The 115343-nt window shown below is 42.0% G+C and carries 101 protein-coding genes and 1 tRNA gene (1 of these 102 running past the window's edge); 56 read left to right on the forward strand and 46 right to left on the reverse strand.

All coding sequences use genetic code 11. The features are described 5' to 3' along the window. Positions 1–288 precede the first annotated feature (288 nt). The 3 genes from hemC to H6G92_RS08275 all read left to right on the forward strand — a co-directional run bounded on the left by hemC (position 289) and on the right by H6G92_RS08275 (position 4867). Entirely contained in the window at positions 289–1257 is a 969-nt protein-coding gene (hemC, locus tag H6G92_RS08265; RefSeq protein WP_190892720.1) for a hydroxymethylbilane synthase, read from the forward strand. A gap of 131 nt (positions 1258–1388) precedes the next feature. Beyond that, positions 1389–2828 carry a glycogen synthase GlgA gene (gene glgA, locus H6G92_RS08270; protein WP_190892722.1) on the forward strand — a complete coding sequence of 480 codons (1440 nt, stop codon included), beginning with the start codon at positions 1389–1391 and terminating at the stop codon, positions 2826–2828. A gap of 830 nt (positions 2829–3658) precedes the next feature. Continuing rightward, entirely contained in the window at positions 3659–4867 is a 1209-nt protein-coding gene (locus H6G92_RS08275) for an acyltransferase family protein (protein ID WP_190892724.1), read from the forward strand. Between the two features lie 360 nt (positions 4868–5227). On the opposite strand, the gene H6G92_RS08280 is transcribed toward H6G92_RS08275, so the two are convergent. Further along, positions 5228–6499: a HEAT repeat domain-containing protein gene (locus tag H6G92_RS08280; protein WP_190892726.1), complete on the reverse strand. Its 1272-nt coding sequence runs from the start codon at positions 6497–6499 to the stop codon at positions 5228–5230. A gap of 245 nt (positions 6500–6744) precedes the next feature. Between H6G92_RS08280 and H6G92_RS08285 the strand changes: the two genes are divergently transcribed. The 5 genes from H6G92_RS08285 (at position 6745) to H6G92_RS08305 (ending at position 9856) form a co-directional block, all read left to right on the forward strand. Beyond that, a complete protein-coding gene (locus H6G92_RS08285; RefSeq protein WP_190892728.1) occupies positions 6745–7545 on the forward strand; it encodes a DUF1838 family protein in 801 nt (266 codons plus the stop codon). Positions 7546–7887: 342 nt separating this feature from the next. Further along, positions 7888–8127 carry a hypothetical protein gene (locus H6G92_RS08290; RefSeq protein ID WP_190892731.1) on the forward strand — a complete coding sequence of 80 codons (240 nt, stop codon included), beginning with the start codon at positions 7888–7890 and terminating at the stop codon, positions 8125–8127. A 32-nt stretch (positions 8128–8159) separates the two neighbouring features. Beyond that, positions 8160–9068 carry a HEAT repeat domain-containing protein gene (locus H6G92_RS08295; RefSeq protein ID WP_190892733.1) on the forward strand — a complete coding sequence of 303 codons (909 nt, stop codon included), beginning with the start codon at positions 8160–8162 and terminating at the stop codon, positions 9066–9068. A gap of 106 nt (positions 9069–9174) precedes the next feature. Continuing rightward, positions 9175–9474: a type II toxin-antitoxin system HigB family toxin gene (locus H6G92_RS08300; RefSeq protein WP_190892735.1), complete on the forward strand. Its 300-nt coding sequence runs from the start codon at positions 9175–9177 to the stop codon at positions 9472–9474. After that, positions 9458–9856 carry a helix-turn-helix domain-containing protein gene (locus H6G92_RS08305; protein ID WP_190892737.1) on the forward strand — a complete coding sequence of 133 codons (399 nt, stop codon included), beginning with the start codon at positions 9458–9460 and terminating at the stop codon, positions 9854–9856. Before H6G92_RS08300 ends, H6G92_RS08305 begins: the two co-directional genes overlap by 17 nt. Before the next feature lie 50 nt (positions 9857–9906). Here H6G92_RS08305 and H6G92_RS08310 read toward each other — a convergent pair whose 3' ends face one another. From H6G92_RS08310 to H6G92_RS08325, 4 genes are all read right to left on the reverse strand, one after another. Continuing rightward, positions 9907–10515 (reverse strand): HEAT repeat domain-containing protein, encoded by a 609-nt coding sequence (locus H6G92_RS08310; RefSeq protein ID WP_190892738.1) that lies wholly within the window; start codon positions 10513–10515, stop codon positions 9907–9909. Between the two features lie 232 nt (positions 10516–10747). Continuing rightward, positions 10748–11242, reverse strand: coding sequence for a bleomycin hydrolase (locus tag H6G92_RS08315; RefSeq protein WP_190892739.1), 495 nt, complete (start codon positions 11240–11242; stop codon positions 10748–10750). An 85-nt stretch (positions 11243–11327) separates the two neighbouring features. Further along, positions 11328–11885 carry a bleomycin hydrolase gene (locus tag H6G92_RS08320; RefSeq protein WP_190892740.1) on the reverse strand — a complete coding sequence of 186 codons (558 nt, stop codon included), beginning with the start codon at positions 11883–11885 and terminating at the stop codon, positions 11328–11330. 277 nt (positions 11886–12162) lie between these two features. Next, on the reverse strand, positions 12163–12333 hold the full coding sequence (locus tag H6G92_RS08325; protein ID WP_230966908.1) for an NblA/ycf18 family protein: 171 nt from the start codon (positions 12331–12333) through the stop codon (positions 12163–12165). Positions 12334–12648: 315 nt separating this feature from the next. On the opposite strand from H6G92_RS08325, the gene H6G92_RS08330 reads away from it, so the two are divergent. The 3 genes from H6G92_RS08330 (at position 12649) to H6G92_RS08340 (ending at position 14936) form a co-directional block, all read left to right on the forward strand. Further along, positions 12649–13266: a phycobiliprotein lyase gene (locus H6G92_RS08330; protein WP_190893004.1), complete on the forward strand. Its 618-nt coding sequence runs from the start codon at positions 12649–12651 to the stop codon at positions 13264–13266. After that, on the forward strand, positions 13267–13809 hold the full coding sequence (locus tag H6G92_RS08335; RefSeq protein ID WP_190892741.1) for a hypothetical protein: 543 nt from the start codon (positions 13267–13269) through the stop codon (positions 13807–13809). It abuts the gene before it with no gap. A 359-nt stretch (positions 13810–14168) separates the two neighbouring features. Continuing rightward, on the forward strand, positions 14169–14936 hold the full coding sequence (locus H6G92_RS08340) for a phycobilisome rod-core linker polypeptide (RefSeq protein WP_190892742.1): 768 nt from the start codon (positions 14169–14171) through the stop codon (positions 14934–14936). Positions 14937–15078: 142 nt separating this feature from the next. On the opposite strand, the gene H6G92_RS08345 is transcribed toward H6G92_RS08340, so the two are convergent. Then, positions 15079–15999 carry an RluA family pseudouridine synthase gene (locus H6G92_RS08345; protein WP_190893006.1) on the reverse strand — a complete coding sequence of 307 codons (921 nt, stop codon included), beginning with the start codon at positions 15997–15999 and terminating at the stop codon, positions 15079–15081. A gap of 663 nt (positions 16000–16662) precedes the next feature. On the opposite strand from H6G92_RS08345, the gene H6G92_RS08350 reads away from it, so the two are divergent. Further along, on the forward strand, positions 16663–17394 hold the full coding sequence (locus H6G92_RS08350) for a hypothetical protein (RefSeq protein ID WP_190892743.1): 732 nt from the start codon (positions 16663–16665) through the stop codon (positions 17392–17394). Positions 17395–17617: 223 nt separating this feature from the next. On the opposite strand, the gene H6G92_RS08355 is transcribed toward H6G92_RS08350, so the two are convergent. Both H6G92_RS08355 and H6G92_RS08360 read right to left on the reverse strand, forming a co-directional pair. After that, positions 17618–17992 (reverse strand): KGK domain-containing protein, encoded by a 375-nt coding sequence (locus H6G92_RS08355; RefSeq protein ID WP_190892745.1) that lies wholly within the window; start codon positions 17990–17992, stop codon positions 17618–17620. 224 nt (positions 17993–18216) lie between these two features. Beyond that, positions 18217–19734: a thioredoxin-like domain-containing protein gene (locus tag H6G92_RS08360; protein ID WP_190893008.1), complete on the reverse strand. Its 1518-nt coding sequence runs from the start codon at positions 19732–19734 to the stop codon at positions 18217–18219. Positions 19735–19798: 64 nt separating this feature from the next. Here H6G92_RS08360 and glsA point away from each other — a divergent pair, with 64 nt between their 5' ends. Next, positions 19799–20719 carry a glutaminase A gene (gene glsA, locus H6G92_RS08365; RefSeq protein ID WP_390625392.1) on the forward strand — a complete coding sequence of 307 codons (921 nt, stop codon included), beginning with the start codon at positions 19799–19801 and terminating at the stop codon, positions 20717–20719. On the opposite strand, the gene H6G92_RS08370 is transcribed toward glsA, so the two are convergent. After that, positions 20696–22501: a HAMP domain-containing sensor histidine kinase gene (locus H6G92_RS08370; RefSeq protein ID WP_190892747.1), complete on the reverse strand. Its 1806-nt coding sequence runs from the start codon at positions 22499–22501 to the stop codon at positions 20696–20698. The two genes, glsA and H6G92_RS08370, sit on opposite strands and share 24 nt — an antisense overlap. Before the next feature lie 103 nt (positions 22502–22604). After that, positions 22605–24260 (reverse strand): hypothetical protein, encoded by a 1656-nt coding sequence (locus tag H6G92_RS08375; protein ID WP_190893014.1) that lies wholly within the window; start codon positions 24258–24260, stop codon positions 22605–22607. A 537-nt stretch (positions 24261–24797) separates the two neighbouring features. Here H6G92_RS08375 and psaA point away from each other — a divergent pair. The 4 genes from psaA to H6G92_RS08395 all read left to right on the forward strand — a co-directional run bounded on the left by psaA (position 24798) and on the right by H6G92_RS08395 (position 31322). Beyond that, positions 24798–27056, forward strand: coding sequence for a photosystem I core protein PsaA (psaA, locus tag H6G92_RS08380; protein ID WP_190892749.1), 2259 nt, complete (start codon positions 24798–24800; stop codon positions 27054–27056). A 141-nt stretch (positions 27057–27197) separates the two neighbouring features. Continuing rightward, a complete protein-coding gene (gene psaB / locus H6G92_RS08385) occupies positions 27198–29423 on the forward strand; it encodes a photosystem I core protein PsaB (protein ID WP_190892751.1) in 2226 nt (741 codons plus the stop codon). A gap of 365 nt (positions 29424–29788) precedes the next feature. Then, positions 29789–30229 (forward strand): cyanase, encoded by a 441-nt coding sequence (cynS, locus tag H6G92_RS08390; RefSeq protein WP_190892753.1) that lies wholly within the window; start codon positions 29789–29791, stop codon positions 30227–30229. Between the two features lie 187 nt (positions 30230–30416). Beyond that, a complete protein-coding gene (locus tag H6G92_RS08395; RefSeq protein WP_190892754.1) occupies positions 30417–31322 on the forward strand; it encodes a DNA-methyltransferase in 906 nt (301 codons plus the stop codon). A 73-nt stretch (positions 31323–31395) separates the two neighbouring features. Here the strand turns inward: H6G92_RS08395 and H6G92_RS08400 are convergent, their stop codons facing one another. Continuing rightward, positions 31396–31608, reverse strand: coding sequence for a hypothetical protein (locus H6G92_RS08400; protein ID WP_190728355.1), 213 nt, complete (start codon positions 31606–31608; stop codon positions 31396–31398). Positions 31609–31823: 215 nt separating this feature from the next. Then, on the reverse strand, positions 31824–32036 hold the full coding sequence (locus tag H6G92_RS08405; RefSeq protein ID WP_190893017.1) for a helix-turn-helix domain-containing protein: 213 nt from the start codon (positions 32034–32036) through the stop codon (positions 31824–31826). Positions 32037–32574: 538 nt separating this feature from the next. Between H6G92_RS08405 and H6G92_RS08410 the strand changes: the two genes are divergently transcribed. Together H6G92_RS08410 and H6G92_RS08415 are read left to right on the forward strand one after the other, a co-directional pair. Continuing rightward, positions 32575–33630 carry an SGNH/GDSL hydrolase family protein gene (locus H6G92_RS08410; protein ID WP_190892755.1) on the forward strand — a complete coding sequence of 352 codons (1056 nt, stop codon included), beginning with the start codon at positions 32575–32577 and terminating at the stop codon, positions 33628–33630. 89 nt (positions 33631–33719) lie between these two features. Next, positions 33720–34082 (forward strand): DUF4864 domain-containing protein, encoded by a 363-nt coding sequence (locus tag H6G92_RS08415; protein WP_190892756.1) that lies wholly within the window; start codon positions 33720–33722, stop codon positions 34080–34082. A 25-nt stretch (positions 34083–34107) separates the two neighbouring features. Here H6G92_RS08415 and larE read toward each other — a convergent pair whose 3' ends face one another. Together larE and hrmK are read right to left on the reverse strand one after the other, a co-directional pair. Then, positions 34108–34938 (reverse strand): ATP-dependent sacrificial sulfur transferase LarE, encoded by an 831-nt coding sequence (larE, locus tag H6G92_RS08420; protein ID WP_190892757.1) that lies wholly within the window; start codon positions 34936–34938, stop codon positions 34108–34110. 141 nt (positions 34939–35079) lie between these two features. Then, the gene (hrmK, locus tag H6G92_RS08425) at positions 35080–36918 is read right to left on the reverse strand and encodes a hybrid histidine kinase/response regulator HrmK (protein ID WP_190892758.1); all 1839 of its coding nucleotides are present in this window, start codon (positions 36916–36918) and stop codon (positions 35080–35082) included. A gap of 205 nt (positions 36919–37123) precedes the next feature. Here hrmK and H6G92_RS08430 point away from each other — a divergent pair, with 205 nt between their 5' ends. Beyond that, a complete protein-coding gene (locus H6G92_RS08430) occupies positions 37124–37990 on the forward strand; it encodes a branched-chain amino acid ABC transporter permease (protein WP_190892760.1) in 867 nt (288 codons plus the stop codon). Positions 37991–38011: 21 nt separating this feature from the next. Here H6G92_RS08430 and psaX read toward each other — a convergent pair whose 3' ends face one another. The 3 genes from psaX to lipA are packed head-to-tail and all read right to left on the reverse strand — an operon-like array spanning position 38012 to position 39237. Further along, positions 38012–38149, reverse strand: a complete 138-nt coding sequence (gene psaX, locus H6G92_RS08435; RefSeq protein WP_190892762.1) for a photosystem I protein PsaX — start codon at positions 38147–38149, stop codon at positions 38012–38014. A 28-nt stretch (positions 38150–38177) separates the two neighbouring features. Further along, positions 38178–38327, reverse strand: coding sequence for a hypothetical protein (locus H6G92_RS08440; RefSeq protein ID WP_190892765.1), 150 nt, complete (start codon positions 38325–38327; stop codon positions 38178–38180). Further along, a complete protein-coding gene (gene lipA / locus H6G92_RS08445) occupies positions 38317–39237 on the reverse strand; it encodes a lipoyl synthase (protein WP_190893020.1) in 921 nt (306 codons plus the stop codon). Before lipA ends, H6G92_RS08440 begins: the two co-directional genes overlap by 11 nt. 350 nt (positions 39238–39587) lie before the next feature. On the opposite strand from lipA, the gene H6G92_RS08450 reads away from it, so the two are divergent. Next, positions 39588–40241 (forward strand): response regulator, encoded by a 654-nt coding sequence (locus tag H6G92_RS08450; RefSeq protein ID WP_190892766.1) that lies wholly within the window; start codon positions 39588–39590, stop codon positions 40239–40241. A 589-nt stretch (positions 40242–40830) separates the two neighbouring features. Then, a complete protein-coding gene (locus H6G92_RS08455) occupies positions 40831–46506 on the forward strand; it encodes an ATP-binding sensor histidine kinase (RefSeq protein ID WP_190892768.1) in 5676 nt (1891 codons plus the stop codon). A gap of 171 nt (positions 46507–46677) precedes the next feature. Here the strand turns inward: H6G92_RS08455 and H6G92_RS08460 are convergent, their stop codons facing one another. After that, complete coding sequence (locus H6G92_RS08460) at positions 46678–48069, reverse strand: cytochrome P450 (RefSeq protein WP_190893023.1); 1392 nt, start codon at positions 48067–48069, stop codon at positions 46678–46680. 168 nt (positions 48070–48237) lie between these two features. Continuing rightward, the gene (locus H6G92_RS08465) at positions 48238–49221 is read right to left on the reverse strand and encodes a terpene synthase family protein (protein WP_313889946.1); all 984 of its coding nucleotides are present in this window, start codon (positions 49219–49221) and stop codon (positions 48238–48240) included. A gap of 368 nt (positions 49222–49589) precedes the next feature. On the opposite strand from H6G92_RS08465, the gene H6G92_RS08470 reads away from it, so the two are divergent. The 6 genes from H6G92_RS08470 (at position 49590) to H6G92_RS08495 (ending at position 56135) form a co-directional block, all read left to right on the forward strand. Continuing rightward, positions 49590–49757 (forward strand): hypothetical protein, encoded by a 168-nt coding sequence (locus H6G92_RS08470; RefSeq protein WP_190892773.1) that lies wholly within the window; start codon positions 49590–49592, stop codon positions 49755–49757. A 59-nt stretch (positions 49758–49816) separates the two neighbouring features. Continuing rightward, complete coding sequence (locus H6G92_RS08475; RefSeq protein WP_242059069.1) at positions 49817–51136, forward strand: hybrid sensor histidine kinase/response regulator; 1320 nt, start codon at positions 49817–49819, stop codon at positions 51134–51136. Between the two features lie 42 nt (positions 51137–51178). Further along, entirely contained in the window at positions 51179–52330 is a 1152-nt protein-coding gene (locus H6G92_RS08480) for an FIST signal transduction protein (RefSeq protein ID WP_190892775.1), read from the forward strand. A 6-nt stretch (positions 52331–52336) separates the two neighbouring features. Further along, entirely contained in the window at positions 52337–53380 is a 1044-nt protein-coding gene (locus H6G92_RS08485; protein WP_190892777.1) for a sensor histidine kinase, read from the forward strand. A gap of 743 nt (positions 53381–54123) precedes the next feature. Continuing rightward, positions 54124–54666, forward strand: a complete 543-nt coding sequence (locus tag H6G92_RS08490) for a methanogen output domain 1-containing protein (RefSeq protein ID WP_190892779.1) — start codon at positions 54124–54126, stop codon at positions 54664–54666. A gap of 83 nt (positions 54667–54749) precedes the next feature. After that, on the forward strand, positions 54750–56135 hold the full coding sequence (locus H6G92_RS08495) for an ATP-binding protein (protein ID WP_190892781.1): 1386 nt from the start codon (positions 54750–54752) through the stop codon (positions 56133–56135). A 65-nt stretch (positions 56136–56200) separates the two neighbouring features. On the opposite strand, the gene H6G92_RS08500 is transcribed toward H6G92_RS08495, so the two are convergent. From H6G92_RS08500 to H6G92_RS08520, 5 genes are all read right to left on the reverse strand, one after another. Continuing rightward, positions 56201–57808 carry an NAD(P)H-quinone oxidoreductase subunit N gene (locus tag H6G92_RS08500; RefSeq protein WP_190892784.1) on the reverse strand — a complete coding sequence of 536 codons (1608 nt, stop codon included), beginning with the start codon at positions 57806–57808 and terminating at the stop codon, positions 56201–56203. Between the two features lie 82 nt (positions 57809–57890). Further along, on the reverse strand, positions 57891–58133 hold the full coding sequence (locus H6G92_RS08505; RefSeq protein ID WP_190892786.1) for a hypothetical protein: 243 nt from the start codon (positions 58131–58133) through the stop codon (positions 57891–57893). A 15-nt stretch (positions 58134–58148) separates the two neighbouring features. Continuing rightward, complete coding sequence (locus H6G92_RS08510) at positions 58149–58421, reverse strand: hypothetical protein (protein WP_190892789.1); 273 nt, start codon at positions 58419–58421, stop codon at positions 58149–58151. Positions 58422–58642: 221 nt separating this feature from the next. Beyond that, positions 58643–59704, reverse strand: a complete 1062-nt coding sequence (locus H6G92_RS08515; RefSeq protein WP_190892791.1) for a WD40 repeat domain-containing protein — start codon at positions 59702–59704, stop codon at positions 58643–58645. 58 nt (positions 59705–59762) lie between these two features. Continuing rightward, positions 59763–60734 (reverse strand): CobW family GTP-binding protein, encoded by a 972-nt coding sequence (locus H6G92_RS08520; RefSeq protein ID WP_190892794.1) that lies wholly within the window; start codon positions 60732–60734, stop codon positions 59763–59765. Positions 60735–61033: 299 nt separating this feature from the next. Between H6G92_RS08520 and H6G92_RS08525 the strand changes: the two genes are divergently transcribed. Continuing rightward, on the forward strand, positions 61034–61978 hold the full coding sequence (locus H6G92_RS08525) for an all3515 family Zur-repressed PEP-CTERM protein (RefSeq protein WP_190892797.1): 945 nt from the start codon (positions 61034–61036) through the stop codon (positions 61976–61978). A 61-nt stretch (positions 61979–62039) separates the two neighbouring features. On the opposite strand, the gene H6G92_RS08530 is transcribed toward H6G92_RS08525, so the two are convergent. From H6G92_RS08530 to prfC, 5 genes are all read right to left on the reverse strand, one after another. Beyond that, on the reverse strand, positions 62040–62945 hold the full coding sequence (locus tag H6G92_RS08530) for an alpha/beta fold hydrolase (RefSeq protein ID WP_190893028.1): 906 nt from the start codon (positions 62943–62945) through the stop codon (positions 62040–62042). Between the two features lie 101 nt (positions 62946–63046). Continuing rightward, the gene (locus tag H6G92_RS08535; RefSeq protein ID WP_190892799.1) at positions 63047–63487 is read right to left on the reverse strand and encodes a SufE family protein; all 441 of its coding nucleotides are present in this window, start codon (positions 63485–63487) and stop codon (positions 63047–63049) included. Between the two features lie 479 nt (positions 63488–63966). After that, the gene (locus tag H6G92_RS08540) at positions 63967–64473 is read right to left on the reverse strand and encodes an RNA recognition motif domain-containing protein (RefSeq protein ID WP_190892801.1); all 507 of its coding nucleotides are present in this window, start codon (positions 64471–64473) and stop codon (positions 63967–63969) included. Between the two features lie 636 nt (positions 64474–65109). Then, positions 65110–67386 carry a M48 family metalloprotease gene (locus H6G92_RS08545; protein ID WP_190892803.1) on the reverse strand — a complete coding sequence of 759 codons (2277 nt, stop codon included), beginning with the start codon at positions 67384–67386 and terminating at the stop codon, positions 65110–65112. A gap of 108 nt (positions 67387–67494) precedes the next feature. Beyond that, positions 67495–69123 (reverse strand): peptide chain release factor 3, encoded by a 1629-nt coding sequence (gene prfC, locus H6G92_RS08550; protein WP_190892805.1) that lies wholly within the window; start codon positions 69121–69123, stop codon positions 67495–67497. Positions 69124–69248: 125 nt separating this feature from the next. Between prfC and H6G92_RS08555 the strand changes: the two genes are divergently transcribed. The 8 genes from H6G92_RS08555 to H6G92_RS08590 all read left to right on the forward strand — a co-directional run bounded on the left by H6G92_RS08555 (position 69249) and on the right by H6G92_RS08590 (position 76577). Further along, complete coding sequence (locus H6G92_RS08555; protein WP_190892807.1) at positions 69249–69608, forward strand: DUF4870 domain-containing protein; 360 nt, start codon at positions 69249–69251, stop codon at positions 69606–69608. Positions 69609–69901: 293 nt separating this feature from the next. Continuing rightward, complete coding sequence (hemB, locus tag H6G92_RS08560) at positions 69902–70882, forward strand: porphobilinogen synthase (RefSeq protein ID WP_190892809.1); 981 nt, start codon at positions 69902–69904, stop codon at positions 70880–70882. Between the two features lie 9 nt (positions 70883–70891). Beyond that, positions 70892–71137, forward strand: coding sequence for a hypothetical protein (locus tag H6G92_RS08565; RefSeq protein WP_190892812.1), 246 nt, complete (start codon positions 70892–70894; stop codon positions 71135–71137). A gap of 833 nt (positions 71138–71970) precedes the next feature. Then, positions 71971–72954, forward strand: coding sequence for an alpha-ketoacid dehydrogenase subunit beta (locus H6G92_RS08570; RefSeq protein ID WP_190892814.1), 984 nt, complete (start codon positions 71971–71973; stop codon positions 72952–72954). 126 nt (positions 72955–73080) lie between these two features. Further along, positions 73081–74493 carry a protein translocase subunit SecD gene (secD, locus tag H6G92_RS08575; RefSeq protein ID WP_190893031.1) on the forward strand — a complete coding sequence of 471 codons (1413 nt, stop codon included), beginning with the start codon at positions 73081–73083 and terminating at the stop codon, positions 74491–74493. Then, complete coding sequence (gene secF, locus H6G92_RS08580; RefSeq protein ID WP_190892816.1) at positions 74490–75476, forward strand: protein translocase subunit SecF; 987 nt, start codon at positions 74490–74492, stop codon at positions 75474–75476. Before secD ends, secF begins: the two co-directional genes overlap by 4 nt. A gap of 116 nt (positions 75477–75592) precedes the next feature. Further along, positions 75593–75985, forward strand: a complete 393-nt coding sequence (locus tag H6G92_RS08585; protein ID WP_190892818.1) for a hypothetical protein — start codon at positions 75593–75595, stop codon at positions 75983–75985. A gap of 97 nt (positions 75986–76082) precedes the next feature. After that, a complete protein-coding gene (locus tag H6G92_RS08590; RefSeq protein ID WP_190892821.1) occupies positions 76083–76577 on the forward strand; it encodes a GNAT family N-acetyltransferase in 495 nt (164 codons plus the stop codon). On the opposite strand, the gene H6G92_RS08595 is transcribed toward H6G92_RS08590, so the two are convergent. The 6 genes from H6G92_RS08595 to H6G92_RS08620 form a co-directional block, all read right to left on the reverse strand. Beyond that, entirely contained in the window at positions 76540–77481 is a 942-nt protein-coding gene (locus tag H6G92_RS08595) for a sensor histidine kinase (RefSeq protein WP_190892823.1), read from the reverse strand. The genes H6G92_RS08590 and H6G92_RS08595 overlap by 38 nt on opposite strands. Positions 77482–77579: 98 nt before the next feature. Next, positions 77580–78188 (reverse strand): L-threonylcarbamoyladenylate synthase, encoded by a 609-nt coding sequence (locus H6G92_RS08600; protein WP_190892826.1) that lies wholly within the window; start codon positions 78186–78188, stop codon positions 77580–77582. 86 nt (positions 78189–78274) lie between these two features. Next, positions 78275–79165, reverse strand: a complete 891-nt coding sequence (prmC, locus tag H6G92_RS08605) for a peptide chain release factor N(5)-glutamine methyltransferase (RefSeq protein WP_190892829.1) — start codon at positions 79163–79165, stop codon at positions 78275–78277. Between the two features lie 25 nt (positions 79166–79190). Beyond that, a complete protein-coding gene (locus H6G92_RS08610) occupies positions 79191–80012 on the reverse strand; it encodes a Tic22 family protein (protein ID WP_190892832.1) in 822 nt (273 codons plus the stop codon). A 599-nt stretch (positions 80013–80611) separates the two neighbouring features. Further along, positions 80612–80685 (reverse strand) — tRNA-Pro (locus H6G92_RS08615). A gap of 305 nt (positions 80686–80990) precedes the next feature. Then, positions 80991–81542, reverse strand: a complete 552-nt coding sequence (locus tag H6G92_RS08620; protein WP_190892834.1) for a GNAT family N-acetyltransferase — start codon at positions 81540–81542, stop codon at positions 80991–80993. A 437-nt stretch (positions 81543–81979) separates the two neighbouring features. On the opposite strand from H6G92_RS08620, the gene H6G92_RS08625 reads away from it, so the two are divergent. Both H6G92_RS08625 and H6G92_RS08630 read left to right on the forward strand, forming a co-directional pair. Beyond that, positions 81980–82699, forward strand: coding sequence for a hypothetical protein (locus tag H6G92_RS08625; protein WP_190893033.1), 720 nt, complete (start codon positions 81980–81982; stop codon positions 82697–82699). A 154-nt stretch (positions 82700–82853) separates the two neighbouring features. Then, positions 82854–83765 carry an alpha/beta fold hydrolase gene (locus tag H6G92_RS08630; protein ID WP_190892837.1) on the forward strand — a complete coding sequence of 304 codons (912 nt, stop codon included), beginning with the start codon at positions 82854–82856 and terminating at the stop codon, positions 83763–83765. 38 nt (positions 83766–83803) lie between these two features. Here H6G92_RS08630 and tsaD read toward each other — a convergent pair whose 3' ends face one another. Further along, the gene (gene tsaD / locus H6G92_RS08635; protein ID WP_190892839.1) at positions 83804–84853 is read right to left on the reverse strand and encodes a tRNA (adenosine(37)-N6)-threonylcarbamoyltransferase complex transferase subunit TsaD; all 1050 of its coding nucleotides are present in this window, start codon (positions 84851–84853) and stop codon (positions 83804–83806) included. Between the two features lie 272 nt (positions 84854–85125). On the opposite strand from tsaD, the gene H6G92_RS08640 reads away from it, so the two are divergent. From H6G92_RS08640 to H6G92_RS08650, 3 genes are all read left to right on the forward strand, one after another. After that, the gene (locus H6G92_RS08640) at positions 85126–85620 is read left to right on the forward strand and encodes a Photosystem I reaction center subunit III (RefSeq protein WP_190892841.1); all 495 of its coding nucleotides are present in this window, start codon (positions 85126–85128) and stop codon (positions 85618–85620) included. 39 nt (positions 85621–85659) lie between these two features. Continuing rightward, positions 85660–85809: a photosystem I reaction center subunit IX gene (gene psaJ, locus H6G92_RS08645; RefSeq protein WP_190892844.1), complete on the forward strand. Its 150-nt coding sequence runs from the start codon at positions 85660–85662 to the stop codon at positions 85807–85809. A gap of 274 nt (positions 85810–86083) precedes the next feature. After that, complete coding sequence (locus H6G92_RS08650) at positions 86084–86605, forward strand: photosystem I reaction center protein subunit XI (RefSeq protein ID WP_190892846.1); 522 nt, start codon at positions 86084–86086, stop codon at positions 86603–86605. Positions 86606–86715: 110 nt separating this feature from the next. Here H6G92_RS08650 and gmk read toward each other — a convergent pair whose 3' ends face one another. Together gmk and remA are read right to left on the reverse strand one after the other, a co-directional pair. Next, a complete protein-coding gene (gene gmk, locus H6G92_RS08655; RefSeq protein ID WP_190893036.1) occupies positions 86716–87315 on the reverse strand; it encodes a guanylate kinase in 600 nt (199 codons plus the stop codon). Positions 87316–87484: 169 nt separating this feature from the next. Continuing rightward, positions 87485–87751: an extracellular matrix/biofilm regulator RemA gene (gene remA / locus H6G92_RS08660; protein ID WP_012410221.1), complete on the reverse strand. Its 267-nt coding sequence runs from the start codon at positions 87749–87751 to the stop codon at positions 87485–87487. Between the two features lie 252 nt (positions 87752–88003). Between remA and H6G92_RS08665 the strand changes: the two genes are divergently transcribed. Beyond that, the gene (locus tag H6G92_RS08665; protein WP_190892847.1) at positions 88004–88384 is read left to right on the forward strand and encodes a hypothetical protein; all 381 of its coding nucleotides are present in this window, start codon (positions 88004–88006) and stop codon (positions 88382–88384) included. A gap of 5 nt (positions 88385–88389) precedes the next feature. Here H6G92_RS08665 and H6G92_RS08670 read toward each other — a convergent pair whose 3' ends face one another. From H6G92_RS08670 to tyrS, 3 genes are read right to left on the reverse strand one after another with little or no spacing between them, the layout of a single operon-like run. Then, positions 88390–89124 carry a hypothetical protein gene (locus tag H6G92_RS08670; protein ID WP_199344742.1) on the reverse strand — a complete coding sequence of 245 codons (735 nt, stop codon included), beginning with the start codon at positions 89122–89124 and terminating at the stop codon, positions 88390–88392. Beyond that, on the reverse strand, positions 89121–89852 hold the full coding sequence (gene pyrF / locus H6G92_RS08675) for an orotidine-5'-phosphate decarboxylase (RefSeq protein ID WP_190892848.1): 732 nt from the start codon (positions 89850–89852) through the stop codon (positions 89121–89123). Before pyrF ends, H6G92_RS08670 begins: the two co-directional genes overlap by 4 nt. Positions 89853–89873: 21 nt before the next feature. Beyond that, positions 89874–91064 carry a tyrosine--tRNA ligase gene (gene tyrS / locus H6G92_RS08680; RefSeq protein ID WP_190892849.1) on the reverse strand — a complete coding sequence of 397 codons (1191 nt, stop codon included), beginning with the start codon at positions 91062–91064 and terminating at the stop codon, positions 89874–89876. 173 nt (positions 91065–91237) lie between these two features. Between tyrS and H6G92_RS08685 the strand changes: the two genes are divergently transcribed. Further along, positions 91238–93163, forward strand: coding sequence for a transglycosylase domain-containing protein (locus H6G92_RS08685; protein ID WP_190892850.1), 1926 nt, complete (start codon positions 91238–91240; stop codon positions 93161–93163). A gap of 68 nt (positions 93164–93231) precedes the next feature. Here the strand turns inward: H6G92_RS08685 and H6G92_RS08690 are convergent, their stop codons facing one another. Continuing rightward, entirely contained in the window at positions 93232–93555 is a 324-nt protein-coding gene (locus H6G92_RS08690) for a DUF1825 family protein (protein WP_012410226.1), read from the reverse strand. A gap of 126 nt (positions 93556–93681) precedes the next feature. Beyond that, positions 93682–94614 (reverse strand): J domain-containing protein, encoded by a 933-nt coding sequence (locus H6G92_RS08695; protein ID WP_190892851.1) that lies wholly within the window; start codon positions 94612–94614, stop codon positions 93682–93684. 189 nt (positions 94615–94803) lie between these two features. Here H6G92_RS08695 and H6G92_RS08700 point away from each other — a divergent pair, with 189 nt between their 5' ends. Beyond that, on the forward strand, positions 94804–95178 hold the full coding sequence (locus H6G92_RS08700) for an NINE protein (protein ID WP_190892852.1): 375 nt from the start codon (positions 94804–94806) through the stop codon (positions 95176–95178). Positions 95179–95199: 21 nt separating this feature from the next. Continuing rightward, the gene (locus tag H6G92_RS08705; RefSeq protein ID WP_190892854.1) at positions 95200–95733 is read left to right on the forward strand and encodes a ComEA family DNA-binding protein; all 534 of its coding nucleotides are present in this window, start codon (positions 95200–95202) and stop codon (positions 95731–95733) included. 101 nt (positions 95734–95834) lie between these two features. Here the strand turns inward: H6G92_RS08705 and lepB are convergent, their stop codons facing one another. Then, complete coding sequence (lepB, locus tag H6G92_RS08710; RefSeq protein ID WP_190892856.1) at positions 95835–96407, reverse strand: signal peptidase I; 573 nt, start codon at positions 96405–96407, stop codon at positions 95835–95837. A gap of 1678 nt (positions 96408–98085) precedes the next feature. Here lepB and H6G92_RS08715 point away from each other — a divergent pair. Then, entirely contained in the window at positions 98086–98994 is a 909-nt protein-coding gene (locus H6G92_RS08715) for a polysaccharide deacetylase family protein (RefSeq protein WP_190892858.1), read from the forward strand. A gap of 167 nt (positions 98995–99161) precedes the next feature. Here H6G92_RS08715 and H6G92_RS08720 read toward each other — a convergent pair whose 3' ends face one another. Beyond that, complete coding sequence (locus tag H6G92_RS08720; protein ID WP_199344743.1) at positions 99162–99905, reverse strand: class I SAM-dependent methyltransferase; 744 nt, start codon at positions 99903–99905, stop codon at positions 99162–99164. A gap of 365 nt (positions 99906–100270) precedes the next feature. Beyond that, complete coding sequence (gene gltB / locus H6G92_RS08725; RefSeq protein ID WP_190892860.1) at positions 100271–105013, reverse strand: glutamate synthase large subunit; 4743 nt, start codon at positions 105011–105013, stop codon at positions 100271–100273. A 761-nt stretch (positions 105014–105774) separates the two neighbouring features. Between gltB and H6G92_RS08730 the strand changes: the two genes are divergently transcribed. The 9 genes from H6G92_RS08730 to H6G92_RS08770 form a co-directional block, all read left to right on the forward strand. After that, positions 105775–107829, forward strand: a complete 2055-nt coding sequence (locus H6G92_RS08730) for a phosphodiester glycosidase family protein (protein WP_390625390.1) — start codon at positions 105775–105777, stop codon at positions 107827–107829. A gap of 271 nt (positions 107830–108100) precedes the next feature. Further along, complete coding sequence (locus H6G92_RS08735) at positions 108101–108520, forward strand: cupin domain-containing protein (RefSeq protein ID WP_012410234.1); 420 nt, start codon at positions 108101–108103, stop codon at positions 108518–108520. Between the two features lie 261 nt (positions 108521–108781). Then, a complete protein-coding gene (locus H6G92_RS08740; RefSeq protein ID WP_190892862.1) occupies positions 108782–109111 on the forward strand; it encodes a HesB/IscA family protein in 330 nt (109 codons plus the stop codon). Between the two features lie 126 nt (positions 109112–109237). Beyond that, complete coding sequence (rpsL, locus tag H6G92_RS08745) at positions 109238–109621, forward strand: 30S ribosomal protein S12 (RefSeq protein ID WP_012410236.1); 384 nt, start codon at positions 109238–109240, stop codon at positions 109619–109621. Between the two features lie 523 nt (positions 109622–110144). Beyond that, positions 110145–110615, forward strand: a complete 471-nt coding sequence (gene rpsG / locus H6G92_RS08750; RefSeq protein WP_190892864.1) for a 30S ribosomal protein S7 — start codon at positions 110145–110147, stop codon at positions 110613–110615. Between the two features lie 142 nt (positions 110616–110757). Further along, positions 110758–112836, forward strand: a complete 2079-nt coding sequence (gene fusA, locus H6G92_RS08755; RefSeq protein WP_190892866.1) for an elongation factor G — start codon at positions 110758–110760, stop codon at positions 112834–112836. Positions 112837–112859: 23 nt separating this feature from the next. Continuing rightward, positions 112860–114089, forward strand: coding sequence for an elongation factor Tu (gene tuf, locus H6G92_RS08760; protein ID WP_190892868.1), 1230 nt, complete (start codon positions 112860–112862; stop codon positions 114087–114089). A gap of 183 nt (positions 114090–114272) precedes the next feature. Further along, entirely contained in the window at positions 114273–114590 is a 318-nt protein-coding gene (rpsJ, locus tag H6G92_RS08765) for a 30S ribosomal protein S10 (protein WP_008232935.1), read from the forward strand. A gap of 183 nt (positions 114591–114773) precedes the next feature. Beyond that, positions 114774–115343, forward strand: the 5' portion of a protein-coding gene (locus H6G92_RS08770; protein WP_190892871.1) for an LON peptidase substrate-binding domain-containing protein. 78 nt of this gene lie beyond the right edge of the window; only the first 570 of its 648 coding nucleotides appear in the window; the start codon lies at positions 114774–114776; its stop codon lies beyond the right edge, outside the window.

Genomic DNA, 115343 nt, shown 5'->3' on the forward strand with positions numbered 1-115343 from the left:
CGATGCAAGAGTTTGGTGAAAAACTTTGAGAGAACCCTCAGCCATGCTACAGCAAAGCTCAACCTTTGTTTCATCCGATTGATGCTCAAACGGCTAGCTAACACATAGATCCCAAATGGGTTCTATAGAAGGTAAGTCTAATTAGTATTGTTTGAGATTCCTAAAACCAGCTTTTGGTAAAGAATTGTAATCCAAAATCCCAAATCCAAAACCCAAAAATAGTATGAGTCCCTGACTACGGTAGTCTAGATGAGAGTGAATTTATCGCCTAGTTTGATATATTGTTTTATGACTTCAGTTGTTTCTCCCCCACGCACTATTCGGATTGGTTCGCGCAAAAGCCAACTTGCTCTGGTTCAGACCTACTGGGTACAAGAGCAACTCCAGCAAAGCTTTCCTGATATCACTTTTGAAGTCCACACCATGTCTACCCAAGGCGATAAAATCTTGGATGTAGCATTAGCTAAGATTGGCGATAAAGGACTTTTTACTAAAGAACTTGAACTCGGAATGCTCAATCAGGAGATTGACTTTGCCGTTCATTCTCTCAAGGATCTACCGACTCACTTACCAGAAGGCTTAACGCTGGCAGCAATTACTGAACGGGAAAATCCAGCAGATGCATTAGTAGTGCATGAAAAGCACAAAGATAAACAAATCGATACCTTGCCAGAAGGTGCAGTAATTGGTACATCTTCACTGCGACGGTTAGCACAGTTACGCCACCACTTCCCCCACTTTACTTTTAAAGATGTGCGGGGAAACTTGATTACACGGTTGGCAAAACTGGATGCGGGTGAGTATGATGCTTTGATTTTGGCAGCAGCAGGGTTAGAAAGATTGGGCATGAGCGATCGCGTTCATCAAGTCCTCCCCAAAGAAATCTCCCTCCACGCCGTTGGACAAGGTGCTTTAGGTATAGAATGCCGTGCTGATGATAGTGAATTGCTATCTCTACTCAAAGCGATCGAACATCCCGAAACACGCGATCGCTGTCTCGCCGAACGCTCTTTTCTACGCTCTCTAGAGGGCGGCTGTCAAGTACCTATTGGTGTAAATACAGAAATCTCTGGTGAAAATTTAACCTTAACAGGGATAGTTGCCAGTGTAGATGGTCAAAAGCTGGTAAAAGATACCGTCACAGGGAAAGCTAACAATGCTGAAGGGCTAGGTAAAGAACTAGCAGAACTGTTGCGGCAGCAGGGAGCGCAAGAAATTTTAGAAGAAATTTTTGCAGTGATTCAGCGCGGTTCCTAAGCAATTGGGCAAGCCGATGTGATTAGATAAGAATTGATCGCCGTTGCACCAAAAACGCGACAAATCGCCTTGGTCGGGATCAAAAAGTTAATTTGACAAATATAGAGAGAATCGGGGAAGCAAAAATTACCATGCGGATTCTATTTGTTGCAGCAGAGGCAGCACCCATTGCAAAAGTAGGAGGAATGGGTGATGTCGTCGGGGCATTACCCAAAGTCCTGAGAGAAATGGGGCATGATGTGCGGATATTCTTGCCTTACTATGGCTTCCTGCCAGACAAAATGGAAATTCCCAAAGAACCCATCTGGCGAGGATCTGCGATGTTCCAGGAATTTGCTGTTTATGAAAGCGTTCTGCCTGGTACTGATGTTCCCTTGTACTTATTTGGACATCCCGTTTTCCTACCCCGCCGGATTTATTCTGGAGATGATGAAGACTGGCGGTTCACCTTTTTTTCCAATGGTGCAGCGGAGTTTGCCTGGAATTACTGGAAGCCAGAAATTATTCACTGTCACGATTGGCATACGGGCATGATTCCTGTATGGATGCACCAAGATCCTGATATCACCACAGTGTTTACCATTCATAACCTGGCTTATCAAGGGCCGTGGCGTTGGTATTTAGAGAAAATCACTTGGTGTCCCTGGTATATGCAAGGACACAACACAATGGCTGCGGCGGTACAATTTGCCAATAAGGTAAATACAGTTTCGCCCACCTATGCCGAGCAAATCAAGACAGCGGCTTACGGTGAAACATTAGAAGGTTTGCTGTCTTTTATTAGCGGTAAATTATCTGGGATTATCAACGGGATTGATACTGAAGTTTATAATCCAGAAAATGACAAATACATTACTCAAACCTTCACTGCTGATACTTTAGAGAAACGCAAGGCTAACAAAATTGCTTTGCAAGAAGAAGTAGGATTAGAGGTCAATTCCAAAGCCTTTTTAATTGGGATTGTGACCCGATTAGTGGAACAAAAAGGCATTGATTTGATATTACAAATCCTTGATCGCTTCCTCTCTTATACAGATGCACAGTTTGTGCTGTTAGGGACAGGCGATCGCTATTATGAAACTCAGATGTGGCAATTAGCATCTCGCTTTCCCGGACGCATGGCAACTTATCTACTGTATAACGATGCCCTGTCTCGCCGGATCTACGCTGGTACTGATGCCTTCTTAATGCCCAGTCGTTTTGAACCATGTGGTATTAGCCAAATGATGTCTTTGCGCTACGGTTCTGTGCCCATTGTCCGCCGCACAGGTGGATTAGTTGATACCGTAACCCATCACGACCCCGAAAATGCAGCAGGTACGGGTTATTGCTTTGATCGCTATGAACCCCTAGACCTTTTTACCTGTATGATCCGGGCTTGGGAAGGCTTCCGTTTCAAACCACAATGGCAAGAACTACAAAAACGGGGCATGAGTCAAAATTTTAGTTGGCATCAATCTGCCAAAGAGTACGTGAAGTTGTACAGGTCAATTTACGGTTTGCCAGAAGAAGAGGAGACACCACAACCAGAGTTAGTGTTAAGCGAAGCAGTCACTAATAGCAAGTCATAAACCCCTGTAGAGGTGTACAGATGTATGCACCTAATTTTTTGGACTCATGATAGCATTGTTCAGATTAGCCTAATATCTGAAGATGCTAATCATGAGTTTTTTTGTTTCTGAAACAATTTTTTCTTTGAAATGATCTAACGCTTCTATATTACTCTCACCAGATGAAAATCAGAAACCTTTGTTGTCATTAGTTTTTATAAATTTATGCGTAACTTGAATGGAACGAAGTTCAATCGAAGCTACAAATATTTTATTTTGTCAGAGTAATAAAAATGCGCTAATTCCATTGGTCGTGAAATTCCTAAGTCTTCTTTTAGGCATCTTATCTTTCTAATTTGAGTTTGGTGAAGATGCTATAAAGGTTACAATTTTTTTTTGTAAACTTGGAAGTATTAAGATAGAGATAATTGTATATTATTTATTGTATTGAGTTAAAACTTATCAAACAGAATTCAGGAGTCAGAATTCATTTTTAATTTTGTATGACTGGCGAATAAATAAGTGGGTTTAAGTCCCCCACTAAATCTTAGATTTAGCAGACTATAATTAGCGGGAGATTCAAACCCACCACTAATTGATTCTTAATTCTTATTTAACCTGTCTATAACCTCCCTTATTTTAAACGTTTAACTAGGGAAAACTTTTTGTATCTAGGGCAATTAATAAGTTTGGGAAAGAAATTAGCCTTTACTCTTTTTGATAGATTTGCACGTCTCTGTGTATAGGTTTTAAGCGGCACACTTAACCATTAAATATGAGATTTAAGACATTGCGTAATCTAAAATAATTATCCTCTGCTATGAAAATCCACTTTTTTTTACAAAACCAAAATGCTAGTAGAAGAAACTCAGAGGCAGCCTATTTATAATATTCCTTCAATCAGGAATTATCAATGGTCAACTCATCTTGATTTATTAAGAGGTTTAGCTTCTTTATTAGTATTTATTGGTCATATGAGACTTTTGCTATTTGTAGAATATTCAGAAATTAGTAATCCTAATTTTTTAATCAAAAGGTTAAATTCCTTAACAGGCTTGGGTCATCAAGCTGTAATGATTTTTTTCGTTCTTAGTGGATTTTTTATTTCAGCTAGTGTATTAAGAACAATTCAGCAAAATAAATGGTCATGGATTAATTATATAATAACTCGTTTAACACGTTTATATATAGTATTAATTCCTGCTTTATTACTGTCCTCTTTTTGGGATTTCCTGGGTATAAAAATATTTGGTACTGGACAAGATAGCTTCTATGGAGAAAAGTTTCACAACGGTCATTTAGCAACTTATAAAATTTTGGAAAATTTAACATTGCAAAATTTTTTGGGTACTATAGCTTTTTTGCAAACAATTTTTGTAGACTTATTTGGTTCTAATAAGGCCGTTTGGAGTTTAGCTTATGAATTTTGGTACTATATACTTTTTCCTTCAATAATTCTATTTTTTTGTGTTAAATCTTTAAAATTACGTATTTTCTACGTTGGTTTGACTTCAAGCATATTATTAATAGTTGGTTCACAAATTAGGATTTACTTTCTTGTTTGGCTGATGGGAGCCTTAATTAGTGTATGTCCTACTTCAAAATATCTTAATAAAAAGAACATCCTCAATTCACTCAGTCTTTTGTCGATTCTAATTTTGTGTATTGCTTTAACAATTGAACGTTTTTTACCTAGCCAGCAGATAGCAGATTTTTTAATAGGGATTTCTACTGCTGTTATGATATATCTTTTAGTTAATAACCGTAGTCAAATAAAACAAGAAAGAGCATACGAAAAATTTTCTAAAGCTTTAGCAGGATGTTCATATACTCTTTATCTTGTCCATATGCCAATACTGAGCTTTATCAGAGCATGTGTAATTGGCGATCGCCCTTGGGAACCAGATATTTTACACATATTCTTAGCACTTAATATAGTTATATTTGTATTTTTGTATGCGGTTGCTATCGCACATTTTACTGAGGCAAAAACAGACAAGTTTAGAAATATAATCATGTCTTGGATAAAAAATGCTAGCATACCTAAGTCAGGTAATTAAAACCAAAATAAATCGAATCAATAAAGATGATCTAAGCCAAAGCGAATTGATTATATTTTATATTAATCAATTTGATATAGTTCAATATGGTTCAGTTAAGGCTAAAAACTAAAAATGTGCATTTCTAATTGTTGTAATAGCAATCGCTATAGAATGCGTAATCCATTCTTATTTTGAAAACCCATTAATTGCAAATTTCAGGAAAAATGTATTTGGCCCAATCAACTGAGATTGCTAACTAAGGTTATCTCTTAAAGGTTTAATAAGTAATATAGCGGACATAATATAACTCCTGTTTCTGCCAATTCTAGATTTTGGATTGATAGAAAAATCTAAAATCTAAAATTGAATTACTTCTAACTATTGATTAATTGTGGCTTTTGCCTTAATTAACCAGTCAGAATCATGAGCGCAAATCTCCCGACCGGACGAGTCTCCTAAGCGGTCTAACGCCCATAAACAAGCATATTTTAAGTCCCAAATCGGCGTATTTAGGCAAATTTTGAGTTCAGGAATTGCTCGTGAATCACCCAATTCACCAAGAGCGATCGCACAAGCAGCACGGGATTTCTGAAACTGAGGTTCACGGTTGTGCAGGTTTTCTATTAACAAATCGTAGGCGGGAGCATATTTCAGCCAACCGAAAAGTTTCATCACATGATAATGAGCGCCATAATCGTTATATCCCTTGTCCAAATAAGTTGCTAGAAGTGCTTCGGGTGCTTCTTGTGCATAGATATCCAGTAAGGTTTTTGTTGCTAAATAACAGCGTCCAAAATCGGTTTCGTAGAGTTCGTTAATCACAAAATCCAGAACAGGGTTAGCATCATACTCATGTACTAGATCCAGGTTATTGGGATGGTCATAGAGTACTTGCTCCAAGTAAGGTTGAATTTCTGTAAAGGTAATTTCACCACTAGGAACGCCTGCATCCAAAAGCATTCGCAATCCTCGCAGCCGGAACACCAGAGATACAGGACAACGGGCAATTTCTGGGATGGCTTTGTAGTAACGTGAATCAATCAGGTCTTGAATGCAACCGCGCCGTGCATTGACGCTGGAACTTTGCAGCAGCGCCATCACCTCAGTGATTTGAGAGTAATCACCTGTGAACCGACAAACTGTAGCGATCGCAGCACTACGGGTAGGTTCATCCTCAACTTGGGTAAATTTCCGTACACGTTCTAGAGACGGTTGATAGTCAGCATTAGCTAGGGTATGAATAATTACTCGATAGATTTGACCTGGCTTATCCAGCAATTGCGCCATCTCTTCAAGGATTTCTGGATCTTTAGTCCCGATTTCTCCGATCGCCCACACGGTATTTTCTACAGTATAAATATCATCATCTTTAAGACACTGCCGAATTACAGGTAAAGCTGATTCGGCCTGCAATCGCCCCAGACTTTCTACAGCTTTGCGTCGGACAATCCGGTGATCTAATTCATCAGGGTTACTGGTTTCAATTGCCCGTACCAAAGCTGCGATCGATTGCTCAGTGGGATAATTAATCAGATGGGAAACAGCAATATACTTATCAGAAGCGTCTTCGAGTTGTTCTAATGGTGTATCGATAATTGCGATCGCTTGTTCTTCTGTTAGCCCAAACATTTTAAAAAAACGTTTATCCATTGATCTGTAAATTGCTCTTGGATAATTGCTCAGATGTCACCTTTACTATCGTACTAGGGAGTGGGGACTGGAAAATAGCGGTAAATTATGTTTGGGGATTGAACTACTAAAAAATGCAGTTGCTAGTTAGGTTGGAGTTTACACCAAAATAAAATTCGCTCACTGAGCTAGTCAGTAGTTATTGTGATGTCTAATAACAAGCCACTTTGCGTCTACGCAACCATTTGAGGATGAGAAGAACAAATATGAGTGATTACTTAGATGACTACGAATTTAATAATCTCGATTTTTACAGAAAAAATCATGGGTTACAGCTTTATTACAACTGGTCTGGGGAAATTTTGTGGCAAGAAACACCAGACAAGCCAAAAGAAAAGTTATTTTCTATTATTGGAATGAATGCTACCAAAGTATTTATCAAGCCTGATTCTGAGTACGGCGAAGTCGGGTATCGCATTAATAGAGAATTGGGTCTATTTTGTGACCCGGATACTCAAGAGATTCTTCACTTTTGGAAGCCACCAACAGCAAGTCAATCAGTACCAGTAGTCCACATTGCTAACCGCATTGTCCAAGGCTCAGTCAAACCAAAGAAGTTTGTCATACCCAAAGGCAGTGGATATATTACCTCTGTGATGGAAATTCCTTTAGAATACCCGCATCCCTTAGGAGGAGATAGCAAATATTCAGATTATTGCCCTGGAGAAAAGTTTAAGGGAGTTGAGTACTTTATATCAAATACTTGCCGACCCGATGCAACTGATGTTCCTCCTGCTAAGTGGGCGCGGGACTGTCCTTGGTTACCGTGGATGAAGTTAGGATACGCTCATCCAGCTAAATTAAGATTTGAAACAACGATATTTAGAGTGGATTCTTTTGAGCAGCTTCATCCTAGCTTAGTCAAGCTGGTGAGGGAAAAAGTCCCCATTTATGAATTCACGCCAACAGAAAGTGATGAACCGAATGTGACGAGCATTCAATACTTTAAGAAAAACTTTGAGTCCTACTTGCGGGGAGATATTTTTCCATTAGAGGAAAGCTGTTGAGCAGTTTTTGTATAGTGCTAGACTATGCTGTGCGATGTCTAAGACGGGCTACGCCTACGCGCTTCAATCAAAAAAGCCTAAAATACTGATCAAAACTTGGTTTGAAGGCTGTAGTTGAGTTCTATTTTTGAAGATTTCCGTCAAAAGCTTTACCAGTGGTTACGCGATCTGAGAAGATCGGGATATATGCATTTGTCAGCTATTTAGTTAGTTGCCTCTTGCCAATTGTTCAGTTTTATGTAAAGGCTAAGTGCTGGTCTTTAGCAAGTAACCAAATACAAATGATAGTGGAACACTGACCACACATCATTCATATAAACACGCATTTAGGAAACAAAAGTTATGGATGAAACCTCAGAACTCACAACAACCAATAACGTAACCGCTCAAGATGTAGCAGAGGTTATTGCAGAACTTGAGCAGTATCGGGAACGTCTAGTTCAAGAAACTACAGAAACAGCAAAACGGGCTAAGTTGATGAGAGTAAATGTTGTGGCAAAACTGGAGCCTGAGCTTGCTAAGATTGATTCCGCTCTCCAAGAACTCCGTAATCAACAGGCTGCTCTCAGTGCTAGTAATTAGTCATTTATCTTGATAATTTAGCTATAAGTCACATGCTCAACTCCGAAACTCAATCCGGGACGGATTCATTAAATCTGTCCCAGGCAGAAACTGATGCTTTACTTGCAGCAGTCAGTGAGCAATTAGGCTTAAAAACCTTTAACCCTAATGACCAAGAGCTAGTCAAGCGAATGGTTGAAAGTATGGGAGACTCACGAGGGATGGTTAGGTTGAGTTTTGCAGAGGCATTGGGTAAAATCGGTAAACCAGCGACCCCTTTATTGATGGAAGCTGTGGCAAATCACCCAAACCCAGTTGTACGCAGAGCCAGCGCCAAAACTCTAACACTTATCGCTGACCCGATCGCAGTTCCCACCTTGGTCAACGCCCTGTTAAATGATGAAGATACGGTGGTCAAAACCTCGTCGGTGGGGGGGCTTGCCAAGATAGGTGAGGCAGCTGTGCCAGCATTGCTGAAAATCTTAGCGTCAACCGAATATCCAGAAAGTGCCAAAGGACATGCGGTATGGGCGTTGGGATTTATTGGGGCAGAGGCAAAAGAGCATTTATATCGAGAGATTAACTCAGACTCGGCTGAGGTTCGAGCTGCGGTAGTGGGTGCGATCGCTAAAATTGCTCAAGAAAGCACTGAAGAAGCAGCATTTAATATTTTAGTTAACGCTCTCACCGATCCATCTGAAATTGTGAGGTGTGAAGCAGCATCTGCTTTGGGTAGCCTTAGCTATCAACCAGCAATTCCTAACCTCGTTGAGTTACTGCATCATGCCGATTGCGATACTCGAAAAGCAGCAGCTCTGGCATTAATGAAAATTGGCGATCGCACTGCCTTAGAACCCCTGCAAGCCGCATCAACCGTGGAAGAAGAAGCGGGGGTTCAAGCGGTGATCAAGTTGGCGATTTCTCAAATTGAGAGACAGTTAGAGGAAGATGCTTGGGAATAGGGCGATGCACGCTTACAACTTGACATACTCCTCTCGTTTTGAGAGTATTTAATTAGCAATTAGTTTTTTGTTGATTGATGAATATGGACAAAGAACCTAAAGACAAATGCATCTGATTGCGATTCGTAACCTCCGCATTGATGCTGCCCAGTACCTCGATGTCAAAAAGCAAATTGACGAATGGTACGCAACTGTTAAGAAAGTAGAATGGCAGAACTTAGAGGACGTTCGTCAGATTTATCGGGATGCTGAAGCGGTTGGAAATTTTACTGTCTTTAATATCAAAGGAAATGACTATCGCCTGATTGTCGGTATTGACTACGAAAACCAAACGGTTTATTACAAATACTTTCTAACTCATGCCGAATATGACAAAGGTAAATGGAAAAATGACCCTTACTTTTGACCAAGTTGCTTATAGTAGTCTGCTAGCTGAAGTTGCTCCCAAGGTGATTGAGACAGAAGAAGAGTACGATCGCGTCCTAGCTGTAGCAGAGCGCCTAACATTTTGCAAGAACCGCACTCCAGAAGAGCAAGCTCTGCATAAGCTGATAGTAACCCTGATTGAAGCGTATGAGAGACAGAACTATCCAATGGATGAATCTGCACCGCATGAAATTCTCCAGCATATTATGGAAGCCAGTGACACCCGTCAAGCTGACTTAGTGGGCATTATCGGGTCGAGTGGCGTGGTATCTGAGGTTGTAAATGGTAAGCGGTCGATTAGTAAAATGCAAGCTAAGGCACTTGGAGATTACTTCAAGGTGGCACCCAGTTTGTTCATCTAATATATGCGTCCTACAGGGATTGATAAAGTAGTTGTATAAAAGAGCGATCGCTACCCTCTTTTATAGTTAATCACCTGATCTAATCTAGGCAAAGCACTCACTGCGGACTCTCGAACATATGGATCGACGGATTCATCATTTGTCAATGCCGTGAGTACTTCCACTCCTCGCATATCACCCATCGAACCGAGTGCATTGACGATCGCCACAGCCAGCGCCACATTATCTATAGTTTTCAGAGCCTCTGCCAAAATTTCAAAGGCAGGAGAACCAATTTCACCCAGCGCCATGACTGATGCAATATAAACAACCGCATTTGGATCATTAAGCGCTGTTTTCAATCCCTGTAAGCCTTCATCTGGGAAAGGAACATCTGGGTGGTTGGCAGCAACCTGTGCTAACGCCTTAGCACAGCTACCCCGAATAGTCGCATTCTCGCTATTTACTAATGATTCTACCAGTGGTGGTACTGCATCTATACCAATAGCACCTAGTGCTTTTACCGCAGATCGACGGTAAGTCACATCTTCTTCATCTAAAATACCCATCAGCCGAGGAATGGTATTTTCATCACGAACCTCAGCCAGTTCCCACATGGCTCGTTCCCGCAGATTGGGATTAGGGTGTTTCAACTGTTCAAATAGAGAATCTATGGTCATAAAAGAAAATTTTCCTGTTTCAATCCCCCAAGTTAAATCATGAATTACGAATTACGTTAGCGTAGCGGTAGCGAGTCCGCGAGCGTCATTACGAATTACGAATTACGAATTACGAATTAGTAACAACTGAGGGACTCTTGGTCAATCACTCAACCAGATACAGGCAAAGCAACAGACTGAGAGTCCCTGAGTTTTAGAGTATGACTATCGCTCGTCTAGTCAATCCGTGTCACTATGACAGGGAGTTGATTACATAGTCGAGGAGAGCGCGGAACTCAACCAATGCTTGAGGAGACATATCGCGAGGAGAGCAAGCGCGATCGCGAGTGTAAGTCATCGCGGTAACGTAAGGAGCTGTCGGCAAAGCCAAAGAGCGATACACTTCACGAGCACCTGCAATGCCCCACTCATCCAGAGGGCCGGTACCGCCTACAACCAAGCTGTAGTTGATCAAGCGTAGGTAGTGCTTGATGTCGCGGAGGCACTTTTCTTGCTTGACTTGGGTGCTGCCAGCTTCGCCTTCTTGGGTCAGGTAAGGATATTTCTTAAAGGCAGCATCATAAGCTTCCTTAGCTACGTTATCGATACCAGCAGCTAGCTTTTCAGCAGCTTCTAGACGAGCACTAGCACGTTGAATGCTACCTTGAACGGATTCTAGGTCAGAGGAGGTTGGGAAACGACCAGCTGCATCAGCAGATCCAATAACCGTAGTGATAACTGATTTCATTGCTTTTTATACTCCAGATTAGATTTGATCGAGTTTTAATTTCAGTTGGCTTGACTAATAGGCTTTAGCCGTTAGGAATTAGCAATTAGCTCAGAGCAGAAATAACGCGATCGAAGTAGCTAGCAGCTTCAGCAGCTAAAGCAGAGCAGTCGCCTTGAGGAGTTTCCAGCTTGCGGAACCTTTTACCAGCGTTAGCTTCAGTGTTGGTGTTGGTGATGTGAGCGACGCTGATAGCCTTCAGGATTTGGAAAGCCCGTACAGATGAGCCAGTGGGTACGCCCAAAGCTGTGTAGGTTTCTTTCAAACCGTTCAAAGCACGATCATCCAATACGGAAGAATCACCAGCCAACAGTGCGTATGTTACATAGCGCAGAACGATTTCAGCATCACGCAGGCAAGCAGCCATCCGGCGAGTGGGGTACAAGTTACCACCAGCTTGAAGCAAACCAGTGTTTTCACAAGCAATCCCAGCAATGGCATCAGAAACTGCACAGCTAGCGTTACTGGCGATCGCATTCACAGCATCAAGGCGCTTGTTGCCTTCAGCAATGAAATTTTTGAGAGCTGCTAAGTCAGCACCACCGATAGGAGCGGTTTTGGCATCAGCCGCAATTACAGCTCTGGAAAAAGCATCAAGAACCATGAGTTCTCCTTAAATATTCACAAATGGCGGATATTATTTCTGGCATGTTCTCGATCAGATTAACTGCGAGTAGCCAAACAAAAACATAGGGGATCAATAGTACCCTAGTCTTTACTATGAGAGACAAAGTAATAATCTGTAATATTTACCTGTAACTTGGCTAATCTGACAAAAAAGCCAAATTTAGCTTAAATGAGAAAAAAATTAAGACTTACGCGTTTCAATGGAACTCTGCCACTGCGTAAGTCTTAAGTAAAAAATTTTCTTTTTTAGTTGATCAAGCTTGTTTGAGCAGATGTTTAACCAAATTATCTTTCACCATCATCTGCCGCAAAACTTCTAACAAAAATTCCTGAGCCTCTTCTTGGCTCAAATTTTTTACCTGATCTTTCAAATTTTGTAAGCGAAACTGTTGTTCTAAAGTTAGTTCGATTGGAAAGTCCATCATTCACTCCTCGGATTGACTGAATCGAAGGGTATTTGTTTTTACCACTAGTGTGAAGGCGTAAGCTGTCGTAGACATTGCTTTCTGCTATTTTAGCACTGAGATATTAAAACGTCTACATTGTCAAGCCATAGGAAATTACGCCCATAAAAGTTTACAATTACATAACAACATATCAATCTCTCCCTTTGTAGGGAGTTTATTGAAGCTGATCACTAATCGCTGTAATGTTTAGAATGTTTATATACCAATAACTTTAAAAAGAAAGAACGCGTAAAACATCATCCGCAGGAGTAATAAGTAGGAGTCAGAAGATTGATAGACGCAATGGAATTTTTTCAGCTAAGTGCTGGTAAGTGGCGATCGCAACGTGCAACTCATCACCTGGCGTTCAAACGCTCAGAGACGGGAGAATCGGATATACAGGTAGAAACTTTAGATGCCAATCATCCAGAAATCATAGAACTGTGCCAGTATCATCAGATTGACCCCAGCCTTTCAGTAGGAGGGTCACGGGTGCGTTGGCTAGGCACAATGGCTTGGGATAGAGAGGATGAAGAGAACCATCAGGGGAAAACCATATTTGCGATCGTGCCTGATGGCGATAACCCAAGGGCTGGCAAATTACTCCGCGAAAGAGGCTATGCCGAAATTGTGCCTGTAGTTGGTCTTTTTCACATGGATGATGAAGATGGACTAGTGTTGACAACCGAATACGAAACAATGAGTTCCATTGAGCGATTCTGGTTTGCCAGCCCAAATATGCGACTGCGAACCAGTACAGTAAAACGGTTTGGTGGCTTTAGCACGGCATCATTTTGTACCGAAACCCGCATTGAAACTTCTGTTGAGGCTTCCAGCACGGAAAAAGTAACAGAAAGACTTGGGGAGGATGTTCTGGAAAAAAGAGAGTTTTATTCCGTTTTGGGCTGGTGAATGATTCTTAAGCAGACCGATGCTTTTAGTCGTGGCCGAGATTATCTGCATCGGGTACAGGAACTTGCCCTAGAACCGGGTATGGTTGATGTGTTCGATAACCTGCGCGATCGCATCCCCATTTGCACTTGGATCGGCGAAAATATTAACACAGTTAACGCTCAGATCAACGCCTATCTAGAACTTTGTCATGAGTGCTTTCACCCCCAAGAGCGTCGCCATATCCAAATTTTTGCAGTCCCTATAGCTCAATCCTTCGGCATAGATGGACTGTGCAACATTCTCACAAACCCAATCACTATTCTGGTAGATGTCGGTCGAATAGCACCTAGAGACTGGTTTGGTGTAGTCATCCATGAATACGCCCATGCCCATCTAGGAGATTTTGGTCACAATCAGCAGTTTGCTAACATCCTATCTCATCTATGTTTAGGGCTGGGATTGGAACCACCCTATTGGAAGGAAGGGATGGAAGCAACTTTGCGTAGCTGGCCTCACTGTAAGTCAACTATAGATCCTCTGGAATTTTGGATAGGTCACTGAAGAGGAGAGGGGGCAGGGGAAAATATTTTTGCTTGTCCCCATTCCCGATTAATTTGTTTTGCTAAATGTTAAAAATTATTGCTTCAGTTAAAAAAAGTGAAACTCAATCTCCTAATCTAAAATATGTAAATAAAGTTTTTTAGTCATTTACGTAGTCATTAAGCTGGAAGCCCCTACTTTCCTTTATTGATTAGCTATGGGTTAATTCCAGCAGACTAATTGTTCTTCCTAGAGAATAGTTAAATTACCCTTAGTTAAGTTTCGTGAAATTTTATCAGAATCTGAGGTTCTGATCCAACTACTCCCTTAATATGTGTTTTAAAGTTGTTAACTTTAATTAAGAACATGGAGGCTTTAGAGTGGCAATTCCTCTGTTAACATATGACCCTTCAAGTCAAAACCAGCGTGTAGCTGCATATGAAGTACCGGGTGATGAACAGCCCAGGATTTTTACTACAGACAACATACTGTCCCCGTCAGATTTAGATGTTCTGATCGAAGCAGCATATCGTCAGATTTTCTTTCATGCCTTTGCTGCCGATCGCGAAACATTCCTAGAGTCCCAACTCCGTAATGGACAAATTACAGTCCGGGACTTTATTCGTGGGTTGTTGCTTTCTAATACCTTTAAGAAAAGCTTCTACGACCTCAACAGTAATTACCGCTTTGTTGAGCAAGTAATCCAGCGCGTTTTGGGACGCGACCCATACAGTGAGCGGGAAAAAATTGCTTGGTCAATTGTAGTTGCTACCAAGGGTATTAGAGGCTTTGTTGATGAAGTACTCAACACTGAAGAGTACCTGAGCAATTTTGGATACTCCACAGTGCCTTATCAGCGCCGTCGCATACTGCCATCCCGTGCTGCGGGTGAGTTGCCATTCAACATCAAATCTCCGCGATACGAAGATTACCACCGTGCCAAACTGGGTTTCCCCCAAATCATTTGGCAGGTCGAAGTCCGCAGATTTATCCCACAAGAGCAAAAGCCCAAGGCAGGCGATCCGGCTCAATTCTTGTCTATGGCACAAAGTGTCAATGCTGTTGGCAATCCACCACAAAGGATCTCGTCATTCAACATCGATATTGAAAAGTCTGTACCTTATCGCCAGCTGGCTGGTATTAAGTAACGATTTTTGGTCTGTGGCTAGCTAATACATCGATTTGATCATTTTATAGCGTGCATAAGTCTTGGGTTATGTAGGAGTTTCATTTAGGTATAACTAGTGGAACAGACTCTATCCCATGTCTAATGCACGCTAGTCGTTTGTTTTACGGTGCAGTTCGTCTTTTTAACATCTCCAAAAGTTTTGTAAAGTGGCTGGGAGGGTTTGCTGTCACCTCAATCAACTCTCCAGATACAGGATGCTGCAATTTTAGTCGCCAAGCGTGCAGTGCTTGACCGGGCAGATTTACCCCTACTGAATGACCAGAACTATAAACTGGGTCGCCGACAATGGGATGACCCATTTTGGCACTGTGGACGCGGATTTGATGGGTGCGTCCAGTTTCTAGTTGAAAGTGGATTAAGGTGAAGTTACCGAGACGTTCTAGTACTTGCCAATGAGTGACGGCGGCTCGTCCGCCTTGTTCAACAGGCATAATAGCCATTTTTTTGCGGTCTTGTGGATGGCGACCAATAGGCAAGTCAATTGTGCCACTTTCAACTTTTGGCGCACCGTAAACCACGCCCAAGTATTCTCTCCGTGCGGTTTTAGCTTTGAGTTGCGCTTGTAGGTGATGATGGGCAACTTCTGTTTTAGCGATCGCGATCGCTCCTGTTGTATCCTTATCCAATCGATGGACGATTCCCGGACGTTGAACTCCCCCAATCCCTGGTAAATTGGGGCAATGTGCCAATAGGGCATTTACCAAGGTGCCATCTGGATGGCCGGGTGCAGGGTGGACAACTAAGCCTGCGGGTTTGTTAAGAATGAGTAACTGATCGTCTTCGTAGAGGATATCTAAGGGGATATCTTCTGCTAGCAGTTCTAAAGGTTGCGCTTCTGGTATTTCGAGAGTGATGCGATCGCCTAGCTTAACATTGATCTTTTTGGATGTACAAACTTTGCCATTAAGTTGGACGTTACCCTGTTCGATTAACTGTTGGATGCGGGAACGGGATAAATCTGGTAATTCTTGGGAAAGGTAACGGTCAAGGCGATCATTGCCTTTAGTGTTGACGCAGTGTATCGTATCCCTGAAGGGAAGTAAGCTAGACGCTGCATCCTCCAGTAGAGTTGACAATCGTTCGCCCTTGGCGTTGGCCGAGCCATCGCTATTTTCTTGGATTTGTAAATTAAATTCGGTCACAATTGCTCTGGATTATTAATTCCCCATTCTTTAAGTAAAGCGCGGAATCCTTTTAGTTGGGCTTCTAAACTTATCTAAGTCAATTAATACAGCATAATTCAGGAGTCAAACAGGCTTTATATCTTACTTGTGTACTGAACCAAACTGAAATCTGCTGTAAAGTTTACTAGAATCTTCGCGCCATTCGCGTAGCGTTAGCGAATCCTTGACCATCTGACTCGCTAAAAATCCTCTATCCTTTTTAGGTCAATACGGTTCAGTTAAGGGCTACTGGCAAAAATTTGGGGTTTTCGAGACGCGATAAATCGCCGTCTCTACAAGTGTTTTGGTCTTATCTGAACTGTATTGCTTTTTAGGTCACCCTTTGGGCGTTTGCGTAGCCTACCGCAAACTATTGATCTAGATTTTATGTGGTAACTAGCAATTCCCTCAACAAATATAAGATTTTTAGTGATATTTCTGTAACATTTTGCTCATATAATTTACGGTTATGAGATAATTTCCTACTATTGTTTTACACAAAGTAAATTACTGAATATTCGTATGCCGCAAGTATCAATCCCTAGTGTGGAGTTACCAATTCATCTCTGTGCTAAAACAATTGCTCGACGTTTAATAGTTATAGTTATCAGTCTCACCTTTGCAGGTGTTTTAAGTAGCTATTTTTGGCTCTCAGAGTTTACTTTCCCATCTAGCAAATGGTTTTACGAACTATTTAGCCTTGATAGAGAATTGAATATTCCTGCTTGGTATTCTGCATTCTCTCTATTATTTTGTTCGGGATTACTTAAAGCAATTTCTGTTATTAAGAGGAAAGACAGCTATTCCTCTTACTGGAAAACCCTATATTTTATATTTGTATATTTGAGTTTGGATGAAGCATTTAGTTTTCACGAAATTTTGATCATACCGTCAGTACGGCAAGCGCTTAACCTCAATCCTATATTTTTCCAAACCTGGGTTATTCCTGGTGCAATTTTAGTAGCAGTTTTTGCATTTAAATATCTAAAATTTTGGCTCGATCTACCTCATAAAACTCGGTATTTATTTTTTACTGCCGCAGTTGTTTATGTGAGTGGAACATTAGGTATGGAAATGATCGGTGGGCTTTTGATAGAATATTTTGGTCGTCGCAGTTTCATAACATCAACAGGTATAGTTATTGAAGAATTTTTGGAAATGATAGGAATTGTGATTTTTATTTATGCATTGATAACTTACCTTAGCAGCTTGAAAAAAAATATTAAATTGAAAATTTATATATCTGAGAAATAAATTCATACATGGCAATAAGGCACAGGCGATTTTAATTGGAACAAAAAATATCGCACATCATCCGCTTAGTATATACAGCATCATTCATGGTTAAAATACAGGTACAACATCAATTTTTTCGGCTAGGAAAAAAGAGTTTACAATTATATAAAAATTTGCCACTACACCAACTCAATACCCATCTCTTCTCTGCAAATCTAACAATAACACCTGTATAATCTCACTATAACTTAATAGGTTCATCTGGATAAAATTGAAGATATAGATTATTTGCTTTGTGGCTATTAGGATATATAGATATCCTAATTTCTAATTTACCTTTCTGCCAGTTTTTTCCACTTTGAAGAACCTGACACTCTTTGACAGCATGTAGTTGAAATTCGGTAACTGGAATGGACTCGTCACGAGCAGGAATGTTGCCAAATAAATTACCAACTGATACATCAGAGATTTGAGCTTTATAGCTGCAAACTTTCTGATGCCATTTATTTGCAATTTCTCGTATGACTAGCTCTCTTAATTTACTTACTTTAAAAGTATCTTTATTAAAAAAAATGACATCATCTTCACACTCTAAAGAAATGAATTCGTTTTCCATATCGATGTCTATACTGTCAACTCAGAGTTGGCAATACTTGATTTTTTAGTTTACATTCAACATGAAATTATAATGTAAGATTATTGTTCTAAATCTAGTAAATATACTGAATATTAAATATAAAGAATATTAAGCGATCGCTCTACAACATTATTCTTTAATATCTCACCCCCAGACACAGATTTTTTCTGTGAGCCTTTACGCCTTCGCGCGAGTTAATCATTCTATAAATTAGGTGGAATACAAACATCCGGCGCACATAATCCAATAAATTCCAGCGTTGTCACTTCAAGAGTATTCAAATCTACGCGGCGGATGGCGTGGTTATTGGTATCACTAATATATAGATATGAATTCATAGCACTCAATCCCGAAGGTTCAAAAAACTGAGTTTTTTTACCCTGGCCATTTTGTAAACCAGCAGAACCATCTCCTAAAACTGTTTGACAATTCCCTGTACTGGGACTCACTAATTTAATTTTGTGATTGTAAGTATCTGCCACCCACAGAAAATCCTGAACATATTCCACTCCTAAGCAGTGTTGTAAACGGACATCTTCACCTTGTCCATCAACATCACCAAAACCAAATAAACCCCCATCACCACAAACAGTTCGCACTTGGTAAGGTTCTACAATTCCAACAACACGAATTGAGCTAACTTCACTGTCAGCGATATATAGTTCATTCCCATCTGTGCTGATACCACTAGGTTGAGCAAAGGCAGATTCGGTAAGTGAACCATCAACGCAAGCTTCTGCACCAGTACCAGCATAAGTTTTAATGATGCTATTTTCTAAGTCCATTTGCCAAATTTGATGCGGCCCAGCCATTGCTATAAACAAGGTATTTCCCACTTTCACTAAATCCCAAGGGGAATTCAGCACGGTTTCTAAACCAGCACCGCCATGAGGACGAATATTGCGGCTTTGTTCACCAGTTCCGGCGAGAGTTTCCACTAGCTGGCGCTTGAGATCAACTCGCCGTAGAGCATGATTTTCTGTATCAGCAACATAAAGAATTTGATTTTCGGCATCAAATGCCATTCCCTGCGGTGCAAAAAATTGCGCTTCGTTAAAAGCACCATCGGTTAAACCCGATTTCCCAGTACCAATCAAGTGCAGAATTTCGCCGTCGAAGCTACTTATAATCAGGCGATTATGTCCAGAGTCAGCAATGAATAAACCCGTTGGAGTAGCTAAGACTTTACCAGGAAAAGCTAGGGGTGTGATTAATGGTTGGCGCTGTTTTTCTAAACTCAAGCTGAGTTCTTGAAAATTAATTGTGCCTTTCTCTTGGTGTTGCTGAATTAACTTTTGAATCAATTCGTCTAAAGCGTTACGGTTTCCTTCACCAGAAATCTGGCCAATCACGTAACCTTCTGGATCAATAATTATTAATGTAGGCCAAGCACGCACAGCATACTCTTCCCAAACTCGAAAATTGCTGTCAACTAAAACTGGGTGTTCAATGTCGTAGCGCAGGATAGCTTGACGAACATTTTCTGTTTCCTTTTCGTTGTCAAACTTGGCGGAGTGGATACCGATAACAGTAAGACTATCTTTATATTTCTGTTCTAAATATTTCAGGTTTGGCAAAATATGCAGACAATTGATACAGCAGTATGTCCAAAAGTCTAAAATTACGACTCTACCCCTGAGTTCTTTAAGAGACAAGGGTTTATCAGTATTGAGCCAACAATAATTTTGCGGTAATTCTGGCGATCTGACACGGGGAATCATACTAATTTGTAATTCGTAATTCAGAAATGCAAGCATTATGCTTATTAACTATACGTAATTTAACGTGGCTATATCTGTTGTGAAAGGACTTGAAAAATTAACATTATCCTCTTGGATACAACAAGCTAAAACTAAAGCTGAACAAGGACAAGTTGCCGTTCGCATTCCACAATTGGCTGTAGCTAATCCTCATTGGTTTGCAGTTCACATCTGCTGTGAATCTGGGAAAAGTGTCAGCCTTGGGGATATCCTTTGTGTATTCCCATTAATGAGTACCATTAAGCCATTTTCCTTACTTTATCTGCTAGAACATTTTGGCGCAGAAACGGTTTTTGGGTGGGTTGGGGTGGAACCATCCGATGCACCATTCCATTCTTTAAAGCAGTTGGTTGCCGATCGCGGCCGTCCCCGCAATCCTATGGTTAATAGTGGAGCAATTACTCTCGCTGATAAATTACCAGGAAAGGATGCTAGCCAACGCACTCTTTTATTTTGTCAATGGCTCAACCAATTAGCAGGTTGCCAACTATATTTAGATGAGGTAATGCTGGCTTCAGTGCGATTAACACGCTCAACAGCCAATCAAGCGATCGCAAACTATCTTGCTAAAACAGGTCATCTAGAAAATCTGGAAACAGCACTTGACACCTACGAGCAAATATGCTGTTTATCTGGGCGAGTGGAAGATTTAGCTCTGTTAGGAAAACTCCTAGCTTTTGAAAATAGCTCTTTAGCATCACAAAACCGCCGGATTGTCAACGCTGTGATGTCAACTTGTGGGTTATATGAAGCTTCTGCCCAGTTTGCAGTCAGGATTGGTCTGCCAATGAAATCAGGGATTGGTGGTGGACTTGTAACAATAGTACCAAGTGAGGGAGCGATCGCTTGCTACAGTCCCGCCTTGGATACGGTAGGAAATCCGGTAGCAGGGCTTGCTTTTGTTGAGGCTTTATCGCAAAAGTTAGAGTTGAGCATTTTCGGATAAATGCTGCTTTTGAATCGGAAGAGAAATGATGAATTCTGTACCACTACCCACCTCAGATTTGCAGATTAGTTTTCCTCCGTGTTTCTCGACTACAATCTGATGACTAATCGAAAGTCCCATACCAGTACCAACACCTCTGGGCTTAGTAGTGAAGAACGTCTCAAAAATTCTTTCTTGAACATCAGAGGGAATACCAGAAGCATTATCAGTAATGCGGACAACTACCCAGTTTTTATCTTGAAGTTCAGTAGCGATCGCAATTCGTGGGTTGTCTTGAGGATTGTGCTCTTCCTCCAATGCATCAAGCGCATTGTTGATAATATTCATGAACACTTGATAAAGTGAGCTAGAAAAACCTTCAATACTAGGAATCTCGCCGTAGAAGCGCTCAATTGTAATGCCTTTTTTGATCCGATTATTGAGGATGAGTAGCGTACTATCTAGGCATTCATGTAGATTGACTGCATGTGCTTCTGCTTCATCCAGCCGAGAGAAGTTTTTCAAGCTCAAGACAATTTGCCGCACGCGATCGGCACCAAACTTCATCGATTGCAAAAGTTTGGGTAAATCTTCTTCTAGAAATTCTGCATCAATTTCAGTGGCATAGGCTTGCACCGCTAGAGGTGGATTAGGCACTTCTTGACAATAAGTCTGTAGCAATCCTAATAAATCGTCTACATATTGAATAGCAGGATCTAAATTCCCATAGATAAAATTCACCGGATTATTAATCTCATGAGCAATACCAGCTACCATTCGTCCTAAGCTAGACATTTTCTCACTTTGAAGCAATTGGGCTTCTTGCATTTGCTGCTGAAGAAAAGCTGCTGCTTGCTGTTCTTCCAGTAGACATTTCACTCTATGCAAAACTTGGTTAAATGCAATAGCAAGTATCCCAATTTCATCTGTAGTCATGACAGGTGCTTGCAGGTCAAAGTTAGATTCTTTGGTAACTCGCTGCGCCATGTTCGTCAGCATTTCGACCGGATGGGTAATGGTTCGACTCGTGAATAAAGCAAAAAGAGTAGCAATTACCACCGACAACATCACACTAGCAGCAATAATATAAATCCGCATTTGTGCTGCTGTCTTGAACGTAGCCGTCGCTGCTGTTAATTCCTCATAAGAAACCTTAATGACGGTAAGCAATTCATCAGAGATCCCGTCAAACTTGATTGCTAACTCACTGTTGGTAAACTTCAACAGTCGTTGTTGAGCGATCGCAATTTTCTTTTCAGTTAAAGGCGATAAATCAAGTTGCTGAAATAATTCGTCAAGTTGCCGAATATAAGTTTGTGGCAGATCATCATAGGTTTGTAGAAGCAGGGGAATATTCTCAGTATGTTTTTCACCCTTATAATCAGCACTTTTTGTATATTTTTGGAGTTCAGACCAGACTTGCTCAATTCCAAGTGCATGTATATCAGTAATATGGCTGTATTCCTCTGTATACAAGTTTGGATATGGCACTAATGGAATGAGTTGCTGTTGGTGCGTCCGTGTCTGGAGGATACCTGTCTGGAGACGATAAAGCAAATTGAGTTCTTTAAAAGCGTTTTGTTGCTCCTGCAACGCCTTTTGTTGATAGTGGTCTCCAAGGATTAATCCAATTGTGGTTCCCAAAACTCCAACACTGAGGGCAAGAGCATAACCATATTTAATTTTGTTACCAACACTCAGACCATTTGTAGCTCTTGAAAACCATCCTTTTCGGTTCGATTGTAGGACAGCAATATCGCCGGAAACTGCCTGAGAATTTGAACCTGGAGTCTGGGAAGCCATAGTAATCCTAAGTAAGAAATAAAAGCCAATCCTTACTTAGAATTCCCTAGTTGTTGTGCAAAAGTAAAAATTTTGCAACTTTTTGCTCACGATAGTAAACGAGTTATTTCAGTAACGGTGTTGATTCAGGAGTTGGTGTTACCTCTGGTTTAGTTTCTGCTGGTGGCACACTTGTTTCAGGTGCAGGAGACTCAATAATCTCTGGCAGCGTCGATGGCAAACTAGGAGATGGTGCAACTGGTGCTTGTGGGGTAGTCATCTTGCCTGCTCGACGGTTGAAATAACTGCCCAATCTAGATTTTATTGCTTGAGGGACAACTTTTTCAGGTAACGGCGTTGATTCAGGAGTTGGCGTTACCTCTGGCTGTGGTTCTGGTATTGGCGTAATTATTTCTGGTGCTGGAGACTCAATTATTTCTGGAAGTGTGGGTGGCAAGCTAGGAGATGGTGCAACTGGTGCTTCTGGAGTGGGGACTTTACCAGCCCGACGGTTGAAAAATCCACCCAATCGAGGTTTTGTTGTTTGAGGAGCAATTTTTTCCGGTAACGGCGTTGATTCAGGAATTGGTGTTACCTCTGGCTGCGGTTCTGGTGTTGGCGTAATTATTTCTGGCGGTGTCGGGGACAAGGTGGGAGATGGTACAACCGTTGGAACTTCCAATTTTGGTTGTTCTGGTTTGGTTGGCTCTGTTTTGGATTCTTTTGGAATTTCAGTTTCAGGAATGGGCTGTTTTTCTACCTTCGGTTGTATCTGGGGTGTTTTTTCAATAGAAGGCGTGGGTGTAGGTGTGAGTCTATAATTCTGGTCTACAACGGGACGCACCTCATCTGCTGTGAGTTCTCCTCTCACAATTCTCGACAAAGTGTCTTTACCCTTTGGCTGGTAGTCAATTAGTCTGACTGTGGTATTAAAGGCATTTTTGACAGGATTTCCCTGATTATCAAGAAATTCCAGTTTTACCCAGTTTTTACCAGGTTGGAAACCTTTAAGATAAACTGCTTGCCAGCGATCGAAAATAAAGCTTTCACCATTAATTGTGGAGCGGATGCGCCAATCACTGAATTGGTCGTTAGCGTTTTCCTTCCCAACGAGGTGCAGGGGAGCGTTAGTTAGATAAAAGTCCAGTAAGATTGGTTCGGCTCCGTAGCTGCTTTGAGGACGGCTGTAAGTTAGCAGTGGTAATTTTGAATCTGGGTTGTTGTCGTCGGTTTTGGTGAAGACGTGAAATGTTGTCTGGGCATAAGCGCCTTCATTCTTAAAGCTTTCATGCCAAGGACGGGAGGCAAAGACGCGCAAGGTATGAGTACCTGGAGACAAGTTTGGCAAAATCAAGGGCTGATTCAGGTCGTAAACAGGTATATAAGGTTGGTTATCCAGAATTACGTGGAGATGGGGCCCCAGTTGTAATTGTGGGTCTTTAAATATTGGTAGATCCTTAACCTGAAAACTGGCAGTGGCTTTGTTGTCTTGGAGAACTTCATCAGCTTGTGGAGTAACAATTCTCACTTGTGGCTGATAAACTTCCAAAATTGTCCGCAGTTCTTGGATAACAGATGGTGGGGAAACTTCCGAAAATTGCTTTGAAATTTGAGAAATCTGTGGAGAGTTTTCTTTATAGCCAATAGATACTTCCTGGCTACCAGCTTTCTCGCCACAGCTGGTCAAGCTTAATACCAGCACCAATGTTATTACCCACCTGAGAATCGGGAACCTCTCAGGGAGGAGCTTCTCTAACACCTTTTTCTGCCACAAGTTCATGCGTTGCACCCAGTGATAGTCTTCGACAATCGACAGATTATTTTGGCTCAAACTGTCCATAGGGAACAATAGCCCAAAAGGTTAAATCTGCCTCACATCCCATAAGTTTTCCTGTGTCTGTCTCAGGAAATTTTCAAATAAGTCATATTCTTTACAGCTTTTTACTTACAACAATGAAAATATGACACAAATGTTCATGATTAATAGCAGCAAAAACTGGAATATCGGCTATATACAACCAAACCATAAATTTTACAAATTGTTATTCTTTGTAAATAAAATGGATAATCTATTGACTTTTGGACAAATAGTTTTCAGTTAAAAGGCAGATCAGGCAGGAATTCCAGCAAGTTTGAATTATTGTTAAAATATCTCCAACTATCTCTAACAATGTACAAGTGAAGACTCTATAATTCAACGAGAAACAACTATCCACATAGGTCTTCATCGCGGCTTCAGTAAAATTCTGGAATTTGCGGTAATGGTTAACTTTGTGGTATTCATGATTCCTCATTCCTTATCAAGAGAGGAGGTCGAATGACAATAAGTCCTCCGGAGCGAGAGGAAAAAAAGGCAAGAGTAATCGTCGACAAAGACCCAGTACCTACCTCTTTCGAGAGATGGGCCCAACCTGGACACTTTGACAGATCCTTAGCCAGAGGTCCCAAAACCACCACATGGATTTGGAACCTGCACGCACTCGCCCATGATTTTGATACACATACAAGCGATTTAGAAGACATATCCCGGAAGATATTCTCAGCCCACTTCGGCCACTTAGCCGTAGTGATGGTTTGGTTGAGCGGGATGATTTTCCACGGCGCGAAGTTTTCTAACTACGAAGCTTGGCTAAGCGACCCGTTGAACGTTAAGCCTAGTGCTCAAGTTGTTTGGCCCATTGTGGGACAAGACATTTTAAATGGTGATGTTGGCGGTGGTTTCCACGGTATTCAAATCACCTCCGGTTTGTTCCAAGTATGGCGCGGCTGGGGTATCACAAACTCCTTCCAGCTTTATGTGACTGCGATCGGTGGCTTGGTATTAGCAGGCTTATTCCTATTTGCCGGCTGGTTCCACTACCACAAACGCGCTCCCAAACTGGAATGGTTCCAGAATGTGGAGTCAATGCTGAATCACCACTTGCAAATATTGCTAGGTTGTGGTTCCTTGGGATGGGCTGGTCACATAATCCACGTATCCGCACCGACCAACAAGCTTTTGGATGCAGGCGTTGCTCTCAAAGACATACCCTTGCCCCACGAGTTCATCTTGAACAAAGACTTGTTGACTGAGCTGTATCCCAGCTTTGCTGCTGGTTTAGCACCTTTCTTCACCTTGAACTGGGGTCAGTATGCTGACTTCCTGACCTTCAAGGGCGGTCTAAACCCGGTAACAGGCGGCTTGTGGATGACTGACATTGCTCATCACCACTTAGCGATCGCAGTTCTCTTTATTATTGCTGGTCACCAGTACCGTACCAACTGGGGTATTGGTCACAGCATTAAAGAGATCCTAGAAAACCACAAAGGCCCTTTCACTGGTGAAGGTCACAAAGGTCTCTACGAAAACCTGACCACATCTTGGCACGCTCAGTTGGCTACTAACCTGGCCTTCTTGGGTTCGCTGACCATCATCATCGCGCATCACATGTACGCGATGCCCCCCTATCCATATTTGGCAACTGACTACGCTACGCAGTTGTGCATATTCACTCACCATATTTGGATCGGTGGCTTCTTGATTGTTGGTGGAGCGGCTCACGCTGCTATCTTCATGGTGCGTGATTACGATCCAGTTGTGAACCAAAACAACTTGCTGGATCGGGTAATTCGTCACCGTGACGCGATTATTTCTCACCTGAACTGGGTGTGTATTTTCCTCGGCTTCCACAGCTTTGGACTTTACATCCACAACGACACAATGCGTGCATTGGGTCGTCCTCAAGACTTGTTCTCTGATACAGGGATTCAATTGCAGCCAGTATTTGCCCAGTGGATACAAAATATCCACGCCTTGGCTCCTGGTACAACTGCACCCAATGCCCTAGAACCAGTTAGCTATGTCTTTGGCGGCGGTATTTTGGCAGTTGGCGGTAAAGTGGCAGCAGCACCCATTGCTTTGGGTACAGCGGACTTCCTAATTCACCACATTCACGCCTTCACCATTCACGTCACCGTCTTAATTCTGCTCAAAGGTGTACTATACGCCCGTAGCTCTCGTCTGATTCCAGATAAAGCAAACCTGGGCTTCCGCTTCCCTTGCGACGGTCCTGGTCGTGGCGGTACCTGTCAAGTGTCTGGTTGGGATCACGTATTCCTCGGACTCTTCTGGATGTACAACTCCCTGTCTATTGTAATTTTCCACTTCAGCTGGAAGATGCAATCAGATGTTTGGGGAACCGTAGATGCAGATGGGACTGTAACTCACATCACTGGTGGTAACTTTGCCCAAAGTGCTATTACCATCAACGGTTGGTTACGAGACTTCTTGTGGGCACAAGCTACACAAGTCATCAATTCCTATGGCAGCGCGCTATCTGCCTATGGTCTACTCTTCTTAGGCGCTCACTTTGTCTGGGCATTCAGCTTGATGTTCCTGTTCAGTGGTCGCGGCTACTGGCAAGAACTGATTGAGTCCATTGTTTGGGCGCATAACAAACTGAAGGTAGCACCAGCAATTCAGCCTCGCGCTCTGAGCATTATTCAGGGTCGGGCTGTAGGGGTAGCTCACTACCTCTTGGGAGGAATTGCCACAACTTGGGCATTCTTCCATGCACACATCCTTTCAGTAGGGTAGCAATCAGTTATTGAGTGCTGAGTGCTGAGTGCTGAGTGCTGAGTGTTGAAAAAATACTCAAAACTCAGAACTCAGGACTCAAAACTCAGGACTCTAGACGCTGATATTTGATGGCTAAAGGTCAGAGGATTTATTAAACCTATGGCGACAAAATTTCCGAAATTTAGCCAGGATCTCGCACAGGACCCGACTACTCGTCGGATATGGTATGCGATCGCTACAGGCAACGATTTTGAAACCCATGATGGCATGACGGAAGAAAATCTTTACCAAAAGATTTTCGCAACTCACTTCGGTCACTTGGCAATCATCTTCCTGTGGGCATCCAGCCTCCTGTTCCACGTGGCCTGGCAAGGTAACTTTGAACAGTGGATTAAAGATCCCCTTCATATCCGTCCCATCGCCCATGCGATTTGGGACCCCCACTTTGGTAAACCAGCGATTGAAGCTTTTACCCAAGCTGGCGCTAGTAATCCCGTAAACATTACCTACTCTGGTCTCTACCACTGGTGGTATACCATCGGTATGCGCAATAACAGTGAACTGTACACAGGTTCTGTGTTCCTGTTATTGTTTGCGGCCGTACTCTTGTTTGCTGGCTGGCTGCACTTGCAACCCAAGTACCGTCCTAGCTTGGCATGGTTTAAGAGTGCTGAACACCGCCTAAACCACCACTTAGCAGGTTTGTTTGGTGTTAGTTCATTGGCTTGGGCTGGTCACTTAATTCACGTTGCTGTCCCCGAAGCTCGCGGTCAGCACGTAGGTTGGGATAACTTCCTCAACACCCCACCCCACCCAGCCGGTTTGACACCATTCTTTACAGGCAACTGGGGTGTTTACGCTCAAAACCCTGACACTCCTGGACATATCTTCGGGACATCGCAAGGTGCAGGAACTGCAATTCTGACTTTCTTGGGTGGTTTCCATCCCCAGACAGAAGCTTTGTGGCTGACTGACATAGCTCATCACCACCTAGCGATCGCAGTTTTATTCATTGTTGCTGGTCACATGTACCGGACAAACTTTGGGATTGGTCACAGTCTCAAAGAAGCCTTGAATGCCAAGAATTTCTTTGGTATTCCTGTTGAAGGACCGTTCAACCTACCTCACCAAGGTATCTACGACACCTACAACAACTCCCTGCACTTCCAATTAGGTTGGCACTTAGCAGCGCTAGGTGTTGTTACTTCCCTGGTAGCGCAGCACATGTACTCCATGCCTTCCTACGCATTTATTGCAAAGGACTACACAACTCAGGCAGCGTTGTACACGCATCACCAGTATATTGCTGGATTCCTGATGCTTGGTGCTTTTGCTCACGGAGCAATCTTCTGGGTACGTGACTACGACCCAGAGCAAAATAAAGGCAACGTACTTGAGCGCGTATTGAAGCACAAAGAAGCGATTATTTCCCACCTTAGCTGGGTATCCCTTTTCTTGGGCTTCCACACCCTTGGTTTGTACGTACACAACGACGTAGTAGTTGCTTTCGGTACTCCTGAAAAGCAAATCTTGATTGAGCCAGTATTTGCTCAATTCGTCCAAGCTGCAAACGGTAAAGTACTGTACGGTTTAGATACATTGCTATCTAACCCTGATAGTATTGCTTACACAGCATGGCCCAACTACGCTAACGTTTGGCTTCCAGGCTGGTTAGATGCCATCAATGCTGGTACTAACTCCCTATTCTTAACAATTGGCCCTGGCGACTTCTTGGTACACCATGCGATCGCTTTGGGTCTGCACACCACCACCTTGATCTTGGTCAAAGGTGCTTTGGATGCCCGTGGTTCTAAGCTGATGCCCGATAAAAAGGACTTTGGCTATGCCTTCCCTTGTGACGGCCCCGGTCGTGGCGGTACTTGCGACATCTCAGCTTGGGATTCCTTCTACCTCGCTACATTCTGGATGCTCAACACCCTTGGTTGGGTTACCTTCTACTGGCATTGGAAGCATCTAGGTATTTGGCAAGGCAACGTAGCTCAGTTCAATGAGAACTCTACATACCTCATGGGCTGGTTCCGCGATTACCTCTGGGCTAACTCTGCTCAGTTGATTAACGGTTACAACCCCTATGGCGTGAATAACCTGTCTGTCTGGGCTTGGATGTTCCTGTTTGGACACCTAGTTTGGGCTACTGGCTTCATGTTCTTAATCTCCTGGAGAGGTTACTGGCAAGAGTTGATTGAAACCCTTGTTTGGGCACACGAACGCACTCCTCTGGCTAACCTAGTTCGCTGGAAAGACAAGCCCGTTGCTCTATCTATTGTTCAAGCTCGTGTAGTTGGTCTAGCTCACTTCACTGTTGGCTACATCGTGACTTATGCTGCATTCTTGATTGCTTCTACTGCTGGTAAGTTCGGTTAATTCGGCTGCTAGTTTTGTAGATAAGTAAGTAGATAAGTAATAAAATTCCCCTGCCGCAAGGTGGGGGATTTTTTCTGAAATCAATTTTGTAGCTGGATGAGGTTAGGGATATGACGGAACATTCGGAATATTGAATATTAGAGATTTCTTTTCATCCAGAGAGGTATGAGAAGGATCAAGAAAAGGATGCTTGGTTTAAATCAGGAATTTTCTGCGTTGAACGTTGAACACTACCCTGCAAAGAAATGCTACAACCAACCAAGGGCAGCATTAGAAGAATTTTTGAGCTTTCTGTCTAAACACAAAAGGTAGACTGCGATCGCCTAAAATAAACTTTAATTACAATTCACTATAGGAGTTATCAGGTGTCTATTCCCGAAATTACTCAAAAGCTATTAGCCGCGAAACAAGAAAAAAAACTAAGTTTTGCCGATTTGGAAAAAGTTCTCGGACGTGATGAAGTATGGATTGCTACTTTATTCTACCGTCAAGCTAGTGCTTCCGAGGAAGAAGCTAAGTTACTAGTTGAAGCATTGGGGTTAGATGCTACTTATATTAAAGAGTTGACTGAATATCCTGTAAAAGGATTAGGCCCAGTTGTACCAACTGACCCATTGATTTATCGTTTCTACGAGATTATGCAAGTTTATGGTTTCCCCATTAAGGAAGTAATTCAAGAAAAGTTTGGTGACGGGATTATGAGTGCCATTGACTTTACCTTAGATATAGAAAAAGAAGAAGACCCCAAAGGCGATCGCGTTAAAATCATTATGTCTGGCAAATTTTTACCATACAAAAAGTGGTAGTGTTTGAGTCTGACTTATTTCAGGAGTATATTCTTATCCACATGGATTACAAAGTTAATATACTCCTCTGCGTTACTTTACGCTTTCCTCCGCATCCCTCTACGTTAAAAAATAACTTTTAAAATTAAATACTTGGACAATACCAAAACAAGTTATAAATATAAAAAACGAAATAATTTTATCACTCTTGCAAGAAAAACCAATAACACCACCAAAAGAAATAATTTTTAATCCCTATTATACTCAGCATAACGGAGCAGCATATTTAGGTGATAGCCTTAAACTTATTAAATTCATTGATGATAATAGCATTAATTTAATTATCACATCACCTCCATTTGCTCTGACACGAAAAAAAGAATACGGTAACGAAACTGCTGAAAAATATATTGAGTGGTTTCTACCTTTTGCCTATGAATTTAAAAGAGTACTGGCAGATAATGGCTCATTCGTACTAGATTTAGGTGGCGCTTACCTTCCTGGCAATCCCGTGCGGAGTATCTACCAATACGAACTTTTAGTTAGATTATGCAAAGAAGTAGGTTTCTTTCTTGCTCAAGAATTTTACCACTATAATCCGGCTCGACTGCCAACCCCTGCTGAGTGGGTGACAATCAGGCGGATTCGTGTGAAAGACTCAGTAAATACAGTTTGGTGGTTGTCTAAAACACCGAATCCTAAAGCAGATAATAGAAAAGTTTTAAAGCCCTATAGCCAAAGTATGAAGCAATTACTCAAAAATGGTTATAAGGCTAAAATACGTCCTAGCGGACATGATATTTCTGATAAATTCCAAAAGGATAACCAGGGTGCAATTCCGCCAAATCTACTAGAAATTGCTAATACTGAATCGAACAGCGCTTATTTACGACGCTGCAAAATAGCAGAAATGAGACCCCATCCAGCACGTTTTCCGCAAGGGTTCGCCGAGTTCTTCATCAAATTCTTAACTGATGAAGGTGATTTGGTATTAGATCCATTTGCAGGTTCTAATACAACGGGTTTTGTTGCTGAGACTCTGCAACGCCAATGGATATCGTTTGAAATTAATGAGAATTATGTAATGGGAAGTCGTTATCGATTTAGCCAATAACCAAATTATGTGAGGAGTTAGGAGTCAGGAGTTAAAATTTATAACTCATAACTAGTAACTCATAACTACTCAATTAAATTTCTCCATTCACTTGCATTTGATGAACTTGATCTGCTAGCTCTTGACGACCTTGATCATCTAGTTTGTCAATAGCTAACATCCCCATGAGAATAACTTCTTTCAGGGTCAAACGTGTAGAATGTGCCTGTTTTTGCACAATCTCCTTAATAATGGGACTGACACCAATCGCTGTACTAGCTCTAGCCACGGAAGAAAAGGAAAACATTAATGATTCAGCCTAAATCTTAGCACTTTCAATGAGGTTATTCTATAGAGGTAAAACTTAATTTAAATGTGTTTCAACTCATACTTCAATGAGTAAACATACATTTTAAATTACGTGTAGTGAGTTATGAAATTATCGGTATGGCAAACCTAATGCTTGCTCTTTGAGGACACACCGTCGTATGATATCAATATTCTAAACAGTTAAACTTTTGCCTATTCCTCTATAATTTCCACTAAATCTTCAATCCTCACATCAAAAGTGCGAGCTAATTTGTGGATAGCAGTAAAGTCAACTGTCGTCATACCAGGACGACGCGCATAACTTCTAACTGTGCTATAAATTACCCCAGAACGGTCAGAGACTTCTTTTAGTGTCCATCCTTTCTCTTCTGCTAGTTCTCGAATTTTTAATCTGACTAATCCCATATTTGATAAATGATGCATTTGCATCGCTCAATTTCATATGAGAAATTAAAAAGCGTAGACGTATTCGCGCAGCGTTTCGTAGAGAAACGGCATGTCGTCAGACATCGCTTCTCTGTCTAGTAAACTTTCATGCGATCGCTACACTTTTACTGAGATATGGAAACCTGAAAACAAATGCTTATTCACCATACTAGCAACATTAAAAGCAAAAACCTCTGTCCTGAGATACTCAAAAATCACCCATTAATCGCTGAGTTTGCAAACACTTATAATATTTGTGACAACTGAGTTATAGAAACTGGTCAGCTGATGAAAAAAGTGCTTTCAGTAGAAGTATTCTCACAAATAAGATTTGTATACTACCGGGAAAACCGTAATTTAAAGAGATCGTGAATTGTCAAATATAATCTCGTAAACACGCTTTACAGAACTACACAGTTTAAATAAGAATAATAACTTAACCGAAGTAAAATTTTCCTGAATACAGGCAACTAATGCTGTCATAGGGAAAAGCAGTGAGTAGAGGAGAGACAAAGCGATGAAGGACCCTTATCTGTTGGCAGCAGGCTTGTTAACAGGATTGGCAATACCAGCATCGGCTCTCCCACATCTGTCTATTGTCCTGCCAGAAAATTCTAGATTCCTGTGGGATTTAAAACAGGGTTCGCAGGCAATAGTTAGTACAAAAATTATCAATAGCGTTGATCTCTCCTTACCGGAACTCAGCGGTCAAGTGTTGCAACCCCTAAAAAGTTTGCAGCCAACAGTAGGTGAGAAAAACGTCCCTAGCGTACCAGAATTCAGCAGTCAGGGATTACCAGCCCCAACAGAGTCATCACTCAACGCCAGTGCCCAAGCAGCTGGTGTCTCACTAACATCTGGCAATCAACTTTACTACCAAAGATTAGCGGCTCTGAAAACAGGTCAGATTTATACACGCGTAGATAGTGATAATTTGCAATCATTGTGGGAGTCGATCAAGAAACGTCAACTAACTTATGATGACTGGAAAAGTTTATTAGCTTTAGAAGCTAGAGCGATCGCTCAAGGTCAAGGTGCAAATCATCTGAGTATCTTAGTTGGTGATTCTTTGAGCATGTGGTTTCCTAGTGAAAAACTTCCTGCTGGAAAATTATGGCTCAATCAAGGCATATCTGGAGATACTTCCAGTGGCGTTTTAAAAAGATTGGGGGCATTTTCGACAACGCGGCCGAATGTGATTTACGTTATGGCTGGGATTAACGACTTACGAAAAGGCACTAGTGATGACACAATTGTGCGTAATTATCGCCGGATTGTCCGTCGTTTACGGCAGACTCACCCAAAAGCTCAAATCATTGTCCAATCAATTTTGCCTACTCGCCTAGCAAAGCTTTCCAATAGCCGCATTCGTCACATCAACACACAACTAACCCAGATTGCCAAACAAGAAGGAGCTAATTATCTAAATATTTATAGCTGGTTTACGGATATGGAAGGTAATTTGCGTCCTGAGTTAACCACAGATGGGTTGCACCTGTCTCAAGAAGGTTATGATGTGTGGCGCTCGGCACTACAGCAGATAGAGTACAAGCTGACTCAGCGTGAAAATTGAGCGATCGCTTCTCCAGAAAACGCTACACCAATGCCGACGCTTGAAGCAATGTCTACGACGGGCTGCGCCTACACAATTTTAAATTTTTTATGGAAGTTACTGACAACGATGCCATCACTATACGTTCTCTAATTGAACGCCAATTGGCAGCCTTTAACAAGGATGATGCCCAAGGCGCTTTTGCCTTCGCCAGTCCGGCAATTCAGGCACAATTTGGAACCCCAGAAAATTTTATACAGATGGTCAAAATAAGCTACCCAGCAGTATACCGTCCTCGTTCTGTCTTTTTTGAGAAGATAACAACCATCCAGGGAAACATAACTCAGCCAGTGCTACTACTAGCTCCTGATGGAGTTCCCTTTAGAGCTTTATATTTTATGGAAAAACAGCCAGAGAATACCTGGAGGATTAACGGTTGCTTTCTAGTTTCCGTAGAAAGTAAAGAAGTATAAATTATATCTTCATACAACCAAAATTTTATAATTTAACGCTCAAGGCTTCCCGATTCAAAACCTGATTTAACTTGCCGCTGCGATAACCTTCTAAATCCAGGGTTACGTAAAGAAATCCGAAATCCTGAAATGCAGAAACTACTTTCTGTAAATCCGTAGTTAACACAAACTCTTTAATTTGTTCTGATGCCAATTCAATGCGTGCTGTATCTCCTTCTGATCGCACGCGTAAATTCTGCCAACCTAGCTTTCGCAGGAAAATTTCTGCTCTACCAACTCGTTGTAACTTAGCTACAGTAATCTCTTCCCCATAAGGAAACCGCGAACTCAGACAAGGTTGAGCAGGTTTGTCCCACCAAGGTAAACCGAGTTGTTGCGAAAGTTGGCGAACTTCAACTTTGGTGACAGCCACTTCTGCTAAAGGCGATCGCGCACCTCTTTCTTTCGCCGCCTGAATTCCTGGGCGATAATCGTGCAAATCATCGGCATTTACCCCATCCACTACATAGGGATAACCCAACTCTAAAGCTAAAGGTTTGAGAGTGTCGTGCAACTCACTTTTACAAAAATAACAGCGGTTAACAGGGTTAGAAGTGTAATTGGGATTTTCCATCTCGTGAGTCTGGACGATTTTATGGGGAATCCCAATCGTTGCGGCTTGAATTTTGGCATCTTCCAACTCTTCTGGCAATAGCGAAGGAGAAACAGCCGTGACAGCCAAAGCGCGATCGCCCAATGCATCATAAGCAATTTTGGCAACCAAAGTGCTATCAACGCCCCCAGAGTAGGCAATCAACGCCTGCTCCATTTCTTGAAATAAAGCTCTTAATTGCTCAAATTTTTCTGTCAGCATCATTTCCCAATCCTGCCCAAACCCAATAGCACCCAACAAATTCTATTGTAGTCATTTGTTATAGGGCATTGGGCATTGGGAAAGAGGCACAAGAGTTCAGAGGAGAGGGATTTTCCTTGTGTTCTTTGCTCCCCCTCATCTCGCTCATCTTCCTGCTTCCCCTACTATTGGTAGTTTGCTGTATTTAGCTATCAGACTGGCTAAAAGTGGCAAATCAATCGGTTTAGAAATATAGTCATCTACTCCAGCTGCTAGACAAGTTTCGCGATCGCCTTTCATTGCCATTGCTGTTTGGGCAATTACCGGAATCGTCCGATATTGCTGATTTTCTCGCAGTTGTTGCACCAAATTAAGACCATTTCCATCTGCTAGATAAACATCCATTAAAATCACCACTGGGTCTAACTGTGTTAGAGCTTCCCACATCTCGCTAGCATTCTTAACCCAAGTGACCTGATATCCCAATTTCTGTAGATAAATTTGCATCAAATTAGCGTTGGGTAAGTCATTTTCTACCAGCAAAATGTCTACAGAAGAACTAGGGGTGAAAGGCAAAGGAAATGAAGAGTATTTTGGTTCCTCATCTCCCTTATCTTCCCTCACTGCCACCTCTTGCTTAAGGGGAAGTACGAGGGTAAAACGGGAGCCACGATCTACTTCAGATTCCACTTTCACAGAACCACCGTGAATTTGGGCGAGTTTCCGAGTCACGGCTAAACCCAAACCAGTGCCTTCAGCACCAGCAGCGACAGCCTTGGCAATTTGGAAATAGGGTTCAAACAGTTGAGCCTGGTCTTCTTGGGAAATGCCAGAGCCAGTATCCCAAACTGTAAAATGCACAAATACACCTTTAGGAGCAACTTTTAAGCCAACACTTCCTTTGCTGGTGAACTTTAAGGCATTGAAGAGTAAATTCAACAGCATTTGCTTGAGTCGTAAGGGATCGGCTACTAGGGTTGTAATATCAGGTTCAAGTTCTAGGCACAGTTTCAAACCTTTATTAGCGGCTTTCTCTTTCACCAGTGCGAAAACATTGCTACACAGCAGTGGCACATCAATTGTTTCCCACTGCACTTCCAGCTGGTTTGCTTCAATTTTGGAGAGATCCAAAATATCGTTAATCAGAGCTAGCAAGTGCTTACCGCTAGATTGAATGATATTTAAATACTCTTGCTGGCGTTCTTTACTTGGTTCGTACCCTTGGGCTAAAAGCAGGTGGGTAAACCCAATAATAGAACTAAGAGGTGTACGAATTTCGTGGCTGGTGTTTGCCAGAAACTGATTTTTGAGTTGATTAGTGCGCTCCAATTCTTGATTAGAGTTACTTAACTGTTGATACCGTTGCTGCCAAGACAGGATCTGTCTAAGTTGTACCAAAGCTGTAGTACAGTGTTTAGCAGACCTTGCCATCAATTGTGATCTGAGTTGAGCCTGTGATTTTATGAGCGACTCACGATCTGAGTTTAGGGGTGCTGCGGCGATAATTAGCCAGCCCATGACGTTGCCAGAATCATCAGCTAACCGCCAAGCACTTGGTATTTGTTGATTCTCAAGCTGCTGTAAATCTTCGAGTTCTATAACCTCTTGCAGTCTCAACAGCAGCTTTTTTTCTGCTGTCAGCAATTCTAGAAATAAAGGTTGTGATTTTGGGGATAGAGAACAAGAAACATAGCAAACTGTGGCAACAGTTTCTTGTGGTTGAAACAGAGCGATGCCTACGGCACAATCTGTAAACGCCAAATTACTGCTGTGCACAGCACTGTTAATCTCATTGACCACGGTTTGGAGAATTTCTGCTTCTGCGGCTCCTGCCTGTGGGACAGTGTTACAAGCAGAAAGCAGGCAATCATTAAGGTGACTTTGCAACTGGTTCAAGCTGCTCTCCAGCCACAACTTGGCGCGAAGTTGCTGAATTGTTGTCAAAAGTTTTGGCGTTGCATCTATCTGTGAGTTCTGGTCTGGTAAGCTTGAGTACTGCTGCATGGTCAACTAGACCGCTGAACAAGTTTAGCTTCGCATAAAAATCCGAAAAGGATTCTATGTATATTAGCGGACAATTCTTTTTTATTTATAAACCATAACTTATGTTGTTATAAACCATAACTTATGATGTTGAATTTAGCAGCAATTCCAAAAAAATTATTATATGAACCACTGACCTAAAATTTGTTAAAGCAACTTAAGGCTTATGGATACACAATTCGCCCAACTAATCGTTAATGGGATTGCGGTGGGGAGCATTATTGCTCTAGCGGCAGTCGGACTCACTCTTACCTACGGGATTCTACGGTTATCTAACTTTGCTCATGGTGACTTTCTAACTTTAGGAGCCTATCTGACTTGGCTGATAAACACTATTGGAGTCAATATTTGGCTGTCAATGATCCTGGCGGCGGCGGGAACAGTAGCAGCAATGCTGTTATCGGAAAAGTTACTGTGGTCAAAGATGCGCTCTATCCGTGCTACTTCCACTACGCTGATTATTATTTCTATCGGACTTGCCTTATTTCTTCGTAACGGCATTATTTTTATCTGGGGTGGCAAGAACCAAAATTATAATCTACCTGTTACGCCAGCTTTAGACATCTTTGGCTTAAAGGTGCCGCAAAATCAATTATTAGTATTGGGTTTGGCGGTGCTAGCAATTTTGGCGCTCCATTACCTGCTGCAAAATACCAAAATTGGTAAGGCGATGCGAGCAGTTGCTGACGATCTGGACTTAGCCAGAGTCTCAGGTATCAATGTTGACCGAGTAATTTTCTGGACTTGGCTAATTGCCGGCACTCTTACCTCATTGGGCGGAAGTATGTATGGATTGATTACAGCCGTGCGTCCAAACATGGGATGGTTCTTAATTTTACCATTATTTGCCTCAGTAATTCTTGGTGGGATTGGCAACCCTTACGGTGCGATCGCAGCAGCTTTTATTATTGGCATCGTCCAGGAAGTCAGCACCCCTTGGCTGGGTTCACAGTATAAACAGGGTGTAGCACTATTAATCATGATTTTGGTGCTGCTCATTCGTCCCAAAGGTTTATTCAAAGGAACGATTTGAGCAGCACCATTCCACTTCTAACTATTCAATAATGTGGAAATAGTAGGCTGCCACCAAAAAATTGATAGCTAACAATAACACTGCCCAAGCTGTGCGATAGGCGTAGGGAGGTTTAGCTCCACTGTCGGCAACTGGGGAATTCTTCGTTTTAGCAGTCATAATGCGATTCTCCTAATGTCAGGACTTTTTAAGAAATACCAAACTGGTGTACCAAATACCCAAATTCTTTAAGAATATTTGTGTGAAGTTGGGAATTGGGCATGGGACATTGGGCATTGGGAAGATATTCTCCCTTGTCTCCCTTGTCTCCCTCATTCTCCCACTCTCTACTCCCCACTCCCCACTCCCTCCTCTCCAGCATGATAGGAACTGCGAACCAGAGGCCCAGAACGGACATGGTTAAATCCCATTTCCCATGCTAATCTGCCGAGTTGCTCGAATTCCTCTGGAGTCCAATATTTTTGGACTGGCAGATGTTCAAGAGTTGGACGCATATACTGCCCGATAGTCAAGCGATCGCACCCCACAGACCTTAGATCAGCCATTGTTTCAACGACTTCATCAAGTGTTTCTCCGTGTCCCAGCATCAAACCTGATTTAGTGGGAATTGTCGAATCGATTTCTTTGACCATAGCCAATACCGAGAGCGAGCGATCGTACTTGGCTCCCCGGCGCACTGGCCCAGTTAGCCGTCGCACTGTCTCGATATTGTGATTAAAACAAGCTGGTTTGGCTTTTACAATCATCGCTATCCGCTGGCGCTGACCTGGCTCCCCAACACCAGCACCACCCCAAAAATCTGGGGTCAGCACTTCAATTTGAGTCTCTGGGTTCAACTGGCGGATAGTCGCGATCGTCGCCACAAAGTGCCCTGCACCCTGATCGGGCAAGTCATCACGCGCTACAGAAGTCAGCACCACATAACGTAATCCCAAAAGCTGCACCGCTTGTGCTACCTTTTGGGGTTCCTCTAAATCAAGAGGCATTGGTGCATGACCTTTATCTACTTGACAGAAAGCACAAGAGCGTGTGCAAGTAGGCCCCATTAGTAAGAAAGTTGCAGTTTTTTGGGCATAGCACTCCCCCCGGTTGGGACAGCGTCCTTCTTCGCAAATCGTGTGAATTTGGCGCTGCTTAATAATGCGTTGTACGGTAGATATTTCACTGGCTTTGCCAATAGAACGACGTAACCAGCTGGGCATTGCCCTAATTTCAGACTTTAGTTCGGCTTGTTGTGACGAAATCATAGACATCCAAGCAAGATGCGGATATAGAGTACTGGTCTGTCAATTAACAAATGATAGATAAAAATAGACGCAGGGAGCGGGAGACACGGGGACGCTCTTGATGAAGTCACCATCTCTCAGTATCCTCATGTCCCTTATGCCCTAGAGCAAAGCTAAAGCCTTAAATATCACCATGACATAAATTGAAAAGAGCGCAAGCAAAAGTTTTGTAAAACACCTCTAGGAATGTCATTTATACCGAAATATACTATCCCCCAATTCCTAGAAATTTTGTATATAGTGGGAGGATTCTCAAGGACAATCAGCAAAACTGCTATTTACACTTAAAGTTTCTGTTAGAGCAAACAGTCGTGGCAAGCAACAAGATTTTAGTTATCGATGACACTACAGTTGTCAGGGTAAAAGTACGAGAAATGTTGCCTCCGGGCAATTTTGAGGTACTGGAAGCAAAAGACGGTTTGGAAGGACTAAATTTCATCCTTCAGGAAAAACTCAGCCTGATTATGCTGGATTTCCTGTTACCTAAAATGAGTGGCTGGGAGGTTTTCCAGAAAGTTCAAGCCGATCCGGAGTTAAGGAAAATTCCTTTGGTGATCATGTCTGGTCGCAAGGAAGAGGTGACTGAGAAAATCACAGAACCCTTTGAATACTTTGAATTTCTGGGTAAGCCTTTTGATCAAAAGCAACTAATTGGCGCGATTAAGTTAGCTATGGCCAAGGCGAAACAGCCACGCCCAGAACTAGTCGCAGTAGGAGCAACATCTGCTGTCAAAAATAGCATAGCTGCAACTGTTAGTGTCGCTAATATTACAGTAGCAACCCCTAGTGCTGTAAATACTGCGATGCCTGCGGCGGCAAGCAACGCAACCCCTAGTAGCGGGGGAGTCTCTGACACAGACATTAATGCGTTGAATGAGAAAATTGTCAAAATGCAAGCTGAAATCGATGGCTTGAAGAAACAGCTAACTCAAGTTGTGACTTTTATTAAACAAAAAATCAAGTAGCATTTGTACTCGTTATTATTATCGCAGCCGAAAATACCCCGTCTCTAATAACGGGTGTCCGATTAAAAGCGGGTAAAAATAGTTAGTTCAAAAACACTTATGTTCACAAATCATCATTGACAACAAAATTCAAAATAGGAAAAATAACTAGCAATTATCTGCGCCTATATAAATTTTGAATTTTGAATTTACCGTTTGAGCTGCGTCTTCGTAGTAGAAGAGGTTGACAATCTAACAAAGCAGCCCTAAACCCACTAAACCTGCCACAGTTTGCTCTTAAGCTAAAGAGAACGGCAGGCTTTTTTGTGCTACATCCAAAATCTACGTCAAAACTTGATAGCTAATCCACAAATTGAAAGCAGAAATAAAAGCTATTTAACAAAAAATTATTGTAGTAATATCTTTGTAAATCTTATGCTTTGATGCCAAAATTAGCCTTTCCAGAATTATATAGTTCAAGATGAGATATCCAGTAAAAAATTACATCTTAATAATACAAATTAAACAAAAAAATCCTATTCTTTGATATTGATAGTCTTCACACGGGAATACTAAGGCATATAAACAAGAATTATGAGCATAGTCACCAATGCAAGTACTGTTAGATACATTGTATTCCTCTCCTGGCTATCAGATTACGGAGCAAATCTACTCAGGCAGTAAAACCCTAGTTTATCGGGGCATTAGAGAACAAGACCAAAAATCGGTGGTTCTCAAATTGATGCGGAATGAATATCCTACGTTCGCGGAAATCGCTCAGTTCCGCAATCAATATGTCATTATCAAAAACCTTGATCTTCCTGGCATAGTCAAAACCTATAGCTTAGAAAGCTACCGTAACAGCTACGTCCTAGTAATGGAAGATTTTGGCGGCATTTCCCTCCAAAACTGGCGACTGGACAACAAGGGGAAAGATGAAAACAGGGTTTCCCTAGATGAGTTTTTCCACATTGCCATTAAAATTGCTTCTACCCTGGAAGGATTGCATCGCGATCGCATCATTCATAAAGACATCAAGCCTGCCAACATCCTGATAAACCCTAGTACAGATGAAATAAAACTCATCGACTTTAGTATTGCCACTCTGCTACCAAGAGAAATTCAATCTATCACGAATCCCAACGTCTTAGAAGGCACCCTAGCTTACATTTCCCCAGAACAAACGGGAAGGATGAACCGAGGTATTGACTACCGCACTGATTTTTATTCCCTCGGTGTCACCTTTTTTCAACTCCTTACCGGAGAGTTACCTTTCACCACGAAAGATCCGATGGAGTTAGTTTACTCTCACATTGCCAAACAACCGCTAAAAGCCTGCCGGATTAATTCCAATATTCCGCCAATTTTGTCTGACATGATCAGCAAGTTGATGGCAAAAAATGCCGAAGACCGCTATCAGAGTGCTTTGGGATTAAAGCATGACTTGGAGGTGTGCCAAAATCAGTGGAAAGAAACAGGAAATATTGCACTCTTTGAACTAAGTGTGAGGGACATCTCAGACCGTTTTGTAATCCCTGAAAAACTCTATGGTCGCCAAAGTGAAGTTGAAACCCTACTCGCTGCTTTTGGGCGCGTAGCAGATGGGGCAACAGAAATGATATTAGTTGCAGGTTTCTCTGGCATTGGCAAAACTGCTGTAGTCAATGAAGTCCAAAAACCTATTGTGCGGCAGCGTAGTTACTTTATCAAAGGAAAATTTGACCAGTTTCAACGTGACATTCCCTTATCAGGATTGGTGCAAGCTTTTCGAGACTTAATCGGGCAACTACTCTCAGAAACTGATGCCCAAATTCAACAATGGAAAGTCAAAATCCTGCGGGAATTGGGTACACAAACTCAGGTGATTAGTGATGTTATTCCTGAACTAGAACAGATTATTGGTAAGCAGCCTCCAGTTACAGAAATCTCTGGCAGTGCTGCCCAAAATCGTTTTAATTTATTGTTTCAAAAATTCATCAAAATTTTTACAACTAAAGAACATCCCCTAGTTATCTTTCTCGATGATTTGCAGTGGGCAGATACGGCCTCTTTGAAATTAATTCAGTTATTAATGTGCGAAAGCACGCTGTCTTCTCTTTCAGAAGAGGCAGAACATATGCGGGAAAATAAGGGGAGTTTATTGTTAGTTGGTTCGTATCGAGATAATGAAGTTTCAAAGGCACATCCGCTTTATTTGACACTACAGGAGATTAAAAACGCAAAAGCAATTATTAATACGATCACTCTTACACCTTTAAACCAAGGCGATTTAAATCATCTAATTGCTGATACTCTCCATTGTCCTGAATTAATTGCTGTTCCTCTGACACAGATGGTGTTTGCCAAAACTAAAGGCAATCCCTTCTTTTCTGTCCAATTTCTGAAGTCTTTACACGATGACGGGCTAATTGTATTAAATTATGATGTTGGTTATTGGCAGTATGATCTTTCAAAAGTCAAAGAATTAGCTCTCACAGATGATGTAGTAGAATTTATCGCCCTACAAATAGAAAAATTGCCAATATCTACCCAAAAAGTTCTGAAACTGGCTGCCTGTATTGGGAATCAATTTGACTTAAAAACTCTGGCGATCGTCAATGAAAAATCTGTAGTAGATACAGCATCAGATTTGTGGCAAGCATTACTTGATGGGCTAGTTCTACCACAGACTGAAAATTTCAATATCTTTTCAAAAGATAATACTAATCAAGAATTCATTGTTCATGGAATAGAATCTACACAATTTTCAAATTCTAATTTACAGTTACCTAAGTATAAATTCGTACATGATAGGGTACAGCAAGCCGCTTATTCTTTGATTCCTGAAGAACAAAAAAAGCCAATTCACTTAAAAATTGGGCTACTGTTATTGAACAATATTCCAGTTGTAGAACAGGAAGAAAAGATATTTGAGCTTGTCAATCAGTTTAATATCGCAGTAGAATTCATCTCTCCTCAAGTGAAACGAGATGAACTGGCCCAGATGAATCTAATTGCTGGACGTAAAGCTTTAGCTTCAACAGCTTATCCCGCGGCCGTTAAGTATTTAACTACCGGCATCCAATTACTGGCAGGTAATAGCTGGGAGACAAAACATCATCTTACCCTGGCTTTATATGAGACTGCGACAGAGGCAGCATACCTAGCTGGCAACTTTGAACAGATGGAGGAATTGGCAAAGGTGGTGTTGGTACGTAAAACACTGCTAGAAAAAGTGAAAGTTTATGAAGTCAAAATCCAGGCTTATGGGGCGCAGAACCAAGCACTGGAGGCTGTAAATACAGCCCTAACCTTTTTGAAACTTTTGGGTGTGGAGTTTCCTGAGAATCCAGGACAGTCTGATATTCAGCTAGCAATGGCGGAATTAGCATTAAATCTGAACGGCAGGCGCATTGATGACTTAATGAACCTACCGGAGATGACAGATGCCCAGCAGATAGCAGCTATGCGTATCCTATCAGCTGTAACTGCTGTGACCTATTCAGTTACTCCCGAACTATTTCCGCTGATTGTTATTAAACAAATCAACTTATCACTCAAATATGGTAATACTTCCTCGTCTGCTTATGCCTATGTTGCTTACGGAGTAATTCTCTGCGGAGTAGTGGGAGATATTGAATCTGGCTATCAATTTGGCAAATTAGCTTTGAGCCTCTTAGTTAAATCCAATGTTAAAGAAGTTAAAACTAAGATCATGATGGTATTTTATACAGCTATCTGGCATTGGAAAGAGCATACTAGAGAAATATTAAAGCCTTTGCTTGAAGCTTATTCTGCCGGGCTAGAAACTGGAGATTTAGAACATGCAGCCTATTGTCTTAATAATTATTGCTACTCTACATATTTTATCGGTAAAGAACTGACAGAGTTGGAACGCGAGATGGCAACTTACAGCAATGCCATCAGACAAATCAAGCAAGAAACAATATTTAACTGGAATAGCATATATCAGCAGAGTACTTTAAACTGGCTGGGAAATGTTGTAAATCCCTGTTATTTGATCGGTAAAGCATATAATGAGGAGATAATACAGCCGCTTCATCTTCAAACCAATGATGCTATAGGACTTTTATATTTATATTATAATAAATTGCAATTATGTTACTCATTTCATGAGTTCCCTCAAGCGGTTGAAAATGCTGCTTTGGCAGAAAAGTATTTAGATGGTGGTATAGGACAGCTAGTTTTTCCTCTTTTCCATTTTTACGATTCACTGGCTAGACTTGCAGTGTATTCTGAGGCATCTGCTTCTGAACAAAAGCTTATTCTTGATAAAGTACAAGCTAATCAGGAAAAGATGCAAAAATGGGCACATCATGCCCCCATGAATTATTTACACAAATATTATCTTGTAGAAGCTGAACGGCATCGAATTAGAGATCAATATATTGAAGCAATGGAATCGTATGATCATGCTATCTCCCTTGCGAAAAAACATGAGTATATCAACGAAGAAGCTCTTGCTAATGAACTTGCGGCTAAATTTTATCTAGAGTGGGACAAAGATAAGATTGCCCAAACTTACCTAACTGATGCCTACTATAGCTACGTTCGCTGGGGAGCGTTAGCCAAGGTTGACGATTTGGCAAAACGCTATCCCCAATTACTGGCTCCTATATTTCAGCAAGAAAAACTGAGTATCCATTCCAGCGAGGAAAACACTTCTTTTAATAACACATCTATATCATCTTTATCTACCCTGAGTAATCAACAAACTGTTATTGGTTCGAAAACAAGTATTTCTGACTCTCTGGATTTAGCTGCATTCATTAAAGCATCTCAAGCACTCTCTGGGGAAATCGAGCTTGAGCGACTACTTTCTACTTTGATGGAAGTTGTTATGGAAAATGCAGGAGCCTCTAAATGCGCTTTAATTTTAAGCGAAGGTGATAACTTAGGATTAACTGTCACGGCGATTTGTTCAAGTTCAAATTTTGAGCATACCTACACTGAGTTTCCATCAACTTGCCTTGAGTCAAGCTATGATGTTCCCATTACTTTGATTAACTATGTTAAACGCTCTAGAGAAATCTTAGTTATTGATGATGCAATGGCTGTTTCTTTTCTAGTAGGTGATAGCTACATTGTTAGTGAAAAACCTAAGAGCTTATTGTCTATACCTCTTCTAAATCAAGGTAAATTGATTGGGATTCTTTACCTAGAAAATCATCTAACAACAGGAGCATTTACACGCGATCGCGTAGAAGTTCTTAAACTCCTCACCACTCAAGCAGCAATATCACTAGAGAATGCTATTCTTTATAAAAATTTGGCACAAGCTAAAGAAAGCTTGGAAGAATACAATCATAGCCTGGAAGAAAAAGTCCAGGACAGAACACAGGAAATTAACCACAAAAATCACTGTTTAGAAGAAGCTTTACAGGAATTACAGCGTACTCAGATTCAATTGATTCAAAGTGAAAAAATGTCTTCTTTAGGACAAATGGTTGCGGGGATTGCCCATGAAATAAATAACCCTATTAACTTTATTCATGGCAATATTAATCATGCTGGTGAGTATGTTCAAGACTTGCTAGATTTGATAGTTGTTTATCAGCGGGAATATCCCCTTCCTTCGCCTTTAGTTGAGGAGAAAGCTGAGGAGATTGATATAGATTTCCTAGCAAAAGACTTGCCAAAGATTCTAGATTCAATGAAAGTGGGGAGTTCGCGTATCCGGAATATTGTTTTGGGCTTACGCAACTTTTCTCGACTAGATGAATCTGAGATGAAGCCTGTAGATGTTCATGAGGGAATAGACAACACTTTAATGATTTTGCAGCACCGGCTTAAAGAAAAGAGTAATTTACTGGAAATTGAAGTCATCAAAGAATACGGAAAATTACCGGAAGTTCTTTGTTACCCTGGTCAACTAAATCAGGTGTTTATGAATATACTTAGTAATGCGATCGATGCTTTAGAAGATTCATTTGCCATTGAGCATCCATTATTGGTAAATGACAAAGAACAAATAACAAAAGACATAGACGCTTCAGCAGCTTCTCATAAAGTAGGAAAAATTCATATCTTTACTGAAATAACAGATTCTAATACAGCGGTAATTCGGATTGCAGATAATGGTTCTGGTATGACAAAAGCAGTTCAGCAGAAAATCTTTGACCCATTTTTCACCACTAAGTCGGTAGGAAGTGGCACGGGGTTGGGGTTGTCGATTAGCTATCAGATTATTGTGGACAAACACAAGGGTCGTTTAACCTGTGATTCCTCATTAGGAAAGGGGACTGAGTTCGTGATTGAGATCCCGATGCAACAGTCAGATATCTAGACTAGTAACACTTCTTTTAAAATACAAAGTTGGGTTAAGTGAAGCGAAACTTAACATTTGGAAGTTTGTCGAGTTTTGTTTTGCTCTACCCAACTGATAATTCTAAAAACCCAGTTTGTTATAACAAACTGGGTGGTTGCTAAGACTCATCACAACAACTCTGACAAGCTACTAGGATACGGGTGTAGTTGTCATATTAACTAAAGACTCTTGACGCGCACGTCGTCCTGTAATTACCATCTTGACTCCACTGGCAGGTCCAAGGGTAAAACCTCGACGCTGAGGTCGCTCTGGATGCTGATCAGCTAGCGCCAAGTTGTAGCGTGACAAAACGGTTGCTAATACTAGCTTCATTTCAAATATAGCCAAAGCTTCACCAATACAACGACGCGCACCACCGCCAAAGGGCAGGAATTCATAGGGAGAAAATTGACGTTCAACAAAGCGCTCTGGTTGAAACTCTTTGGGCTGGGGATATAAATCCTCTCGTTGATGAGTGAGATAAATACTGGGAAGCAGTACAGTTCCAGGCTCTAAAGGATGTCCCAATAATTCAACGGGTTCTTGCACTACTCTGGGAAACGAAAACATTGTAACGGGGTGAATTCGCAAGGTTTCATTACAGACAGCTGTGAGATATGGCAGTCGGTAAATGCTCATAGGGTCTGGGGAATCACCGAGAGTGTCCAGTTCTTGGAGTAGTTTTTCATGGACTAAAGGCTTTTGGTGAATCCAGTACAATCCCCAAGCCATTGCCGATGCCGTAGTTTCATAACCGGCAAGTATTAGGGTTATTAACTGATCGCGCAACTCCTGAGCCGTCATCGGTTGGCCTGCTTCATCCCGACATGATATCAGCAAAGAGAGAATATCGATGCGTTCTGGATCAGGTTGTTGCTGACACTCGGCAATTTCAGTGTAGAGAAATTGATCAATTTGCTCTCGATTGCGTAGGAACTTTCCCCAAGGACTCCAAGCTCCTAAATCCTGTTGCAAGAATGAGAAAAAGAATAAACTAGAAGTGAAAGGTGACTGAAAAAGCTCTAACAGCAACGGCAATAGTTGTCTAAGTTTTTGAATTTTTTCTCCCTCAGACAAACCAAAGATAGCCTGTAAAATGACTTGCTGGGATATATCCTGTGTTAGATTACGTGCTAGAAAGGGCTTATTTAGTGGTAACTGACTAAAGATTTTTTCAGACACATTACAGATTAGCTGACCATAGGCTTGCATCCGCTCTCCATGAAAAGAGGGTGTCACCAGTTGTCGTTGGCGCTTGTGGCGATCGCCCTCCAGCATCAGGACTGAATAACTCCCCAAAATCGGCTGCAAAATTCCGTTGAGTTCCCCAACGGCTGTAAACTTCTTTCTATCATTAGTTAATATTGCCTGGATTGCTTTGGGATGGTTCACAAAGACTACTGTGTCACCAAAACCGATTATCTTACCAGTAAAAATATCGGGATACTGTTGAGCTGCATTTTCCATATAGCTAACAGGGTCAATAACCCATTGAAGCTTTTGTAGCAATGAAGGAGTTTGCAGAGGATTAGGTAGCTGCATTGAATGTTTCATTATGAAATTGTGCTAATTTACCGCCCTCATCTTTAGAGTAATAAGTGGCTATTCACTTTTGATGTTTAAATGCTCCAATCTAAGAACTACAAGCAGCAAAAAGTATAAGTTAAATGCGCGACAGTTTCCTACTTTACTTAGAAAGTTGCAATTCTTTTAACATTTAACTACCTCTAGCTTTTCAGCAGTCTGATAGCGAGTAGATTGAGCACACCAAGTGATGTTGGCACTTATCCAGCTGTGCAATCCTGATATATATTTTGCGAGTTCAGCATCTTCCACTTCTCCAAAACTTGGAATAGATGCTTCTAATTCCATCATAGTTAGCACGTCTTGATCGTGGATTTCAGCAGCACGCTTGATTGCTTGTTCCAAAGGCAACTTCTGTTGATAATGCAATACCAATACTAAATTATGAACATCGCCATCTTCCATTTCCCTAAGTGCCGAGAAAATATCGTTACCCCAGCAAAGAACCTTATTTGCCATCACCTTTAGTTCTTTCACGATGTTGTGTTCTCGGACAAACTCAGGAATTATTAAATGGTCGCAAAATTCAATCAATTCGATAACAGGCTCCACCCCTCCGGCTAATAAACGTATCGCCATATAAGTGTCCATATCAGGTACAACTCCCTGTATACGGTTAGTGGCTTCTTCCACACATCCTTTGAAGTAGCCTTTAAAGCTACAGAGAAAGTGATGAAACCATTTTATATTTCCTCTTTCAAGTATTCGATTTCTTAAGTTACTTAAGGCATAAGCAAGGGGTACATCTTGATTCGTAAGTTCTTCCCCATTTAATATTTCCAAAAATCTATTGTGAAAACCCTTAAGTAGTTCAGGTTGTTTTCCTAAATCTGACAAATCGCATTGGTCATCCCAAATAAATAACCAACTCAATAAGTCATTTGCAATCTTCAGTTCTTCAAGCTGACAGGAAGGATAAGTACCTGCGGCTAGTAAAAAGAATTTTGCCTTATAAAAACGCTGATAAGACGATTCATGTGCCAGAAGGTTAAAGCGTAGCACCCATTCAAAAGCATACTCCTCCAAAACATCTACATGCTTATTTATATGAGTTGAAAATGGGCAGTATAAATCAGGAATACTTGTTTGTTTCATATCAGTAGTCTTCATGAAGTTATTAATAATTTAGGAAATATAGGTTTTAAATTTAATTCCTATTCACATCACGCTTGCACAGCCAGCAAACTAGCTTTACATCAATAGTGGTGAAATTTCAAGGTATGTAAATATTTCCCAGCTAATCAGCAATTATTCATTATATTTTTTAAAAACATATCCGAGAATATATGGATTTCACATTCTCTAAAAAAGACGTTCATATATATTTATGCTCATCATAAATACAGATTACAAACTTCCAAAACTAGTATTAAACATCAGTAAAATTATACTGAAATAACACTAACTTTATAAAACGACAAGGGTAATAATGACTAATTTTAGAGCGATCGCCTTATGAAAGAGGATATTCAACTCTAGTGAAAGTGAAGATTGGTGGTAAATTTACATCGTGTAGCGATCGCCCCCGTGGTCGCATAGAGCAATTTAGTGTGAAAATGTTGCTGTTGTCAGACTTTTTGGGAACTATAGGATTGTCAGACGAGAAAATTATCAGTCAGCCTGCGAACAAAATAGAGGTGACTTAGCTGCGATCGCCGGGCTAAATAGTAAACAAGTCACAAGGAGTCAGATTAATTTAAATACAATGACTTATAAGCCAGACATACCAATGCTTTATGTACCAAAAGATAGTTTAATTCTAGTAGTTGATGACACTACTACAAATTTAGAAATTGTCTTTGATGTATTAACTACTGTAGGTTTTGAAGTTACTACAGAGCATGATGGAGAAAGGGCACTTAAACAGGCTGAATATCTACTGCCTGATTTAATTTTATTAGATGTGATGATGCCAGGAATAGACGGATTTGAAACCTGTAAAAGGCTGAAACAAAATTCAGCTACTTGTGATATACCAATAATTTTTATGACGGCAAATTCTGATACTGATAGTAAAGTAAAGGGTCTAAATATAGGGGCAGTCGATTATATCACTAAGCCCTTTCATGAAGAAGAATTATTAGCTAGAATTAAAACCCATATTCAATTACGAAATCTCACAAAAACTTTAGAAAAAAAAGTTTCAGAAAGGACAGCAGCGTTGTCTAGGGCATTAAAAGACCTACAAGATTCTCAACTTCAGCTTGTACAGACAGAAAAAATGTCTGCCCTTGGTCAATTAGTAGCAGGTGTTGCTCATGAAATTAATAATCCAGTTGGTTTTATTCATGGCAATCTTGGACATGCTTCAGTATATTTCCAAGATATGGTTAACATTATTAGTCTCTATCAGCAGTACTATCCTCATCCTGTTCCAGAAATTCAAGAGGAAATTGCAGCGATAGATTTGAAATATATGCTTGCTGATCTACCTAATTTAATTTCCTCGATGAAAGAGGGAGTTCAGCGCATTCGCAATATTAGTACCAGTCTGAGAACCTTTTCTCGGTCAGATAGCGATCGCAAGGTTTATTGCAACATTCATGATGGTATAGACAGCACCATCATGATCCTCAAACATCGCTTAAAGGCATCCGAGGATCGTCCTGATATTCAAGTAATTAAAGATTACGATAATTTGCCAGAACTAGAATGTTTTATCGGACAACTAAATCAGGTATTTATGAATTTATTAGCTAATGCTATTGATGCTTTAGAGGAGTCTAATGTAGGACGCACCTATATTGAAATTGAAGCAAATCCCAATCAAGTTTTGATTCAAACTTCCCTCACTGAAGATAAAAATCATATATTGATTCGGATTCAAGATAATGGCGTGGGAATGTCAACTGATGTCCAGCAAAAAATCTTTGATCATTTATTCACTACCAAGCCTGTGGGTCAAGGTACAGGATTAGGATTATCAATTGCTCATCAAATTGTTGTCGAAAAACATGGAGGAACTCTAGAGGTAAATTCAACACTAGGAAAAGGTTCAGAGTTCATTATTAAGCTTCCCATTTAGGAATCATAGCGAATTGCGTTCATCAACATAATAGGTAAATTTATGTTTAAGGCAGTAGTAGGCCACAGTAACGATCCAGATTCTCTATCCGCAGTTGAAGAAGTTATTGAGCAATGTTTCAGTTCTCTTGCAGGAGATATACCAAAAGCTGGGATTCTTTTTGCTGCAATTGATTTTGAACATTCTCTCATTTTGCAGCAAATTTATCAGGCTTATCCAGGGATTGAGTTGATTGGTGGAACAACAGATGGAGAAATTTCTTCAGTCTTAGAGTTTCAGCAGGACTCAATTACCTTGATGTTGTTCTGCTCAGACGAAGTTGAAATTTATGCAGGAGTTGGACGCAAAGTTTCATCTGATCCAATTACTGCAACTAAACAAGCTGTAGAGCAAGCAAAAGCAAAAAGTACTGCACCTCCAAAGCTATGCTTAACTCATCCAGAGAGCCTCACAACTAGTGGTGTATCTATATTGAATGGCTTAAAGCTAGCTCTTGGACAACATGTGCCGATATTTGGTGGTTTGGCAGCCGATCAGTCAAGATATCAAAATACATATCAATTTTTTCAAACAGAAGTATTAAGTGATTCTGTACCAATTCTGCTTTTTTCCGGCACAATATTGTTTTCTCACGGGATTGCAAGTGGTTGGCATCCCATCGGCCAAATAAGCAAAGTAACTAAGGTAGATAAGAATATAGTCTATGAAATAGATGGTAAACCAGCTTTAGATTTTTATCAAAATTATCTAGGTTTGCTTCCTCCTTCGATGGAATATCCGCTAGCAGTGTTTGCTCAGAATGGAGACAATTTTTATATAAGGGCACCTATTGCTTACAACCAGGAATCTGGTAGCATAACCTTTTTTGGAGATATTCCCGATCAAGCAATTATTCAAATTTCAGAAGCAGCTTATGAAGATATTCTAGCAGCTTCCAAAGCTTCATTCATGAGTGCCTTAGATAATTATCCAGGTGCAGAACCCAGTGCCGTTGTGTTTTTTTCATGTGTAGCTCGTCGGCAAATACTTGGTACTAGGGCACAAGAAGAGTACCAGAATACAAAACTTTGTATGGCTAAATATTTTCCTGCTTGTGGATTTTATTCTTATGGAGAGATTGCTCCTATAGATCGAATTAGCCAGACGCAATTTCACAATGAAACTTTTGTAACTTTAATTTTGGGAACTCGGTAAAAACTGATGGAAATGGGGGATTATCAACAAGAAATTAAGGAACTAAAAAAAGCGAATAGAATTCTCCAAAAGCAATTGGAACGTTCTGAATCTGATCGGATAAAACTTGAAGATGTAAATAACAAGAAAGAATGTTTGCTCAGAAAAGTAATTGATGAATTAAAAGAATATCAAAACAAGTTAGAAGACAGAAGCCATGAACTAGAAATGATGCTTCTTAATCTTCAGATAATGCAAAATAAGATGTCTACTCTGGGAAGTCTTGTCGCAGATGTAGCTCATGAAATTAATAATCCAGTTGGCTTTATAGCAGGTAATCTGACTCCGGCTAAAGAGTATATTCAGAATTTATTACATCTCATCGACCTTTATCAGCAAACCTATCCCAAGGCATCTCAAGAAATTCAAGAAACAATCCAAGTGATTGATCTAGAGTATGTGCGCGAGGATTTACCTAAACTGATTTCCTCAATGAGAGAAGGCACAGATCGCATTTCCAACATTAGCAATAGCTTGCGAACTTTCTCTAGAGCAGATACAGAACAAAAAGTTATTTTTGATATTCATGAAGGCATGAATAATACTCTCCTCATTCTCAAGCACCGTTTGAAAGCTAATAAGATTCGTCCTGCTATTCAAATAGTTAAAGATTACGGCGATTTCCCTCTAGTAAAATGCTTTCCAGGACAATTAAATCAGGTATTTATGAATCTATTGGCAAATGCCATTGATGCTTTAGAAGAATCTAATTCTGGACTGAGTTTTAATGAGATTAAGGAAAATCCCAATCAAATCATAATTCATACTGACCTAATTGAAGATATAAATCACGTATTGATTCGGGTTAAAGATAATGGTGTGGGAATATCGCCTGATGTTCAGCTTAAAATGTTTGACAATTTATTTACAACCAAACCTGTGGGGAAAGGAACAGGATTAGGATTATCAATTGCTTATCAAATAATTGTCCAAAAACATAAAGGAACTCTAGAAGTAAATTCTGTGTTAGGAGCAGGTTCTGAATTTATAATTACCATTCCAATTTCTTAAAATAACAAATATAGCAATTATTCCAATTAATATTCAGAAAAATCAATGTTCAATTTGGTAGCAGGTCATAATGATTTAATAATTCGTGATTTATAATTCGTAATTAATTACGGTTTACAAGCAACAAGTCTATTTATGGAAAACAGGAAAATTTTATTTTGATTGTGAGCAAGCAGATTTATGTATGGGTTAACAATACAATAAGTAGTTAAACAAAATTAATTACAAAAAGTTAAGATATGAAACCCTTATCCAGACTAAAAACTCATGTGTAAATAATTGTTAGCGATTAAGTAAGTCGGCGTAAATAATTATTGTTGCAATAAGGCAGGGGGCAGGGAGCAGGGAGAGAAAGAGTTTGAGCTTTATTTACTTTTATTTACATAGTTTGGTTTTATTGCACCGACTTACTTACTTATACTTGGTATTAGTGATATTTTGCCCCGGAAGATCCTCAAAACCCGTTTTTAAGGAGACTTAATTCCCTCCTTAAAAAGGAGGGTTAGGGAGCATCAAGCCTTAACCCAATCATATTAGGTGATGGGAACATAAGCTAGAAAAGACTTTGCAAAATTTGGAACTGTCGTAACAACAAAGTTCAGAATTTGTGATGACTATTACATTACTATTTATTAAAAACAAAAGCAAGCATCAAATTTTTTAAAGAAAAAGATTAAGCAGTTACTTTAGAGGCATTTTGGGGAACTCTATAACTGTAGTTCAAGATTGTGTCCTCAAAATTTATGACCAATGCACTTAACCACTCAATAGCTACACTTAATGTTCCTTTAGAACGCGATATATTTTTACGTACATTAATCAGAGAGTTATCTGGCACTTTGCAGGACGTAGTTGGCTTAGAAGAAGCTTCTGGATTTATTAGCGTAGTTGGTCAAAGGATGGCTAGGCAGCTCAACCAAGATTACAAATCTGCCCTGGAAGTTTCCAACCTTTCTAGTAAGCAGGTCGCTGATGTCTTGATTGACTTAAAAAAACGAATTCAAGGCGATTTTTATGTCATTGAGCAGGATGATGAAAAAATTGTCTTTGGCAACCGCGTTTGCCCATTTGGCGAAAAAGTGCTTAATCGCCCTGCCATGTGTATGATGACCTCAAATGTCTTTGGGACGATCGCAGCTAATAATCTGGGATATGCGAAAGTAGAATTGCAAGAAACCATAGCACAGGGAGCTTCTGGATGTAGAGTAATTGTTTACTTAAAATTTACAGAAGAGGCAGAAGATGCAGAAGGTCGAGAATACTTTAGAGGACTAGACTCTGTATAAACCCTTCAGCACCAAAATAACTTCGGGATATAAGTTTAGTGCAGATATGTAAAGTAGAATCGAACCTTGAAATTGGAAGCCCCATGACTCCTGAACAATTTCTTGAACTTGCCAGAGTTTTACCAGAACCTTTACTCTTGGTGAGTGGAGAGGGTAAGTTGTTAGCTACCAATCAACCAGTAGCAGATATGCTAGGTTTACGCCGTCAGGAACTGCGCGGAAGAATGCTCTTTGAAATTGTAACTGAGTCTACCAACGATATTGTCAGGTATCTGCAAGCTTGTTCAAGTAGTAGGGCAATGGTTATTGGCTCCTTGACTTTACGAAAGAATGATGGACAAACGTTAATATGTCGTAGCCAAGGAGCCGTTATTCAACCTTGGTCTCCTGAATCTTCAGCTTTAATTCTCTTACGCTTGGAAAATAGAACTCTGACCAGCAGTAATTTCGTTCTTCTGAACGAAAAAATCGATGAGTTAGCAAAAGAAGTTCAAAGACGAAAACAGGCAGAGGAAGCGCTTTGGAAAGCGAATCAAGAGCTAGAAATTCGGGTTGAGGAACGTACAACTGCTTTACAAGAAACACTAAACGAACTACAGCTTACCCAAACTCAGCTTATCCAAGCTGAGAAAATGTCTAGTTTAGGTCAGATGGTAGCTGGTATTGCCCATGAAATTAATAATCCCGTGAGTTTTATTTATGGCAACCTTCATCACGCCCATAAATATACTCAAGATTTACTGAAATTGGTGCAAATTTATCAACAGCTTTGTCCAAATACTCCTCTTGAAATCCAAGAGCAAGTAGAAGAAATAGACTTAGATTTTCTGATTCAAGATATAACTAAACTTTTCCAGTCCATGAAAGTGGGAACAGAACGCATTCAGGAAATTGTTAAATCACTACGTAACTTTTCCAGGCTTGATGAAGCAGAACTTAAGCAAGTCAATATCCATGAAGGAATTGATAGTACTTTAATGATTTTGGAGCATCGCCTTCAAGCTAGGCATGAGTACCCAGAAATCAAAGTCATCAAAAAATATAGTCAACTTCCGAATGTAACTTGCTATCCTGGCCAACTTAATCAAGTTTTTATGAATATTCTTGCTAATGCGATCGATTCATTGGAGGCATCGGTAAATCCACAAACAACTGACAATCAACAACTGATAAATAATAATCCCCAAATTCAAATTAAAACTGAGCTAATCGATGAAAAATGGATAGCAGTTAGTATTGCTGATAATGGTTTGGGGATAAATGAACAAGTTCGCTCAAAGCTATTTGATCCATTTTTTACCACTAAATCTGTGGGCAAAGGTACTGGACTAGGACTATCTATAAGCTATCAAATTATAGTTGAAAAACATAACGGAGAACTTAGTTGTTTTTCTGTTCCAGGAAAAGGTGCAGAATTTGTAATTAAGATACCTATTAACTCAGTCTCATATTTAAGTGAAAAGATATGACAAACGCCTGTCTGCTAATTAGCAAACAGGCGTGTATTTGAGTACAAAGTTTGGTTGAGAATCGGTTAAATCTTAGCAGTAGAATCAACTGATGGTTGAGACTGACTAACCGAATCTAAATTTGGCAAAAGCAGTAGATTTTGTGCTTTTACATTACTGTTGATTGTTGCTTGCAAAAATGGTGTGTGGGAGATGGAATTATTAGCCAATGTAAACAGTGGATTTGACAAAATCCCTGCTATGGAAGTGGCAATTAATGTTACCACCAACCCGACTTGCAAAGGTCTTAGCCCAGGCAAATCCCAACGCACTTGGGGATAATTCTTCACCGCGTCGGACATTTCATGGGGTTCTTTGACTACCATCATCTTAACTACGCGAATGTAGTAGTAGATGGAGACGACGCTGGTAACTAAGCCTAGCAAGACTAACCAATAAAGTCCTGCTTGCCAACCAGCCCAAAATAAGTAAATCTTGCCGAAAAATCCAGCTAATGGTGGAATACCACCCAAGGAAAGCAGGGAGATACTCAACGCCAGTGTTAGGAGTGGGTCTTTTTGATATAAACCAGAGTATTCGGCAATCTGGTCGGTTCCTGTCCGCAGTGAGAACAGGATGATGCAGGTAAAGCCGCACAGGTTCATGAACAGGTAAACCAGTAGGTAAAATATCATACTGGCATAGCCCGCCTGTGTACCAGCAATTAAGCCAATCATCACAAACCCAGCTTGGGCAATGGATGAATAAGCTAGCATCCGTTTCATGCTGGTTTGAGCTAGGGCGACTACGTTACCCAAAATCATGCTGAGAACGGCCAGAGCAGTGAAGACAAACCTCCACTCGTCAGCAACAAGAGGGAAGGCTGTTGTCAACAAGCGGATGGCTAGGGCAAACCCAGCTGCTTTGGAACCGACAGATAAAAAGGCGATAACTGGGGTGGGAGCGCCTTCGTAAACGTCTGGTGTCCACTGGTGGAAGGGTGCAGCGGAGATTTTGAAGCCAATACCCGCGATCGCAAAAACCAGGGCAATTACTAAACCTAAAGATTGTCCGACTTTAGCTGTGGCAATGCCACTTGCGATCGCACTAAGTTCAGTTTGTCCTCCAGATAGTCCATACAGCAGTGATACACCGTACAAAAAGATTGCTGTACTGGAAGCTCCAATTAACAAGTATTTCAGCGCCGCTTCGTTGGAGCGGGGGTCACGCTTGGTATAACCTGTTAACAGGTAAGAGGAGATACTCAGGGTTTCTAGGGAGATGAAAATCATCACCAACTCACTAGCCCCGGATAAAAACATCCCTCCTAGAGTAGCACTCAGCAAAATAGCGATGAATTCGGCTAAAGCAGTGCCGCTCTGCTCAACGTAGCGAATTGACATCAGTATAGTTACAATCGCAGACAAGGCAATAATACCGCGAAAGACGATACTCAGGTCATCACTGTTAAAGCTACCGGTAAAACCGATGGGATTAGGAGAGTCCCATTGAAAATATAGGGCGACAATCGAAGCAAATAAACCTGCGATCGCTAGATATCCAATCCAGCGTGCGGATGATGTACGCCCCAAAATCAAATCAACAATCAAAACCCCCAAGAGGGTGAGAATAACAATCCCCTCTGGCAAAATCGTTCCAGCGTTCAACTGGGATGCAATATTAGCAAAATCCATGAGATGTATAGGTTTTGGGGATTAGATATTAAGGCTAACTCTGTTCACTCTAGCAAGTTTTCTAATTCCCAGACTAGCTCTTTTAACAAGAGCTTAACAGCTTGGGTGCAGATGGCAATCGCACCAACTTCACTGGCTTACCAGCAGCTTTCTCAGTATCTAGGAATTCACCTAACAGCTTTCCTACCTCGTTTTTCAGGCGTGACTTTAGCGAATATGATAAATAATTATGCAGCAACGAGTGCGTGCCGTAGGCGATCGCCACGTACAAAAAGCTTATAAAACTAATAAGGGCACAGCAATGCTGTGCCCCGACAATATTCATAACTCCTAAATTTATTTAAAAATCGACGGATGGCAGCTTGCCTTGTAAAGACTGAAATTTAGACTGAACACAGTTGGCACAATTGCAACCAAGTTGATCAATAATCGGATTAGATGTTTGAATCAAGTGTGGTGTTGCCAGATCGGGAATTTGTTGTGTAGATACTACCGTCATAAGTTGGGTAGCATCAGTAGATTTCAGGGTGGATGCATGTGCTGGATTGACTACCAGCAGCATGGATACCAAAAATGCGGGACAGGCAAGTAAAATAAGTTTGACTATGTTCATAATTTACACAAAGATACCTTTGCTGATACAGCATAGCTAATAAATTGACCACCTTCAACTTTAATAATTCGTAATTCGTAATTCGTAGTTCGTAATTGTTGGGTTTAATTACCCTTCTTCCAAAAGGATAGGCGAACGCCAACGTCTATAAGTGGCGCTTTTTTCGGTCTGCGTATAAATACTTTGATGTAATAGTCTTTAATTACGAATTACGAATTATTTTAACTACGCCCGAATCCTTGACCTCGCAAAACCTTTGACCATACAAGTAATTCGCCCTGTTCACCGCCTGCGGCCAGTAACTTACCTTCGGGATGCCAAGCTAGGCAAGAAAATCCTGCTGAGACACCTGTGATAATTTGGGATACTTCCTTGGCTTTGTTCCACAAACATAACCAGCCATCAGCAGCAGCAGAAGCGAGAAGGAAGCTTTTGGGTGCAAAGGCGATCGCATTAATCACACCTACATGATTGGTTAATACTCGCGCTTCCCAACCTAAAGTATCATCCTCTAGCTTTTCCCACACTACAATACCTTCAACGCTAGAAGATGCGAGTATTGGCGCACCGACTTTGGTCATAGCTTCTGACCATGCCAATTGGCGAATTTTACCAGGGAAGCCACGCATTACCCAAGGGTCGGGGTTGTTCCATTCTAAAACGGTGACACTACGATCCATGTTGCCAGAAGCCAGGAATTTGCCATCAGGCGACCAAGCCATAGCCACACTGACAGTAGTCATATCTAGGTTATATGGTTCTTCATCCCAGTTTTGACTATGCCAAATTTTGACTCCCTTATAACCGCTAATGGCTAAGTATTGTCCGTCAATACGCCAATCTATACCCAGTACTGAAGAGTTGTCGAAATTCAGCGTCACGATAATTTCACGAGTATCTGCATCCCAAACTTGGACATAACGCCCCAAACTAAAAGCCAGTTGGTTACTGGTGTAATTCCAAGCTAGTTTGTCAACCCATGCAGGGGCATTTTCCAAGGTGGCGATTAATTCAGTCCCGCGCCAAATTTTCACCTGTCCATCTTGTCCACCAACGGCTAAAAATTTTCCATCTGGTGAAAAAGCTAGACAGTCTACTGATTTACCGTTACCAGTTTGTAAACTTGTAAGTTCGCCCTCATTCCACAGAACTACTTCCCCGGCGGCGGAAGTTGCTGCTAAAGTTTTACCTTGTGGCGACCAAGCGATCGCAGTTACATAATCTGAAAGTGTCCCCGAATAGTGTTGTTCAAATTCCTTTGATTTGCTGGTTGTGGTGTTCATATTTGTAAAGGGGAATGGGGAATGGGGAATGGGAATGGTAAATTCCCTACTCCCTAACTTATGCTAGACAAGCGAGAAAATCTTGTTTGAGTTGGGCTGCATCAAGGTTACGGCCGATGAATACTAGTTCGTTTTTGGGGGTTTCGCTTGGTTTCCAGGGGCGATCGGGTTTGGCATCAAATATCATGTGGACTCCTTGAAAGACAAATCGATTATCTTCTCCGGCAATATTTAAAATGCCTTTCATCCTAAAAATATCTGGCCCTTGAGTACGCAGTAACTCCGAAAGCCAAGTGTTTAATTTTTCTCCATCAACTGCACCCGCTTCTACTAAAGCCACAGAAAAGACACTTTCATCGTGTACATGAGCATCTTCACCTAAGAAATCTGGATCAATTTCTAATGCGCGGTCTAAATCAAAGGCTTTTACACCTAATAAAGCATCCATTCCTAGTTCAGAATTTTGGGTACGGTAGATTTTTGCGATCGCATTCATCGCCCGAATCCGTTTTTCTAATTCCTCCAACTCTTCTGGCGCTACCAAATCTGTTTTATTAAGTAAAATTACATCGGCAAAGGCAATCTGTTCTTGGGCTTCGTCTGCATCCCAGTGCTGCCAAATATGCTTGGCATCTACGACTGTCACCACTGCATCTAAAGACAATTGACTTTGTAAATCTTCATCTACAAAAAATGTCTGAATCACTGGTGCAGGATCGGCTAATCCAGTCGTTTCAATTACTAAATGGTCAAATTTATCGCGCCGCTTCATCAAATTACCAATGATGCGAATTAAATCGCCGCGCACTGTACAACAGATACAGCCATTGTTCATTTCAAATATTTCTTCATCTGCATCGATAATCAATTGATTATCAATACCCACTTCCCCAAATTCATTAACAATCACAGCAACTTTTTTGCCGTGTTCGTAGGTGAGGATGTGATTGAGTAGAGTCGTTTTACCTGCTCCCAAATAGCCAGTCAGAACAGTAACGGGAACTGAATTGTTGATTACGTCAGCCACCATACTCTAAATTCCTCTTGTCTCACCTTATGGATAATCATTATCGCCTATGATAAATCTTTTTATATTTTTGTGCGAACTTGCTGTTATTTTGAGTTTCAGCAAAATAATCACATAATTTCCCCACCAAATATTTTCTTTTATGCATCTGTAATAAGTAATAAATATCCGCAAGTTGGTGTAGTTGGTAGGAATATTCCAATTGACCCTGCGGTATTTAGCAGGTTAGTACATTGACAATCTTGCGAGAAATATGATAATCATTATCGCATAGAAAAATTAGACTTTGATGGAGAAGTGTGGTGGTTTCAAGAAACACTGCCTGCTCGAAAAAGCAAGTAACTCAAACAGGGCAAGCATCTGCGTCTATTGCAATCAGCTTTTTAGTTGTTGCACCACTGGTTTTATCTACCGCTTTAGACCCAGCACAAGCAGATGATACTCATAATCATTCGGATGAAACCGGCTTTTACGTTGGGTTAGATGGTTTGGAAGTTTTTCCTACAGGGACATACGCAGGTTTGGAGAACCCCAACTACAATCGTTTGACTCTTCTCTTTGCACACAGGAATGAAGACACGCCGGAATCTAGCCATTTCCACGGCATTGGTACTTATAGCTACTCAGGGTCATTAGATAACCCAACCATTAACCCAACCAATCCAAATAACCGAATTCCTGAATCTTACTCAGAACAACCGCCGCTAACATTATTACCTGGTACAGGGTTTTATACTGGTCGCTTGATTAGTACTCCAACAGATAAGGAATATAGCAATCTGACAATAGAACCTATAGCGTCTCTAAAAACTTCAAAAGAATTAGATAACCAGTATTTGTTCAATAGCTCTAGTGGCCGTTGGCAGTCATCCCTTGAGGGTGCAAATATTGGTTTACAATTAGCGTCCATTAGCAGTGGATTGAATATTGGCGATTCAGCAGGCGTTGATATTGTCAAGTCAGTCGGCGATATCTATACAATCGGCAGTGGTGATGATTTTTCGTTTACCCCTACCTTTTGGACTGATGCTGCTGCACCACTGGGAACTTACTCTGCATCATTCAAATTAGTGGATTTAGGCAATGGCAATAACCCCATTCCCTTTAAAGAGTCTGGCACTTTTAATTTTGATTTTGAAGTCAAGACCGTGCCTGAGTCGTCAAATGTCCTTGGTCTTGGTATAGTCGGTCTACTAGCGCTTTCTCTTTCTCGCTTGCAAAAACTTAATCGCAATAGTTTGAACTAATTTTAATTTCGCACCAAGGTGCAAAATGACCTTTGCGTCTTGGTGCGAGGATTTAATTTTCTCACGAGAACAAAAAATCTTGAACTGCTCCTAAAACAACTGCTGGGTATTCTTCATGCAGTCCCAGAGAACCAGGGATAACAACACTTCTCACTCCTGGTAAAGCAACCAAAGCGTTCATTTCCTCTCGTGATTTGGGAGGACTAGATTCCCCAATTACTACCATGAACGGTACGGTTAAAGACTTTACAAGTTCCAGAAAATCAGATTGTTCGTGTACAGCATCGAGATTACCAGTTACAAAGGCAGCAGATGCAAATCGCGCTCCTGGTTGTTGAGTCGTGTGCCACTTCTTCTCGATGAAACTGGGTGTAATTTTAGCCGCGTCAGTAAAGACATGACGGCGATACATAAAACTTAATAAAGATGGGGCAGTATTGAGTTTGTAGAGAGCTTGACCAAGTATAGGCGATCGCACCAATTCTCTCACAAAGCCAGCTATTTGCTGACTTGCCCCCATTGTCGGCAAAGGCCCACGCCAAGTAGGAGCTAACAACACAATCTTTGAGAAAGCAGCAGGTTGTTTGACAGCTAATTGTAAAACGTAACTAGCAGCATGGCCAGCTCCCACCACGGTAACAGGAGTAGTAAAAACAGCTTTGACAAAATCTTCCAGAAATTGCTGATATATTTCTGGTCGGTAATTCAAACTAGGGCGAGAAGATTCACCAAATCCAGGCCAGTCTAAAGCTACAACTTGAAAATTGGGAGCTAGTAACCTGGCAAGTTCGCCGACTTCCAAACGCGTCGAAACACTGCTGAAAGATGGTAGCAGCAATAGCGGTGAACCTTTACCGAGGGTTTCATAAACAACGCGCAATTGCTGATTTTCCCAATTCCAGAGATATTCTTGAACTACTCCACCAAAGCCAATAGCAGCAGGGGTAGATAATAGATTGGTTGACATAAGACTAAATTTTGGTAGTTGTACGTTTTTTGTCATTTGTCAGTTGTCCTTTGTCCTTTGCAAATGACCAATGACTAATGACAAATGACCAATAACCAAGTTTAGTTAGGCAAATCTAACTTACATTCCAATGCTTTTTTTTGCATGGTTTTAAAAATGTTGTAAAACCCATTAGCACGGGAAGGTGTCAGACTAACGTTTAAACCTGTTTGTTGAATAAAATCTGGAGTAAGTTGGACAATCTCAGTTGGCGTTAGTCCATGTAATCCTTCAACCAAAAGTCCCACTAATCCTTTAGTTAACTGGGAATCGGAATCGCCCTTGAACACAACCTTACCATCATCCAAGGTTGCTGTGATATAAACTTGAGATACGCAACCAGGAACTTTATTTTCAGGTAATTTATCAGCTTCTGGGAACTCATTGAGCTTCTGAGCATACCAGATTAGCTGTTCGTAGCGTCGCTTCGGTTCGGAAGCGCGTTGAAAGCGCTGGACAATTTTAGCGAGCGCAGGTGGCAAAGAATCTAGAGTTGAAGACATAACAGAAGCTGCAAACGATCGGTATCTCCTTGAGTGTAGATTATCTTTGGAGCGATGCCTACGGCAGTTCTCTTGGCAGTATGAAGCTTGCCATTACTAAATATAATTTATCAAATCAAGATAATTCCTGCGTAGGCGCAGCCCAACCTAGGCATCGCATTGATATTGGCTTAGGTTTTCCAATGCGCCTAATCACAAAAACTTAATTTTTTTATAAGTAAGCTTTGATAGCAACTCTATATAAGTTACTGTTGTATCAGTATAGACTTCTTGTTATTACGTAAGTATCGGGAATGCGTGAAATTTATGTGTCGTTTGATTTTACTATGCGATGCTTAGGTTGGGTTGCGGCTACGCAATCACAAAATTAGCTGCAAGTTGTTTTTAATCTAGCAGCTAGGTGATAATCAACAATAATTAAAAATTAAAAATCAAAAAAAAATTCTGATTTTTAATTTTTAATCTCTTTCCCTTAGGGACTAATTCGTAGTTTGTGCAGCTAGCATCTGCTTCAGCTTTTCTAATTCCGAAGCCCAACGAGGATCTGGACGAATAGCGTCTGAATCGGTAGTTGTGGTGCTGTTTTCACGAGAACCTCCACCTCCACCACCGCCACGACGAGGCTTCTTAGAGCTTTTCTCGCGACGGCTACCTTCTCTATTAGGGGTAGGAGTGGGAGTACTACTAGCAAGAGTAACCGGTTTAGGTGCTTGCTCGTCGCCTTCTTCACCCTTTGTCCGAGGTAATGCTTTCTCTAGCTTAATCGGAGTGTCTTTGAACATCTGACCATTGTATTTTTCAATGATTTCGTCAGCTTGTTCGTCGTTGTTGACTGTCAGAAAACCAAAACCACGGCATTTGCCAGTTTTACGGTCTTTAATTAATTTAGTAGTTACAGCATCACCTTCTGCTGCAAAAACTGCTTGCAGATCCTGACGATCTATTTCTTCTTTAGGCAAATTACCTATATATAGGCGAATGGACATGAACTATACCTCCAGAGTTAAATGAACATGGCAAGGCAAGAAAACAATCACTTGGCTTTGGCTTTTAATTAAATAGATGCTATTGACCAAGACTGCCATCAACCAATTTTTTTGCTCGAAACTGTTAACCTATACAACAATACAGTTTTTCGTCGGGATCAAGCTTGTTTAATCCAAAGGCCCACTCTATGGTGAGCTAATAACACCTTAATTCTAAGAATTGTAAATTTAATAGCCTATTGCCTGCTAAAGTACACGCTTTTTTCCATGCCCTTTTTCGCAGAATCAAATACCATTCCTTACATTACCACGGTATTTTCTACGTAGCTAGTTTAGCGCATACATTTCCGACATTAGTATTATTGCATCGTAACATAAAACACATTTTTTTATTCAAGGGAGCATATTTTGAAACAAAAACCAGCCAATGGCTGGTTATTTTCCTGCTGTGTTGGGAGGATAAAAAGTATGGAGCGGGGGAAAAGCATCCAAATTTATAACTAAGCTGTAGTGCTGAGTTATATTGGCTGCTATTGTTTGTGTAAATAAATGTAACACTTTGAAAGAAAACCTGCAACTTTTGTTTACATTACGATTTTTCCTTTGTCAATCGTTTATTGTCTCCTGACTAAATGACTAACCAGTGAGAAAAACATATGCGCCCCAAGCCTGTGCTGCAACTGCCAAAAAAGTAGACCAAATTGGATGCGGGCTATGAATCGTCTTACCACTTTGAGTTTCCAGAGTTTGGATATCGATCCAAGGTGTTGCTCCTCGCCGGAACCAACCTGTAACGATAATTTGCCTACCAATTAGATCCTGGTGATTGACTGACTGTCCTAGCCAAGAAACATGGTGTAATTTCACTAAACCTGCACTGGACTGGAGAATTAAATCTTGCGCTAGGGAGTTGCTAGTGCCTTGACGACCTAACAATTTGCCTACAAGACGCACACTGACGCTATCAATTGGTAAAGCAGAAGGGTCAGCTAACAGGTTGGGTAGGTAGTCGTCAGTTTGTACGGTGGCAGGTTTAATATCGGGGAAAAAAGAATTAATCCGCATCACTGTACCGATGCTAAAGCCAATCAGAAGGCAGCCTGTAATGAAAGACCAATCTTCATATATCCACTTTAGATTTAAAAACTTGAGTGTGAATGCTAGTTGCCAGGTTAGCCAGACGAACGCTGCAAACAGAACCCCCAGAGGAATTCCCAACCAGGGAGCGATTTGTAACAAGAAAGACTGACGCTTAACCTTTGATGGAACGCTTGCAAAATGTAGTTCGGTGTCTAGATGCCAGTGACGGGCTATTTGACAGAGGCGTTCGATGCGATCGCCCATCAAAGGATGGCTATTGTTAATCGTAAACCATCGGCGATAGGGATTGGCAGTATCCCACTTCAAAAATGATTCAAAGGATAGATTGCTGGCAATAGTGCCCAAAGATAGGCTCTGTTGGTGGCTGACTGGTGTTAGGAGATTTAAACTTTCTAGTTGCCAACTAGTCTGTTCCTGTTTTTGGATATCAGCTGCAATTCCAATGGCGATTTTGAGTAAAGCGCGAATCAGGGCATTGGGATTACCAGTAATTTCAGATGCGACGCGATCGCTATAATAAAGCCGCAACCGCGACAACCACAATGCACTTCCAGTCAGTAAACACCAAATTCCATAAATCAGACTCGCCAAAATTGTCACCGGCCAGCGCCAAATTTTCCCTGATATTTTGTCTCCCCACTCTGATACTTGCTGATATAGCTGATGAATTGGTAGTGTTACCAGCAGCAACAAAGACATCACAGCAAAATCCCAGTGAGCAATATGCCCTAACTGCGTAGCGTAAATAGTGGCGATTTCATCATCTGCTAGCTGCTCTAATAGACCTTGACTCACAACAATCCTGGCATTACGTGGTAAACTACCATAGGTCAGGATAATTGGTGCAGCCATTGGTAAAATCCGCAGTTTGGGTAATGGCCAGTGCCGCTGCTGGCAACAACGTTGTAACACCCGAACAGCTTCGCGGCTATGGGCATTCAATACATCTTTGGGAAATTCTCGCTGACCATACAAGTTCGCCAATAGCAGATCCAGCAACCAAGGTGATACTCCGACCAGAATCACCAATACTATTAGCAGCAATTTAGTAGGGTCGCGGTATAAGAACTGTAACGGCTCCAGATAAGGTAGTTTGACTAAAGTCTGGTTGATGAATCCAAATGCTAGCTTAAGCATTTCCCGCATCACCCAAAACAGGGCGATGAATGTCCCTGCTGTCAGCAACCGCAAAGGGATTAATTTCGGTTTACGTAGGGGTTGCCATGCTTTAGCGCGTTGTGCTTGTCGCCAATAAATAACACCGAATAATTTAGCTTGGGTACGGGTCACAGAACCCATGAAACCGCTTAAAGGCACAGATGCAGATGCTAGTGGTGGCGGTGGTGTCGCTACTGTAGCTTTGAGTCTACCTAGTGGTACCATCGGCGGGGTGTCGTCGCTCTTGGTCTCTATGACTTGATCTTTTGTCTGTTCCTCTAATGTAGAAGTTACCGGGGGAGTAACTGGGGGAGAAGCTGGGGTTGAATTATCAAAGGCAACAAATCCAGTTTCTACATTTTTTGATTCTTGATCGCGTTTTTTACGTTTTGTCAGGTGTTCGAGAGCGCGTTTTGCCCACTCTTGAACTTGCGGATTGTTACTCTCAATGAGATTCTGGGAAATAGTAATCGCTTTGGAGGCTTCGCCAATACGTGCATAAGCCATTACTAAACCAACCTGGGCTTGTAAGCTAGCAGTCGCATTACTTTGGCTGCTAGCAATAGGTTCTAGTTGAGCGATCGCTGTTTGGTAATTTCCCTGCTTGAGGGCAACTAAACCAGCCTCCAAAGACGGTTTGGCATGTGAAGGCATACAAATTCTGGCACTCCAATCTCTTCTAGGTGATCCACGTTTGTGCAAAAGCGCGAACCTCGGATGCCGTGGAAATCAACCGCGCCCAAGTTTTGCTTGTCAAGTGAATTATTCCTCCACTGGTTTTTGACTAGAAAATACTGGAGCGATCGCGCTTAATTTTAACTCTGGATGGTCGCCCAGTAACTGTTGACAATTCCATTCATTGCGGAATAGCAACACTGGTCGTTCCATACTGTCTTTAACTGTAGTGGTATTGAATATCCGTCCCACCTTTTCTAATGCTTCCCAACCACCCTCAACCCAACGGGCGACACTGTAGGGCAATAACTCTAATATGGTTTCTACACCATACTCGTTTTGTAAGCGAAATTGCACTACCTCGAATTGCAACTGACCCACCGCAGCCAAAATTGGATCGCGCTTGGCTTCATCAGTTGAATACATAATTTGCACAGCACCTTCTTCTCGCAATTCCGCAATGCCTTTTTGGAATTGTTTCGACTTCGAGGGGTTGGGATTCCTCAGAGACGCAAACAGTTCCGGCGAGAAATACGGAATTCCCTCGTATTCTAGCTTTTGCCCCGTGTAAATTGTATCTCCGATCGCAAAAACACCGGGATTGTTCAAACCGATCACATCGCCAGGATAAGCCACATCAATTGATTCTCGCTCTTGGGCAAAGAGTTTTTGCGGGCGAGACAGACGGATGAGTTTACCAATGCGGGCGTGATTCACCATCATATCTTTTTCAAACTTACCAGTGCAGACCCGGATAAATGCTACGCGATCGCGGTGTTTCGGGTCCATATTCGCTTGCAGTTTGAAGACAAACCCCGAAAATTCCGGGTATGTAGGAGCAACTTCGCCAACACTGCTGTAATGAGAACCGGGTTTAAGGGCATAGTCGAGGAAGTACTTGAGGAATAACTCTACCCCAAAGTTAGTCATGGCGCTACCAAAGAACACAGGCGTCATTTTGCCTTCGTGTACCAACTGTAAATCTAGCTCTGGCCCAACTCCTTCTAACAGTTCTAAATCATTTTTCAGTTGGTAGTAGAGGTCTTTTTCTAGCTGTTCTTCTATTCTCGGATCACCTAACTCGACTATCGTATCACGGGCTTCTCGGCTACCGTGGGCGCTGCGTTCAAACAGGTGAATTTGTTGCATGTGTCGGTCAAAAACACCTTTAAAGCGATCGCCCATACCAATCGGCCAGTTTACCGCATAGGTTTGCAATCCCAGTTCTTGCTCAATTTCATCCAACAGTTCCAGAGGTTCCCTTCCTGGGCGGTCGAGCTTGTTGACAAATGTAAAGATCGGGATACCGCGCAACTTACATACTTCAAACAATTTGCGAGTTTGGGGTTCCAAACCTTTTGCTGCATCAATCAGCATTACTGCATTATCGGCGGCGGCGAGAGTCCGATAAGTATCTTCACTGAAATCTTGGTGTCCGGGAGTGTCTAATAAATTTATTTGGCAGTTCCGGTATTCAAATTGCAACACTGTGGAGGTAATAGAAATACCCCGTTGTTGCTCCATCGCCATCCAGTCAGAGGTAGCTTTGCGCTGTGCCCGTCGCGCCTTAACCGCCCCAGCTTCGTGAATAGCACCTCCGTATAGGAGCAGCTTTTCTGTTAGTGTAGTTTTACCCGCATCAGGGTGAGAAATAATCGCAAAGTTGCGGCGAAGTTCAACTGCTTGATGCAGTTCAGACTGAAGTTCAGTTGACATAACTGTATTTGTTTGTAACTTAACTTAATTTTTTTCTATTCTGGCAAGTCTTTTAATCTTAAGACAACGATGCTCGTGATAGGGTCGTAATATAATCAACAATCTAACTAAACTAGGAGAAAGGAATGTACGACACAGACAAGCGAAAGCTTCTATCCGCCTTGTCTCATGGAGCCATTTTTTTCAGCACCACGTTGGTATCTGTAGGTATACCTATAGCCATACTGTTCGTATCTGATGACCCTGTTGTTAAAGAAAACGCCAAAGAATCCATCAATTTCCACTTTAATGTCTGGCTTTATGGAGGAATTCTGGGAGCGCTATTTTTTCTATTAGGTTGGTTAGTGTTACCTCTATTAGTGCTGGGGCCACTAGCAGGTATCGGATATTTGTTGCACTGGGGCTTAACAATTTGGGCACTCATCGGAGTTTTCAGCAATCCTGATATACCCTTTCGTTATCCCTACATTTTCCGATTTCTTTAGCACAAATGGTGGTATTCGGTAATTTGAATTACCAACATCAGAAAAATTTTTCCCTATTAGCTAATTTATGTAATTGCTTTGGTGGAATTTGCTATCTATGTTGTTTTTTTTCTAGTCCGTCGGATAGATGCAACCAAGCTGTAAAATACAAAATTGCCCTACAGCTTGATTAAGAGTAGGGCAAAGGACAGTTAAGCACTGTTTGTAGTCTGTCTGACGGCAGGAAAGTTTTAGCCTGCTTTTGTGACGCTTTGTTTTGTGTCCATTTGCGTTGTTTTTCTTCATAAAATTTTATGTTTCCTATACATCGCCCCCGTCGTCTACGTACTCATCCTCAACTGCGGCGGATGGTTCGTGAAACTGTTTTGACAACAAGCGATTTTATCTACCCACTATTTGCCGTACCAGGTGAGGGAATCGCTAATGAGGTGAAATCGATGCCCGGAGTCTACCAACTTTCGGTAGATAAAATTGTCGAAGAGGCAAAAGAAGTTTACGACTTAGGAATTCCTTCTATTATTCTATTTGGTATTCCGGCTGATAAAGATGTGGATGCCACTGGCGCTTGGCATGATTGCGGTATCGTTCAAAAAGCAGCGACTGCGGTAAAAGCAGCAGTGCCAGACTTAATTGTAATTGCTGATACTTGTTTGTGTGAGTACACCAGTCACGGTCATTGTGGTTATCTGCAAGTTGGTGATTTAACAGGACGAGTTTTAAATGACCCAACTCTGGAATTGTTGAAAAAAACGGCTGTTTCTCAAGCGAAAGCCGGTGCCGATATCATCGCACCTTCGGGAATGATGGATGGTTTTGTCCAGGCAATTCGTGTAGGTTTGGATGAAGCAGGATTTCAAGACACGCCGATTTTGTCTTATGCTGCTAAGTATGCTTCGGGATATTATGGCCCATTTCGGGATGCAGCAGACTCGACACCGCAATTTGGGGACAGAAGGACTTACCAAATGGACCCAGGTAACGCCCGCGAAGCAATTAAAGAGATTGAATTGGATATCGCTGAAGGTGCTGATATGCTCATGGTTAAGCCAGCTTTGGCATACATGGACATTATCTGGCGGGTGAAGGAAGCAAGTAACTTACCAGTTGCGGCTTACAATGTTTCCGGTGAGTATTCGATGGTGAAAGCTGCGTCTCTCAATGGTTGGATTGATGAGGAGCGGGTGGTTTTGGAAACTTTAACTGGATTTAAACGGGCTGGCGCAGACTTGATTTTGACCTACCATGCTAAAGATGCGGCGCGATGGTTAAAGTAGGGTGAGCCATTGAAAAGTAAGGATTTAGAAATCTCACGCAGAGGCACAGAGGCGCAGAGTTGTGTTTTGGTGGCTCGACGTGAGATTTTGTGTTTTGACTGTGATTGTATCGCCAGCCTCAAAGAAGAAATTGAGAGTCTCCTCAATCAACACAAAGAACTTGAGCCAAAAATACGTGCTACTAATCCTAAATATGCAGCACTAAAATATCTTGACCCTCTGAAATTAACTCAAATTCATAGCCGCGTTAACTAACTTAACCTCTCAAAAATCTTACCAACCCCTACTAATAAATCAATTTAATAAAACTATTTTATATTTTCCAGGTGAGCATGAATATGGATATGCAAGCCCTGAGAGAGCGTGCAAGACTGAGCCGTGCAGAGATTGCCTTCAGGCTTATATGCAGTTAATAGCTTGCTCAGTGAAGGATTAGTAGATATTTGATTTTGTGTAAAGACTTCAAAAAACCTATAAAATCTAACTTAGGTATGTAGATTTTTTTATTCGCAACTTCTAATGTAGGTTGCGTTGGTTATGTTAGTAACATAATGTTTCTCAGGTATTGTGCGTTAGACCTACTGTAACGTAACAGCACATCTATCTGTGTATGACAGCAGTTGCTTATGCAGCCTCTCCTATAGAGTTAAAGTTTTGCATTTTATTTTGCTCCACCTTCCTTGTGATTTTGCTCACTCCAGTGAGGAGAGTTCCGCCTCTATCACTGATTGAATTTCCTAAATTTCTCACGCCTAATGTGTAGAAAATCAGTCAAGTTCCCTCATCCGTTTGATAATGCATTTCCGAGATATGGATTGCCTAACTTTGACGGTAATTTCGAGTTTGGACAACAGTTTTGATATAGTTATCTCGGCAATTACTCTCTGCTTAGGGGCAAAATAGCAATTAAACAGACAGCACAAGAGATGGAAAATAATAAAAAATCTAGAAAGAACCTTTTTACCTTTTCTCTCTGTGTCTGAGGCGGTTCGTTAAAAAAACCAATCTCTAACTAGTGCGATCGCTCACCGTATTTGCGACAGCAGCACGATAAAATTCTAAAACCATAATCGTACTAAAAGGTCTAAATGGCAGAAACACTATTCTTCAACGCCTTACGGGAAGCCATTGATGAAGAAATGGCACGTGATTCCAGCGTATTCGTTCTCGGTGAAGACGTAGGACACTATGGCGGTTCCTATAAAGTTACCAAAGACCTGTACCAGAAATATGGCGAACTCCGCATTCTAGACACCCCAATCGCCGAAAATAGCTTTACTGGCATGGCAGTGGGAGCCGCGATGACTGGGTTACGCCCCATAATTGAAGGCATGAATATGGGCTTTTTACTGCTCGCCTTCAACCAAATATCCAACAACGCTGGGATGCTGCGCTATACTTCTGGCGGTAACTTTAAAATTCCGATGGTAATTCGTGGCCCTGGAGGTGTGGGACGGCAGCTAGGCGCAGAACATTCCCAGCGACTAGAAACTTACTTCCAAGCTGTGCCAGGGTTGAAGATTGTTGCCTGCTCCACACCAAGAAACGCTAAAGGACTACTGAAATCCGCTATCCGCGATGATAATCCGGTGTTGTTCTTTGAACACGTTCTGCTTTACAACTTGAAAGAAGATTTACCAGAAGAAGAATATTTACTACCTCTGGATAAAGCAGAAATGGTTCGTGAGGGTAAAGATGTCACAATTATTACTTATTCCCGAATGCGGCATCATGTGCTACAAGCCGTAAAAACTCTTGAAAAACAAGGATACGATCCAGAAGTTATCGATTTAATATCTCTCAAACCATTAGATTTTGATACCATTGGTGCATCAGTAAGAAAAACCCATAAAGTCATTGTTGTGGAAGAATCTATGCGAACTGCGGGTATTGGAGCAGAAGTTATCGCCTCAATAAACGATCGCTTATTTGATGAATTAGATGCGCCAGTATTGCGGCTTTCTTCGCAAGATATTCCCACACCTTACAACGGCAATCTGGAACGACTAACAATCATCCAACCAGAACAAATAGTGGAAGCTGTGGAAAAAATGGTAGCTTTGCGGGTTTAAAAGTTAAAACTTAAAAGTTAGGAGTGAGGAGTTAAGAATTTAATATTGAATTTACAACTCCTAACTCCCAACTCATAACTCCATAAAAGAGCGCTATTATAGCCTTTGTCAGTTGCGAGTTATGGTATGCAAAGACAGCGATCGCTATTAATTTTGATTTTAGTCCTGATAATCGCCGCGATTACGGTGATTGTCACAATTCCGATACCTCTTGGGCTGGACTTGCGCGGAGGCTCACAGCTAACTATTCAGGTGAAACCATCAGCGGAAGTTCCCCAAATCACCGAACGAGAATTGGAAGGTGTGAAGAAAGTTGTCGAAGGTCGGATTAATGGTCTGGGTGTTTCTGAGCCAGTCATCCAAACAGTCGGCGCAGATAAAATATTGGTGCAACTACCAGGGGTCAATAATCCAGAGCAAGCTGAACGGGTGCTAGGGGGTACGGCGCAGTTAGAATTTCGCACCCAAAAGCCGAATACAGAAACCCAACTGTTTGCTTTTCAAGCATCTAGAGCCGAATTGAAAGCCAAGCAAGAAGAGTTAAGAAAGAGTACCGACAAAGCAGCAATTGTCAAGAATCAAGAAGATTTACAGAATAGCAATCAAGCGATCGCTGAATTGTTTGAAAGCACCAATCCACCGCTAATTGGCAAATACCTCAAGGATGCCTATGGTGAACCCACTCAAGGTAACAATTGGAATGTTGCCATTCGCTTCGACCAACAGGGTGGTCAACTGTTCGCGGATTTGACAAAAAATCTCGCCGGTACTGGACGGAGCATTGGTGTTTTTCTAGACAATGAACTGATCAGCGCTCCTACTGTGGGTATAGAATTTGCCGCTACTGGTATTACTGGTGGCGCTGCCGTCATTACAGGAAATTTTACCGCACAGCAAGCCAATGACTTAGGTGTGCAGTTACGCGGTGGCGCATTACCCGTACCGGTAGAAATTGCGGAAATTCGCACTGTTGGGGCAACCTTGGGTAAAGACAGTATTACTAGCAGTATCTATGCTGGTATCGGTGGTCTGACTTTAGTATTAGTATTTATGGTAGTGTACTATAGACTACCAGGACTAATTGCCGATGTAGCACTATTGATTTACGCCTTGCTGACCTGGGCTACCTTTGCTTTGTTGGGTGTCACTCTAACTCTGCCAGGAATTGCCGGTTTTATCCTTAGTATTGGGATGGCGGTGGATGCAAATGTACTAATTTTTGAGCGGACACGGGAAGAATTGCAAGCAGGCAAATCCCTGTATCGTTCTGTAGAATCTGGTTTTTACCGAGCCTTTTCCAGTATTTTAGATGGCAACGTGACTACAGTCATTGCTTGTGCTGCACTATTCTGGCTGGGGGCTGGTTTGGTGAAAGGCTTCGCCCTAACTTTGGCTTTGGGTGTAGCCGTGAGTATGTTTACAGCAATTACCTGTAGTCGCACCTTGATGTTTTTAGCAATTACAATTCCCGCACTCAAGAAACCAGAACTTTTCTGTCCAAACCTGCCAAGATCAAATAAGGCAGAGGTGGCTCAATGAAACTAAGTATTAACAAATCGCGATCGCTTTGGTGGGCTATTTCTAGTGCCGTCATTCTGGCTGGTATCATCTCAATGGTGATTTCTTGGCAAAACCCGAACATCAAAGCACCTCTACGTCCCAGTTTAGATTTTGTCGGTGGTACACGATTGCAGTTTGAACGCGATTGTACCAAACCCGGTAACTGCGACCAGCCAATTGATATCAATGTCGTCCGGGAAGTGGCTAAAGCTCAGGGGTTGGGTGATAGCAGTATCCAAATTGTCGCTGACAGAGGCACTGGTGCAGAAAATGGTATATTAATTCGCACAAAAAACTTGGATCGTGAACAGCGTACCAATTTGCAAAATGCCTTAAGTGAAAAAGTCGGTACTTTTGACGAGCAAAAAAATCAATTTGACACCGTTGGCCCAACTCTGGGGGCAGAGCTGTTTAGGTCTGGGGTAATAGCTCTAATAGTTTCCTTTGCAGGCATCATAATCTACTTGACCTTCCGGTTCCAGTTAGATTATGCAGTGTTTGCGATCGTTGCGCTATTACATGATGTCTTCATCACGGCAGGGATTTTTTCGATTTTGGGTTTAGTACTGGGTACTGAAGTAGATAGCCTGTTCATCGTTGCTCTACTGACAATTACAGGTTTCTCAGTCAACGATACAGTAGTAATTTACGATCGCATTCGGGAAACCCTCAAGACAAATCCCAACCGAGCGATCGCTGACATTGTGGATGATGCAGTTAACCAAACTTTAGGACGGTCAATCAACACGACCTTTACCACGATGCTGTCATTGTTTGCTATCTTTCTGTTTGGCGGCGAAACTCTGAAAAACTTTGCTTTAGCTCTAATTATTGGCTTTACAGCGGGGGCTTATTCAAGTATTTTCATCGCCAGTACTCTTCTAACTTTGTGGCGAGAGCGCAATGGTCAAACAAGCGTGGTAGTCAGTGGTGAATCGATTGATACATCTGCTGGTAATTAGTCATTGGTCATTGGGTATTGGGTATTGGGCATAGATTATTCTCCTTGTCCCCCTCATTCCCCACCCTGCGGGAAGCTAAAGCTACATCTTCCTCATCCCCTACCTTCCCATAGCCTATGGATCAATCCGAACACTCGTCAATAACTGACCCATCCTTTGCTCAACAAGTACAAAGATTACACAAGCTGACAATATATGGCAGGTGGCTATTTGTAAGCTGTTTATGGCTTACCATTGCACCTGTTAGCTTGTGGGGTCTACGTGCTGAAATTTCTCTGTGGCAACAATATTTTACCTGGGTAGCGGTGCGATATGGACTCTTCTATAATCCACTGTCTACCTTTGGTTTAGCATTTTGTATTGGGATGACTGCTGCTGTTTTAGTTTGGCAAAGTCGGAATATTATACTCGGACTACCACAACAGGAAAAACAACGTTTAGAAAAACAAGTTTATCGGATACGTCAGCAGGGGCCAACTCATCCTCTATGGAAGTGGGTTTGCCATTAAACTTTCTTTCTCGTTGCATATATATGTACACGTACAGCAATTTCTAGCAAAATATGACTTAACGATACAAAGATATTGCCAAAAGTGGATGCCATACATGAACGAATCTCAGATTCAATTTAGCGAACATATCCGTTGCGCCAAAGGCGAACGCAAGTCTGAAATTGACCTTTACAAACTCCAAGAGCTGTTAAATGTTTCAGCTTTCTGGGCAAAGGGACGCAGTATTGAGGATTTAGGTATAGCCATTGCCAACAGTGAACCAGTGATTTCCGTCTACGATCACGATCGACTTATTGGCTTTGCTAGAGCAACATCTGATGGCATATATCGCGCCACAATTTGGGATGTTGTGATTCATCCAGAATATCAAAGTAGTGGGCTGGGAAGCAAGTTAGTAGAAACCGTTTTGAGTCATCCCCGCATGCGGTGGGTTGAGCGCGTTTACCTGATGACTACTCACCAGCAGGGTTTCTACGAAAAGATTGGTTTTCAACCCAACACCACCACTACGATGGTGCTACACAACCTAGTTAACCCTGCTTTCGTTTCTGCTACAGAAGTTCAGCTTCAGGAATCACTAGGGGGATAGAGATTTGTAGTCTGGTAACCTGCTGAGGCGTTTCCTTCGTAATGGTCGAGGGCATAATTTCTAACTTTCCTCCCATAACTTCCACTAAAGTCTGATTGATCAATAACCTCATTCCTGGGGAAAGAGCAGCGTTTCCTTGATCAACCTGGGTCGGCTGATCTTCAGATTTCATCAAATTAATCGGCTCGCTCCAGGGTATGGCATGGGTTGGTACATCCAACCAAATATTGACAAAATTATTTGTAGGTTGGATGCTGCTGGAAATACAGATACTGCCTTCCTCCATTTGAGTAATGGCAGTGTCTATTAAACTTATCAATATTTGGCGGAGCCAGAGGTAATCTGCCAAAACATAAATTTCTGGATCGGCGGGTAACAATTGCAAAGGAAAATTGCGATTTGCCGCCAGCATATAAGTTAAATTATGAACCTCTTCTAAAACTTGGGCTAACGGTCTGGGCTGAATATCTAATTTATTGGTACCATGTTCCGTTCTAGCAACGGTAAGAAGTTCATCCATCAGCTTGAGCAGTTTCAGTGTTCGCTCATGAGCTTGGGCAATAAATTCTCGTTCTTCAGCTGGATCTTCACATAGATCCGACAAAATTAACTGATGTAAGCCAATCAAACCATTTAGGGGCGATCGCAATTCATGGGTAGTCCGCGCCAAAAAACCAGCTTTAAACTGGCTCATTTCCCTTGCCATTTGGTATGCCAGCTGCGTTTGCTGTAGCTGTTGCGATATTGGTGGCATATCTTCTTGATCTAATGGCGCTACTGGAGATGAGCTAGATGAAACATTTGACGATGCCTGCGGCGGGCGTAGCCATCGCGCAAATAACTGACGGAAAACCATACCTAGTGCTATTCCTGCTCCTAGATATATCCAGTTGCTCCAATTCATAATCTGGCAATTATTAACTTGTTAATTGACCACAACAGCGCAAACTAAAATTCCAGATTTCTCTGTTGTTAAAATCAGGAAAACAACATTATAACTACCTATATTTGGTTATCACTCGAAATATCTAACTTTATCGCACCTTGCCGCAAAATCTGCCAATTTGTTCCTGTCCATTTAGCAACAGTGGAAGGTACACCCATTCCCGACATTTCACCCTGGTATTCTGTCGTTGCTAGAGTTAGAACCTTGGGAAACTGAACCTCAATTTCTGCCATCGTTTGCAAAGGCGGTTGACCAGAAAAATTGGCGCTAGTAGTAGCAAGAGGGCCTGTTTGCGCCAAAATAGTTTGGGCGATCGCACTGTTTGGTACTCGAATGCCAATTGTTGTCGGGTCGATGGGGTTCATAAATTTTGGCACACGATCTGAAGCTGGTAAAACTAATGTCAGCCCTCCTGGCCAATATTTATCTGCTAGTTCTTGCCAAACTTTATACTCGTTCTCACTACCTTTAACATACAGCCACAAATCTTCAGCACTAGCAGCCATCAAAATCAAGGGTTTGTCTTGACTGCGTTGCTTCGCCGCAAAAATTAATGCTGCTTTTTCTGGTATAGCTGCAAGTGCCGGAACAGTATCCGTAGGAAAGCTGACCAAAACACCAGCGCGTGCGCCAGCTATTAGATTTGTTAAAGAAACTTGTGTCATTTTTATAGAGTTAAGAGTTAGGAGTGAAGAGTAAGTAATTTTTTGTATCTTCTTTCTAATAACTCATAACTTACAACTCATAATTCCTAACTTTTATAAGCAAGGGCAAAGCGTTCAATTCCAGCTAAATCAGCGTGAATTTGAATTTTACAATAGCTACCTTGATTTTGCAAAAGTTCTTGCACTGCATCCGCCTGTCCTGCCATCATCTCAATTAACCACACGCCACCAGGTTGCAAATAGCTGGGAGAAATTTCTATCAAATGGCGAATGCAATCTAAGCCATCAGTGCCACCATCCAAAGCTAGATGTGGTTCATGGTTAACTACTTCTGGTTGCAGGGTAGGTAAGGTACTGGTGGGTATGTAAGGGGGGTTTGACACCATACCACTGAAGTGACCTTTTAAGAATGTCAGTGGCTCCCACCAGGAACCTTGATAAAACTTAATCCGGTCAGCAAAACCCAAATTATGGGCGTTGGTTCGTGCGATCGCCAGAGCTTCTAAACTGTAATCAACTGCATGAATTGTTGCTTTTGGCAAAACATCTGCTAGTCCCAAAGCGATCGCTCCACTCCCAGTGCCTAAATCAGCCCAGTGTCCTGAAGCATTACTAGCAGATGCTAAAGCTAAATCAATTAAGCTTTCTGTCTCTGGTCTGGGAATCAAAACCGCACTTGACACCGCGATTTGAAAGTTGCGCCAAGGTGTAACTCCCGCAATATACTGCACTGGGAAGCGGTCATTTAATCGTCTCTGCCAGAGCTTGTCTAACTCTTCTAGTGGCAATTGCAGCTGAATTTGAGGCCAGTTTTTGAAAGACTCCAAACGCAGTGCCAAGCGGTCTAACCCAGAAACTTCTAGGAGCAGCCAATCTACCTCGGCAGGCGGGACGTCAGTGGCGATCGCTGCTTGGTGAGCTGCATTGCGCCACTGCCATAGTTGTAAACCAGAAACTATCAGATGTTTCTCCCCCATGCCTTAACCTTGGAGTGCATAACCGTTATTTTTTCGGAGCAGCGGGCGCAGCAGCAGGCTTGGCAGCTGGAGATTGATTCGGTGCAAGCGAGCGAATAAAATTGATGGACTCCCGTGATGGATACAGAACAATTTTATTTATACTAGGATCGCTACTGCTATTGAGAGCCTCCATAACACCGTACAAATCCACCACCTGAATTTCAGTGTTGGCTGCTTCCTTTGGCACGGCTTTTTTGAATTCGTCTAACAGAGCCACTGCCTGCTCTTTCTCAAAAAAGAAAGGGATGTACCGCTCGTTGCCTTTGGCAACAGGAATGGTCAGATAGCTATTATCTTTCTTAAATTTGGGTACAAATAAGGGAATACCATTAAATTGCTGCCCTTTTTTACCATTTTCATTCAGCATACTTGTTGCCGAAGCTACCTGCTGTTGGGTTGGTACTAAAGTATAAATTACAGAGTCTGATTTCTTTTTGCTTTCTTGGACTATTTTATAGTAGTCTGCCAAGGACAAAGGTCTTACCTGTAGAGTGCTTGCCAACTGGGGGTTTTCTTTCTTGAGCCGATTGTCAAGGAATTTTTGAGCATCTTGCTTGCTAATAAAAAATCCCACTTGAGAGATTGGCTTAGATTCGTTGTTCCTCGAAAGAACTACAAATTCGCCTTTGGGATTGGTGAGCGTGAATACAGGTACTTCTTGGAGCTTTTTCACTACCTGATCTTGTGGCAACGCGATCGCTTCTAGATTGCCTATTCCTGGTAGATTTCCTATTCCTGAAAGCCCCGTTAAAAATACGCTGCCAGCTATACCCAATGTTGCGCCCAAGCGAATAAATGATTTCATGACTGCTCCTCGCATCAATAGTCCAATTAAATTAAACAAATGGTTGGATTTGCACAGCACCAACTAGCTTTAGTTATATAGCAATCTATTTCAGTTGTGAAAAATTCATTGTGCGCGTTGAGGTTGAATGTTAACTGTCAACGGTCAAAATTCAATATTCCGCAACTATTTAGGGTTGCTATAGTTATAGTTTTGACAAATCGACTGTGCTAAAGTTGTGTTTTTCTCGATTTCGCTGCGCTATTCACCACAAAATGCTGTAGATGCCTATTATATGTCTTCTCAAACAGTGAAAACTCTCTATGTCTCTCAACCTTGGAGATGATAAACACCATTTTATCCGCTTTCTCTAATATCGGGTGACGCTATTACTTAATCAATCGTTCCATCTGCGCTTGCTTTAATATCTTCTCAAATCTATACAAAGCTCCGTTTCAGGAATAACTTACTGCTTAAAGGCGAAATTTGCCTGTTAAACTTCAACAGCAAATCAGATAATGTAACAGACAATTTGTTCTTATCGGTAAGAATGTGCAATTTAATTGCACATCTTAAGAAACTTAGTCAATCTGCCTTAGCTGTTAACTATATTAATTAAATCGGGATGACAGGATTTGAACCTGCGGCATCCTGCTCCCAAAGCAGGCGCGCTACCAAGCTGCGCTACATCCCGTTTATACTTATCTACTTTTTGTAGTTTGGTTTTAATTTACCATCAAAGCGATCGCGCTTTACAAAAAGTATTAAGGTAAGTATATCACATCAGACGGCTAATGCCTAATTTATTTTATCCTTTGCCAAAGACAGGTATAGATTACATTGTTACGATAAAGGTTTTTTGCCGACTTAGTTTTACAAGATATATTACTTGACTTGCGCTTTCGTCGGCAGAAAAAAAGCAAAACCACATCAAAATAATAGATTTTGACTATATTACCTGATTTTATGGTGCAAATCGGGTTTTATTTTGATTGATCGCTAGTGAGGATACCAGAACATGCCTTTAATGCCTTCTGGATCAGCCATAAACCCCATAGTTCGGTAGAAATCTACAACATGGGGGTCGGCGAAGAGAGTGACATTACTAATTTCTTCACTCCTAAGTTTTTTGAGAACGTATTTCATCAGTGCCTTGCCCAATCCTTGACTTTGAAAGTCTGGGTGAACCACCACATCCCAAATAGTGGCATTAAACGCGTGATCTGAGGTAGCGCGGGCAAAACCAATGAGCCGCTTTTGGTTTCCTCTCACCTGCCACATTGAGGCGACAAGAAAACTATGCTCAATAGCTTTTTTCACTTTTCTTAGAGGACGACGCGACCAACCAACTGCATCACAGAGTTCTTCTAGCTCATACAGGTCAATGTCTCGCTCCGTACTGAAGACGATGCGAGCTTCTTTTGGAGAAGCTTCGCCAATGCTACCGAGGCTGGAGTTGCCCGCAGTTTCCGCTGTATGCTCTTCAAAGGAGTTTGTCCTAGTTGTCCCTACAGATTCAGGAGTGCTAAACCAAGTTTTCCAAAAACCCATGCCGACGTGGTTCGGGTAGTATAACTGAATTGGTTTCCACTCTCAGGAGTGTTGATTCACGTTTAACATAGCTACCCCCATTTACTACCCCTTACACTCAAAGTTTTTCGGTTGTTTTTGGGATTTGCAATGGTAACAGCCAATTAGAGCGTGTTTCACACCAATCATTTTCAACTTTAGCATTTTGTTGTAAAGGCTAGGAGAAATTCACCAAAAGGGAAGAATATAAACAATTCAAAATTCACGCATTCAAAATTCAAAATGGAAAAACCTAATCGTGGCAATTGCTCGTATAGAGCTTAAATGCACGTTAGCTTAGGAGTGAATTGTATACAAGGGATTATTTGGGAAAATTCTTCCCTAGTCCCCAATCCCCGACACCAGCCCCCAACATCCAGTCCCCAGGTGACGAAAGCAAGCGAGTCTTACCCTTAACAATGGCTTCTGGTTTAAAAACTTCGACACTGGAACTCCTAAAGCGCTTTAACCGAGCGTTTCCCCAGTTTTATGAGCAATTCGTCAGCAGTGAAATTCAACTGCAAAATTTGCGGCTAGCCTACCGTCTTTATAAAACTAGACGTGCTGTTATTGAACTGAAACCGGAAGGTAGCAAAAGTGCCCTGCATTTTGCTTACCGTAACCAGTCTTTTCTCCTCAGCGATATTTTTGGTGTACTAGCAGCTTATGGGTTGACTATTCACGGTCTGAGTTTATACGGTCAGATCCGTCCGCCGATGTTAGTTTTTATCAAACTGTTGGTGTCTCGTGGTAGTAAAGCCTTAACCGAGAAAACCGCAGAAAATGTCTGTCGCGCCATTCGTGAGGCTTTAGGAGGTCGGTTTGAGGTAGAAGAGATGCTGGCAGTAGAGTTCAATCTTGACACTGGCTTAGAGCAGGTACAAACTGAGTTCTATGTTGATCCGGTCTTTCATCTCCCTGCCCTAGTAATTGAAGCCGATAATCAACCAGGATTATTCTACAAAGTGATGTACGCCATCTGGCAAGAAGACCTTCTGGTAGTCAATGCCAATTTACTGGTTTGGCGTGGACGTACACGGCTAATTCTCTACTTGTTGGGGCCGAATGAAAGTCTCATTCCTGAATATCTGGGTCACAAAATTGCCGAAGGGGTGCGACAGAGGTTGCTGGGTAAATGATAAAAGTGAGGAGTGATGAGTTAAATAATTCGTAATGACGCTCCTGCGTCGCTAACGTAATTCGTAATTAAAAATTAATAACTCCTTACTCATAACTTCTAACTCTTCGCACTCCGTATTTAGTCGCACCCACCCTTAGGGGTACGATATAAGTATGGCAACTATCGAAATCTTGGGCGTTCCACACGCATACGAGCTAACGGCTCCCACCTCCTGCCCCCATGCTTTAGTATTTATCCACGGTTGGCTCAATAGCCGTGGATATTGGCAACCTGTGATTTCCCGCCTATCAGATGATTTGCAGTGCCTGTCCTATGATTTGCGGGGTTTTGGTGAATCCCAATCCCAGATAAAAACCGATTTTAGTCGAGCACAAACGTCTCTGAGTCTTACGCCCATCTCCAGTAGTGCGCTTGGCTCACCCATCGATTCTCTTTATACTCCTGTTGCCTATGCTCAGGATTTAGCAATTCTCCTGAAACAGCTGAATATTACTAGTGCTTGGCTAATTGGTCACTCTTTGGGAGGCACAATCGCTCTTTGGGGAGCAGATCAAATACCTGAGTGTGTTAAGGGAGTTATCTGTATTAACGCTGGCGGTGGTATTTACCTCAAAGAAGCTTTTGAGCAGTTTCGCTCGGCAGGTCAAAAATTTTTGCAAGTCCGCCCACGTTGGCTGTCCCAAGTGCCTTTGATTGATTTGCTGTTTACCAGAGCCAGTGTGGCACGTCCTTTAGACCGCTATTGGGCACGTCAGCGACTGATTGATTTCGTTGTAGCTGACCCAGAAGCTGCTCTGGGAAGTCTTTTAGACTCCACTACTGAGGAAGAAATCAATCGTTTACCTGAGCTAGTATCCCAACTGAAGCAGCCTGTTTATTTTTTGGCTGGTGCCGAAGATAAGGTTATGGAACCCAAGTATGTGCGCCATTTAGCTAGCTTTCACAGACTGTTCCAATATTGTGGTGACAATGTTTTGGAAATTCCTGATTGTGGACACCTAGCTATGTTGGAACAGCCGGATGCAGTGGCTAATCACATCCGGTCGATAGTCATTAGTCATTAATCATTGGTCATTGGTCATTGGTCTTCTCTCTTTGCCCCTTACGGCTCAGGCTGATACAACTTCATCACCTGGGTAAGAGCTAACCTAGACTCAACGCCCAGTGTGAGAGGGGATGTATGACCACAGGATAGATGGTCAGCGGCGGCACAGCCGATCATGGCGGCGTTATCGGTACAGAATTTTAGAGGTGGGAATAGGACGCGTATGTTATGTTCAACGGCGGCGGCTTGGAGGTTTTTTCTCAAGCCGCTATTAGCTGCTACACCGCCACCAACAGCAATTGTGTCTAGACCATAGTCTAGGGCACAGGCGATCGCTCTTTTGGTTAGCGATCGCGCTACGGTTTCCTGAAAGCTAGCTGCTAAATCTGCCACTGGCGCTTGTCCACCATCTTTCTCTAACTGCTGCACTAAACGTAATACAGCCGTTTTTAACCCACTAAAGCTCGTATCATAACGATGGAACCCCCCACCAGGTAGAGAAACTTTTCCTTCTGGTAGGGCAAAGGCTTGGGCATTACCTTCTTGTGCCAACTTGTCAATCACTGGACCACCCGGATAACCCAACTTTAACAATCGCGCCACTTTATCAAAGGCTTCACCCGCAGCATCATCACGAGTTTGCCCCAGAGTTTCGTAAATACCACAACCCTTGACATAAATCAAGCTTGTATGTCCGCCAGAAACTAATAAACTCAAGAAAGGGGGATTTAAACTTGGTTCGCTCAAATAAGTTGCGTAAATGTGACCTTCAAGGTGATGAACTCCCAAAAATGGTTTGTTATGTACCATCGCCAGGGTTTTGGCAGCAGTCAACCCCACCAACAGCGCTCCTACGAGTCCAGGGGCACAAGTGGCGGCAATCGCGTCAATATTCTCCCAGTCTAGTTGAGCTTGCTCTAGGGCTTGAGCGATCGCTTCATTGATTGTTTCCAAGTGCTGGCGAGACGCTACTTCTGGTACTACCCCGCCATACTGCTGATGGACTGGAATTTGCGAAGCTACAATACTGCTGCAAACTTTACGATTGTTAACAATTGCGACGGCAGTTTCATCACAACTGGTTTCTATTGCTAAAACGGTTGCCATTGAGGGTGCTGAGTGCTGAGTTTTGAGTAGTAGAGACAAAATATTGCTTCTTTACTACCCTACAACAACAATTCTTATACTTAGGACTCGTTATTCACCACTTAGCACCCGATAAAGATTTGGTTGAGAAGCTTTAACTTTTATTTACTTAAACTTTACTCGGTTCCCACCCAAGAGTATGATGACTTCCTAGTTATGCAAATAAACAACTGTACAAGCCGCTTCGTTTTGTACAAAGAACTTCTTGTTTTGTAATAAAAGGAAACAACTCTATGCGACGATTGTTTGCTTTGATGTTAGCGATTAGTCTTTGGTTCAATTTTGCCCCCCCAGCACAAGCTTTAGGGGCTAATTTGACACCGTGCAAGGACAATCCCGCTTTTCAAGAGCTAGCAGCTAATGCCCGTAATACCACCGCTGATCCCCAATCAGGGAAAAAGCGGTTTGAGCGTTATTCTCAGGCGCTGTGCGGCCCTGAGGGCTATCCCCACTTGATTGTTGATGGTCGTCTAGATCGTGCTGGTGACTTCTTGATCCCTAGCATTCTGTTTCTATATATTGCTGGTTGGATTGGCTGGGTAGGTCGTGCCTATCTGCAAGCGATCAAAAAAGACGCTAACACTGAACAAAAAGAAATCCAAATCGATCTTGGTTTGGCACTACCCATCATGGCTACAGGGTTTACTTGGCCACTAGCAGCAGTCCAAGAATTACTCTCTGGAAAATTAACAGCCAAGGATACAGAAATCCCCATTTCTCCACGTTAAATCAGCTTAACTAATTCATTTGTTTTGGAGACTAAATTAATGGCAGACAAAAGCGACCAATCATCCTATTTGATCAAGTTTATTTCCACAGCACCAGTGGCAACAACCCTATGGCTGACAATCACAGCAGGTATCTTGATTGAGTTCAACCGCTTTTTCCCCGATCTACTTTTCCACCCACTACCATAAGTGGAGAATGAGATTTAGGACAGTTAAATGTCTTGTTTTTTGCTTAATATTATGTAGTTGATGTATTCAGCTTAATTTAGGCAGAATTATCAGCAAAATAGGCAGCAAAAATAGTTTTTTGAAACTCGTGATACTGTTTACAGATCGCGAGTTTCACAGCTTTAAAACTAGCTAAATTAATTTTTCTAAACTTCCTAGCCAAAAACCATCTTTAGCTACAATTATTATTAATATAAAAATGCCACCATTTTAATTTAGAGGCGAACATAAGAATATGGCGCAAGCAGTAGATGCATCAAAAAATCTCCCCAGCGATCCCAGAAATCGTGAAGTTGTTTTTCCCGCATTCCGCGATCCGCAACTGGGCAACCTAGAAACCCCAGTAAATGCTTCTCCCTTGGTCAAGTGGTTCATTAATAACTTACCTGCCTATCGCCCAGGTCTGTCTCCTGCCAGACGCGGTTTAGAAGTTGGCATGGCTCATGGTTACTTGCTATTTGGCCCCTTTGCCAAATTGGGCCCACTGCGAGATACAGATAATGCGAACTTAGCTGGTTTACTAGCAGCCATCGGCTTGGTTGTTTTGCTGACCGCTTGTCTATCTCTGTATTCTAATAGCAATCCACCAAAAGCACTTCCTAGCGTTACCGTACCCAACCCTCCGGTAGATGCTTTTAACTCTAAAGAAAGCTGGAACAATTTTGCCAGTTCTTTCTTAATTGGTGGTATTGGTGGTGCAGTAGTTGCTTACTTTTTGACTAGCAATTTGGGATTAATTCAAGGTTTATTTGGTTAATTTTGAAATGAGGAGTTAGACGCGATTAATCGATTAATCGCGTCTGTACAGGAGTTAAGAGTTAGGAGTTAAAATTTATAACTTCTAACTTTTAATTCTTAACTCTTAGCTTATTTAAACAAAACCGTTTCAATGTCGTTTAAAGCAGTTTCAAAATCGTCATTAACGATTTGAATATCAAATTCATCTGCGGCTTGAATTTCTTCTTGGGCCCGGAGTAAACGACGGGCGATCGCTTCTTCAGAGTCTTGGGCGCGAGAGCGTATCCGTTTCTCTAATTCATCAAAAGAAGGCGGTAAAATAAAAATGCTGAAGGCACTGGGAAAGGAAGTACGAATTTGTCTTGCTCCTTCTAACTCAATTTCTAGCACCACCAACTTGCCAAAATGAATTTGGTTAAGCACAGCTTCACGGGGAGTGCCATAATAGTTACCAGCAAATTCTGCCCATTCCAAAAATTCACCTTCAGCAACTAATTGTTCAAACTTACTGCGGCTGATAAAGTAATAATTTTTGCCATCGATTTCCCCTGGACGAGGAGAGCGCGTAGTCACGGATACGGAATAATAAAGTTCTGGATGACGCTCTAGGAGCGATCGCATTAAAGTGCCTTTACCGACCCCACTGGGGCCAGTTAAAACAATCAACCTGCCTAAATGTAAGCATTCTTCGGTAGTAGCAATACTCTGGATGGGTAAAACTGGCATCATCCCTTCAACCTGTGAATCAATCAATAGATATTATTCATTAGTCTTGTGTTCCTGGCCAAGTCCACTAGTGACTAAAGAATTTGTAGCAAGGGTGACAGAAAACTTGTCTAATTCACATGGTACTGCCGATATGGTGCAAATAGAAATGAGATTATTAATCCACTCCTAATCAATTATCTACAGTTTGATGATCGCGGGAAATTACAAAGCGATTTGCTACCGTTTCCGGCTGAATAGCGGACAGAATTACGTGGCTGGAATCGGTGATAATTACAGCCCTAGTCCGACGACCGTAGGTTGCATCAATCAATTGACCCCTGTCCCGTGCATCGGTAATAATCCGCTTAATCGGGGCAGACTCTGGACTGACAATGGCAACTACTCGGTTGGCAGACACGATGTTACCAAAGCCGATGTTGATTAATTGAATCTCCATAAAAAACTGACGCCAAACGCGGTTTGAGAAGCATGAAATAAACTTATTTCCATGTTATCGCCAAAAAACGGGAGTCACAACGCTTAAATTCAAGCCTGCCTTGATTTTTAAATAATGTCTGCTTTTTTTCGCTGTTTATCAGCTATTTTTCCTCAAAATCCTCCCATAGATATAGGCGCAATTCCACTGATACAAGCTAGTTGGATGATGTACATTTATTTCGTTTGAAATAAGTATCTAATTCGGAAATTGATGGGGAGAAAAATCGATTGGAATTGCCTCGCTCTAACTGTGCTAGCTCAGTACAATGTCAATGCTGCTGAATTGGTATTTTTAGGTCATAGCGAAAATGTGACGTTTCGCGTTGAAACTCGGAATAATCAAAATTTTGCTACATCTGGAGAATATGATGAGCAAGCTTTATTTCTTCTCCGTATCGATTATCTGATCGCGGAACCCAGCGATCGCATCTGGCAACAACATACAACTCATGTGGCTTACTGCGTTGTATCGAGATACCGATTTGCTTTTTTAGCGCCGCAGCCAAATGAACACGATTACTTATTACCCTACGTTAGTGAAAGCTTCTGTAGCAAATATCTTAAAGGCGAGACATTTTTGTTCGATTCATAGCTGTTCTACTTTGATATTAACGGTTCAATTTTGTCTCCTAGATTTACAGCACGCAACCGTCGTACACTTCCAGCTTGACAATCGCGTAACCAAGTTTTAACTCCTTGGGCAACAGTACCGTTACTACTATCGCGTGGCGGAGATAGTGGCTGCTGTGCTGAATGGGAACCAGTTTGAGAAAACATCATCACTAGTTGCCAACCACTTTTAGTTTTAGTCAACAATAGCCAGTGGAATTGCTGCAATTCTACAACTTTCTTTCCTATGTACTGGCGCTCTAAGGTAGTAAAGAAAACTTGCTCAACTCCTGATGCAGAGCTTTTAGGCGCATCTGTACTATATTCTTCAAGATTAAGGGGCAGAGGAGTAAATTCAGGTCTTCCTGCCACTAGCATATAACTGTAAACATCACTGCTTCTGCTGAGGCGGCGGGCGCGTTGACTAGCGCGATTGGTGTAACTAGATAAATCTTGAAGTAGCTGTATAGTTAATGTTTCTAAATTTTGCTCAGAACACAAAGACCTCGCCCCAGTCTTCACATTTTCCCTTTCTGCTAGAGCAGAGGGTTGAGGGGTAAAGTTTGTCGAGAACGCTGGGTAAGCAAGGCTATTTGATACTAAAACCCAGAAGCCACAAGCTAAAAGCCAACTATAATTTTTCTTCTTGAGCGAAGAGGCAAGATTGTTCTCCCCTACACCCTGCACACTATCCCCCAGATTTTCACTGACTCTTAGCTTCATGCCACCGTGGTTAACTCCTCAGAAATCCTTTTCCAGGCTAACTCAGGCTCAATAGCAGCGGTGATGGGACGCCCAATTACTAGGTAATCTGCGCCTGCTTTAATGGCTTGTGCTGGGGTGAGCGATCGCTTTTGATCACCTTTATCTGCCCAAGTTGGTCTAACCCCTGGACAAACAAGCAAAAAGTCATTTTCACAAGTTTGTCGCAACTGTGCCACCTCTTGAGGCGAACAAACTACCCCATCCAGACCACATTCTTGAGCTAGCAGGGCCATTTCTAGAGCATATTCTGGCAATTCCAGAGGTATTTTTAAATCAAATGCCAACTGCCTAGCAGAAATGCTTGTTAGCAGGGTAATAGCAATTAACTTTGGTGGTTGTACACCTGCTTTTGCAGCCCCTTCCTGCGCCGCCTCAGTTGCGGCTTTCAGGGCATCTCTACCAGCAGTAGCATGAATTGTAAGTAAATCCACTCCGTATCTAGCTGCACTCCGGCAAGCACCAGCAACGGTATTGGGGATATCATCAAACTTTAAATCTAAGAAAATGCGCTTTTGCCGGGACTTTAGTTCTTCTAGAATTTTCGGGCCAGTGCTAGTAAACAACTCTAAACCAACTTTCCAGAAACTAACTTGCGGAAGTTGATCTATAAGAGCGATCGCACTTTGCTCATCCGGCACATCCAAAGCCACAATAACTCGTTGTTCTGCCTGTTCACCATTCCCCATTCCCCACTCCCCATATCCCATTTAAGGAACTAAACGCACAAACTTATTTTTCCCAACTTGTAAAACCTTACCTTGTAACTCAGCAGGATCAGCAAAAGTAGTATCAACATCAGTAATGCGATCGCCATCTAAGCGCACGCCACCTTCTTGAATTTTCCGCTTTCCTTCCCCTGTACTTTTGCATAAACCAGTGACATTGAGAATATACGCTAACTTAGTAGGAAACTGCGATACCTCAGCTAGGGAAAATTCTGGAACTGCACCTTCCTTTCCACCGCTTTGGGCAGCTTCTTTAGCCTCTTGCGCTGCTTGTTCACCGTGGTACTGTTTGACAATTTCCCATGCTAAAAGTGTCTGGCGATCGCGGGGATTTTCTGGCAGACTATCCAAAGGTAAATCTGTCAACAGTTCAAAATACTGCTCCAGCAGATGATCGGCAACTCCTTGTAACTTCTGATATTTTTGCCCCGGATGTTCTGATAACCCAATATAATTACCTAAAGACTTGGACATTTTTTGCACCCCATCCGTGCCAATCAAAATTGGTAGCAGCATCCCAAATTGGGGCTTTTGACCAAAATGGCGCTGCAAATCTCTGCCCACAGCAATGTTAAATTTTTGATCAGTCCCTCCCAATTCCACATCTGCCTCAACGGCAACGGAATCAAAACCTTGCATTAACGGGTACAGGAACTCATGGATAAAAATTGGATTCTCTTTTCTATAGCGATCGGCAAATCCTTCTTTCGCCAACATCTGCCCCACCGTCATCGTGGAGAGTAACTCCAAAATTTTCTCTAAGTTTAGCCCAGAGAGCCATTCGGAGTTATAACGCACCTCTAATCTTCCTGGTGTGTCAAAATCCAAAATAGGGCGTACTTGGTCAAGATAAGTCTGAGCATTTTGAGCCACATCTGCTTCTGTAAGCTGACGACGCACTTCAGATTTACCTGTTGGATCGCCAATGCGTGCTGTAAAATCGCCAATAATCAGAACTGCTATATGGCCTGCATCTTGAAACGCTCGCAGTTTCCGTACTGGTATGCTATGACCAAGATGAATATCAGTACCTGTAGGATCAATCCCCAATTTGACCCTTAAAGGTTGGTTTGTGGTTACCAAGCGCTTTTCTAGACTATCACTGTTAACATCAACTGGTTGTGGGAAGACTTCTACCACACCACGACGCAGCCAAGCAAAATCTTGCGTCATACTAGAAAATCCACTGTTAGCTATGTTTTGCACACTAGAAGTTAAGTTGGTTATAAACACTTGCAATTTATCCGCTTTCTCATCCGCCAAACTACTATAATTGCAAAAAATTAACCGCCTTGCTTCGTCCAATCAATTACAGTTAAATTTATAAGTGAGGAAGTGAAATCGCCGTGTCGTCTTCTAGGACTTTTGAAGATAAACAGCCACAACGTCGGGCTTCATCAGGTTTTGAGTTTTTGAAAGGAGTCGGTCAGGTAACTGGCGGTACTCTCCTCTCAATCACCATGTTGGCAAGTTCCATTGTAGCCGGAGGACTGGTTGGTTTAGCCATTAGTTTCCGTAATTTGCCAGATGTAAGACAGCTACGTAACTTCTTTCCCTCAGAAACAACTTACATCTATGACGTTAAAGGTAAGCTTTTAACCAGTATCCACGGGGAAGCCAACCGGGAAGTTGTGCCTTTGGATAGAATTTCCCCGAATTTAAAACGGGCAGTATTAGCCAGTGAAGATAGTCACTTCTACGATCACCACGGTATCAACCCCACTGGTGTTGGTCGTGCTGTAGTAGTTAACGCTGTAGCAGGTGGAGTCAAAGAGGGTGGCTCTACTGTTACCATGCAATTGGTAAAAAACCTATTTTTGTCTCGCAAGCGTGCCTTTACCCGCAAGTTAGCAGAGGGGGTGCTAGCAATTCGGTTAGAGCAAATTCTCACTAAAGACCAAATTTTAGAAATGTACCTCAATCAAGTTTATTGGGGTCATAACAATTATGGTGTACAAACAGCGGCCCGGAGTTACTTTAATAAATCAGCAGAATATTTAAGCTTGGGTGAGTCGGCGATGATGGCGGGTTTAATTCAAGCACCAGAAGAATTCAGCCCGTTTGCGAGTATGAAGCTGGCAAAACAAAAGCAAAAAGAAGTGCTGGGACGGATGCTGGAATTGAACTGGATTAGCCAGTCAGAGTACGATGATGCCCTCAAGCAAGAAATCAAGCTTGGTAGAATCAAATCGTTTCAAGGTAGTGCCTTACCTTATGTAACCAATACTGTCGCGCAGGAGTTGGCTAAGAAATTTGGGCGTGAGACACTACTCAAAGGCGGGATGCGGGTACAAACTACAGTTGACGCCAACTTCCAAATAATGGCGGAGGAAACTGTCGGTAAGTGGCATAAATCACTGTTAGGGCAGGGATTATCTAAAAATCAAATCGCCTTGGTGGCAATTGATCCGCGCACGCATTTTATTAAAGCATTGGTGGGCGGTGTAGATCCTAAGACCAGTGAATTCAATCGTGCAACTCAATCTCAACGGCAGCCTGGATCTTCCTTTAAACCGTTTGTCTACTATGCTGCTTTCGCTACTGGTAAGTATGCGCCGGACTCAACGGTAGTAGATTCTCCAGTCAGCTATCAAGATGGTAATGGTCGGTATTTTCCCAGAAATTATGATGGGGGTTTTAGTGGCCCTATGCCAATCCGCACAGCTTTAGCCCAATCGCGCAATATTCCCGTGATCAAGATTGGTAAGGCTGTGGGGATGAATAGAGTGATCGAAACTTGCCGTACCTTGGGCATCATGAGTCCGATGGAGCCTGTTACCTCTCTACCTCTGGGTGCAATTGGTGTCACTCCCCTAGAAATGGCTAGTGCCTATGCTACCTTTGCTAATTATGGCTGGCAATCTTCACCAACTGTAATTGCCCGTGTCACGGATAGTAGTGGTAATGTGTTACTAGATAACACCCCTAAACCCCAGCTAGTTCTAGACCCTTGGGCATCAGCAGCTATTATTGATGTGATGCGAACGGTAGTTACTAATGGTACAGGTAAAGGTGCTGCCATAGCTCGTCCAAGTGCAGGGAAAACGGGTACAACTTCCTCAGAAAAGGATATTTGGTATGTTGGTACTGTGCCACAACTAACAACTGCTGTCTGGGTGGGGAGGGATGACAACAGACAATTAGCTAGTCGTGCGACGGGTGGCGGTATGGTTGCTCCCATCTGGAAAGATTTTATGGAGAAGGCACTTAAGAATGTACCAGTAGAAAACTTCAAGCCACCTTCCCAGTTTTCTCGCCCCAAGTCTAATTAAAGTTAGGAGTGATAAGTTATGAGTTATGAGTTTATTGAGAACTCCTAACTCCCAACTCCTAACTTTTGTTAGGCCTGTTTTTCTAGCTCGGCTTTCATCCGTTCTAAAGTCAGGTGCATTTGGTCAAACATTTGTTGTGGGGTGACACCGAACTGACCTAATTGTGTTTTCAGTTGTTCTACTGTCATTTGTGCCATGAAATCTTCTGATAGCTCGAAGCGCTTCATAAAGATGCGATAACGATCCATCATGGCTTCCATTTGCTCAATAAACAGCTTTTTGCCATCGCGGTCAAATTTGCCGTAGTTGTTACCAAGCTTGATTAGCGCTTGATAATCCTCAAACAGCTGTTTTGCTTCTTGCTGAACTATCTCAGAATCGAAGAATCCCATATTGCTTATATTAAACTGAGTGTCCAGACTCAGCAGCTTAATAGTTTTACTTCTATTTATTATTTTAGTCTAGGTGAGTAATCTAGTGACGAAGCTTCGGTTTTAGTACGGTTTGTTACCGAAATTTCAACACTTGACTTGAGAACCTTTCCTTTGTGTAAACCGACTTAATAAAGCCGCAATACTCATAGCTTTAGCCATTGATTTAGGATTGGTATTTTCACCCGGTTGAATTTTCAGTTTGCGAGCGTATTTCAAAGCTAATGAATTTTGCGGGTTCAGTTTTAATGCTTGACAGATGTAAACCCTAGCCATCCCTAGAAATTTCTGTTGGAAATGTACCGAACCTAATAAGGCATAATAGTCGCTGTTATTTGGCTCTAACTTGATGGCATCGCGCAGTTCTTGCACGGCGAGGGCCCATTTAGCTAGCCTGACGTACTCAATAGCTCGCTGGTAGTGACGTTGAGCATAGTTTGTCAAAACTGGTTTGATATCAGTTTGTTCAGATAATGTCAATTTAACTGGCTTAACTTCTACCTCAGGGATGATGCGAACAGCTTTTTGCAGTAGGAACAGGTCTGGTTTATGCAACCGTAAGTAAACTAAATTCAGTATACTAATTTGTTGCGTTACCTGATAAAACTGAGCTAGTGATTTGTACTGAGCTTCTGCATAGCAGGCGATCGCTTCTTCGTAAAACAATTCTGCTTGGGGTGTAGACATTTCCATAATTTCCTGAGCTATAGCACTTTGAGAAGACAAAGCTTTTTGCTCTAAAACTCTTGCGTCTGATCGCAGCATAGCGATCGCAATCAAGCGCTTGTGTCGATGTTTGAGTTGCTCATAAGCTGGATTGATTAAACGGCAAAATATTGCCGTTGCTAATTCTTGGTCTGGATTGCAGCTTTTGCTATAGCGATCAGGATGTAGCAGCTTTGCTAAAGTGTGATAGCGTTTAAAAATCTGACGATCATCAGCAATCACAGAAATTCCTAGCACAGCGTAAGGATCACAAAGCTGTTCAAGCCATTTTGGCGGTAGGAAGGTCTGTGACATAGTAGTAATAAAGCTGTTAAAAACTTAAAATTAGCATCAAAGCTCAATGCACAGTCATGTGAAACTTACTCAAATTTCTTTAAATACTAAATTGTGTGTGGGATTTCCCATCTAAAAGTCAGAAGGGCAAGGCAGGATAGTTGACTGTCTGATTGTAGAAACTGTGGTATTGGTATATTTATTAGAAATATGTTGACTAAGCGCAAAAGTCGAAGTGTTGCTGCTGTTTTAGCTTTTTCTGGCACGCTGACAATTTCAGGATTACATAAATTCTATCTGGGACAGCCGTTGTGGGGTGTTTTGTATGTGTTGCTTTCCTGGACACCTATCCCCAAGGTAGCTAGTGCCATTGAGGGAGTTTGGTATTTAGCCCAAGACGAAGAAGCTTTTGATCGTAATTTTAATCTAGGGAAGTCAACGACAAGAAACTCACAAAGGGTGAGTAATCAGGTAGGAGCGATGGCTGACGCTTTGCGTGAATTAGATGCTCTGCGCCAGGATGGACTGATTTCAGAGTATGAGTTTGAGCAAAAGCGCCGCCAATTGCTAGACCAGATTTCTTGAGGTAAGTGACAACCGACAACCATGAATAACTGGCTACCCTTGAACCCCAGACTGCAAAAACTCCGCGCCAAACTCCTCAACGATCCTTACTATCGCCTACAATCTGGAGAAGAAATTCAGATAGCAGCAAAATTAGGTATCCGCATTGATGCTAATCAAGCCACTGTAGATGATTGGTTACGCCTACCAGGTTTGTCAATTCACCAAGCGCGATCGCTTGTAGAACTTTCGCATTCTGGTGTTAAATTTTACTGTATTGAAGATATTGCTGCGGCTTTGGCTATACCAGCGCCGCGTCTGGAGCCATTAAAGCCTCTGCTGAATTTTATTTATTATGACCACGAATCTCTAGAAAGTCCTACGCATATAGTTAACCCAAACACAGCAACAGTTGAAAAGTTAGCACAAATTCCATTTATAGATTTGTCTTTGGCGCAAGCAGTGGTGCAAAATCGGCAATCAGCCGGGCCTTACCGTAACCTGGCTGATTTCCAACGGCGGTTGGAGTTAACTGGTGATGCGATCGCCCAACTGATGTATTATTTAAGGTTTTAAGTTAGAAGTTTTAAAATAACTCCTAACTCAGCAAATTTTAGATTTTGAATTTTGGATTAAAGGAAAAGCCTAAAATCTAAAATTGAATGATTCCTAACTTTTTAAATGAACCCAATGCGGTCGAGAGGCCAAAAGCGAAACGTTGCCCGACCGATGACATTTTTTCTGGGTAAAAAGCCCCAATAACGAGAGTCATTACTATCGTTGCGGTTATCTCCCATGACAAAAAATTCGTCTTCTGGGACTTTCACTGGTTGATATGGCTGATTTGGTGGTTCAGCGATGTAGTCTTCTGCCAAGGGTTGACCGTTAAGGTAGACTTTGCCAGAAGCAACACTAATTACCTCACCAGGCTGGCCAATAACCCGCTTGATGAAGGCTTGGTCTTTAGGATATCCCCGACGTTGTAGTTCTGCGGGTGGCTGAAAAACAATAATATCCCCAGTTATGGGAGGGTGAAAATGGTAGGATATTTTTTCCACCACCAAGCGATCGCCTGTATGTAAGGTGGGTAACATCGAATCAGAAGGTATATAGCGGGGTTCGGCAATAAAAGTCCGGATCAGGAACGCCAAACACAATGCGATCGCAATTAAAATCAGATTTTCTTGCCAACTACGCCATACTTTTAACGACGCACGCTCTTCTTTTGCATCACTTTCGTGAGGAACCATAAAACTTTCTAGCCAGTTTAAGAAGTGGGACAAATACCTTGATTATTTTTACTCAAAAGGTATACTGATAAACAACATGGGTTTTGCATAAACCCATACAGATATTAAATAATACAGTTATCGCATCTACCAAAGATAAGCAAAAGTGCTGTAAATAGACTATCACCTGCCTAAGGCAATATAAGCTAATGATTAGGATTTTTAGATAGATGATTAAAAATCATAATTCTAATTGCTGCAATTATAAGGCAAGTTATTAAATAATTTTCAGTTTTGCTTCCTCCTGCTAAAAAATTAGTTCCAGATTGTTAGAGCGGTACAGCCAGTCGGTTTTTTGTTTGAGCACAAAATTGGTCGTTGAGTTGCAAAAAAAATTTCCTTAATGTCTTGAAATATATGCTTCATTTTCGCTGAACACTAAGATGTTTATTCCATTATTCCAGTAGAGTAGTTTATCTACTTTTAGCGAACGAATAAAAATATGTTTTTTCATATGTTGTACAAGCAAAAAATCTGCCCATAAAAGGCTCATATCCAGCAATTACTTGGAAACCAGCTTGGGTCTATATTATTAAGTAATATTACGTTTGTTTCAAGGCTGCTTAATGTATTTTTAAATACAGAAATATAGCTTGAGCAAGTGTAATTAGTAAAAAATCCTTCACAATACACAATAAAGGTAGAGTATAGTGTTTAGTATAGATGTATACTACATAATCGCAATTTTAACAACTAGATTATAAACAATGTAAGTGATTTACGTAATTATACGGTGACATTATATATTAGATTGTACTATTAATAATATATCAATCTCCTTTACTATCAAGAAGAAGATTAGCCAAGAAGAAGCTACTAGCAATTGAAGCTTAAGTACCAGCATCAAAAATAGAGTTGAACTGCCGATAAAATTATTTTTGCTGAATGAGTTAAAAGTATCTACATTAACGAATACATGCCCCTTGGCAATGAGAAACTATATTGAATCAATTTTCGTCTGTTTATTTCATAGAAAATACAAGTCAACATTTTGCCAGTTAAAAATTTAACTTTTTCTTAAAAAGGAAGCAATGGTAGCAGGCAGTAAGATATATCTTATCAAGAATAGAACTAATAGTTTATTAGACTCTTTTTTGAAAGATACACCATCCCTTTTAAGTAATTTTGTATGCTAACCAAATAATTTCCTAAGCTGTAAATTATACAACTTTCCTGTCAGAAAGTCTTGCTATAAAAACCTCAGCTAGCGAAAAGTTCAAATTGTCGGGCGCGACAGTTGAGCTACATCTTATTTGTAAAACTATAAAACTTGAAAGGATAATACTCCCTTAGCTGTGAAGTTAAAGACAGTAATTAAAAGGGATTTGGGGTGTAATTAATTATCTGATTGTGCTCCTTCTTAGAGCTAGCGGTAAGAATATGGAATTGCAGACCTTGCCTTTTATGAATGGTTGACATTCAACAGTACCAAGTACTATATAAGCGTTTTTCCAAATCTAGAGCATCTAGATTTCAGTTAAAGCCGTATAGTCTGTTTTTTGATTGCAAATTTCTATTAGTCCAATTCCAATTGTCAGGATTAGCAGAAAGCAGCTGGTATCTAAGATATCTAAAAAAATGTGCTATGACGTACCGTCATAACCGTGGTTGATGGTTCGATCTTTGAAGGAGCTATGAGGTGGAAAACAATAAGTCGTTTCTGTGGCCAGAAGGAATATTAATTGCACTGCTTGCCTTATGTGGTGTTTTTAGCCTTGCTTTCATGATGCTTCTAAGGCCAAATCCTTCAGAGGCTCAGAGCCAACAAAATATAAATGTGAAGGATGTAGGTGCAAACATAGGAACTCAGCAGCGCATTGAGAAATTAAAGGCGACGATGCTTACAAGTTGGCAGCAAGAAGCACAAACAAAAGGACTATCCTACGCTCTACCATCACGTTTTCAAGGGGCAATAGTTAAAGCGGTAAAACTCACTAAGGCGGAGAAAGTAATTGCTCTTACCTTTGATGATGGGCCTTGGCCTCAGACCACAGCACAAGTGCTAGATATTCTAAAATCAAATAATATTAAAGGGACATTTTTTGTCGTTGGGCAAAACCTAAAAAATTATCCAGAGTTAGGAAAGCAGATTGTCTCTCAAGGTCACGTCATTGCCAACCATACTTGGCATCACTGGTATCATTCCTTTAATCCACAAGCAGCAGCTTTTGAAATTGACCGCACAACAGACCTGATTTATCAAATTACAGGTGCTAAAACAAATCTCTTCCGACCGCCAGGTGGCAACCTGCACAATGGATTAGCTGCTTACGCTAAAGGTAAAAAATATGCCGTGGTCATGTGGTCAGCGGACTCTATAGACTATAAGTTGCCAGCTGTACCAAAGTTGATCGATAACGTGATTAAAGATTCAAAGCCTGGCGGTATTGTGCTAATGCATGATGGTGGTGGTAATCGTTCCAAAACCGTACAAGCTTTACCAGAAATTATTAACAACTTCAGAAAGCAAGGCTATCGCTTTGTGACTATTCCAGAACTTTTAGAAATGGAAGATGCAGACCAAAAGCTGCTTGCTAACAAAAAGTAATTATTAATTATGGGCAATTAGTCAATAGTAATTGACTAAAAACTAAAATTATATTTTTTACTTATAATGGCTTATTTATGACTGAAGTTTAGACAGTTCTAGGTGCGAAACTAAAGAACAAATTAACTGAAAACTTGACGAATAATCTTGGTTATTGGAATGACGGTTTAACCCAGCAATGGAGATGCAATAACTGTCCAAGCTGCCATATATGTTCCAGCGTACTTGTTGGAATAGTCAGTAGTGCTATCGGGAACAAACCAGTCAGGAGTTTTCTTCTGCTGTCTAACTTTTTTGTCTAAGCCAATTTGTAGAGAAATATTCTCGTAAACAATTTTTGCATTTACAGCTTTCAGCAATTCTTCTACCAAATTTTGTAGCCATTCTGCCCGAACATAAAGATTATGGGATGGATGATCACCATAAGCAAAAGGTACAATAAGCACCAGATATCCTTTGTCGCTTATTAGTTTGTCCAAACAGAATTGAACAAGCTGTTGATCGTCCTTTTTTTCTAGTGTTTCCTTGTCGACATTATGAAATAGTAAGCCGGCTAGCACGACAGCATCAAATTTTTGATTTTCTGAAGCCAATTCTGGCAGTATTACCGATAAATCTTTGGCAGTAAACTTCTTGTTGGGGTATAGCTTTGAACAGTACTGAATCGCAGCTTCACTGTGATCTATCCCAAGGTAATCACATCGCTCAGGTAGATATTTGTTCAAGGCCCCATTGCCACATCCTAAATCTAATAAAGAGAATGAACGTTGCTTAAAAGCCTCATCAAGATACCAAACCGATGGTGTGTATCGGGTAGCATTTTCAGAAGATTCAAAGTATGAATAATAATCATCTTGGAAACGTTCTTCTTCAGAAGTTTTGCGATCGGGAGCTTGATCTTCTATAAGCATTTTTATAGACAAATCCTACTTTTGGGACACATTTATATGGCAGTCTACCAGGATTTAGGTAATGCCTTCTATACTCAATTAGGTAGATTTCAGGACAGTGCTGATCTCAACTTTATTACTTGCACTTTCACAGGATTTGATTGCTCAGACATTTTTGTTGCTTTAGTCTAAAGTCCAGTTATGAATCAATTAATGAATATTCCCCCTAAAAAAGGGGGAATATTTTTTTCTCTCTACACTTTTTTTAAGGGGTAAATTCAGGTGACTGCTTTGGGCATCCAAAGCAGTTTTCGCAGAGTACCTGTTTGTGCAACTTCTCCACCGGGAGAATGGCTTAAGGCCAAGTATGATAACAGTTACAGTGACTAATGACTAGCCACTAAACTTAACTCAGTTGTTTCTTTTTCAGGATCAGCTTCTGCACTATCAGCTTCAGAAGGCGGAACTAACTGCCAGAATTTAGGCAAAAATTCTTGCCAATCTTGGAGAATTTTCTTCGCCTTTAGTGAACCAGTTCGTTCCCCGTGAGTTTTGATTAACTCTTGCAGTTGTTTTGCACCTGCTTCTGTAATCACCCTCTGGATTTTGACAATTTCCGGGTTGACTAATTCACGAAATGAATCATCTTCATCCAAGAAGTACGCTAGTCCACCAGTCATCCCAGCGGCTACGTTACGTCCTACTTTGCCGAGGACGACAATCACACCACCAGTCATATATTCGCAGCAGTGATCCCCAGCGCCTTCAATCACTGCTATCCCTTTGGAGTTTCTTACAGCAAAACGCTCTCCTGCTAGTCCGTTGGCAAATAACATGCCACCAGTAGCACCATAGAGGCAAGTATTGCCAACTATCACGTTTTGTGATGCGTTATAGGTAGCATCGGTTGGAGGTTTGATGATTATTTCACCACCATGCATCCCTTTACCTACGTAGTCGTTTGCCTCTCCTTCCAGGTTCAGAATTATACCAGGGAGGTTGAAAGCACCAAAGCTTTGCCCAACACTGCCTGTGAAGTTGAGATTAATTTGTCCTTTAAAGCTGCTATCACCATATTGAGAAGCGATCGCTCCCGCTAATCTTGTGCCTACTGTTCTATCAGTATTGACAATAGGGTAAGCCTTGGTGACAGTAGACTGGTTGCGAATGGCAGCTTGAATGTCGGGATCGACAATCAATTTGTCATCCAAAACCACGCCGTTACTGTGGACTTCTTCATGCAGCAACCAGCTACGATTGTCTCTGGTATCTGGTAGCTTAAGCAAACAATCCAGGTTCAGGGATCGCGTTTTGGTGAGTTTTGCCTCTGGGCGCAGTTTCAACAAATCTGCACGTCCAATGATTTCTGACAAAGAACGGTAGCCAAGTCGTGCTAACAAACTACGCACTTCTTCGGCGATGAAGTAAAAGAAGTTAACAACCTGTTCCGGCATTCCCGTAAACCGCTTGCGGAGTTCTTCTTTCTGAGTAGCAACACCCACAGGGCAAGTATTCATGTGGCAAACTCGCGCCATGATACAGCCTTCAGCAATCATGGCGATGGAGCCGAAACCGAATTCTTCACCGCCCATCAATGCACCTATTACCACATCCCAGCCACTCTTGAGTCCGCCGTCTACGCGCAAAATCACGCGATCGCGCAGGCTATTTTCCATCAAGACACGATGCACTTCACTTAAACCCAATTCCCACGGTGAACCTGCGTGTTTAATCGAACTTAGTGGCGATGCACCTGTACCACCATCATGTCCAGAAACCTGGATAATATCAGCGTTTGCTTTGGCTACACCAGCTGCGATCGTGCCAATGCCAACTTCTGCAACTAGTTTCACCGATACCTTGGCTTTGGGATTAATTTGGTGCAGATCAAAAATCAGTTGCGCTAGATCTTCAATGGAATAAATATCGTGGTGCGGTGGTGGCGAAATCAGTGTTACACCTGGCTTCGAGCGCCTTAACATCGCAATGTATTGGCTCACCTTTGGCCCTGGTAGCTGTCCACCTTCTCCAGGCTTGGCACCTTGGGCAATTTTAATTTCAATTTGTTTGGCGTTGACTAGGTACTCTGGCGTGACACCAAAGCGTCCCGATGCAACTTGCTTAATGGCACTATAGGCTTTATCACCATTCCGCAATCCTTTTAAATGAGGTAGGGTTGGCGAGTGACCAGACTCGTCTACATCATCTAGAACTGTATAGCGTACTGGGTCTTCGCCGCCTTCTCCAGAGTTAGATTTACCGCCAATGCGGTTCATGGCGATCGCTAAAGTTTCATGGGCTTCTCTTGACAAAGCGCCTAAAGACATGCCGCCGGTGCAGAAGCGCTTGACAATTTCAGTTACCGACTCCACTTCTTCTATAGGAATTGGGGTGCGATCGCCTTGGAAGTCTAGCAAGTCCCGCAAGGCTGTTACTGGCCTACCTTGGAGATGCTTTTTGTAAACTTCGTAGTGGTCGTAGTTTTTGCCATCTAAAGCCTTATGCAGCGCCTTAACCATTTCTGGGCTATTCATGTGGTATTCGCCGCCAGGACGGTACTGCACAAAGCCCAGGTTTTGTAACTTATTGGCAGTTACTTCTGGGAAAGCTTTGCAGTGGAAGGAAAGCACTTCATCAGCGAGTTCGCTAATACTCAAACCACCGATACGGGAAGTCGTACCACGGAATCCTAATTCGATTAAATCTCCACCGATGCCAATAGCTTCAAAGATTTGGGCTGCTTGATAGCTGGAGAGCAGAGAAATTCCCATCTTGGAGAGAATTTTTAACAAACCTGACTCTACTGCTTTGCGATAGTTTCCTAAAGCTTGTTCTAGGGTGAGGGTTGGAATTTTTTGCACACCCATTAACTTTTGGGTTTTGGGATCAGACCACCAATCACGCACCGTATCTAAAGCCATATACGGGCAAACTGCACCAGCACCGTAGCCAATGAGACAAGCAAAGTGATGAGTACTCCAGCATTGGGCAGTATTGACAATCAGGGATGTTTTCATTCGCAGCCCTTCCCGAATCAGGTGATGATGTACAGCACCCACTGCTAACAGGGGAGGAATGTATGTATCTTCTGGGCTGATACCGTCATTTCCCTTATCGCTTAAGATTAAAATCTTTGCACCTGCGCGGACTGATTCAGCTGCTTGTGCTTGTAAAGATTGGACTGCGGTCTTTAATCCTTCAGGGCCGGTAGCGATCGCAAATAGGGTTGACAACTCAGCGGTGGCAAATCCTGACAGCTTAATTGCCTCTAATTCAGCATCCGTCAACACTGGCGATTCGAGCTTTAATCTCCGAGCATATTCTGGCTTGGGTTCTAATAAGTTACCTCGTTCACCCAGTTCGACTTTCAGAGACATCACTAGCTTTTCCCGCAGGGGATCAATTGCCGGGTTTGTCACCTGAGCAAAGCGCTGTTTGAAATAGTCATAAAGCAGGTGGGGTTTTGTTGACAGCACTGCTAAAGGAATATCATCCCCCATGCAGAAAGTCGGCTCTGAACCTGCGATCGCCATTGGATGAATCACCATTTCCACATCTTCTGTGGTGTAGCCAAAGGCAGTTTGACGCTGAAGTAAGGTTTGCTTGTCAATAGTCAATTGTCCAGGGTCATTTGTCATTTGTCCTTTGCCATTACCATTTGCTAATGACGGATGACCGATTCCTTCAGGGTTCGCCAATCGCTCATGGGGGAGATCCCCAAGACCGCGTTGGCTCACCAATGACTTTAATTCTTGACGGTACTGTTGCAGCCATTCTCCATAAGGGTGCTGCTTGGCAATCCGCTGTTTAATCTCCCAATTCTTCAGCACTTCATGATTTTCTAAATCCACGGCAATCATTTGCCCTGGGCCGAGTCTACCTTTCTCGACAATATTCGCTTCTGGAAAGTCCACTACACCAGCTTCGGAAGCTACTACAATGTAATCATCTTTAGTGATCACGTAGCGAGCTGGTCTTAAGCCATTACGATCTAGTGTTGCACCAACTTTTTTGCCATCGCTGAATACTAAAAGTGCTGGCCCGTCCCATGCTTCTTGTAGACCGCTGTAATATTCGTAGAAATCAACAATTTCTGGAGAGTCACGTAAAGAAGGCTGATTTTGGTAAGCCTCTGGAACCATAATCATTAAAGCTTCCAAGGGGCTGCGTCCAGAGGACACCAGCAATTCCACTACATTGTCTAGGGTAGCCGAGTCGCTGTTATCAATATGAACTAATGGCTTGAGTTCCTGGATGCGATCGCCCCATACAGGATGATTCAGGCTAGCTTCTCGTGCCATCATCCAGTTGATGTTACCCAATAAGGTATTGATTTCGCCGTTGTGCCCCAAAAGCCGCATTGGTTGAGCTAGGGGCCACTTTGGCATCGTGTTGGTACTAAAGCGGCGGTGATAGACAGCAAAGGCACTTTTATAAGCTGGATTTTTTAAATCCTCATAAAAGCTGCCCAATACAGCAGAACGCACCATGCCTTTGTAGACAATCGTGCGGCTTGACAATGAGCAGATATAAAATTCTTCTGAGATGTTGGTTGCTGCTTTACTAATTCGGCGGCGGGTAATGTACAACTGCCGTTCTAATTCATCGCCGCTTTTGTCAACAGAAGCTAACAAAACTTGTTCGATCTGGGGTTGATTTTCTCTTGCTTGTACACCCAGCAAATCAGGTTGCACTGGCACTACTCGCCAACCCAGTACAATCAATTTTTCTTCGGTCGCTACTTGCTCAACTGTCGCTCTAGCTTTTTGTGCTGCTTGTTGGTCTTGTGGTAGAAAGATCATCCCAACAGCTATATTATTGATGGATGGAAGTTCCTTCCCCCTTTGGGCAAAGTCTTGTTGAAATAACTCCCAAGGGATAGCTGTCAATACTCCAGCACCATCACCAGAGTCTTGATCAGCGCTACAACCTCCCCGGTGTTCTAAGCATGTTAAAGCAGCCAAGGCTTTTTCTACAATTTCGTGGCTGGTATGATTCTGGCGATGAGCAATAAAACCGACACCACAGGCATCTCGTTCCTCTACTAACCACTTTTGCCCCTGATAGGTATCTCTTGAGTTTATATCCGCTGTGATTTGTTGGTCTTGATTCATCGGTTTATTATTCATACCCTGTTCCTGAAGTATTGAGTTACCAATTTTGCCACTACGTTATGGAAAAAATTTCTAAATTCCGCGATGGAAAAATATACAAGCACCGAAATTTAGGGAAAAAAAATTTTAACTTCGGTTTTACTTTGTTAGTTGACCCGTGTTAAAATGTTTACGTATTTTTATGTATTTATGCGGTGTTAGACAAGTTACCTCCGCCAAGACATCATTTTTGCCCTGACAGTTTCTTTTTTATATTGTGAAGCTAAGTATTTTCTCAATTCCCTTTTTCCAGATGCACGCTAGCTACTCATAGAGCCTATTTCGGCTCACCTGAAACAAAACTAAAACTGAACGCTGTACTATCTTTTAAAGCCAAAGCCATCCTGATCCAGCAATAAAATCAGCGTATTACAATATATACCCATTTGACAATTCCCAAATATCTTTGCTGCCTAGAGTTTTGCTGCTTATAGTAGCCGCATGTATTACTATTAACTAGACCTTACTGAAGTAACGTTCAGTGAGGATTGAATATCTTAATCCAGTTTTGATAACCAAAACTACCGTGTATAGTGTGGTTAGAATTAGTGCTAGTTAAAACACTTGATTGCAGTGGCTTTAGCGTCTAAATCAATTGGCTGATGCCTAAAAGAGATGACTAGCCAATATATAGAATACCATGTTTTTTAAAAAATAAACTCATGTTATTTTTATATTTCCAAATAATTAGTTAATTTATACCTTGGGTGATAGTTTTCAAAAGTACTAAGTAAATTATGGTAAAAATGCCGAATTGTTGCCAATCAGGGATTAGCGATGGCTCCGCCAACGCCAAGGGCGATCGCAGATTTTTCCGGGCTACTGTGTCACCAATACTTTTAACATTACTGTGCTTAACTACTACCTGTGCTACCAACGCCCAGGAGTCTCCAAAAAATTCCCAATCAATACTAAGGCTGATCTCCCAGTCACCTGCACCTCCTTTAACAGGTGTAGTATCCTCTGGTAATCAAATTTCCCTCAATGGTCGTACTTTACCAGGAACTTGGTTGCAACGACCTGGAAAATCTGGTCAAGTGACAACTCATCTCAGTGATGGGGTATTTAGGCAATTAATTGGAGTAAATTTCTTAAACAGTAGTAATTCAGCGAAGCAACCAATACAGTGGTTTTCATCGGTAACAAAGCCACTGGTTCTAACCACCAGGCTACTAGGAGCATATCGCTATCTGGATATTAGTAATTTTGCTCAAACATCTGGATGGCAGATCCAAACCAATGGCAATAGCTTGGTAATTACTACCCCAAAAGCACAAATTACAAATATTATTCAGAGCCAGGAACGTCCAGAGGCAAGTGCCCCTTTGCAACAAACTCGGATTCTTGTCGATTTAGACCGTCCAACTCCCTGGCAAGTTACACAAGGATCAATTATTAAAAAAATTCAAACTCCACCTTCTGATCCAGACACACCAACTCCCAAATCCACTGCACCACCAAATCGAGAGTGGACAATTACCCTGGATGGAATAGCCGATCCCGTTTTGATAGAACGCTATACACCGCAGCCACCAGCAGCAGCACCAACATTGCTGCCAAACCTGCTCAAACAATTATTACCAAATACACCAACACAACCAATACCGCCAGCCCCTGAACCACTGATTCAACAAGTAAAGGTGGTCAAAAACCAAACCATTATTAGTCTGAGCGTTCCCTTCGGTCTATCACCTCAAGTTAGTAGTGTCGCTAACCCCAATCGCCTGATTATCGATATTCGACCCGATACCCTAGAAGAACGAGATATTACTTGGGCCCCAGGATTGCGCTGGCGACAGAATTATGTAAACTTAGGCACAGAACGCTTCCCGGTTGTCTGGTTAGAAGTTAATCCCCGTAAATTTGGGCTAACGTTGAAACCCATGTGGGCTAGTCCTGATGGGCTTGCGGGTACTGCTCCCTTAATTCAAACAGCACAACGTTACTTAGCAGTAGCTGGAATTAACGGTGGTTATTTTAACCGCAATAACAGATTGCCCTTGGGTGCAATTCGTAGGGATGGTCAGTGGTTATCAGGCCCCATTCTCAACCGGGGCGCGATCGCTTGGAATGATTCTGGCCAATTTTACTTCGGTCGTCTCACCTTAGAAGAAACTTTAATCACGGCAAATAATCAGCGCCTACCAATTCTGTTTCTTAACAGCGGTTACGTCCAGAGTGGCATTGCTCGTTACACTCCAGCCTGGGGAGCAACTTACACGCCCTTGACGGATAATGAAATTATCCTATTGGTACAGAAAAACCAAGTTACTCAACAGTTACCAGGGGGAAAAGTTGGTGAGGCGGCGGTTCCTATTCCCCAGGATGGCTACCTACTAACCTTACGCGCCAACGCTGTTACTGCTGCCTCACAGTTACCTATTGGCACCGCAGTAAGCATTTCCAGCAGCACTGCTCCCACTGATTTTAGTCGTTATCCCCACATTATCGGAGCTGGGCCGCTATTAATCCAAAACCGTCAAATTGTTCTTGATGCCAAAGGTGAAAAATTCAGCAATGCCTTTATTGCCGAAAAGGCTATTCGTAGCGGTATTTGCACAACGGCAACAGGCACATTGATGATTACTGCTGTCCATAATCGTGCCGGCGGATATGGCCCTAATTTGGCAGAACATGCCCAACTAATGCAACAGATGGGCTGTGTGGATGCCTTAAATTTGGACGGTGGTAGTTCTACCAGCCTTTACTTAGGAGGACAACTACTTGACCGTTCACCTAGTACTGCTGCTCGTGTTCATAATGGAATTGGGATTTTCCTGAAACCACGATAATGAGAGAGTAGGAAGTAAAAAAGTCTCTTAATCATCAATGCTCAATGCCCCATGTTTTTTAAAGTTTAGAAGAAGCTATCATTTTGCTTGATGAAGACTTGGTGTAGATACAAGAATTTTAGTAGTGATGATTTACACCATAAGGTTTGATTTTGCTATGTTTATCAAGGTGCAATAAAATTGCTGATTTCCAACGTTGCAAGATAGCGCCAGATTTTTTATCAATAGTTAAGAGTACCAACGGTTTGTTATGTCTTCAAATGAGGTAACTATGGCTCGATATCAAGAAACTACACAGACTGACACTCTACACCTACCTTCAACTATCACTTCCAGAGGCGTTGCTGCAACTGAGTTACGCCCTTGGGGTGCTTTTACAGTTTTGGAAGAAGGGCGCGGATACAAAATCAAGCGCATTGAAGTTAAGCCCGGACACCGCCTCAGTCTACAGATGCACCACCACCGCAGTGAACATTGGATTGTCGTCTCTGGTACAGCTAGGGTAACTTGTGGGGAGAAAGAAGTACTACTGAGCAATAATGAGTCAACCTATGTACCTCAATGTACATCTCATCGTTTAGAGAATCCTGGCGTAATCCCTTTGGTGTTAATTGAAGTGCAAAATGGCGAATACTTGGGTGAAGATGATATTATTCGCTACCAAGATGACTATGCCCGTACCAAGGATTAAAACCAAAAAAACGCCATTAAAGCTCTAATCGCAAAACCAAATACATTTTTGTGCAAACCGACTTTGGTAACCCTTGCACCCCAGAAGTCCCTACCTAGTTAAGGTGGGGACTGAAGCATGTTAGTGTTATAAATGTAGTAATAGCGATCGCGCTCATGGCTTGGGTGATTTGGAATTTTCGAGGAGCGAGAGTTAAACCATCTGTCTGTAAAATGAAGATGGGGTATTTAATAATAATTGCAATTGCAAAAAACGAGTTCCATGATTAATCTGAGTCAAGCAGCCGCGAGTGAAATTGGGCGAATTAAGTCCAAGCAGCAGCCAAATGTCTTGTTTAGATTGGCAGTCAAACCAGGCGGTTGTTCTGGATTCTTTTATGATATGTCCTTCGATGAAGCAATAAAAGTTGACGACCAAGTTTTCGACTTGGATGAGATTCAAGTAGTTATAGATGCCACAAGCTTAAATTACCTCAATGGTTTGGGGGTCGATTATTCAGAAGATTTAATGGGTGGTGGTTTTCGCTTCCACAATCCCCAGGCAATAGCAAGCTGTGGCTGTGGTAATTCCTTCTCCATAGCTAATCAATAGTCCTTAAATTAGCGATCGTTTGCTAATAACAAAAGAAAAATTACAATTGACATAAAACACTAAAAAACGATATAATCAGGATTTGTTAAAACTTAGACATATAAGCAGCTTTACGCGCTGTAACTCATGCCAACAATACAGCAGCTAATACGTAACGAGCGCGAACAAGCGCGTCAGAAAACCAAGTCCCCGGCTCTGAAACAATGCCCCCAACGTCGGGGAGTTTGTACCAGAGTATACACGACCACACCAAAAAAGCCTAACTCAGCTCTACGCAAAGTAGCAAGAGTCAGACTTACCTCTGGATTTGAAGTCACAGCTTACATTCCAGGTATTGGTCACAACTTACAAGAACACTCAGTTGTGATGATTCGTGGTGGTCGGGTTAAGGATCTACCAGGCGTGAGATACCACATTATCCGTGGCACCCTAGATACAGCCGGAGTCAAAGACCGCAAACAAGGCCGTTCCAAGTATGGAACCAAGCGTCCTAAAGAAGCGAAAAAATAGGATTAGGCGATTAATCGCATCCAACACGATTAATCGTCTACCTGAAAGCGCCCAAGGACCAAAAACTATCAGGGTCTGTGTTCTAACAGCAGTTATGAAAGCTGCTCAAGTCTGTTTAAAAAAATCAAGCTACACCTACACTAAGCGAGCAAGTGTAGAAGTTCTGAGGAGAATGCTGTAACCCACAGCATAATTCTAATCTGGACATTAAAGTTTAGAATCTTGTCGCCTTGAGTATTTAATTGCAGGTAGCAAGTCAATGAATTTTAGATTTTAGATTTGCAATTTTGGATTGGTCGAACCCACAAGGGGATGAGGCTTACAGACTTTTGATTTTTTCCAATCCTTGTGGTCGGAACATCTACCAAAAACTCTAATCCAAAATTGGCAGTCAATTAAGTCAGCCTTGCTGCAACAGTCGAAAACAAAATTGAGAAAGTCTGAGGGTTGGGTTCCACAGCTTTTAGTTTCCGGTGTCTGATAGCATATAATTTCGTTGCCAATTCCGAATTAAAGGTGAAGTATGTCTCGTCGTGGTGTTATTCAAAGGCGCCCAGTTCCGTCTGACTCCGTATATAACAGTCGCCTTGTGAGCATGATTATCAGACGGATCATGCGTCATGGCAAGAAATCACTTGCCGCACGGATTGTTTATGATGCATTAAAAACTATTGAAGAACGCACTGGTAGCGGTGCTTTGGAAACCTTTGAAAGAGCAGTGCGAAATGCCACGCCTTTAGTAGAAGTAAAAGCTCGGCGAGTAGGCGGAGCAACCTACCAAGTACCAATGGAAGTGCGTTCAGAACGGGGCACGACCCTAGCACTGCGTTGGTTAGTGCAATATTCCCGGTCTAGACCAGGCCGGACAATGGCAAGCAAATTGGCAAATGAGTTAATGGATGCTGCTAACGAAACTGGTAATGCCATTCGTAAACGCGAAGAAACGCACCGAATGGCGGAAGCTAACAAAGCATTTGCACACTATCGTTACTAAAACGATGTAGAAAAGCGATATATCGCCTTGCCGAAGCGGTATATCGTGGATTTACAAAAAAGACGGTTTTCCGTAAAAGTATAGAATCTTAACAAAGAGTAATATACAAGATATCATGAGGCAAAAACTATAGGAGGTAGCTGTGGCACGCACGATCCCGCTAGAGAAAGTACGCAACATTGGTATTGCGGCGCATATAGATGCGGGCAAAACAACAACAACAGAGAGAATATTATTTTACTCTGGGATAATTCATAAAATTGGCGAAGTTCATGAAGGAACTGCCGTCACAGACTGGATGGAGCAGGAGCGGGAGCGGGGAATCACCATTACTGCCGCTGCTATCAGTACCAGTTGGAAAGATCATCAAATTAACATTATCGATACTCCGGGTCACGTAGACTTCACAATTGAAGTTGAGCGTTCCATGCGCGTGTTGGATGGTGTAATCGCAGTCTTTTGTTCTGTGGGTGGCGTGCAACCGCAGTCTGAGACAGTGTGGCGTCAAGCAGAACGCTACAAAGTTCCTCGGATAGCCTTCATAAACAAGATGGATCGCACCGGAGCGAACTTTTATAAAGTTCACGACCAAATCCGCGATCGCCTGCGGGCGAATGCGATCGCCATTCAACTGCCAATTGGTAGTGAAAATGACTTCCGAGGTATCGTTGACCTAGTACGGCAGCGTGCGTATATTTACGCCAATGACCAAGGAACCGATATCCAGGAAACCGATATTCCGGAAGAATTGCAAGCGCAGGTAGACGAATTCCGCACCAAGCTAATAGAAGCCGCAGCAGAAACCGATGATGCTCTGATGACTAAGTACTTCGAGGGCGAAGAACTTACAGAACAGGAAGTTAGGACTGCCCTGCGTAAAGGCACAATTGCGGGGACGATTGTACCAGTACTTTGCGGTTCAGCATTTAAAAACAAAGGCGTGCAGTTGATGCTGGATGCCGTTGTAGATTACCTGCCAGCGCCAAGTGAAGTACCGCCAATTCAAGGCTTACTGCCGAATGGCGATACTGTTGAGCGGCGGGCTGATGACAACGAACCCCTAGCAGCTCTGGCATTCAAAATTATGGCTGACCCTTACGGTCGCCTTACATTTGTTCGCGTTTATTCTGGTGTCCTGAAAAAGGGCAGCTACGTTCTCAACGCTAGTAAGAATAAAAAAGAACGGATTTCCCGCTTAGTTCTCATGAAGGCAGATGATCGACAAGACGTCGATGAACTGCGAGCGGGTGATTTAGGAGCAGCTCTGGGATTGAAAGACACCTTGACAGGTGACACCCTCTGTGATGATGGATCGCCAGTAATTCTGGAATCCCTATTCATTCCTGAGCCTGTGATCTCGGTGGCGGTTGAACCCAAAACCAAGAACGACATGGACAAACTGTCCAAGGCTCTGCAATCTCTCTCAGAAGAAGACCCCACCTTCCGAGTCCGCGTCGATCCGGAAACAAACCAGACCGTAATCGCGGGAATGGGAGAGCTACACCTAGAAATTCTAGTAGACCGGATGTTACGAGAATTCAAGGTGGAAGCGAATGTAGGTGCGCCACAAGTAGCTTACCGAGAAACAATTCGGAAAGCTGTGAACAAAGTTGAGGGCAAATTCATTCGCCAAAGTGGTGGTAAAGGCCAATACGGTCACGTTGTGATCAATTTGGAGCCAGGAGACCCTGGTACTGGCTTTGAATTCGTCTCCAAAATTGCTGGGGGTTCAGTACCTAAAGAGTACGTTGGTCCCGCAGAACAAGGAATGAAAGAAAGCTGCGAATCCGGTGTTCTAGCTGGATATCCGTTGATTGACGTTAAAGCGACGCTAATTGATGGGTCATACCACGATGTAGACTCTTCGGAAATGGCTTTTAAAATCGCTGGCTCAATGGCGATGAAAGAGGCTGTGCTGAAAGCTTCACCCGTCCTCTTAGAGCCTATGATGAAAGTTGAGGTTGAAGTTCCTGAAGACTATATCGGGAACGTCATTGGCGACCTCATCGCCCGCCGAGGGCAGATTGAAAGCCAAAGCACCGAACAGGGACTCGCTAAGGTCGCATCCAAAGTTCCATTAGCGACCATGTTTGGCTACGCAACTGATATCCGGTCGAAGACCCAAGGTCGGGGTATCTTCACGATGGAGTTCAGCCACTACGAAGAGGTGCCTCGCAGCGTAGCTGAAACTATCATTGCAAAAAGCAAAGGGAACGCTTAGTTAAAATAAGGAAATGAGCATTCATGGCACGCGCAAAGTTTGAAAGAAATAAACCCCACATCAATATCGGTACTATTGGCCACGTTGACCACGGTAAAACCACGTTAACAGCAGCCATCACTATGACCTTGGCAGCTATGGGTCAAGCTGTAGCTAAGGGCTACGATCAAATCGATAACGCGCCAGAAGAAAAGGCACGGGGTATTACCATCAATACCGCCCACGTTGAGTATGAAACCGAAAATCGGCACTATGCTCACGTAGACTGTCCTGGACACGCTGACTATGTGAAGAACATGATCACCGGCGCTGCTCAGATGGATGGTGGCATCCTCGTAGTTGCTGCTACTGATGGTCCTATGCCCCAAACCCGCGAACATATCCTGTTGGCAAAACAGGTGGGCGTTCCCAGTCTGGTTGTATTCTTGAATAAAGAAGACTTGATGGATGACCCAGAACTCTTGGAACTAGTCGAACTAGAACTTAGAGAACTGCTTTCCAGCTACGATTTCCCTGGTGATGATATCCCCATCATCAAAGGATCTGGTCTGCAAGCTCTTGAAGCAATGACCAAGAATCCCAAGACCCAACGCGGTGAAAATCCTTGGGTAGACAAAATCTATGAATTGATGGACGCTGTGGATTCTTTCATCCCCACCCCTGAGCGGGATGTTGATAAGCCCTTCCTGATGGCTGTAGAAGACGTGTTCTCAATCACAGGTCGTGGTACTGTCGCCACCGGCCGGATTGAACGGGGTGTTGTCAAAGTTGGAGATAACGTTGAACTAGTGGGTATCAGAGATACTCGCGCCACTACCGTAACTGGTATTGAAATGTTCAAGAAGAGTCTTGACCAAGGTATGGCTGGAGATAACGCTGGCGTACTTCTCCGGGGTATCCAGAAGGCTGATATTGAACGGGGTATGGTAATTGCCAAACCAGGTTCAATTAAACCCCACCTGGAATTTGAAGGTGAAGTATACGTCCTAACAGAAAAAGAAGGTGGTCGTAAGACTCCATTTTTTGCTGGCTACCGTCCCCAGTTCTACGTGCGGACAACTGATGTAACTGGTACTATCAAAGCCTACACCTCCGATGAAGGCAAAGAAGTAGAAATGGTCATGCCAGGCGATCGCATCAAGATGACAGTAGAATTGATCAACGCGATCGCTATTGAACAAGGAATGCGCTTCGCTATCCGCGAAGGTGGTCGCACCATAGGTGCTGGTGTCGTCTCCAAAATTATCAAGTAGCACCTTTTTGCTCATAACGAAGGAGCAGAGATGGTATTTATTGTGCCTCTCTGCTCCTTTCTCTTCCCTCTATAAATAAGGTAATAGGTTACAGGGGACAGGTGATAGTTTTCTGTGACCTATAACTTGTAACCTTAAACCAGTAAATACTCCCCTAATTACGCAGAACCTGGAAAATTAAAGATGGCAACTCTACAGCAGCAGAAAATTAGAATTCGCTTACAAGCTTTTGATCGACGCTTATTAGATACATCTTGCGAGAAGATTGTAGACACAGCTAACCGCACCAACGCTACAGCCATAGGCCCAATTCCTTTACCAACAAAACGCCGGATCTATTGTGTGCTGCGATCGCCTCACGTAGATAAAGACTCACGGGAACACTTTGAAACACGTACTCATCGCCGAATTATTGACATTTACCAGCCCTCTTCTAAGACTATTGATGCTCTGATGAAATTGGATCTACCATCCGGTGTAGATATCGAAGTCAAACTCTAAGTAGTCATTAGTCATTAGCAAATGACAAAAAACAAATGATATTAGTATGAATTTTTACATGGCCCTGAAGAAATATATCTCAGGGCTTTTATTTAGCTAGGAAACAAATGATAGAATGTAGACAAAGTACGGGAAAAGCAGAGAAAAAGAAATTTTAAAGATTAAGTTTATACCAAGGTAACAATGACATCATCTTCTAAAATTGCAGTTCGCGAACTACCTCTGTTCCCGTTACCCGAAGTAGTTCTATTTCCTACTAGACCACTGCCTTTGCACATCTTTGAATTTCGCTACCGAATCATGATGAACACGATTTTGGAGAGCGATCGCAGGTTCGGTGTTTTGATGTTCGATCCCGTTAAAGGTACAATTGCAAACACTGGTTGCTGTGCCGAAATCATTCATCACCAGCGACTGCCAGATGATCGAATCAAAATGTTGACTTTAGGGCAGCAAAGATTTCGTGTATTAGAGTATGTTCGTGAAAAGCCATACCGTGTTGGCTTAGTAGAGTGGATTGAAGACCAACCACCGACTAAAGATTTGCGACCTTTGTCTTCAGAGGTAGAACAACTGCTGCGAGATGTTGTACGTCTATCAGCTAAATTAACCGAACAAAATATCGAACTGCCAGAAGATTTGCCTGACCTACCAACAGAGCTATCTTATTGGGTAGCCAGTAACCTTTATGGTGTGGCAGCAGAGCAGCAGTTATTGTTAGAAATGCAAGATACTGCAACTCGTCTAGAGCGG

Origin of the sequence: Nostoc foliaceum FACHB-393 (genome assembly GCF_014698505.1) — a bacterium.
GTDB classification, from domain to species: Bacteria; Cyanobacteriota; Cyanobacteriia; order Cyanobacteriales; family Nostocaceae; genus Nostoc; species Nostoc foliaceum_A.

Excerpts from the sequence above, each read along its gene's own strand:
- psaX (WP_190892762.1), bottom strand. The coding sequence starts at position 38,149 with ATGACTGCTAAAACGAAGAATTCCCCAGTTGCCGACAGTGGAGCTAAA.
- hemC (WP_190892720.1), top strand. The coding sequence starts at position 289 with ATGACTTCAGTTGTTTCTCCCCCACGCACTATTCGGATTGGTTCGCGC.
- H6G92_RS08705 (WP_190892854.1), top strand. The coding sequence starts at position 95,200 with ATGAATAACTGGCTACCCTTGAACCCCAGACTGCAAAAACTCCGCGCC.
- H6G92_RS08275 (WP_190892724.1), top strand. The coding sequence starts at position 3,659 with ATGCTAGTAGAAGAAACTCAGAGGCAGCCTATTTATAATATTCCTTCA.
- H6G92_RS08640 (WP_190892841.1), top strand. The coding sequence starts at position 85,126 with ATGCGACGATTGTTTGCTTTGATGTTAGCGATTAGTCTTTGGTTCAAT.
- H6G92_RS08280 (WP_190892726.1), bottom strand. The coding sequence starts at position 6,499 with ATGGATAAACGTTTTTTTAAAATGTTTGGGCTAACAGAAGAACAAGCG.
- H6G92_RS08595 (WP_190892823.1), bottom strand. The coding sequence starts at position 77,481 with ATGAATTGGAGCAACTGGATATATCTAGGAGCAGGAATAGCACTAGGT.
- tyrS (WP_190892849.1), bottom strand. The coding sequence starts at position 91,064 with ATGACGCAAGATTTTGCTTGGCTGCGTCGTGGTGTGGTAGAAGTCTTC.
- H6G92_RS08690 (WP_012410226.1), bottom strand. The coding sequence starts at position 93,555 with ATGGGATTCTTCGATTCTGAGATAGTTCAGCAAGAAGCAAAACAGCTG.
- H6G92_RS08405 (WP_190893017.1), bottom strand. The coding sequence starts at position 32,036 with ATGGGATTAGTCAGATTAAAAATTCGAGAACTAGCAGAAGAGAAAGGA.
- H6G92_RS08585 (WP_190892818.1), top strand. The coding sequence starts at position 75,593 with ATGGATCAATCCGAACACTCGTCAATAACTGACCCATCCTTTGCTCAA.
- gltB (WP_190892860.1), bottom strand. The coding sequence starts at position 105,013 with ATGAATAATAAACCGATGAATCAAGACCAACAAATCACAGCGGATATA.
- H6G92_RS08555 (WP_190892807.1), top strand. The coding sequence starts at position 69,249 with ATGTACGACACAGACAAGCGAAAGCTTCTATCCGCCTTGTCTCATGGA.
- H6G92_RS08375 (WP_190893014.1), bottom strand. The coding sequence starts at position 24,260 with ATGAACTTGTGGCAGAAAAAGGTGTTAGAGAAGCTCCTCCCTGAGAGG.
- H6G92_RS08530 (WP_190893028.1), bottom strand. The coding sequence starts at position 62,945 with ATGTCAACCAATCTATTATCTACCCCTGCTGCTATTGGCTTTGGTGGA.
- H6G92_RS08335 (WP_190892741.1), top strand. The coding sequence starts at position 13,267 with ATGATTCTTAAGCAGACCGATGCTTTTAGTCGTGGCCGAGATTATCTG.
- lipA (WP_190893020.1), bottom strand. The coding sequence starts at position 39,237 with ATGATTTCGTCACAACAAGCCGAACTAAAGTCTGAAATTAGGGCAATG.
- H6G92_RS08600 (WP_190892826.1), bottom strand. The coding sequence starts at position 78,188 with ATGACACAAGTTTCTTTAACAAATCTAATAGCTGGCGCACGCGCTGGT.
- tuf (WP_190892868.1), top strand. The coding sequence starts at position 112,860 with ATGGCACGCGCAAAGTTTGAAAGAAATAAACCCCACATCAATATCGGT.
- secD (WP_190893031.1), top strand. The coding sequence starts at position 73,081 with ATGCAAAGACAGCGATCGCTATTAATTTTGATTTTAGTCCTGATAATC.
- H6G92_RS08485 (WP_190892777.1), top strand. The coding sequence starts at position 52,337 with ATGGAAATGGGGGATTATCAACAAGAAATTAAGGAACTAAAAAAAGCG.
- H6G92_RS08505 (WP_190892786.1), bottom strand. The coding sequence starts at position 58,133 with ATGAATATTGTCGGGGCACAGCATTGCTGTGCCCTTATTAGTTTTATA.
- hemB (WP_190892809.1), top strand. The coding sequence starts at position 69,902 with ATGTTTCCTATACATCGCCCCCGTCGTCTACGTACTCATCCTCAACTG.
- H6G92_RS08460 (WP_190893023.1), bottom strand. The coding sequence starts at position 48,069 with ATGCAGCTACCTAATCCTCTGCAAACTCCTTCATTGCTACAAAAGCTT.
- H6G92_RS08620 (WP_190892834.1), bottom strand. The coding sequence starts at position 81,542 with ATGGGTTTTTGGAAAACTTGGTTTAGCACTCCTGAATCTGTAGGGACA.
- rpsG (WP_190892864.1), top strand. The coding sequence starts at position 110,145 with ATGTCTCGTCGTGGTGTTATTCAAAGGCGCCCAGTTCCGTCTGACTCC.
- H6G92_RS08630 (WP_190892837.1), top strand. The coding sequence starts at position 82,854 with ATGGCAACTATCGAAATCTTGGGCGTTCCACACGCATACGAGCTAACG.
- H6G92_RS08455 (WP_190892768.1), top strand. The coding sequence starts at position 40,831 with ATGCAAGTACTGTTAGATACATTGTATTCCTCTCCTGGCTATCAGATT.
- larE (WP_190892757.1), bottom strand. The coding sequence starts at position 34,938 with ATGATGCTGACAGAAAAATTTGAGCAATTAAGAGCTTTATTTCAAGAA.
- H6G92_RS08545 (WP_190892803.1), bottom strand. The coding sequence starts at position 67,386 with ATGCCTTCACATGCCAAACCGTCTTTGGAGGCTGGTTTAGTTGCCCTC.
- glgA (WP_190892722.1), top strand. The coding sequence starts at position 1,389 with ATGCGGATTCTATTTGTTGCAGCAGAGGCAGCACCCATTGCAAAAGTA.
- psaB (WP_190892751.1), top strand. The coding sequence starts at position 27,198 with ATGGCGACAAAATTTCCGAAATTTAGCCAGGATCTCGCACAGGACCCG.
- psaA (WP_190892749.1), top strand. The coding sequence starts at position 24,798 with ATGACAATAAGTCCTCCGGAGCGAGAGGAAAAAAAGGCAAGAGTAATC.
- H6G92_RS08325 (WP_230966908.1), bottom strand. The coding sequence starts at position 12,333 with ATGATGGACTTTCCAATCGAACTAACTTTAGAACAACAGTTTCGCTTA.
- H6G92_RS08300 (WP_190892735.1), top strand. The coding sequence starts at position 9,175 with ATGCATCTGATTGCGATTCGTAACCTCCGCATTGATGCTGCCCAGTAC.
- H6G92_RS08700 (WP_190892852.1), top strand. The coding sequence starts at position 94,804 with ATGTTGACTAAGCGCAAAAGTCGAAGTGTTGCTGCTGTTTTAGCTTTT.
- gmk (WP_190893036.1), bottom strand. The coding sequence starts at position 87,315 with ATGATGCCAGTTTTACCCATCCAGAGTATTGCTACTACCGAAGAATGC.
- H6G92_RS08665 (WP_190892847.1), top strand. The coding sequence starts at position 88,004 with ATGGGGAGAAAAATCGATTGGAATTGCCTCGCTCTAACTGTGCTAGCT.
- H6G92_RS08730 (WP_390625390.1), top strand. The coding sequence starts at position 105,775 with ATGGTAAAAATGCCGAATTGTTGCCAATCAGGGATTAGCGATGGCTCC.
- H6G92_RS08510 (WP_190892789.1), bottom strand. The coding sequence starts at position 58,421 with ATGAACATAGTCAAACTTATTTTACTTGCCTGTCCCGCATTTTTGGTA.
- H6G92_RS08415 (WP_190892756.1), top strand. The coding sequence starts at position 33,720 with ATGGAAGTTACTGACAACGATGCCATCACTATACGTTCTCTAATTGAA.
- H6G92_RS08520 (WP_190892794.1), bottom strand. The coding sequence starts at position 60,734 with ATGGTGGCTGACGTAATCAACAATTCAGTTCCCGTTACTGTTCTGACT.
- H6G92_RS08290 (WP_190892731.1), top strand. The coding sequence starts at position 7,888 with ATGGATGAAACCTCAGAACTCACAACAACCAATAACGTAACCGCTCAA.
- H6G92_RS08540 (WP_190892801.1), bottom strand. The coding sequence starts at position 64,473 with ATGTCCATTCGCCTATATATAGGTAATTTGCCTAAAGAAGAAATAGAT.
- H6G92_RS08370 (WP_190892747.1), bottom strand. The coding sequence starts at position 22,501 with ATGGCTTCCCAGACTCCAGGTTCAAATTCTCAGGCAGTTTCCGGCGAT.
- prmC (WP_190892829.1), bottom strand. The coding sequence starts at position 79,165 with ATGGGGGAGAAACATCTGATAGTTTCTGGTTTACAACTATGGCAGTGG.
- remA (WP_012410221.1), bottom strand. The coding sequence starts at position 87,751 with ATGGAGATTCAATTAATCAACATCGGCTTTGGTAACATCGTGTCTGCC.
- prfC (WP_190892805.1), bottom strand. The coding sequence starts at position 69,123 with ATGTCAACTGAACTTCAGTCTGAACTGCATCAAGCAGTTGAACTTCGC.
- H6G92_RS08695 (WP_190892851.1), bottom strand. The coding sequence starts at position 94,614 with ATGTCACAGACCTTCCTACCGCCAAAATGGCTTGAACAGCTTTGTGAT.
- H6G92_RS08480 (WP_190892775.1), top strand. The coding sequence starts at position 51,179 with ATGTTTAAGGCAGTAGTAGGCCACAGTAACGATCCAGATTCTCTATCC.
- psaJ (WP_190892844.1), top strand. The coding sequence starts at position 85,660 with ATGGCAGACAAAAGCGACCAATCATCCTATTTGATCAAGTTTATTTCC.
- H6G92_RS08515 (WP_190892791.1), bottom strand. The coding sequence starts at position 59,704 with ATGAACACCACAACCAGCAAATCAAAGGAATTTGAACAACACTATTCG.
- H6G92_RS08570 (WP_190892814.1), top strand. The coding sequence starts at position 71,971 with ATGGCAGAAACACTATTCTTCAACGCCTTACGGGAAGCCATTGATGAA.
- H6G92_RS08495 (WP_190892781.1), top strand. The coding sequence starts at position 54,750 with ATGACTCCTGAACAATTTCTTGAACTTGCCAGAGTTTTACCAGAACCT.
- H6G92_RS08400 (WP_190728355.1), bottom strand. The coding sequence starts at position 31,608 with ATGTTTTCCTTTTCTTCCGTGGCTAGAGCTAGTACAGCGATTGGTGTC.
- H6G92_RS08430 (WP_190892760.1), top strand. The coding sequence starts at position 37,124 with ATGGATACACAATTCGCCCAACTAATCGTTAATGGGATTGCGGTGGGG.
- H6G92_RS08465 (WP_313889946.1), bottom strand. The coding sequence starts at position 49,221 with ATGAAGACTACTGATATGAAACAAACAAGTATTCCTGATTTATACTGC.
- H6G92_RS08490 (WP_190892779.1), top strand. The coding sequence starts at position 54,124 with ATGACCAATGCACTTAACCACTCAATAGCTACACTTAATGTTCCTTTA.
- rpsJ (WP_008232935.1), top strand. The coding sequence starts at position 114,273 with ATGGCAACTCTACAGCAGCAGAAAATTAGAATTCGCTTACAAGCTTTT.
- H6G92_RS08350 (WP_190892743.1), top strand. The coding sequence starts at position 16,663 with ATGCCGCAAGTATCAATCCCTAGTGTGGAGTTACCAATTCATCTCTGT.
- H6G92_RS08650 (WP_190892846.1), top strand. The coding sequence starts at position 86,084 with ATGGCGCAAGCAGTAGATGCATCAAAAAATCTCCCCAGCGATCCCAGA.
- lepB (WP_190892856.1), bottom strand. The coding sequence starts at position 96,407 with ATGGTTCCTCACGAAAGTGATGCAAAAGAAGAGCGTGCGTCGTTAAAA.
- H6G92_RS08625 (WP_190893033.1), top strand. The coding sequence starts at position 81,980 with ATGGCTTCTGGTTTAAAAACTTCGACACTGGAACTCCTAAAGCGCTTT.
- H6G92_RS08740 (WP_190892862.1), top strand. The coding sequence starts at position 108,782 with ATGATTAATCTGAGTCAAGCAGCCGCGAGTGAAATTGGGCGAATTAAG.
- rpsL (WP_012410236.1), top strand. The coding sequence starts at position 109,238 with ATGCCAACAATACAGCAGCTAATACGTAACGAGCGCGAACAAGCGCGT.
- H6G92_RS08305 (WP_190892737.1), top strand. The coding sequence starts at position 9,458 with ATGACCCTTACTTTTGACCAAGTTGCTTATAGTAGTCTGCTAGCTGAA.
- H6G92_RS08500 (WP_190892784.1), bottom strand. The coding sequence starts at position 57,808 with ATGGATTTTGCTAATATTGCATCCCAGTTGAACGCTGGAACGATTTTG.
- H6G92_RS08310 (WP_190892738.1), bottom strand. The coding sequence starts at position 10,515 with ATGACCATAGATTCTCTATTTGAACAGTTGAAACACCCTAATCCCAAT.
- H6G92_RS08475 (WP_242059069.1), top strand. The coding sequence starts at position 49,817 with ATGACTTATAAGCCAGACATACCAATGCTTTATGTACCAAAAGATAGT.
- H6G92_RS08610 (WP_190892832.1), bottom strand. The coding sequence starts at position 80,012 with ATGAAATCATTTATTCGCTTGGGCGCAACATTGGGTATAGCTGGCAGC.
- H6G92_RS08315 (WP_190892739.1), bottom strand. The coding sequence starts at position 11,242 with ATGAAATCAGTTATCACTACGGTTATTGGATCTGCTGATGCAGCTGGT.
- H6G92_RS08320 (WP_190892740.1), bottom strand. The coding sequence starts at position 11,885 with ATGGTTCTTGATGCTTTTTCCAGAGCTGTAATTGCGGCTGATGCCAAA.
- H6G92_RS08670 (WP_199344742.1), bottom strand. The coding sequence starts at position 89,124 with ATGAAGCTAAGAGTCAGTGAAAATCTGGGGGATAGTGTGCAGGGTGTA.
- pyrF (WP_190892848.1), bottom strand. The coding sequence starts at position 89,852 with ATGGGGAATGGTGAACAGGCAGAACAACGAGTTATTGTGGCTTTGGAT.
- hrmK (WP_190892758.1), bottom strand. The coding sequence starts at position 36,918 with ATGCAGCAGTACTCAAGCTTACCAGACCAGAACTCACAGATAGATGCA.
- tsaD (WP_190892839.1), bottom strand. The coding sequence starts at position 84,853 with ATGGCAACCGTTTTAGCAATAGAAACCAGTTGTGATGAAACTGCCGTC.
- secF (WP_190892816.1), top strand. The coding sequence starts at position 74,490 with ATGAAACTAAGTATTAACAAATCGCGATCGCTTTGGTGGGCTATTTCT.
- H6G92_RS08535 (WP_190892799.1), bottom strand. The coding sequence starts at position 63,487 with ATGTCTTCAACTCTAGATTCTTTGCCACCTGCGCTCGCTAAAATTGTC.
- H6G92_RS08285 (WP_190892728.1), top strand. The coding sequence starts at position 6,745 with ATGAGTGATTACTTAGATGACTACGAATTTAATAATCTCGATTTTTAC.
- H6G92_RS08720 (WP_199344743.1), bottom strand. The coding sequence starts at position 99,905 with ATGCTTATAGAAGATCAAGCTCCCGATCGCAAAACTTCTGAAGAAGAA.
- H6G92_RS08735 (WP_012410234.1), top strand. The coding sequence starts at position 108,101 with ATGGCTCGATATCAAGAAACTACACAGACTGACACTCTACACCTACCT.
- H6G92_RS08360 (WP_190893008.1), bottom strand. The coding sequence starts at position 19,734 with ATGATTCCCCGTGTCAGATCGCCAGAATTACCGCAAAATTATTGTTGG.
- H6G92_RS08410 (WP_190892755.1), top strand. The coding sequence starts at position 32,575 with ATGAAGGACCCTTATCTGTTGGCAGCAGGCTTGTTAACAGGATTGGCA.
- H6G92_RS08295 (WP_190892733.1), top strand. The coding sequence starts at position 8,160 with ATGCTCAACTCCGAAACTCAATCCGGGACGGATTCATTAAATCTGTCC.
- H6G92_RS08355 (WP_190892745.1), bottom strand. The coding sequence starts at position 17,992 with ATGGAAAACGAATTCATTTCTTTAGAGTGTGAAGATGATGTCATTTTT.
- H6G92_RS08590 (WP_190892821.1), top strand. The coding sequence starts at position 76,083 with ATGAACGAATCTCAGATTCAATTTAGCGAACATATCCGTTGCGCCAAA.